Source organism: Pseudomonas sp. LBUM920, assembly GCF_003852315.1.
Lineage (GTDB): Bacteria > Pseudomonadota > Gammaproteobacteria > Pseudomonadales > Pseudomonadaceae > Aquipseudomonas.
Genome location: NZ_CP027762.1, coordinates 4,553,224 through 4,668,566, shown reverse-complemented (window position 1 = coordinate 4,668,566; position 115,343 = coordinate 4,553,224). Strand labels below are relative to the sequence as shown.

The window sequence follows — 115,343 nt, the reverse complement described above, 5'->3', positions numbered from 1 at the left end:
TGCGCTACACCGAGATCGCGCCGGTACCGGGTGCGCCGAGCTACGTGCTGGGCATCATCAACCTGCGCGGCAACGTGGTGACCGTGATCGACACCCGCCAGCGTTTTGGCCTGGTGCCGACCGAGGTTAACGACAACACGCGTATCGTCATCATCGAGGCCGACAAGCAAGTGGTCGGGATCATGGTCGACAGCGTGGCCGAAGTGGTTTACCTGCGCCAATCGGAAGTCGAAACCGCGCCGAACGTGGGCAACGAGGAATCGGCCAAGTTCATCCAGGGCGTGTGCAACAAGAACGGCGAACTGCTGATTCTGGTTGAGCTGGACAAGATGATGAGCGAAGAAGAATGGCAGGACCTGGAGAACATCTGATTGTTTCTTGAAGCGGCGGTGATTGTCCTGGCCCTGTTGTGGGCCGGGACCTTGGCGTTCCTGCTGCGCTATATGCGCCAGCAACGCGAATTGGCCCAGCAACAGGCCGAGCGCGATGCCGTGCGTGACCGGCGCATTCTTGACCTGGTCAAGCGCGTGGATCACTTCCAGCAGACTGCGGTAAAGGTCGGGGACGAGGTGCATGAACTGCGCGCGATTCTCGGGCCGCTGCCGGACAAGCTGGCGCAGATCGAACAACGCGACCCTTCGAGCCTGTCGTTCGCCCAGGCGGCGAAGCTGGTGGGCATGGGCGCGACCGTGGATGAGCTGACGCAGTCGTGTGGCTTGACCCAGGCTGAAGCGCAATTGATGAGTAAGTTGCACAAAAGCTGACGCAGGTTGCTGCACCTGTCCGACGTTGCTGGCAGGCTTTGCTGTGGGAGCTGGCTTGCCTGCGATGCGCACACCTCGGTACACCAGGCACACTCGATAGATGCCATCTGACATGTGTGCCTCGCCCTCGGACGGATTAGAGAGTGCAGGCGAGCATTTGCGCCGACTGTTCAATCCAGCGGCATGCGCTGTCTGCCGACGGCAAGCAATGGGATGCCGTAGAACCTGTGCCCAACGGCAAGGTATCGATGTGCAACGCGATGGATAACTTCCAGGCGGCCAATAAATTTGCGTCTCCGATGGCTTTTTTTCCTCCGGCCAAGGTCCACATCCTTCAAGCACCTTTGAACCCAGGAGAATCCCCGCATGACCACCCCCAAGGCACTGTTGATCCTGCACGGCAAGCAAGCCCTCAACGAGGACGTGCGCGCCGCCGTGCAGGCCCGTCGTGAGCAGGGCTGGGAGCTGGCGGTGCGGGTCACTTGGGAGGGCGGCGACGCCCAGCGCATCGTCAATGAGGCCCTGGCCGACGGCTATACCCACCTGATCGCCGGTGGCGGCGACGGCACGTTGCGCGACGTGGCCGAAGCCATGGCGCTGGCCGAGACCGACGCCAGCCTGGTGCTGATGCCGTTGGGCACCGCCAATGATTTTGCCCGCGCCGCCGGTGTGCCGCTGCAGCCTGCGCATGCGCTGGCGCTGCTGGACGTACCGCCCAAAGCCATCGACCTCGGCCAGGCTGGCGGGCAAATGTTCCTCAATATGGCCACTGGCGGGTTTGGCAGCCAGGTCACGGCCAACACCTCCGAAGACCTGAAAAAAGTCCTCGGCGGCGCGGCCTACCTGTTCACCGGGTTGACGCGTTTCAGTGAGTTGAAGGCTGCCTATGGCGAGCTGGAAGGGCCGGGCTTCCATTGGAAGGGCGACCTGCTCGCGCTGGGGATCGGCAACGGTCGTCAGGCGGGCGGCGGGCATGTGCTGTGCCCTGGCGCGTTGGCCGACGATGGCTTGCTGGATATCAGCATTCTGCCGGCACCTCAGGAGGTGGTTGGCACGCTGATGACGCTGATGAGCGACGGCTGGGGCCTGGACAACATGTTTGTGCGCGCGCGCCTGCCGTGGGTCGAGATCAAAGTGGCCGAAGGGCTGTACATCAACCTGGACGGTGAACCGTTAAAAGGCGATGACCTGCGGTTCTCTGCACTGCCCAAAGCCTTGCGTGTGCACCTGCCGTTGAACTCGCCGCTAATCGTCCAGGCTGATGATCTGCTCGCGAACGGCGAATAGCACCAGGCCCGCTACGTCGAATATCTGCAGGCGCTTCATGATTTGCGAGCGATGCGCCTCCACGGTCTTGATGCTCAGGCCCAGGCCGTGGGCGATCTCCCGGGTGGATTTGCCGCGCACGATCAGGCGCAGAATTTCAAGCTGACGCGCCGTGAGATTGTGGCTGTGGGCGACGGGGGACGTCGGCCCCTGGCTGCGGATCAGCGCCTGATTGATCACGGTGTGGGCAATCGCCGGGCTCAGGTAGCGCTCGTTGTTGCGCAAGGCGAGCAGGGCGTGTTCCAACTCGTTGGCGGTGGTGTCCTTGAGCAGGTAGCCATGGGCGCCGGACTCCAGCGCCCGCATGATCAGCTCCGGGTCGGTGTGCATCGACAGGATCAGTACTTTGCTTTTGGGGTAGGCCGTCTTGAGTTGCTGCAATGCGTCCAGGCCACCGACGTGCTTCATCGACAGGTCCAGCAGCACGATATCCGGCTGCAGTGCGCTGAATTTTTCCAGTAACTGCGCGCCATCACTGGCTTCACCGATCACGGTGTAGCCGGGAATATCCTGGATCAGCGCGCGCACGCCGGCCCGAATCAGTGCGTGGTCATCCACCAGAAGTAAATTGCAGGTCACTCGAGAACCTTAGGGGAACTGGCCCGTTCGAGGGCGCGCGGCGCCCAGGGGAAAAGCGCGTCGATCCGGGTCCCTTTGCCAGGTTGGCTGTTGACGGACAAAGTGCCCCCCAACTGATCTATCCGCTCGGACATGCCGGCCATGCCCCGTTGGCCTTCCAGGCCGGGGTTGATGGCAGGCGAGAAGCCCAGGCCGTCGTCGCAGATCATCAGCGACAGGCCTTCGGGCAGGCGTTGCAGGCGCACCAGCAGGTTGTGCGCCTGGGCATGGCGAAGCATGTTGGTCACCGCTTCCTGGGTGATCCGAAAGGCCGCCACGGCCATCTCTTCGGGAATGCCGGTCAGCCGTTGCTGGCATTCCAGGCTCCAGTGCACCGGGGTGTTTTCCAGGGTCTTGAGCAGGTGCGCGCGCAGGCTGGCTTCCAACCCCAGGCTGGCCAGCTGCCTCGGGTTGAGAATGGCCGAGACGTCGCGCACTTTGGCCAGGGTTTCATTCAAGGTGTTGCACAGCACCGTGCACTGGCTTTGCAGGTCTGGCGGCAAGCGGCGCTTGAGCCATTCGCTTTGCAGCTTGGCGGCAGTGAGCAGTTGGCCGATGTCGTCATGCAATTCGCGGCTGAGGCGATGCCGTTCGTTTTCTTGCACTTGCAGTAAGCGATCGGCCAGTTCCTGCGGCTGGAATTTTATCGATTTGCGCGAGCGCCACTGTTGCACGCCCACCACCAGCAACGTGGCCAGGTTGAGCAAAGGGATCAACAACGGCAACGGTGCGGAACGGGTATAGGCCCACAGGCTGACCAGCAAGGAGCAAAGGCACAGGGCGAGAACGATGCGGCGGGCATTGCTGCGGGACACGGCTCTTGCGATGAGTGACTTTAGGCTGGCGTACATAGCGGATGGAGCCAATGAAGGTTCGCTGCGGGAAGACCGGTCACGGCGGCTGACGGGGCTCTGTTTGGAATGCGGTGCCGAAACATCTTTTATACATCATGAAGTTGAGTCACTTCGAGCGGGGCATAGTACCACCACTATTACCGTTGGTCGCCTGGCGACTCGCCTCATGGGTTATTAACCACGCATAAACTCCCAGGGCCCTAATCTGCGCGTTAAAGGGTCCCGGAGTTGAAACAGCAGGCCGTTGTATTAAGGAAGTGGGTGGGCAGAGTTATAGCGCTGATCGCTAATTGATATGTTGCTGTCGTTATTAGATAACTCACTGATTAAATACGACCTCTACGCTCATCACGAGGTGTGATGTAAGCGTTGCTGCGGTTTATAACCGAAGTCTTTTTGCGGGATCTGCAAGGTGACTGTCGCAATCAATTTAGTTTGTTCGCTTTCATCCAGGGCCAGTTCGCCGGTGCGGGTGTCGATCAATTCCAGTTGCCACGCCAGCAGTGTCAGGCAGTCATGCAAGGCATTGAGCGCCTGATCATGCAGTTCCATGGGGCAGGCGGCGTTGGCAATCAGGTATTGAATATGCCGAGAGAATTCGCTGATCGCCTGCAGGGCCAGGCCCTCGGCCTTTTCAGCCAGGTTGCTCAAACTGATTTTCATGCAGTCGATGGCATCGCTGTCGTTGCGGATCAGATGCAAGTGGTTCAAGCACTCTTGCGACTTGGCCAGGAGCATCTCGGCCTCAAGCAGGAATTCGGGAAGTGCAGTTTGCCATTCGTTTGCGTTATTCATCATGCATGTCTCCGTAACATAAGCTCGGGTGATGAGATGCCGCACCGGGTGAATGGCGTAAACCTACCGCTGAAATATGACTGAAATCTGTAGCCCGCTTCCGAAATTCCAGTAGGACCGTTATTTGAATGATCACGATAGCCGTGAGTGGCCCTGGTCATTCGGGTCGCTTGCACAACTTTGGATGCCGCCACGGCAATCTCTAAAAGACCCGTGGGCCGAGGGCTTGGGATGGCAAACAAAAGCGTGACTCCATTCATGCAATGAGAATGGCGTCACATTAATGGCTATTAGATATCGCGAATATCAGGTTGGGCCTGATTGTGCATAGGGGATTCCCTTACGCAGCGGAACCTCGCGTCGATTTGAAGGTCGCGCGACGTTGCTTGAGTGCCGTTTGAAGAGGCCGTTGCAGTAAACCATGATGTCAGTGTGACATCAATGAATTTACGTGGCATTTTACCGGGGTCAAGCTCTGGCGATCGCCGCCGATAACGAGCATAGGCGCAAGCGTGCTCGCGAACAATTCAAAGACGGCGCGTTGGTCGGCAGGGTCGCGATACCCGACCCGCTTGAACCAGCCGCACATACACCACATCAGGAGCTTTTAATGGCCGGCATTCTCGACACGGTAGATCAACGCACGCAACTGGTGGGTGAGAATCGCCTGGAGATTCTCATGTTTCGCCTGGCCGGGCGGCAGCTGTTCGCGATCAACGTGTTCAAGGTGCAGGAAGTCCTGCAGTTGCCCAAGCTGACCCTGATGCCCCAGCGTCACCCGTTTGTGTGTGGCGTGGTCAACCTGCGCGGCCAGACCCTGCCGGTGATCGACCTGTCGCAGGCGATTGGCATGCGTCCGCTGGTGCCGGGGCCCAACAGCACGATTATCGTCACCGAGTACAACCGCTCGGTGCAGGCATTCCTGGTGGGCGGTGTGGACCGCATCGTCAACATGAACTGGGAAGCCATCCTGCCGCCACCGGCCAGCGCCGGTCGCCAGCATTACCTCACCGCCATCAGCAAGGTCGATGACCAGTTGGTGGAAATCATCGACGTGGAAAAAGTCCTCGCCGAAATCGTGCCGTACAACGCCAAGGTCTCCCGCGAGAAACTCGAAGACCCGGTACTGGAGCGCGCCCGTGGCCGCGAAGTGCTGTTGGTGGACGACTCCAATGTGGCCCTGTCGCAACTGCGCGACACCCTTGGCCAGCTTGGGGTGAAGATGCACATCGCCAGTGATGGCCTCAAGGCGCTGAACATGCTCAAGGCCTGGGCCGACAGCGGCCAGGTGATGACCGACAAACTGCTGATGATCTTTACCGACGCCGAAATGCCCGAGATGGACGGCTACCGCCTGACTACCGAAATTCGCAATGATCCGCGCCTGCGGGGGCTTTACGTGGTGCTGCACACCTCGCTGTCGGGCAGCTTCAACGACTCGATGGTGAAAAAGGTCGGTTGCGATAACTTCCTGTCCAAATTCCAGCCCGACAAGCTGGTGGATGTGGTGCGCCAACGCCTGATGCTGGATGAAGTGCCGGCCTGATTCTTTGTGAGGAACTTAGGGTTGGATGAGCCGGCTCTTTGTGGTGAGCAGGCTTGCCCTGCGTTGGGCTGCGCAGCGGCCCCTTAAGGACGCTGCGGTGTCTCAGCAGAACTGCGGGGTCTGGCTTTGGGGCTGCTTCGCAGCCCAACGCGGGGCAAGCCCGCTCGCCACGGTAAGTTCGCTCGCCACAGTAAGTCGCTGGCCAGAGTAAGTCTGGGGGCGCGGCGAGTCTGCGCGTTGCACCTGCTTGTTGACTGTGGGGGCGTCGCCCTTTGATTCCGGGGCTGCCTGCTATAGGGTGGCGCTTTGTCCCCTCAGGAACGCAGGCTCATGCTTCGTCTCAGCGCGTTGTACCGTTACCCCTTGAAGTCCGGCAAGGCCGAAGCCTTGCAGCAGGTCGGTCTGGATCAACTCGGGCTGGACGGGGATCGACGCTGGATGTTGGTCGACGAAGCCAGCGGGCGATTTCTGACGCAGCGGGCGGTGGCGAAGATGAGCCAGTTGTCGGCGTTGTGGAACAGCGCCGGTGGCTTGACCCTGAGTACGCCAGGCATGGCGCCGCTGGAGGTGGCCTTACCCGGCAGCGATGCCGAACTGCGCGGGGTGACGATCTGGCGCGATACCCTGCGTGTGCCGGATGCCGGCGATGCGGCGGCGGCCTGGGTCAGTGACTTTATCGGCAAAGCCACGCGGCTGGTGCAGATGCCACTGGCCCGTGCACGCACCACCGAGGCCGGTTTCGGCAAAGATGGCGACCAGGTGGCGTTTGCCGACGGCTACCCGCTGTTGTTGATCGGCCAGGCGTCCCTGGACGACCTTTCCCGGCAGGTTGGCCGGCCCATGGAAATGCTGCGCTTTCGCCCCAATCTGGTGATCGAAGGCAGTCAAGCGTACGCCGAAGATGGCTGGAAGCGCCTGCGTATCGGCGACGTTGAGTTCCGAGTGGTCAAGCCCTGTGCTCGTTGTATTCTCACCACGATTGACCCGGCGACCGGCGAACGCAGTGCCGATCGCGAACCCTTCGCCACGCTCGATGCCTATCGCAAGACGGAACACGGCGCCCTGTTCGGCCAGAACCTGGTCAACGATGACCTGGGCCTTCTGCAAGTGGGCATGCCCGTGACCATCATCGAGTAACACGTTCGTGCATAAAAAATGCCCGTCTCCTGCGAGACGGGCATTTTTTTGACCGGTGCAACCCTTAGCCGCGGTATTCGCACAGGTAAGCAGTGTTTACCGCGACCTTCAGCTGGAACTTGCTGTTGGCCGGTACGTTGAACTGGCTGCCGGCAGCGAAGGTTTCCCAGTCGGCGTCGGGCAGTTTCACGGTCAGGGCGCCGGACACCACGTGCATGATTTCACGCTGGGCGGTACCGAATTCGTATTCACCCGGGGCCATCACGCCGATGGTCGCCGGACCTTCTGCGGTGCCGAAAGCGATCGACTTGACGGTGCCGTCGAAGTATTCGTTGACTTTGAACATGGGTGAATCCTCGAAAAGTGGATTAAGGCTTCCTGCTCTGTATGGACGTGCTTGCCTGCGATGAGGCCCTTGGGCCTGGCTTCGCTCAGGCGCACGTCAAGACCGGCACGCCGGCTCCTACAGAACAGCAGGATATTGGAAAAGGCCGGCCAGTATGCCCAAGCCTTTGCGCGCTGCCTAGACCGGCAAAATCAATGGCAGCAGGCGCGCGGTGTTGCGCGCATCTTCCAGCGCCCGGTGTTGCTGACCCTGAAACTGCATCCCCGCCAATTGCAGCGCGCCGTTGAGGCCCAGCGGCTTATCCAGGCGCCGGGCCTTGGCGAAGCGCTGCTTGAGGTTCACATGCGGCGTTTGCGCGAGCGCGCTGGCCAGGCCATGGCGTTGCCATTCGAGTTCAAGCTGCTTGCGATCGTAGTCGCCCCAGCTGGCCCAGCCTTCCAGGCGCGTCTGATGCTGGCCCAGCCAGCGTTCGAACAGTGGCCACACGTCGGTCATCGGTGCAGCGGCGTCGATGTTGGCCTGGGTGATGTGGGTGAGCTGTCGGCAGAACGGCGTCAGCAACGGCCGACGCAGCGGCCGCACAAAGCGCTGGAAGTGATCCAGTTCACGGCCTTGGCGGTTCACCAGGCTCGCGCCGATCTCGATGACTTCCATCTCCGTCACGGGCCAGCCGCCTTCATCCGTTGTGGCTTCAAGGTCAATAATCAGCCAATGAGGCATCGCGCAGGTTCCCGTACTCGTCCCTTCCTGATGGGGATAGAGCGTAGCCGGGCCGTGTAGTTCCGCCTAGGCCTTTTCGATCTCCAGTAAAACCTGGCGATTGTGCACTTGAGCGCCTGCAATCACCTGCACGTTTTTGATCACGCCGTCGATGCCGGCCGTCAGCGGATGCTCCATCTTCATCGCTTCGAGCACCAGCAGCAATTGACCCTGGGTGACGCGCTGACCGGCGCTGACCCGAATGTCGACAATGGCACCGTCCATCGGCGCCTTGACGGTGCCGCTGCCGGCATCGACCTGGCGGCTGGCGACCTGCTGAGTACGGTTGATCACCCGCACGCCGGGCAGCCAGAGCTGTGCATCGTCGAGGTGGTAGGCGACGCGGCGGCGCACGCCGTTGATCTCCAGCGTGGCCCGGCGGCCATCGGTGCTGAGGTTGCGAATGTCGATGCCGTTGGCCTGCAGGTGGTTGGCGTGCAGCACGCTCACGGCGACCTCGTGGGGTGCGTCGTTAATATCCAGGCGATAGGTCCAAGGCACGCTGGCGTTGTTGCGCCAGCCCGTTAAACCTGAGTGGTGGGTACCGGCGCTGTGGTGATAAAACAGCGCGGCGGCCAGGGCGATCTGTTCATCTGTGGCTGCCTGACGGGGAATCTCGCTGAAGTGCTTGGCGATGAATCCGGTGCTGAAATCGCCGGCGATAAAGTCCGGGTGTTCAAGCAGATCGGCGAGCAGTCGCTGGTTGGTCGTTACGCCCAGCAATACCGTGTCTTGGACTGCTCGCAGCAGTTTGCGCCGAGCTTCTTCACGGGTGGCGCCGTGAGCGATGATCTTGCCGAGCATGGCGTCGTAGAACGGGCTGATGCGTTGGCCTTCGAGTACGCCGTGGTCGGTCCGCACGCCGACGGCAGGCTCCCAGCGCAGCACGTCACCGGTTTGCGGCACAAAGCCCTGCGTCGGGTCTTCGGCGTACAGGCGCACTTCCAGGGCGTGACCGCTTAAGGCCACGTCGGCCTGTGTGAGTGGCAGCGCTTCACCGGCTGCGATGTGCAGTTGCCAGGCCACCAGGTCGAGGCCGGTGATCAGCTCGGTAACGGGGTGCTCCACTTGCAGGCGCGTGTTCATTTCCAGGAAATAGAATTGGCCGTCGCGGTCGAGCAGGAATTCCACCGTGCCGGCGCCCACGTAATTGACCGCCCGCCCGGCTTTCAGGGCGGCTTCGCCCATGGCTTGGCGCAGTTGCGGGGTCATCACGGGGCAGGGGGCTTCTTCAATGACTTTCTGATGGCGGCGCTGGATCGAGCAATCGCGTTCGCCCAGGTAGATGAGCTGGCCGTGGCTGTCGCCGAACAATTGAATTTCGACATGGCGCGGGTCGATCAGCGCGCGCTCGAGGATCAGTTCGTCGCTGCCGAAGGCGTTCATCGCTTCAGAGCGGGCGGTGCGCAGTGAGTCGAGCAGCTGGCTGCTGTCGTGCACCAGGCGCATGCCGCGCCCGCCGCCGCCGGCGCTGGCCTTGATCATCAGAGGGTAGCCAATGCGCTTGGCTTGCTCTTGCAGGGTGGCGTCGTCTTGGCGGCCGCCTTGGTAACCGGGTATGCACGGCACGCCCGCCTCGAGCATGGCCAGTTTGGACAGGCGTTTGCTGCCCATCAGTTCGATGGCCTCAACGCTTGGGCCGATGAAGGTGATGTTCGCGTGTTGGCAGGCGCGGGCGAAGTCGGCGTTTTCGGAGAGAAAGCCATAGCCGGGGTGGATGGCGTCGGCGCCTGTGATGTTGGCTGCGTTGAGAATGGCGGCGATGTTGAGGTACGACTGCTGGACAGGCGCCGGGCCGATGTTGACGGCTTCGTCGGCCATCTGCACATGCAGGGCCTGGGCGTCGGCATCGCTGTAGACCGCCACGGTGCGGTAGCCCAGGGCCTGGGCGGTGCGCTGGATGCGACAGGCAATTTCGCCGCGGTTGGCGATCAGGATTTTGCTGAATGTGGGCATTGGTTTATCCCTTGGCGCACGGGGTGAATGTTCTGGCCCCATCGCAGGCAAACCAGCTCCCACCATGTGAAAGGCGTTCTCCCGGTGGGAGCTGGCTTGCCTGCGATGGCGTCATTTGCACCAACCTGGCTTACGCTTTTGCACAAAAGCCTGCGTCCCCTCTATCCCTTCCATGCCCGTCACCGCCTCGGCAAACCACTGCGCTCCGCGATCCAGCACCGCCTCAAGCGGCTCGTCGGCACTGGCGAGCAACAGCGCTTTAGTCCGCCCATTCGCGCCCGGCGCACACTGCAGCACTTGTCCCAACACCTCATCCAGGCGCTGCGCCAGTGCCTGCGCATCGCTCTCGGCAAAATGCACCACGCCCAAGCGCTGCGCCTCAAGCCCATCAAACCGCGCCGCGGTCAGCGCCAGCCGGCGCGCCTGGGTCAGGCCGATCCGCTTGACCACAAACGGCGCGATCTGCGCTGGCAACAAGCCTAAGCTGGTTTCCGGCAAGCCGAATCGCGCCTGGTGATCGGCGATCGCAATGTCACTCACACACGCCAGCCCAAACCCACCCCCCAGCACTGCACCTTGCAGCACCACGATCACCACTTGCGGCACCGCCTCAACTTCTTGCAGCAAGGTGCCAAACGCGCGGTTCAGCGCCTGCAACTGCGCCGTGCCGCCGGCGGTGATCATGTCTTTCACATCCGCCCCCGCGCAGAAATGCCCACCCGCGCCGCTGATCACCAGCGCGCGCACCTGGCTGTCGAGCTGCGCCAACACCGCCCGCAGTTCGTTGACCATCTCCAGGCTCATGGCATTGCGATGCGCCGGGCGATTGAGGGTGATGTGCACCACACCGTTATGCGGTTCGAGCAGCAAGGTGTTCATGATTTTTTCCCGGGCAGCGTGCCCATCAATTTGCAGATGATGCCCAGCATGATTTCGTCGGCGCCGCCGCCAATCGATACCAGCCGTACGTCGCGGTAGGCGCGGGCCACCGGGTTGTCCCACATAAAGCCCATGCCGCCCCAGTATTGCAGGCAGCTGTCGCTGACCTCGCGGCCCAGGCGCCCGGCCTTGAGCTTGGCCATGGAGGCCAGGCGGGTCACGTCCTGGCCTTTGATGTACTGCTCGGTGGCCTGGTAGACCAGCGCGCGCAGGCATTCGATTTCAGTGGCCAGCTCGGCCAGGCGAAAGTGAATGACCTGGTTGTCGATCAGCGCTTTGCCGAAGGTCTGGCGTTCTTTGCAGTACTCAATGGTGCTGTCGATGCAGTACTCCAGGCCCTTGATCATGTTGGCCGCGCCAAACAGACGTTCTTCCTGGAACTGCAGCATTTGCATCATGAAACCCGCCCCTTCGTGGCCGATGCGATTGCGCTGCGGCACGCGCACACCGTCGAAGAACACCTGGGCCGTCTCGGAACTGTGCATGCCGAGCTTTTCCAGCGGTGGGCTGACGCTGATGCCTGGCGTGTTCATCGGCACCATGATCAGCGACTTGTTGATATGCGGCTTGTCGTCGGAGGTGTTGGCCAGCAGGCAAATGAAGTCGGCGCTGGGCGAATTGGTGATCCACATTTTGCTGCCGTTGATCACGTAGTCGTCGCCGTCCTTGCGGGCATGGGTTTTCAGCCCGGCGACGTCGGAGCCGGCGCCGGTTTCCGAGACGCCGATGCAGCCGACCTGCTCGCCGTTGATGGCCGGGCGCAGGAACTCGTCGCGCAGTTCATCGCTGCCGAAGCGGGCGAGGGCGGGGGTGCACATGTCGGTCTGCACGCCGATGGACATCGGGATGCCGCCGCAGCGAATGGTGCCGAATTCTTCAGCTGCCACAATGGAATAACTGTAATCCAGGCCCATGCCGCCGAATTGCTCCGGCTTGGAAATGCCCAGCAGGCCGAGATCGCCGGCCTTGCGAAAGATTTCGTGAATGGGGAAGCGCCCGGCTTTTTCCCATTCGTCCACATGCGGGTTGATCTCGCGATCGACGAAGGCGCGCACGGTGCGGCGCAGTTCCTGATGTTCCTGGGTAAAAATCATTGTGGTTGTTCTCCTTTAGAAACGCGCCACGCCGAAGCTGTTGGGTTGCAACTGCCGCATCTGGGCCTCATGGCAAATATCCAGCAGGTAACCCAGCAGCGTGCGGGTATCGCGTGGATCGATCAGCCCGTCGTCCCACAGATTTGCGCTGCCATAGAGCGCGGTGGACTGGCTGTCGAGCTTCTGCGCGGTGACCTGTTCGAGCATGTCGAGCACCTTGGGGTCGGGCACCAAACCCGCCTTCAATTGCTTGGCCTCGGTGACGATGCGCAGCACCTTGCCCGCCTGCGCGCCGCCCATCACCGCCGTGCGGCTGTTGGGCCAGGCGAAGATAAAGCGCGGGTCCAGGCCGCGGCCGCACATGGCGTAGTTGCCGGCGCCGTAGGAGCCGCCGACCACTACCGTGAGTTTCGGCACCCGCGCATTGGCCACCGCCTGGATCATCTTCGCGCCGTGCTTGATCACGCCGTGTTGCTCCGACTCGGTGCCCACCATGAAACCGGTGGTGTTGTGCAGGAACAGCAGCGGCGTGCGGCTCTGGTCGCACAGCTGGATAAATTGCGCGGCCTTGCTCGCGCCTTTGGGCGTGATCGGGCCGTTATTGCCGATCACGCCGACGGCGCGGCCCTGGATGTGCAAATGGCCGCAGACGGTGTGGGCGTCGAACTCGCCCTTGAATTCGAGGAAGTTGGAACCGTCGGCCAGGCGCGCGAGGATTTCGCGCACGTCGTAGGGCTTTTTCGGGTCGTCGGGGATCAGCCCCAACAGTTCTTCGATGGGGTACAGCGGTTCTGTGTAAGCGCGTTTTGGCGCACGCGGCAGGTGCTCATCCCAAGGCAACAGGCTGACGATCTCGCGCACGATGCGCACGCCGTCGGCATCGTTTTCGGCCAGGTATTCGGCGGTGCCGGCGGTTTGCGCGTGCATCTGGGCGCCGCCGAGTTCCTCATCGGTGGCCACTTCGCCGGTGGCGGCCTTGAGCAGCGGCGGTCCGGCGAGAAACAGCTTGGCCTTGCCGCGCACCACCACCACGTAATCCGACAGCCCCGGCTGATACGCACCGCCGGCCGTGGCCGAGCCGTGTACCACGGTGATTTGCGGCAGGCCCATGGCCGACATGCGCGCCTGGTTGGCAAAGCTGCGGGCGCCCTCGACGAAAATCTCGGCGGCGTAGTTGAGGTTGGCACCGCCGCTTTCGGCGAGTGTCACCACCGGCAGTTTGTTTTCCATGGCGATCTGTTGCAGGCGCAGGGATTTTTTCAGCCCCGTGGGGGAAATGGTGCCGCCCTTGATCGCGCTGTTATTGGCCACCACCAGCATGCGCACGCCGCTGACGTAGCCAATGCCGGCGATCAAGCCGCCGCCGGCCGCGCTGCCGTCTTTGTCGTCGTGGAGTTTGTAGCCGGCCAGACTGGCCAGCTCCAGGAACGGCGCGCCGGGGTCCAGCAGCAGGTTGAGGCGCTCGCGGGGCAGCAGTTGGCCGCGCGTGTCGAACTTGGGTTTGGCTTCCTGCGCCTTGCTGAGCAGGGCGTGCTCCAGCTGGCGCAGCTGCGCGATGGCGGCCAGCATCGCCTCGCGGTTTTGCGCGAACTGCGGGCTGTGGGCGTCGATCAAGCTTTCAATTGCCGGCATGGTTTATTGCTCCGCCTTGAGCACTTCGGGCAGGTAGGCGCGGTGGAAACCATTGAACGGCTCGCTCGGCGGTTCCGCCTTGGGCAGCGGCCAGGCGCGGCTGCCCAGGCTGGCGGCGCCGTCGATGCGCAAGGTGCTGCCGCTTATGAACGCGGCGGCGGGGCTGAGCAGGAACACGATAGCCGCGCTGACCTCCGATTCGGTGCCGATACGCTTGAGCGGCACGTGCTCGCGCAGGGTCGGGATCACCGCCTTGAAGGCGCCTTCGTAGGTGTCCATGCCGCTGGAGGCAATCCAGCCCGGCGCCACGGCGTTGACGCGCACCCCGGCGTAGCCCCATTCGAAGGCGGCGGTCTTGGTGAAGTTGTCCATGCCCGAACGCGCGGCGCCTGAGTGGCCCATGCCGGGCATGCCGCCCCACATGTCCGCGAGCATGTTGACGATGGCGCCGCCGTGCTTGCTCATCGACTGGTTGAACACTTCCCGCGCCATCAGGAAACCGCCGACCAGGTTGGTGCGCAGCACGGTTTCAAAGCCCTTTTGATTGATCGAGGCCAGGGGCGACGGGTATTGGCCGCCTGCGTTATTCACCAGCCCGTGAATCGGCCCGTGTGCGTGGAGCAGCTGCGTGACCAGCGCCTTCACCGCCTCTTCATCGCGTATATCGCAAGCCTGCCAATGGGCCGTGCCGCCGTCTTCGGCGATTTCAGCGGCCACCGTTTGCAGTTTTTCCGGTTTGCGCCCCACCAGAATCACTTGAGCGCCCAGGGCCGCGAGTTCATGCGCGGTGCAGCGGCCAATGCCACTGCCGCCACCGGTGACGATCACGGTTTGCCCGTGGAACAGGTCGGCTTTGAAGATTGAGTCGAAAGCCACGGCAACGCTCCTTTTAGTTGAGTTGATCGGCGATGTGTTGCGGCACGGCAATGGGAATTTCCAGCAGTTGCTGGGCGAAGGCTTTGCCCTGCGGGTCGATGCGCAGGCTGGCGATACCGCCGCCGCCCAGGGCGTTTTCCAGCAGGAAATTCAGGCTGTGGCTGCCGGGCAAGTACCAGCGTTCAACGCGGCCGTGGAGGGGGTCGAGCACGTGGCTCATCCAGTCGACGATCACCTCCGGGGTCAACGCTTCGGCGATCCACGGCAGGTAGTCGGGGTGGCGGGCGATCACGCCGATATTGCTGTGGTTGCCCTTGTCGCCGGAGCGCGCCACGGCCAGCTTTACCAGCGGCACATTGGCGTCGGCGCGGCCTTGGGGCTTGGGCGGGTCAATCGGCGCGGCTGGGGTGACCAGTGGCGCAGAGGCGGGCAGTTCAATGGCGTGACGCTGGCCTTGGAAGTCGATCACCGGCTCGCAGGCGGTTTTATCGATCAGGAACGAAAACAGCCGAATCAGCGGATACACCGTCGGCCGCCCGCCGACGATGCCGGTCAAGCCGGGCGCCATGCCAGTGGCCGCCTGGGCGATTTCGCGGGCGAACAGCACCACCGCCTGTTTGCTCGGGTGCCGCACCGCCAGTTTCATCACCACTTCGCGGCAGTCCTGACGCTGGGCGTGGGCGCCGTAGGTGGCTTCGCTGCCGAGCAGTTCGATATTCACCTCGGTATAAGGCGCCCAGCCGCGCTGGCTGAACAGTTCCGAAGTCTTGTTGATGATCGCCTGGCTGACGCGCTCGGCCTTGGCCACCGCGTCGATCCCGGCGATCAGGCAACTGGCGGTGCAACGAAAACCGTCCGGGTAGGTGGCGCTGACCTTGTACTGATCGGTGGGCGGCAAACCTTTGGCGCCGTGCAGGCGCACTTGGTTTTTGCCTTGCTGCTGCAGTTTGACCTGGCTGAAATCGCAGATCACATCGGGCAGCAGGTAGGCGCGCGGGTCGCCGATTTCATACAGCAGCTGTTCGGCCACACTGAGTTCGCTGATCAGCCCACCCGTACCGTCGACTTTATTGACGGTGAACTGGCCGTCGGCACTGACCTCTACGATGGGAAAACCAATGTGCTCGTAGTCCGGCACGTCACGCCAATCGGTGAAGTTGCCACCGGTGCACTGTGCGCCGCATTCGATGATGTGCCCGGCGAGGGCGGCTTGGGCGAGGCGGTCATAGTCCTGCCATGACCAGTTGAATTCGTGCACCAGTGCGGCGCTGACCACCGCACTGTCGACCACCCGGCCGGTGATCACGATGTCGGCGCCCAATTCAAGTGCCTTGGCAATGCCTGGCGCGCCGAGGTAGGCGTTGGCCGACACGCACATCGGTGGCAGCGGCGCGCCGTTGAACATATCGGTGACGCCGTGCAGATGCTTGAGCTGCGGTTGCAGGTCATCGCCCAGCAGCACGGCGATTTTCAGCGGGATTTGCGCCTTGTCGCAGGCCGCTTGCAGGGCGGCGGCGCAAGCGTGCGGGTTGATGCCGCCGGCATTGCTGATCACGCGGATGCCCTGGCGCTGGATGTCGCCCAGCAGCGGCGTGAGCACTTCGACGAAATCCGTGGCGTAGCCGGCTTGGTGATCTTTCATCCGCGCACCGGCGAGAATCGACATCGTGACTTCCGCCAGATAGTCGAACACCAGGTAATCCAGCGCCCCGCCATGCACCAGCTGGGCGGCGGCGGTGCAGGTGTCACCCCAGAAGGCGCTGGCGCAGCCGATACGTACCGTCTTGCTCATGAGAAATCCGTCCTCGAATGGCTGGCGTCGAGACTACCAAGCAAGCGCTTGGTTTGTAAACTCCATGCACAAGTTTTGCCCAAGCGCTTGCTTGGGTGGCGGCCACGGCCTAAATTGCCGCCCACGACGTCAGCACACGTGAAGGAGAGAGGCATGGATGAGCAAAAAGCCCTGAGGGTGATGCGCACCATGGTCGATGCCGGCCAATTGACCGACCCCGACAGTGCCCGGGGCAAATTGCTGCAAACCGCAGCTCACCTGTTTCGCAACAAAGGCTTTGAGCGTACCACCGTGCGTGACCTGGCCAGCGCGGTGGGCATTCAGTCCGGCAGCATCTTTCATCACTTCAAGAGCAAGGACGAGATCCTGCGCGCGGTGATGGAGGAAACCATCCACTACAACACTGCGTTGATGCGCGCTTCACTCGAGGAAGCGAGCAACGTGCGTGAACGCGTATTGGCGCTGATTCGTTGTGAATTGCAGTCGATCATGGGCGGCAGCGGCGAAGCCATGGCGGTGCTGGTTTATGAATGGCGTTCGCTGTCGGCCGATGGCCAGGCCCAGGTGCTGGCGCTGCGTGATGTGTACGAAGACATCTGGTTGCAGGTGCTGGGCGAGGCCAAGGCCGCCGGTTACATCAGGGGCGATGTTTTTATCACCCGGCGTTTCCTCACCGGCGCATTGTCCTGGACCACCACGTGGTTCCGCGCCCAAGGCAGCCTGACCCTGGAGCAATTGGCCGAAGAAGCCCTGCTGATGGTGCTGAAGGCCGATTGAGGCGCAAGCCATTAATTTGCCGATGGAAAGTTGTCTCACCTGACAAAAACGCCTAGCTTATCGCCATCAGAGTATTAAACGGTGTGTGCCTCAATGTTTTCGCCATGGCGGCTGGCTGCAGGACTAACTTTATGGGCACTGGGCACCGCGGGGTGGATGCCGGCTTCGGCTGCGCAATTGGTGAGGATCGGCGCCGCGCATTTTCCGCCCTACACCGTACGCCCAGAGCAGGGTGCCGACACCGGTTTACTGCCGCAACTGGTCGAGGCGCTGAACGCCTCGCAAAGCGATTACCAATTTGTACTGGTGCCGACGTCTATCCCGCGGCGCTTTCGTGATTTCGAGCAAGGCCGGGTCGACATGGCGATCTTCGAAAACCCCGACTGGGGCTGGCAGAACATTGCCCACACTGCCGTGGACATGGGACTTGAAGACGCGGAAATTTTCGTCGCCCAACGTGAGCCCGGTCGCGATCAGCGCTATTTCGCCGACCTAAACGGCAAGCGCTTGGCCGTGTTCAGCGGTTATCACTACGCCTTTGCCAACTTCAACCCCGACCCCAAGTACATGACCGAGCATTTCAACGCCACGTTGACCTATTCCCATGACAGCAACTTGCTGATGGTGGCGCGCGGGCGTGCGGACATCGCGCTGGTCACGCGTTCGTACTTGAGTGATTTCATGGTGCGCAACGCGGACATGGCCGGGCAGTTCCTGGTCTCGGAGCGGATTGACCAGGTGTACCACCACTACGCGTTGCTGCGGCCAAAGGCACCGATTACCGGGGCGGCGTTTGCCGAGATGCTCAAGCGCCTGCGTGATAACGGGCAGCTGTTGAAGATCTTCGAGCCGTATCGCATTGATGTGATGCCCGCGTCCTGAAGTCTTTTGTTGAGAGGCTGTTGTGGCGAGCAGGCTTGGTGTGGCGAGCAGGCTTGCCCTGCGTAGGGCTGCGAAGCGGCCCCACTAAAGCCACCGCAGTTTTTCAGTCAGACCGTAGTGTCTGGTTCAGGGCTGCTGCGCAGCCCAACGCGGGGCAAGCCCGCTCGCCACAACAAGCCCGCTCGCCACACCAAGCCCTTTCCCCACACTCAGACTCGCCGCGCAAACGTATCGCTGTGGCTGCCCGACACCTTGCGGCAATGCACCAGCGCATCACGAATCATGAAGTTCACCAGGGTCGGCGAGACGCCGAGTTCCTTGGCGATATCCTTTTGCGGCACGCCGTGCAGGCGATACATCTCGAACGCATAACGGGTGCGTTGGGGCAATTGCGTCAGGGCGTCGGCGATGTTTTCGAGGGTGTTGAAATTGATATGCGAGGTTTCCGGTGAAGCGCCGTGAATGACCACATTCAAGCCTTCCTCTTCGGTCCCGGAGTACTTGAGTTCCAGGGCCTGCTTGCGGTAGTGATCGATCGCCAGGTTGCGCACGATCTGGAACAGATAACTCAGTTGGGCCTTGAACGATGAGGTGATCGTCGGCGCCGATTGCAGTCTGAAGTAGGCGTCCTGAACCACGTCTTCGGCGCGCGAGCGGCAGCCGGTAATGCGTGCCGCGATCTTCACCAGAATCAAACGATTGTCGACGAATGCCTGGAGAAGCGGTGAGTCGCACCTGCCTGTGGATACTTGTTCCGTCATGGAAATCACCTTGTCGCAAAAGAGGTTAGGGGAGGGCGTCCGTGCTGAGGCCTCCTACACATCGGGCAACAAATTATGCTTAATGATAATGATTGTCAAATGAGAAGACGAACTAATCTTATGCCTCTCTGGAAGGTGTGAACCCGGTCTCGCGCTTGCCCGCAGACTAATTATTTGCCGGCACCGTCCGTTCTCATGGGTGACAGGTCCGTTAACAAACGGCCAAGGATCAGCGCCCGCAGGAGGACGACATGGGTTTGTACGGTGCATACAGCGTGTTTCAGTTTGGAGCCTTTAGCCTATCGGGCGCCCTCAGCCTGATGAGAGCGCTCAACCGATGAGTGCCGCCACCCGACTGCGCCTGTTTTGCCTGCCCTATTCGGGGGCCAGCGCCATGGTCTATGCGCGTTGGCGTCGGACTCTGCCGGAGTGGTTGCAAGTGTGCCCACTGGAATTGCCGGGGCGCGGCATGCGTATGGATGAGCCGTTGCAGCGCGACATCAAGGCCTTGGCAGCGCAGTTGGCGGATGAAATCAGCCGTGACCTGAACGGCCCGTATGCCCTGTTCGGCCACAGTCTCGGCGGCCTGGTTGCCTTCGAATTGACCCACGCCCTGCGCGAGCGCGGTGTGCCTGAGCCGCTGGCGTTGTTTGCCTCCGGCACTGCCGGCCCGGCGCGCCGTGATGTGAGTGACTACGCCATTGAAAAAACTGACCAACAACTGATCGCCCGCCTGCGCGAACTGCAGGGCACCGCTGAAGAGGCCCTGGCCAACCCCGAATTGATGCAGTTGATGCTGCCGATTCTGCGCGCCGACTTCCTGCTCTGCGGCAGCTTCACTTACGGCCAGCGCGAACCGCTGGGCATGCCGATCCACGTGTTTGGCGGCAAGCAAGACAGCGTACGCGCCGACCAGTTGCTTGGCTGGCAGGCCGACGCCGCCAGCGGCTTCTCTCTGGACATGTTCGACGGCCACCACTTCTTTCTCGTGCAGCACGAAAGCGCCGTGCTGCGTTGCCTGCGGCGCTACGCCGAGGAGCACCTCGCACGCTGGCGCAATGGCGCGGCGCGGCAGCTGGCCGCCGGCTAAGCGCTCTCTATTTCTCGATTTTCCCGTAAGCCGATTTCAGGCAGGAACCCCATGATGGACGCCTTCGAACTTCCCCGCACTCTGGTCCAGTCTCTTCAACGTCGCGCCGCGCAGACCCCGGACCAGGTGGCCCTGCGCTTCCTCGCCGACTGCGCCGAGCAAAACGTTGTGCTCAGCTACCGTGACCTGGACCAGCGCGCCCGCACGATCGCCGCCGCCTTGCAGGCCAATGTGGCGTTGGGCGAGCGCGCGGTGCTGTTGTTTCCCAGCGGCCCGGACTACGTTGCGGCGTTTTTTGGCTGCCTGTACGCCGGGGTTATCGCAGTGCCGGCGTATCCGCCAGAGTCCACGCGCCGGCATCACCAGGAGCGCTTGCTGTCGATCATCAGTGACGCCGAACCGCGCGTGCTGCTGACCATCGCCAGCCTCGGCGACGGCCTGGCGCAGATCGAAAACGCCCCCCCGGTGCTGAGCGTCGACACCCTGGAGGCACAGCTCGCCGAGCGCTGGGTCGAACCCGAACTGCACGCCGATGACATCGCCTTCCTGCAATACACCTCCGGTTCCACCGCATTGCCCAAAGGCGTGCAAGTCAGCCACGGCAACCTGGTGGCCAACGAAGTGCTGATCCGTCGTGGCTTCGGCATCGACCTCAACCCGGATGACGTGATCGTCAGCTGGCTGCCGCTGTACCACGACATGGGCCTGATCGGCGGCCTGCTGCAACCGATCTTCAGCGGCGTGCCGTGCGTGTTGATGTCGCCGGCGTACTTCCTTGGCCGGCCGCTGCGTTGGCTGGAGGCAATCAGTGAATACCGCGGCACCATCAGCGGTGGCCCGGATTTCGCCTACCGCCTGTGCAGCGAGCGGGTCAGCGAATCAGCCCTGGAGCGCCTCGACTTGAGCACCTGGCGCGTGGCCTATTCGGGCTCTGAACCGATCCGCCTCGACACCCTGGAACGCTTCGCCGAGAAGTTCGCGATGTGTGGCTTCACCCCGAACAATTTCTTCGCCTCCTACGGCCTGGCCGAGGCGACCCTGTTCGTCGCTGGCGGCACCCGCGGCCACGGTATCCCGGCCTTGTGCCTGGATGAACAGGCGTTGGCCGCCAACCGCGCCGAACCGGGGCAGGGCAACGCGATCATGAGCTGCGGCACCAGCCAGCCGGAGCACGCGGTGTTGATCGCCGACCCGCACACGCTGAGCGAACTGCCGGATAACCACGTCGGCGAACTGTGGGCCAGCGGCCCGAGCATCGCCCACGGCTACTGGCGCAACCCGCAAGCGTCGGCCAAGACGTTTGTACAGCACGCCGACCGCACCTGGCTGCGCACCGGCGACCTGGGTTTTATCCGCGAGGGCCAGGTGTACATCACCGGCCGCCTCAAAGACCTGCTGATCGTGCGCGGCCATAACCTGTACCCGCAGGACATCGAACACACCATCGAGCGCGAAGTGGAAGTGGTGCGCAAGGGCCGCGTCGCCGCTTTTGCAGTGAATGACCAGGGCCTGGAAGGCATCGGCATCGCCGCCGAAATCAGCCGCAGCGTGCAGAAAATCCTGCCGCCCGACGCGCTGATCAAAGCCATCCGCCAGGCCGTGGCCGAGGCGTATCAACAAGCCCCGAGCGTGGTGGTACTGCTCAACCCCGGCGCCTTGCCGAAGACGTCCAGCGGCAAGGTGCAGCGTTCAGCCTGCGCGATCCGCCACGCCGACGGCAGCCTCGACAGCTATGCGCAGTTCCCCGACCTGCAAGCGCACGTGAGCGATGCGGTGTTGGAATCCGAACTGCAAAGCCAGATCGGCGCAATCTGGTGCGAGCAGTTACAGGTCGCAACCGTCGCGGCGGATGACCACTTTTTCCTGCTCGGCGGTAACTCCATCACCGCCACCCAAGTGGTCGCGCGCCTGCGCGAAACCCTGGGGCTGGAGCTGAACCTGCGCATGCTGTTCGAAGCGCCGACCCTTGCGAGCTTTGCCGCAAGCGTTGCGCAATTGCAGCAGGACGGTGGCGTTGCTCAAGGCGCAATTCATGCCTTGTCGCGCCAGGACGACCTGCCGCAATCCCTGGCGCAAAACCGCCTGTGGATCACCTGGCAACTCGACCCGCAGAGCAGCGCCTACACCATCCCCGGCGCCTTGCGTTTGCGCGGCGAGTTGGACGAAGACGCCGTGCGCGCCAGCTTCCAGCACTTGATCGAGCGTCATGAAGCCCTGCGTACGCGTTTCTACGAGCGCGACGGTCAGGCCTTCCAGCGTGTGCAGGCAAGCGCCGAATTCGACCTGCAAATTATCGACCTCAGCGACCTGCCTGACGCCGAGCGCGAGGCTCGCGCGCAGCAGATCCGCGAAGACGAAGCGCGCACCCAGTTTGACCTGGAAAAAGGCCCGCTGCTGTGGGTGACCCTGGTGCGCCTGGACGATGAAGACCACCAATTGCTGGTGACGCTGCACCACATCATCGCCGACGGTTGGTCGCTGAATATTCTCATCGACGAATTCTCGCGCCTGTATGCCGCCGCGACGCAAGGCCAGACTTTGGAGCTACCGCCACTGGCCCTGCAATACGCCGACTACGGCAGCTGGCAGCGCCAATGGCTGGCTGAAGGGGAAGGTCAGCGGCAACTGGCGTACTGGAAAACCCAATTGGGCGAGGAGCATCCGAGCCTGAGCCTGGCCACCGACCATCCGCGCTCGGCGCAACAACGCCACAGCGCGTCGCGCCATAGCGTGCGCCTGGATGCCGGCCTCAGTGCAGCGATTCGCCAGGCCGCCCAAGACCACCAAGCCACCCCGTTCATGCTGCTGCTGGCGGCGTTTCAAAGCCTGCTCTACCGCTACAGCGGCCAGCGCGATATCCGCATCGGCGTGCCTAATGCCAACCGGCCGCGCCAGGAAACCCAAGGCCTGATCGGTTTCTTCATCAGCACCCTGGTGCTGCGCGCCGAGCTGGACGGGCGCCTGCCGTTCAATCAATTGTTGGCGGCCACCCGTCAGGCTGCGCTGGGCGCCCAGGCGCATCAGGACCTGCCGTTCGAGCAACTGCTGGAAGCCTTCCCCCACGCCCGCGAACAGGGCCTGTTCCAAGTCATGTTCAACCACCAGCAACGCGACCTGAGTGCCTTGCGCCGCCTGCCGGGCATGCTCGCCGATGAGTTGCCATGGCACAGCCGCGAAGCCAAGTTCGACCTGCAACTGCACAGCGAAGAAGACCGCAACGGGCGCTTGAGCCTGTCGTTCGACTACGCCGACGAATTATTCGACCGCGCAACCATTCAGCGTCTCGCCGAGCACTACATCAACGTGCTGCACGCCGTGTGCGAGCAACCGCTACAGGCCATCGGCGACTTGCAGCTGATGCAAACCGACGAACAACAGCCGTGGAGTGAAGCGCCGTGCACGCCGGCGCAGCAGTGGCTGCCCGAGCTGCTCAGCCAACACACCGCGGACAACACCGCGCTGGTCTGGCACGACGGCAACCTGACCTTCGCCCAACTGCACACCCAGGCCAACCGCCTGGCCCATTACCTGCGCGACAAGGGCGTTGGCCCGGATGTGTGCGTGGCCATCGCCGCCGAACGCTCGCCGCAACTGTTGATCGGCCTGCTGGCGATCATCAAGGCCGGTGGCGCCTATGTGCCGCTCGACCCGGATTACCCCGCCGACCGCCTGGCCTACATGCTCCAGGACAGCGGCGTACACCTGCTGTTGACCCAAACCGCACTGCTCGAGTTGCTACCGGCACCCGAAGGCGTGTGCGTGATCGCCATGGACAGCCTGCACCTCGACAGCTGGCCGACCCAGGCACCGGGTTTGCATCTGCAGGGCGACAACCTCGCCTACGTGATTTACACCTCCGGCTCCACCGGCCAACCCAAGGGCGTGGGCAATACCCATGCGGCGCTGGCCGAGCGTTTGCAGTGGATGCAAGCCACGTATCAACTCAACGACACCGATGTGCTGATGCAAAAAGCGCCGATCAGTTTCGACGTGTCGGTGTGGGAGTGCTTCTGGCCATTGATCACCGGTTGCCGCCTGGTGCTGGCCGGCCCCGGCGAGCATCGCGACCCGCACCGCATCGCGCAGTTGGTGCAGGAACACGGCGTAACCACCCTGCACTTTGTGCCGCCGCTGTTGCAGCTGTTTATCGATGAGCCGCTGGTGGCCGAATGCACCAGCTTGCGCCGCCTGTTCTCAGGCGGTGAAGCGTTGCCCGCCGAACTGCGCAACCGCGTCTTGGCGCAGTTGCCGGCGGTGCAACTGCACAACCGTTATGGCCCGACGGAAACCGCGATCAACGTCACCCACTGGCAGTGCCAGGCCGAGGACGGCGAACGCTCGCCGATTGGCCGGCCGCTGGGCAATGTGATCTGTCGCGTGCTGGACGAACACCTCAACCCATTGCCGGCCGGTGTGCCGGGCGAATTGTGCATCGGCGGCATCGGCCTGGCGCGCGGTTACCTCGGCCGCGCCGGGCTGACCGCCGAACGTTTTGTCGCCGACCCACTGGGCGAGGCGGGCGCACGCCTGTATCGCACCGGGGACCGCGTGCGCTGGAGCGCTGACGGCGTACTCGAATACCTCGGCCGGCTCGATCAGCAGGTCAAACTGCGTGGCTTTCGCGTGGAACCGGAAGAAATCGAAGCACGCCTGTTGGCCATGGACGGCATTGCCCAAGCCGTGGTGCTGGTGCGTGACCAGCAGTTAATCGGCTACTACACCGCCAGCACCGCACTGGACGAGCAGCAGGTAAAAACCGCCCTGGCCGACGAGCTGCCGGAATACATGGTGCCCGCGCAACTGATGCGTCTGGATGCGATGCCGCTGAGCCCCAGCGGCAAACTGGACCGCCGTGCATTGCCGGCGCCGGTGTGGCAAACCCGTGAACACATCGAACCCCAAACCCCATTGCAGCAGCAGATTGCGGCGATCTGGCGCGAAGTCCTCGGCCTGCCTCGCATTGGCCTGGGCGACGACTTCTTCGCCCTCGGTGGCCACTCGTTGCTGGCCACGCAAATCATCTCGCGCACCCGCCAGGCCTGCGACGTCGAGCTGCCGCTGCGCACCTTGTTCGAAGCCAGCGAGCTGGGCGCCTTTGCCGAGCAAGTCGGCCTGATCCAAGCCTCGGGCCAGCGCAACCAGCAAACCGCTATCGCCAAGGTCGACCGCAGCGCGCCGGTGCCGCTGTCCTATTCCCAGCAGCGCATGTGGTTCCTGTGGCAGATGGAGCCGGACAGCCCGGCCTACAACGTCGGCGGCATGGCGCGCCTGCGTGGCGTGCTGGACGTGGGGCGGTTCGAGGCGGCGTTGCAAGCCCTGATCATGCGTCACGAAACCTTGCGCACAACCTTCCCGAGCGTCGACGGCGTGGCCCAGCAAAAAGTCGCCAGGCAAACCGGACTGCGCATGGATTGGCAGGATTTCTCGGCGCTCAATGAAGCCGAGCGTCAGCTGCGCCTGCAACAACTGGCCGACCACGAAGCCCATACGCCTTTCAACCTGGAAACCGGGCCATTGCTGCGCGCGTGTCTGGTCAAGGCCGGCGAGCAGGAACACTACCTGGTGCTGACCCTGCACCACATCGTCACCGAAGGCTGGGCGATGGACATCTTCGCGCGTGAACTCAGCGCGCTGTACGAGGCCTTTATCGACGAGCGCGACTCGCCGCTGGCGCCGTTGCCGGTGCAGTACCTCGACTACAGCGTGTGGCAGCGCCAATGGCTGGAGTCCGGTGAGCGCCAGCGCCAACTGGACTACTGGATCGGGCAGCTTGGGCATGAGCATCCACTGCTCGAACTGCCCGGCGACCGCCCGCGTCCGCCGGTGCAAAGCCATCAGGGCGAGCTGTACCGCTTTGACCTGAGCGATGAACTGGCCGCCCGCGTGCGCGCCTTCAATGCCGAACGCGGCCTGACCCTGTTCATGACCATGACCGCCACCCTGGCCGTGTTGCTCTACCGCTACAGCGGCCAGACCGACCTGCGCATCGGCGCGCCGGTGGCCAACCGGATTCGCCCGGAAAGCGAAGGGCTGATCGGCGCGTTCCTCAACACCCAGGTGCTGCGTTGCCAGCTCGATGGGCAGATGAATGTCGCTGAATTGTTCGAGCAGGTGCGCCACACCGTGATCGAAGGCCAGTCCCATCAGGACCTGCCGTTCGATCATTTGGTGGAAGCCCTGCAACCCCCGCGTAGCGCGGCCTACAACCCACTGTTCCAGGTGATGTGCAACGTGCAGCGCTGGGAATTCCAGCAGAGCCGCCAATTGGCCGGCATGACCGTCGAGTACCTGGCCAACGATGCCCGCGCGACCAAGTTTGACCTCAACCTGGAAGTCACCGACCTCGACCATCGCCTGGGTTGCTGCCTGACCTACAGCACCGACCTGTTCGACGCGCCGCGCATTGCGCGCATGGCCGAGCATTGGTGCAACCTGCTGGAAGCGTTGATTGCCAACCCGCAACAGCGTCTCAGCGAACTGCCTCTGCTGACGGCCACCGAGCAGCGCGCGCTGCAAAACAGCTTGGGCATCGAGGCCGGTGAGCACCGCCTCGACCAGTGCATCCACCCGCTGTTCACGCAACAGGCGATTAATCGTCCCGATGCGCCCGCGCTGACCTTTGCCGGTGAAACCCTTACCTACCGCGAACTGGACGCCCGCGCCAATCGCCTGGCGTGGATGCTGCGCGAGCGCGGCGTCGGCCCACAGGTGCGCGTCGGCCTGGCGTTGCCGCGTTCTCTGGAAATGGTGATTGGCTTGTTGGCGATCCTCAAGGCCGGTGGCGCCTATGTGCCGCTGGACCCGGAATACCCGCTGGACCGCTTGCACTACATGATCGAAGACAGCGGCATCGGCCTGCTGCTCAGTGACGCGGCAATGTTCCAAGCCCTCGGTGAACTGCCGGCGACGGTGGCGTGCTGGTGCCTGGAAGATGACCTGCCGGTGCTCGCCAATTACCCGGCCGACGAGCTGCCCTTTATCAGCTTGGCGCAGCATCAGGCGTACTTGATCTACACCTCAGGTTCCACCGGCAAGCCGAAAGGCGTGGTGGTGTCCCACGGTGAAATCGCCATGCATTGCCAGGCGGTGATCGAGCGCTTTGGCATGCGTGCGGACGATTGCGAGCTGCACTTTTATTCGATTAACTTCGATGCCGCCACCGAGCGTTTGCTGGTGCCGCTGCTCAGCGGTGCGCAGGTGGTTGTGCGGGCCCAGGGCCAGTGGGATGCCGAAGAAATCTGTGCGCTGATTCGCACCCATCGCATCAATATCCTCGGCTTCACCCCAAGCTATGGCAGCCAGTTGGCGCAGTGGCTGGCGACTCAGCAGCAAACCTTGCCGGTGCGCATGTGCATCACCGGCGGCGAGGCGCTGACCGGCGAACACCTGCAGCGTATCCGCGCAGCGTTCCAGCCCGAGGTGTTTTTCAACGCCTACGGCCCGACCGAAACCGTGGTCATGCCGCTGGCCAGTCTGGCGCCCGAGCACGTGGAGGAGGGTGCTGGCAGCGTGCCGATCGGCAGCATCATTGGCGCCCGCGTGGCCTACATTCTCGACGCCGACCTGGCGCTGGTGCCGCAAGGTGCGACCGGCGAGTTGTATGTCGGCGGGGCCGGTCTGGCGCAGGGTTACCACCAGCGCCCGGGCATGACCGCAGAGCGTTTTGTCGCCGACCCTTTTGCTACGAATGGCGGGCGTTTGTACCGCACCGGCGACCTGGTGCGCCAACGCGCCGACGGCCTGGTGGAGTATCTGGGCCGTATCGACCACCAAGTGAAAATTCGCGGTTACCGCATTGAGCTGGGCGAAATCGAAACCCGCCTGCTGGAACACCAAGCGGTGCGCGAAGCGGTGGTGCTGGCACTGGATTCGCCGAGCGGCAAACAGCTGGTGGCTTACCTGGTCAGCGACGCCGACCACGCCACGCTGCGCGACGCGCTCAAGGCACACCTCAAGACGCAACTGCCGGACTACATGGTGCCAGCGCACCTGATCGTGCTGGACAGCATGCCGCTGACCGCCAACGGCAAACTCGACCGCCGCGCCTTGCCGCAACCGGACCCGGAGGCGAACCGCCAACACTACGTGGCGCCACGCAACGAACTGGAGCACACCCTGGCCGCGATCTGGTGCGCCGTGTTGAACGTGCAGCAAGTCGGCCTGGACGATAATTTCTTTGAACTGGGCGGCGACTCGATTCTGTCGATCCAGGTGGTCAGCCGTGCGCGGCAGGCCGGGATTCACTTCAGCCCGCGCGACCTGTTCCAGCACCAGACCGTGCAAACCCTGGCGGCGGTGGCCACGCGGTCCGAGCGGGTCAGCGCCGAACAAGGGGTGCTGACGGGCAGCTCCGGCCTGACGCCGATCCAGCATTGGTTCTTCGATACCGCGATGCCGAATCGTCAGCACTGGAACCAGGCGTTGCTGCTCAAACCGCTGCAACTGCTCGACCCTCATCGCCTGGAGCAAGCGCTGTTGGCGGTACTGGAACACCACGACGCCCTGCGTCTGAGCTTTACGCCGCGCGATGCCCAATGGCACGCCGAGCACATGGCCGTGCCGCAAGGTGGCGTGCTGATGCAGGCGCAAGTGCGCGATATGGCGCAGTGCACCGCGCTGTTCACCGACACCCAACGCAGCCTCGACCTCGAACACGGCCCGCTGCTGCGCGCTTTACTGGTAGATGGCCCGCAGGGTCAGCAACGCCTGCTGATCGCAATTCACCACTTGGTGGTGGATGGCGTGTCGTGGCGCGTATTGCTTGAAGACCTGCAAGCGGTCTATCGCCAACTGAGCGACGGCCAATCGGTCAGCTTGCCGGCCAAGACCAGCGCCTTGCGCGATTGGGCTGCGCGTTTGCAGGCCTATGCGAGCAGTGAATCCCTGCGTGAAGAGTTGAGCCTCTGGCAAGACCGGTTGGCCGGTCCTGCGGCGGTATTGCCGGTGGATCGCCCACACGGTTCGCTGCTCACTCGTGATGCCGACACGGTCAGCGTGCGCCTGGACGCGCAACATACCCGCCAGTTGCTGCAACAGGCGCCAAGCGCCTATCGCACTCAGGTCAACGACCTGCTGCTGACGGCCCTTGCCCGTGTGCTGTGCCGCTGGAGTGGTCACGATTGCGCGCTGATCCAGCTGGAAGGCCATGGCCGTGAAACCTTGTTTGATGACATCGACCTGACCCGCAGCGTCGGCTGGTTTACCAGTGCTTACCCACTGCGCCTGACCCCGCAAGCAGAACAGGGCGCCTCGATCAAGGCGATCAAGGAGCAACTGCGCGGCGTGCCGCACAAAGGTTTGGGCTATGGCGTGCTGCGTTACCTGGCGGACGATCTGTGCAAGCAGACCATGGCTGCACTGCCAAGCGCCGACATCACCTTCAACTACCTCGGCCAGTTCGACCAGAGCTTCGGTGCCGATGCGCTGTTCCACCCGCTGGATGAGCCCGCCGGCCTGGCGCATGACTCAGAGGCGCCGTTGCCCAATGAGTTGAGCGTCGACAGCCAGGTGTACGGCGGCGAACTGGTGCTGCGCTGGACCTTCAGCCGCGAGCGCCACGATCAACAGACCATTCGCGAACTGGCCGAGGCTTACCTGGACGAACTGCAAAGCCTGATCGCGCATTGCCTGAGCGACGCTGCCGGCGGCCTCACGCCGTCGGACTTCCCGCTGGCGCACCTGACCCAGCCACAACTCGACAGCCTGCCGGTGCCGGCCAGCGCCATCGAAGACGTGTACCCGCTGACGCCGATGCAGGAAGGCCTGCTGCTGCACACTCTGCTGGAACCCGGCACGGGCCTTTACTACATGCAGGACCGCTACCGCATCAACAGTGCGCTCGACCCGCAGCGGTTTGCCCAAGCCTGGCAGGCGGTGATCGCGCGTCACGAAGCCTTGCGCGCATCGTTCTGCTGGAACGTCGGCGAAGACATGCTGCAAGTGATCCACAAGCCGGGCAGCACGCCGATCGAGTACCTGGACTGGAGCGCCGATCCGCAAAGTGAACAGGAACCCCGTCTGCAGGCCTTGCTCAAGGCCGAGCGGGAAGCCGGTTTCGATCTGCTCAACCAGGCGCCGTTTCACCTGCGCCTGATCCGCGTCGGCGAAACGCGCTACTGGTTCATGATGAGCAACCACCACATCCTCATCGATGCCTGGTGCCGTTCGCTGCTGATGAATGACTTCTTTGAGATTTACATGGCCTTGGGCGAAGGTCGCGAAGCACAGTTGGCCACACCGCCGCGCTATCGCGATTACATTGCCTGGCTGCAACGCCAGAACCTCGCCCAGGCACGCCAGTGGTGGCAGCACAACCTGCAAGGTTTCGAGCGCACCACACCGATCCCGAGCGACCGGCCGTTCCTGCGTGAACATGCGGGCCACAGCGGCGGCATGGTGGTGGGCGACTGCTACACCCGCCTTGAGGCACGCGACGGTGCGCAACTGCGTGAACTGGCGCAGGCCCATCAACTGACCGTCAACACCTTCGCCCAGGCGGCATGGGCGTTGGTGCTGCGTCGCTTGAGTGGCGAGCGTGACGTGTTGTTCGGCGTTACCGTGGCCGGGCGCCCGGTGGACATGCCCGAGATGCAACGCACTGTCGGCCTGTTCATCAACAGCATCGCGCTGCGGGTGAAACTGCCTGAAGACGGTCAGCGCTGCAGCGTGCGCCAGTGGTTGAGCGGCTTGCTAGACAGCAACATGCAGCTGCGCGAGTACGAGTACCTGCCGCTGGTGACCATTCAGGAGCACAGCGAATTGCCCAAGGGCCAACCGCTGTTCGACAGCCTGTTCGTGTTCGAGAACGCGCCGGTGGAGGTCTCGGTGCTGGACCGCGCGCAAAGCCTGAACGCCACCTCGGACTCCGGCCGCACCCACACCAACTTCCCGTTGACCGCAGTGTGCTACCCGGGCGATGACCTCGGTTTGCACCTGTCCTACGACCAGCGTTACTTCGACGAAAGCACCGTGCAGGGCATGCTCGGCGAGTTCAAGCGCTTGCTGCTGGCGCTGGTGCAGGGCTTTCATGGCGACATGGCCGACCTGCCGCTGATCGGCGAGCAAGAGCGTGAATTCCTGCTGGAGGGGTGTAACCAGAGCGCGCATGACTACCCGCTGGAGCGCAGCTATGTCGAGCTGTTCGAGGCGCAGGTGGCCGAGCATCCGCAGCGCATCGCCGCCAGCTGCCTTGACCAGCAATGGACCTATGACGAGTTGAACCGGCGCAGTAACGGTTTGGGTCACGCGCTGATCGCAGCAGGCGTTGGCCTGGACCAGCCGGTGGCGTTGCTGGCCGAGCGTAACCTCGACCTGCTGGGCATGATCATCGGCAGCTTCAAGGCCGGCGCCGGTTACCTGCCGCTGGACCCAGGCCTGCCCAGCCAGCGCTTGAGCCGGATTATCGACTTGAGCCGTACGCCGTTGCTGGTGTGCACCGAGGCGTGCCGCGAGCAGGCGATTGAGCTGCTGGACGGTACCGACTGCCAGCTATTGGTCTGGGAGGAAGTGCCGGGGCGTGGGGAAAATCCAGGTGTCTACAGTGGCCCGGACAACCTCGCCTACGTGATCTACACGTCGGGCTCCACCGGCCTGCCCAAGGGCGTGATGGTCGAACAGCGCGGCATGCTCAATAACCAGTTGAGCAAGGTGCCTTATCTGGACCTGAGCCCGACGGATGTGATCGCCCAGACCGCTTCGCAAAGCTTCGATATTTCCGTGTGGCAGTTCCTCGCTGCGCCGCTGTTTGGCGCGCGGGTCGATATCGTGCCGAACACCCTTGCCCATGACCCGCAAGGTTTGCTGGCCCATGTACAGGCCCAGGGCATTACTGTGCTGGAAAGCGTACCGTCGCTGATCCAGGGCATGCTCGCCCAGGAACGCATGAGCCTGGACGGCCTGCGCTGGATGCTGCCGACGGGCGAAGCGATGCCGCCGGAGCTGGCGCACCAATGGTTGCTGCGTTATCCAGACATTGGCCTGGTCAACGCTTATGGCCCGGCGGAATGTTCGGATGACGTGGCGTTCTTCCGCGTCGATCTGGCGTCAACCCAAGGCACTTATTTGCCGATTGGCACCCCGACCGACAACAACCGGTTATACGTGCTCGATGGCGCACTGGAGTTGGTGCCACAGGGCGCGGTCGGCGAGCTGTGTGTGGCAGGTACCGGCGTGGGCCGTGGTTACGTCAGCGACCCGTTGCGCACGGCGCAGGTGTTTGTACCCAACCCGTTTGGCGCACCCGGCGCGCGTCTCTACCGCACCGGCGACCTGGCACGTCGGCGCAGCGATGGCGTGTTGGAATATGTGGGGCGTATCGACCACCAGGTGAAGATTCGCGGCTACCGCATCGAGCTGGGTGAAATCGAAGCGCGTCTGCATGAACAGCCGCAGGTGCGTGACGCCGCGGTGGGGGTTCAAGAGGGCGTCAACGGCAAGCACTTGGTGGGTTACCTGGTGGCGGCGGATGAAAGCCTCAACCCGAGCGATCGCCTGGACCGCATCAAGCAACGCCTGCGTGCTGAGCTGCCGGAATACATGGTGCCACTGCACTGGTTATGGCTCGAGCGCCTGCCCCTGAACGCCAACGGCAAACTCGACCGCAAGGCTTTGCCGACCCTGGAGATCGGCCAGTTGCACAGCCAGGACTACCTGGCGCCGCGCAACGCACTGGAAACCACATTGGCGGCTATCTGGGCCGAGGTGCTGAAAGTCGACAGGGTGGGCGTACAGGACAACTTCTTCGAGCTGGGTGGGCACTCGTTGTTGGCCACGCAGATTGCCTCCCGGGTGCAGAAAAGCCTGCAGCGGGATGTACCGTTGCGGGCGATGTTCGAGTGCAGCACGGTGGCGGAGTTGGCCGAGTACATCGAGGGGTTGGCGGCGAATGAAATCAGCGCCGAGAAGGTGGATCGGTTGAGTGATTTGATGGCGGAGTTGGAGGGGCTTTAAGGAAACCCGGAGCCCCTTGCGGTGAGCGTGCTGTGAGTCGAAACGAAAACGACTTTCAGCATTGCTCAACGCAGCATCCACATCGGCGCCGATAGGGGCCTTTAGCCAGGTCGCAAGTGTGTCTGCTGCCTCTCAGGATCACGCTGGCCTGCCGCATTCTTGGGTGAGTTGGGAGCATGAGTAATTGCGGCATCGACGAGGGTGCCTTGGCGCGGACACCGATCTGTCTCGCCGCCAGGCCAATGCCTCATCACATGCACACGACCATCACTTACGAGAGGGCAAAGGCGATTTTGAGCGAAAGTGTGGTTATTTGCGCCTTGATTTGTAGGAAATTGCCCTCTAGTTGCGTAGGTTATTTCCATAATACTGTTTTTATATACAGTGTTTTGGGGGGTGGTCGTCTCATCAGAAGAAAATGAGCGAGAAACGGGCCGGTGGAAAAAAAAAGCAGCTTCGTTAGTTTGAGGTTCTCTCCTTCAAGAAAGGAGAGTTCTTAATCAAATCAATGGAGTCAAAAATGAACCAACCACAAACCCAGACACCTCTTCGTCATGGTCGTGTCACGTCCCCTTCCAGCCGTGGCGCCGTCGCCGTGGATCTCGGCCTGCTGGCTACCTGGCAGGTCAATGAAATGGAAGGCGGCAAGAACTTTCCGGCACTGATTGCCGGTCCGTTCCCGGCGCCTTATCAAACCGACAGTGACAGCGTCACCCCACCAGCCGACGGCTTCATCCTCAGCGGCGGCAAGACCGATGCGCGTGACTGCGTCAACTTCACCAACGAGGAAATGGCCAAGAAACTCAACCGCGCCTTCACCTGGCCGCTGCTCAATGTCGACCCGGGTCAGACCTTCAAGGTCACCTGGGAATACACCGCGCCGCACACTACCCGTGGCTATCGCTGGCTGATCACCAAGGATGGCTGGGATCCGAAACAGCGCATCACCCGCGCACAACTGGAAACCCAGCCGTTCGCCGAAGACTTCTATACCCAGGTGCCGTACTTCAGCCATGCAGGTGAACTGAAGGCCAAGGTCAATCACGAAGTGAAACTGCCGGCCAACAAAAAGGGCAAGCATGTGATCGTGTTGATGTGGATCGTCGCCAACACCGGCAACGCGTTTTATCAAGCCTTCGACGTGGACTTCAAATAAGCCCGCGCCGTTAAACCCATACGTTCTGAAGGATTAGAACATGACCAAGATTGACTTCACCTTATTGAAATCGCCGCTGAACGATGTCGCTTCGCTGATGCCGAGCATTGCCGGCAAAAAGATCCTCATGGGCTTCTGGCACAACTGGCCTGCCGGAGCGAGCGACGGCTACCAGCGTGGCCAATTCGCCAATATGAACCTGACGGACGTGCCGAAGGATTACAACGTGGTGGCCGTGGCCTTCATGAAAGGCAACGGTATCCCGACGTTCAAACCGTACAACCTTTCCGACGCCGAGTTCCGCCGTCAGGTGGGCGTGCTAAACAGCCAGGGCAGGGTGGTACTGATTTCCCTTGGCGGCGCCGATGCACACATCGAGCTGCATAAAGGCAACGAACAGCCACTGGCCAACGAGATTATCCGCCTGGTGGAAACCTATGGCTTTGATGGCCTGGACATCGATCTTGAACAGAGCGCGATTGATTTCGCCGACAACAAGACTGTCCTGCCCGCCGCGTTGAAACTGGTCAAAGACCATTACGCCAGTGAAGGCAAACACTTCATTATCAGCATGGCGCCGGAGTTTCCTTACCTGACCGCCGCCGGCAAATACGTCGGTTACATCCAGGCGCTGGAAGGCTATTACGACTTCATTGCCCCGCAGTATTACAACCAGGGGGGCGACGGGATCTGGGTGCAGGAGGTCAACAACGGCAACGGTGCCTGGATTGCCCAGAACAACGACGCGATGAAAGAGGATTTCCTGTTTTACCTGACCGAGAGTCTGGTGAGCGGAACGCGAGGGTTTACCAAAATCCCGGCGGACAAGTTCGTCATTGGTCTGCCGGCCAACGTCGACGCAGCCGCCACCGGTTATGTGATCAACCCTGCAGCCGTGACCAATGCATTCAAGCGTTTGTACGACAAAGGGTTGCCGATCAAGGGCCTGATGACATGGTCGGTGAATTGGGACAACGGGATCAGCAAAGACCATGTGCCCTACAACTGGGAATTCAGCCGCCGTTATGGGCCGTTGATCCAAGGCACTCATCTGTCTGGCCTCGGTGAGGATGAGGCGGATCTCGACGTCGCCAATCGGCGGTAGCGCAAAGAGACATCTGGCAGACGTGCCTGATCTCAAACAGCTGTGTTTATGATCTGATCGTTGGCTTTACGAAATAGAATCCGATGCCTGTTTGGGCATCGGATTTTCTGCGTCAAGGCTCAAGTCTTCATCAGTTTTTTATGAATTTGCGTTGCTCGTTTTATGTTGCGCAGGCCTGAAACATTCTCAGGGAAACGCCGATTACTTCGGCCCCAGAATCTTCGCCAGTTTGTCCGGCGACGGCGCGCCTTGCTGTTGCTGCAACCCGCCCTTGTCATCCAGATAGAAAATCGCCGGCGTCGCCGACAATTCCAGCTCTTCCATCAACTTCATGTTGGCATCGAGCTTGGCTTCGATATCCGCCGGGATCTTGTCCAGCGCCTGCAATTTGCTGCCTTTACCGGCGGCTTCGTGTTCTTCCAGAGCTTTTTGCGGGTCTTTGGCGGCGAACAGCGCAGCCGACTTGCCCGGGCTGTCCTCACGGATAATGCCCACCATGATGTGGCGCAACTGCACCTTGCCGGCTTTTACCCACGGCCGTGCCTGTTCCCAGAACATGTTGCAGTACGGGCAGTTGGGGTCGCTGAACAGGTAGACGATACGTGGCGCGTTTTTATCGCCGTCCTGAATCCAGTTGCTGTGTTCCATCTTGGCCCAGACTTCCTTGGCCATCGGCGCGTACACCAGTTTTTCCAGGGGCGCGCTGCTCAGGTCTTTACCCTCGGCGTCGTACAGGTTGCCGGCAATCACACTTTTACCGTCGGCGGTCAGGTACAGCGCCATGCCACGGTTCTGGTACTGCGCGGCGTAGCCTGTGAGGCCGCTGGGCGCATCGAACTTGCCAAGAATCTTGGCGCCTTTGGCTTCGATCTGTTTGATCGGTGCCGGCCAGTCTTCGGCCTGGGCCAGAGTGGCCGCGAGCGTCAGCGGCAGCAGGGTCAGCAGGTGGCGGAGGCTTGGCATGTCGGTTTCCTTTCAGGGGCGGTGTCGAAGGGTTCCATGGCACGGGCCAGGCTGGCTTGGGACAGCTCACCGAGGTGGCTGTTGATCAGGCGCCCATCGGCTTGGTAGAACAGCGTGGTCGGCAAGGCCATGGAGCCCACGGCCTGGCCGAGTCGGCCGCTGGCGTCAAACAATACGTTGTCGAGGGTCAGGCCTTGGGTCGCGAGGAAGGTGCTGACGCTTTGCATGCTTTCGGCCTGGTTGACGAACAGGAAGGTCACGTCGGGGCGCTGGTGCTGGGCGCGCTCCAGTACCGGCATTTCCCGGCGGCACGGTGGGCACCAGGTGGCCCAGAGGTTGATCACCAGCGGGCCGCCTTTGTAGTCGGCCAGTTGCACCACGTCGCCATTGGCGTTGCGCAAGGTGATGTCCGGCAGTTGCGCGCCTTTGTCGTACAGGCTCAGCGATAAACTGGTCAGGCCCCAGAACACTAAGCCGGTGACCACGCCGGCGCTCAACGGTTTGCGCAGGGCAGGGCGGCGCCAGCCGTATAACAGCGCGCCGAGTACCAGTGCAATCACGCCGGGCCAGGCGAGGAAACCGCCGTCGCGCAGGTCGACCATCTGCAGGGGATCGCGGCTGTAATCGCTCCAGTACATCACGACAAAGCTGACGCGCGCGGCCAGCATGCCCAGCAGGAACAGGGTGAACAGCACCGATTCTGGGTTTTCGCCGCCACGCTTGGCCACCCGCCAGCCCACCAGGGTGGCGAGTATCAACGCGCTGATCAGCAGGATGTGATTCAGGGCGATGGCGAAGGTGCCGATGGTCAGGGTCAGCATCAGCGTGCGTCTCGGGTTTGCGTCCAGCGTTGCAGGAAGGCGGCGGCATCCACTTCGCCGGTGATGCGTTGGGCGCGGCGTTCTTCACCGTCCGGGCCGATCCACACAAAGCTCGGTGGCCCCGGCACCTTGTAGCGACCGAGCAGCTCACGGCTGGCAGCGTTATCGGCGGTGACGTCGAGGCGCAGCAGGCGCACATCTTTCAAGGCGTCCATCACCTCAGGTTGGCCGAATACCTGTTTTTCCATGATCTTGCACGACACGCACCAGTCGGCGTAGTAATCCACCAGCACCCATTTTCCCTGGGCCTTGGCACTGTCGAGCTGGGTTTGCAGCACGGCCGGGTCATTGATGGTCATGAACGCGTCATGGGCGCTCGGTGCAGCGGCAACCCGCGAGCCACCGTAGACCTTCAGCGGTTCCCAGAGGTCGTCGCTGCCACCGGCCGCGCCCACCACCAGCACTGCGCCCCACAGGCCCAGCACCAGGGAGCCGGCGCCAAACACTTTGGCCGCCAGCCCGTATTCGCGCGCCAGGCCCCAGCCGCAGTAAGCCATCACCAGGGCCAATACGCCCCACAGGCCGAGCCACAGGCTTTCGCCGACCACCGGGCGAATCATCAGCACTGCGATGCCCAGGAACAGGAAGCCGAAGACGCCCTTGAGCACGTTCATCCAGGTGCCCGGTTTCGGCAGGAAGCGGTTGCCCACCGTCACCAGCAGCAACAGCGGGATGCCAATGCCGATGCCCATGGCGAAGAGGATCAGGCCACCGTGCAACGCATTGCCGCTCTGGGCGATATACAGCAGCGCGCCGGCCAGTGGCGCAGTCATGCACGGCCCCACCAGCAAGCCGGAGAGTGCACCGAGAATGCCGGCGCCCACCAGGCTGCCACCGCTTTGCTGACGGCTGACGTTGTCCAGGCGATCACGCAGGAAGGCCGGTAATTGCAGTTCAAAGAAACCAAACATTGGCAGGGCGAGGATCACAAACAGCGCGGCGAAACTGCCAAGGATCCAAGGCGTTTGCAGCCATGCAGCGAGGTTGCCGCCGAGCAGCGCGGCCAGTACGCCCAGCGCTGCATATACCAGCGCCATGCATATCACGTAGCTGCTGGCCAGCGCGAAACCACGACGCGGGCTCGCGCCACTGCCGACCACCAGGCCTGCCAGAATCGGCAGCATCGGCAGCGAACACGGGGCAAATGCCAGCAGCAGGCCCAGACCAAAGAACACCAGCAGGCTCCAGCCCAGGCTGCGCTGTTGCAGGCCGCTGGCCAGGCTCTGGTCCTGGGCTTGTGCGGTGGCGGCGACGGCGGGGTTGCCGCCCAGGTCCACGGTGATCGACTGTGGCGGGTAGCACAGGCCGGCATCGGCACAACCCTGCCAGCCGAGCTTGACCTGGCCGGTGGCGCCGGCCGGAATCTTCACTTCCAGGCCCTGGCGATACACTTGCTGTTCGCCAAAGAACTCGTCGCTGTGGGCTTCGCCCTGCGGTAACGCCGGTTTGTCGGCCAGGCCGTCGAACTTCATGCGTTGCTGGTACAGGTAGTAACCGTCGGCAATCTGCCAATACAGCTGGGTCTCGCCAGACTCCAGGCGTTCGGAGGTAAAGGTGAAGGCTTTGCCCACCGGGAGGAAATCGGGTTTGCTTTCAAAAGGGTTGCCCGGCGCGGCCTGGGCGAATCCCGCGAACATTACCAGTAGAAAGGTAAACAGATGCCGCATGGTCAAGCCTTAGTTTGGTGCAAGTTAGGGACACAATGTGTGGCGTTGATTAACCGATGATTAACCGGGGGCTATTCTAAAGTGAAGGGCGTGTCTGAGCGCGCCTCTTTTCACGGCATAATCGGCGCTTAATCCGCTGCACCTTTAATTCTCCCCATCTTTCATGAAGGGTTCACCATGCACGTACTGGTCTGTGAAGACGACGAACTGATCGCCAGCGGCATCGTGGCCGGCCTTGGCGCCCAGGGCTTTACCGTCGAACGCGTGGCCACGGCCGCGGCTGCACGGGCGATGCTCAAGGCGGCCACGTTCGACATCATGGTGCTCGACCTCGGGTTGCCCGACGAAGACGGCCTCAAGCTGCTGCAACAACAGCGCAGCCAGGGACTGGAGATTCCGGTGCTGATTCTGACGGCGCGGGATTCTGTGACCAACCGTGTCGACGGCCTGCAAGCCGGTGCCGACGATTACCTGCTCAAGCCCTTCGACCTGCGCGAGCTTGCCGCCCGCCTGCAAACCCTGCTGCGGCGGGTGGCGGGGCGCCGGGTCAACCTGATCGAACACGGCCGCCTCGCCTACGACCCCAGCAGCCGCGAAACCTTCCTGGGCGGCGAGCCGGTGGATCTTTCCCGTCGCGAACAAGCGTTGTTGCAGGCCTTGTTGCATAACAAAGGCCGGGTGCTGTCCAGCGAACAGCTCAAGGACAGCGTCTACGGTTTCAACGACGAACTGGAAAGTAACGCCCTCAACGTGCATATCCATCACCTGCGGCGCAAATTGGGCAATGGCATCGTCGAGACCGTGCGCGGCCTCGGTTATCGCCTGGGCACGGCCGACGGTGGCGTGGCCGATGATGGAGAACACGCCTCGTGATGAGCCTGCGCCTGCGCCTGACGTTCAAGCTGGGCGCTGCTTTCGTGCTGATCTGGCTGCTGGCGGCGGCCTGGATGCTCAACGATCTGCGCAACCAGATGATGTTCTCCCTCGACCAGCGTCTGGTGGCGTCGGCGCGCATGGTCGCGGGGCTGACCGAGCAGATGCCGGGCCTGGCCAGTGTGAGTGGCGGTACGCACCTGCGCACCGAGCAACTGAATGTGCCGGGGGGCATGGCCTGCCAGGTCAGCTCCCTGCGTGGGGAAATTCTGGCGCGCAGCCACATGACCCCGGATGAAGGCCTGGAGTCGCGCAAGAGTGGCTTTCGCGATCAAATCATCGACGGCGTCGGCTGGCGCAGTTTCACCCTGTCCCGGGGTGACTTGTTGATCACCACGGCGGACCGCCAGGTGGAGCGCGAGGCGCTGAACCTGTCGATCCTGCTGGCGGCTTCGGTGCCGGTCGGCGTGGCCTTGTTGGGTTGCCTGTGCCTGCTGTGGCTGGGCATCGGCCAGAGTCTGTTGCCGCTCAACCGCATGCGTGACGCGTTGATGCGCCGCAGTGCCGATTCGCTCGAACCCTTGCAGATTCACCCCCTGCCCAGCGAGCTTAAACCGCTGCTCGACACCCAGAACCAACTGTTGCAGCGCATCGCCAAGACCATCGAGCGTGAGCGCCGCCTCACCGGTGATGCCGCGCATGAGTTGCGCAGCCCGCTGACGGCGATCAAGACCCACCTGCAAGTGGCGCGCATGACCGACGGCGCGGCGCGCGACCAGTCCCTGGCCCACGCCGAGGAGGGCGCCGACCGCCTGCACCGCACCCTGGAGCAATTGCTGCTGCTGGCGCGGGTGGAAGGCAGCTTGTCGTTTGATGACGGCCTGCAATCGAGCGCTGAACAAGTCGCACGGCTGGCGATCCAGGACGCCAACGCCGGCGACAACCGGCGTATCGACCTGATCCTGTCGGCCAACCTCACCGAGACGCCGGTGGAAATGCCGGTGGCCCTGGCGGTCGCGGCCTTGCGCAACCTGCTGGATAACGCGCTGCGCCATACGCCGGCTGATACCCGTGTTGAACTGAGTGTGTTCACCACTGCCGACACTGTGGTGTTTCGCTTGCGTGATCATGGCAAGCAGATTTCCAGTGAGGACCTGCAATACCTGACCCAACGCTTCTGGCGCAATGGCAGCAGTGAGGGCTGCGGGCTGGGTCTGGCGATTGTTCAGGCGATCGTGCAGCGCTGTTCCTGCTCGCTGAAATTCGACAGCCAGGCGGATGGTTTGCGGGTCGATCTGGGGATGCCGTTGCGGCGCTGAGTACTTTTCTTCAAGCACCAAATAGTTACCGCCTGCCTGACATTCTTCCCTTCAGGATGGCGGTAATTTTTTTGCGCTTGAGCGGGCTGAATGACTCGGCCTGTACTGAAAAGGACGGTTCTTATGTTGGTGGTCGATAGCAGTTTCCCTGCCAGGGGTTTCAATGAGCGTAACGCTGAGCCCGTGCGGCACGTGGTTTTGCATTACACCGCAGCGCCTTTTGCTTCATCCCTGCGTACGCTCACGCAAGACGGTGTCAGCGCTCACTACTTGCTGCCGGATCCGGATGACCCTGGCTACCGCGCCACCGGATATGACGAATTGCGGGTGTTTCGGCTGGTGGACGAGGATAAGCGTGCGTGGCACGCCGGGGTCAGTCATTGGGGTGGGCGGGATGAACTCAATAGCCGGTCGATTGGTGTCGAGGTTGTTAATCTGGCGCGGGATGAGGGGGGCGTGTTTACGTTTCCAGCGTATGGCGAAGAACAGGTTGATGTGCTGATTGCGTTGGTTCGCGATGTGCTTGGGCGCTATCCGCAGATTGGGCCTGCCGATGTGCTCGGGCATTCGGATGTTGCGTATTGGCGCAAGAGCGATCCGGGGCCTCGGTTGCCTTGGCAGCGTTTGTTCGAGGCTGGGGTCGGGGCCTGGTTTGATGAGACGACGCGGGGCATGTATCAGCGGCGGTTTTGTCTTGGGTTGCCGCCGGAGGTTGAGGTGGAGCGGGCGTTTCAGCGGTATGGGTATAAGCCGGCCCAGAATCGCCGGGCGTTTGAGCTGAGGACGCGGGCGTTTCAGATGCACTTTCGGAGTCGGGATTATGGTGGGATTTTGGATGGGGAGACGTGTGCGATTTTGTATGCGTTGAATGATCGGTATCGGGGGCTTTGAGTGCGTTTTTTTGGGGGGGGTGTGTACATATCCGTTGCTGCGGTAACGGCCGCTTAGGGTTCCGCTCTTACAGCGGGTCACTTTTGGCAAACGCCCCAAAAGTAACCAAAAGGTCTTTGCCCCACCACTCGGCCCCTCGCTTAGGCTCGGTGTGCCCTCACTCCGGCTTGAATCCGTGGGCCGCCGCGACGGGCCATCCATGGCCCAACACGGCTAACCCGGCGTCCTGCCGGGTTACCCACGGATTCAAGCCTGCGTTCGGCCAGCGTGGTTGACGGGGCCTGTCAGATCAAAGTCAAAAGCAAAGCACGGCGGCCTACTAGCCGACCTGAGTGGTTGAAGCAAAAGCACAGCAACACACCTCTATCTGATGCACTGCGATCCAAATGTGGGAGCGGGCTTGCTCGCGAAGGCGGTGTGTCAGCCACACATGAGCTGACTGACCCACCGCCTTCGCGAGCAAGCCCGCTCCCACAAGTTGACCGAGTTCAGCTGCTAGTACCGCAGTGCTTTTGCTTTTCTGTGGGAGCTGGCTTGCCTGCGATGCAGGCACCTCGGTGTGTCAGGCACACCGGGTTGATGCCATCGCAGGCAAGCCAGCTCCCACTTTTGACTGAGTTCAGCCTTCAAGATCAGGCCGCCTCGCTTTCGCTTTTGATCTAACCACAAGGCCGCCGTAAGAGCGGAATCCCTATCCGCCATTACCAAAAAGCCGGATATACCCCGACCTCAAAAAACCACAACAAGCCTAAATCCCCCACCGCCTGGTGCGTCTCCAGAACATGAAATCCGCGCGCGCGCGGATCGCCAGTTTGGTCACCCCACCCGCGTATTGAGGGATCGAGAGATGTCAGTCGCTACCAGCCGTATCGAAGACGCCCCGGTGCACGCCAGCCCGGCGTCCGCAGAAACACTCTACCAATTCGAAGAAACCCCGATACTGGCCCGCCAACGCCAGCAGGAATCCAATGCCCGCAGCTACCCTCGGCGTATCCCGCTGGCGCTCAAGCGCGCCAAGGGCATCTATGTGGAAGACGTCGAAGGCCGTAGTTTTATCGACTGCCTGGCCGGCGCTGGCACCCTGGCGTTGGGCCACAACCACCCGGTGGTGATCGACGCCATTCAGCAGGTACTGAGCGACGAACTGCCGCTGCACACCCTCGACCTGACCACTCCGGTGAAAGACCAGTTCGTGCAAGACCTGTTCGGCCTGCTGCCCACCGAACTGGCACGTGAAGCAAAAATTCAGTTCTGCGGCCCCACCGGTACCGATGCCGTCGAAGCCGCACTGAAGCTGGTGCGCACCGCCACCGGGCGCAGCACCGTGTTGTCATTCCAGGGCGGTTATCACGGCATGAGCCAGGGCGCGCTGAGCCTGATGGGCAGCCTGGGGCCGAAAAAGCCCTTGGGCGCTTTGCTCGGCAATGGCGTGCAATTTCTGCCTTACCCTTACGACTACCGTTGCCCCTTCGGCCTGGGCGGCGCCGAAGGCGTGCGGGTCAACCTGCATTACCTGCAAAACCTGCTCAATGACCCGGAAGCCGGCGTGTTGTTGCCGGCGGCAGTGATTGTCGAAGTGGTGCAGGGTGAGGGCGGCGTGATTCCGGCCGATCTCGACTGGCTGCGCGGCCTGCGACGCATCACCGAGCAAGCCGGTGTGGCGCTGATCGTCGATGAAATCCAGAGCGGCTTCGGGCGTACCGGCAAGATGTTTGCCTTCGAGCACGCCGGCATCATCCCGGATGTGGTGGTGATGTCCAAAGCCATCGGCGGCAGCTTGCCACTGGCGGTGGTGGTGTATCGCGACTGGCTCGACACTTGGTTGCCGGGCGCACACGCCGGAACATTCCGTGGCAACCAGATGGCGATGGCGGCGGGCTCGGCGGTGATGCGCTACCTCAAGCAACACGACCTGGCCGGCCACGCCGCCGCCATGGGCGAACGCCTGGGCGAGCACTTGCGCATTCTGCAGCGCGACTTCCCGCAGTTGGGGGATATTCGTGGGCGTGGGCTGATGCTCGGCGTGGAACTGGTAGACCCGAGCGGCGCAGTCGATATCCAGGGCCATCCGCCTGTGCATCGCCAACTGGCGCCGCTGGTGCAGCGCGAATGCCTCAAGCGTGGCCTGATTCTGGAGCTGGGCGGCCGGCACGGCAGTGTGGTGCGCTTCCTGCCGCCGCTGGTGATTACCGCCGCCGAAATCGACCGCGTTGCCGAGATCTTCGGCCGCGCCCTGGCGGCAGCGGTCGCCACCCTCTAATTTTTCGCACGCTTGGTACGTTTCTACAGATATCAGCGCTGCGCGTGGTGCGCAGCCAGTTTTATGAGCGATGGAGAACAGCAATGACCTCAGTATTTGACCGCGACGACATCCTGTTTCAGGTAGTGGTCAACCACGAAGAGCAGTATTCCATCTGGCCCGACTACAAGGCCGTGCCGGAAGGCTGGCGCACCGTGGGTAAGAGCGGCATGAAGAAAGAGTGCCTGGTTTACATCGAGGAAGTCTGGACCGACATGCGCCCGCTGAGCCTGCGCCAGAAGATGGATGGCGCTGCGCTGGCGGGCTGACCCGCTGCAAATCCAATGTGGGAGCGGGCTTGCTCGCGAATGCGGTGTATCAGCTGGCCCATTCGGTGACTGGCCTGCCGCATTCGCGAGCAAGCCCGCTCCCACATAAAGCGTTATTGCGGTGGGTTGGTGTACAGGTAATCCGTCGCCAACGACGCCAACGTGCGTACCCCCACCACCAGCGCCGACTCATCCACAAAGAAGCCCGGATTATGATTCGGCGCGGCTTTGCTCATGTCCTGATCCCTCGGCGTCACCCCCAGAAACACAAACAGCCCCGGCGCTTGCTTGGCATAAAACGAAAAGTCCTCCGCGCCGCCCACCAATGGGGCCTGCACCACATCATCCCTGGCCGCCCAGCGCAGGCTTGGCAGCATGCGCTCGGTCAGCGCCGGGTTATTGATGGTCGGGTCGTACTTCTCGATGATCGTGACTTCGGCCTTGGCGCCGCCACTCTCGGCGATTTTCTCTACCGTCTGGCGCACGTCGGCGTGCAGCTTCTGACGAATGCCGTAGTCGTAGGAGCGGATGGTGCCGGTCATTTCCACCGACTCGGGAATGATGTTGTAGCGCGTGCCGCCGTTGATGGTGCCAATGCTCACCACCGATGGGAATGACGAGATGTCGGTGCGACGGCTGACCACGGTTTGCAGGCCGACAATGGTCTGCGCGCCGACGGTGATCGGGTCGATGCCGTCCCACGGGCGGCCGGCGTGGGTCTGTTTGCCGAGGATCTTGATGCGCAGGTCATCGGAGCTGGCCAGGGTCGGGCCCGGGCGGTAGGCGATTTGCCCGGCAGGCACGCCGGCCCATACATGCAGGCCGAACACGGCGTCGGGCTTGGGCGCTTGCATCACGCCTTCCTGCACCATCATCTTCGCGCCCCAGGTGTTTTTGCCGTCGGGGATAAAGTCGCTTGGGCCTTCTTCGGCCGGCTGGAAGTAAAACACCACCGTGCCCGGCAGACGGTCGCGCATGCCAGTGAGAATCTTCGCCGTGCTCAGCAGGATTGCGGTGTGGGCGTCGTGGCCGCAGGCGTGCATCACGTCGACTTCCTTGCCCAGGTAGGTGCCCTTGGCTGTGGAGGCGAAGGGCAGGTCGGCGACCTCCTTGACCGGCAGCGCGTCCATGTCGGCGCGCAGGGCGACGGTGGGGCCGGGCAGTGCACCTTTGAGGACGGCGACGACGCCGGTGCGGGCCACGCCGGTTTTTACCTCAAGGCCCAGGTCGCGCAGTTGCTTGGCAACCAATTGGGCCGTGCGCGTTTCGGTGTTGCCCAATTCGGGGTGGGCGTGGATATCGCGGCGCGTTTCCAGCAGGGCCGGTTCGAGGATTTTGGCCTGGGCGGCGATGTCCTCGCGGGCACTGTCCTGGCCGCTGCTGGCGGCAATCACGGCGCTGCTGGCGACCGCGCACAGTGCACCGAAAACCCAGGGGTGTGTCAGACCATTCAAACGCATAAGCAGCTCTTCCTTTTTATTGTTGTGGATCTTTCTCCTGCACGGAGCCTGCGGTCACCACCTGCACGCTCAAGCGCGGCGTGGCCAGATCCAGCCCGGCCTCGTCCAGATGGCGCTTGAGCGACAGGTTGAAGGCCCGCGAGACTTCCCACTGCTTGATCGGCGCAGTCTTGAAGCGCGCCCGCAGGATCGCGCTGCCGGATTCAAAGCTTTCCACGCCCTGAATCTCCAGCGGCGACCAGATGTTGCGGCGTTGCAGTGGGTCGTTGCGCATTTTCTGGCCAACATCGCGCATCAACTTGATCGCGTCGTCGATTTCCATGTTGTAGGGGATCGCCACGCGGAAGATCGCGTAGCCGAATTCACGCGAGTAGTTCTTGATGCTCTTGATTTCGCTGAACGGGATGGTGTGCACGATGCCGTCGATGTCGCGCAGGCGCACGGTGCGGATGGTCAGGCCTTCGACCGTGCCGAGGTGGCCGCCGACGTCCACGTAGTCATCAATCGCCAGGGAGTCCTCGATGATGATGAACAGGCCGGTGATCAAGTCCGCCACCAGCGACTGCGCACCGAAACCGATGGCCAGGCCGATCACACCGGCACCGGCCAGCAAGGGCGTGACGTTCATGCCCATGTTCGCCAGCGCGACGATGGCGGCAATGATAAAGATGGTCACGAACAGCACGTTGCGGATCAGCGGCATCATGGTCTGCGCGCGAGCGTTGGCCAGGCCTTTTCGCGAACGGGTCAGGGCATGGTGGATGGCGGTGTCGCTGAGGATCCAGATCAGCCAGGCAAACAGCAGCGTGCCGCCGAGGCCGAACAGCTTGACGCTGATTTCATGGCCGTCACCTTCGGTAAACCGGATCAGCGACAAGCCCCATACGCGCAGGCCCAGTTCGATAAACACCAGCCACACCACCAGATGGGCCAGGGTATAAACGAAGCTTTTCAGGCGCTCGGAGTACAGCGCATGGCGCTTGTGCCCACGCTGCGGCTTGAGCGCGTGACGACGCACCAGGCCATTGATCACCATGCACAACACCAGCAACACCGTGCACAACAATGACTGACGCAGGGCCGTGCTGGTATCGCCGGCGGACAGGAAGGTGGCAAACAGCGAGATGCCCACCAGCAGCAGCGCCGGCAAATACCAGAAGCTGCCGATGATCGAGAGTGTGTCGGTGAGGGCACGACGCGTCAGGCGGCGCGACAATGGCTGGTTGCGGATCAGGTGCGCGATGGGCCGGCGGAACCGCAGGATAAACACGCCGGTGGACAGCGCGGCCATCACATTGGCGATGGTCGCCGCCGTGTGGGCGAGATGCTGACCGAGGGCCTGCATCATCCGCGGGTCGCTCAGCGCCTCGCCAAAAGCGGCAAAGCTGCCGATCAGCCACAGCGGGCGAAAGGCCTGATGACGCAGTATGTACAGCGCGCGGTGGCGGTGCGGGCCGTCGAGTACCGAAAAGGCAATAACGCAGATGGCCGAGAAGCAGGTACCGACCACCAACGCGTAAGCCAGCACCATCGCCAAGGATTTACCCAGCGAAGAAGGCAGGGCGTAACTCAGGTACACCGTGATCACCAGCGCGATCAACCACGGCCCCAGTTTGCGCAGGGCGAAGCGCAGCATGTCCCAGGTGCGCGGGTGTTGCGGCAGTTCCTCGGGCAGCCCGAAGCGCTCGCGCACACGGTGGCTGAGCCAGATCAGCGCCGCGGCCAGCAGGCTCCACACCGCCAGGATCACGGCAAAACCGAAAATGATTGGCAGCCATTCACTGGCGGGCAGCATCAGGGCGCCGAGTTCATCCTTGGCCAGGTCGACCTCGTTGGACCAGCGTTGCACCGGGCTGTCGGCGCCGGAGAACTGCTGCTCGAGGCCGGACAGCGTGCTGCCGATCAACCCGAGCACGCCTTGTTCGGCGGCGGGTTGGGCTTTTTGCGTGGCTTCGCGCAGTTTCTTCAGGTCGCTCAACAGCTGGGTGCGCTGCTGGTCGTTTTCGAGGGTCTTGATCACTTCGTCCAGCGACTGCCCCAGCGGCACATCGGCCTGGGGTTGAGTCTTGTTGGCGCTGCCAAGCAGGCCGGGCAAGCCCACGGCTTGGGCAGGCGCAATTGGCAGCAACATCAGCAGGGCGATCAGGCAGTAACAGGGCAGAGCAAAAAGACGCGAGAGCACGAGGCGGTCAACCTTGAAAACGACGAATTGACCGAGTGTACGAGGCCGTTATGCCCAATGCGAGTGCATTTGTCATTCCGCCAGTTTGGCGAGGATCTTGTACACCACGGTGCCGAGGATCAGCAGCATGCCAATCCACATGCCAAACACGCCGACCGGCTTGTCGCGAAAGTTGAAGCCGACGGTCAGCAGGATCATGCCGATGATGATCGGGATGAGCATGGCGTGGAAGGAGGACATGGAGATCATGGGGCGACGGCCTTGTCAGAGTGGGAATACTGACAAGTCTAGGTCGGATTGCTAGAAGTGGGCGTGATATGGGTCAGGTTTGTGCCTAACCAAATGTGGGAGCGGGCTTGCGCGCGAATGCGCAGCGTCAGTCACTGAATCTGTTGACTGATGTACCGCATTCGCGAGCACGCCCGCTCCCACATTTTTGACTGCGTTCAGCCTTTCAGATCAGGGCAGATCGCGGCTCGCATAGAACGCGCCCAGCACCTTCACCAGGTGCGCCAGGTCGTGGCTGCCGCACAGTTCACGGATCGAGTGCATGGCAAACGTCGGCAGGCCGATGTCTACAGTGCGCACGCCCAGGTGGCTGGCGGTGATCGGGCCGATGGTCGAGCCGCAGCCCATGTCGCTGCGCACCACGAAGCTCTGCACCGGTACTTCCTGGGCCATGCACAGGTGGCGGAAGAAGCCGGCGGTTTCGCTGTTGGTGGCGTAACGCTGGTTGCTGTTGACCTTGATCACCGGACCCGCGTTGAGTTTCGGGCCGTGGTTGGCGTCGTGTTTCTCGGCGTAGTTGGGGTGCACACCGTGAGCATTGTCCGCTGACACCAATAGTGATTTCTGAATGGTGCGTACGAATTCATCACCCTCAGGCAACAGGCGGCGCAATGTCTGTTCCAGCATCGGGCCATCGGCACCGCACGCCGAGCAGGAGCCGACTTCTTCGTGGTCGTTGCACACCAGCACGCAGGTTTCGTCGGTTTCGCTGGTGAGCAAGGCTTGCAGGCCGGCGTAGCACGACAGCAGGTTGTCCAGGCGCGCACCGGCGATGAAGTCACCATTGAGGCCAATCACCGCGGCGCTCTGGGTGTCGTAGAAGCTCAGCTCGTAGTCGAGCACCACGTCGGCGTTCAAACCATGTTCACGCGCCAGTTGCTCGGTGAGCACGGCGCGAAAGTCCACGCGTTCGTCACCGGCAAATTGCGCGAGGATCGGTGGCAGCTCGGTCTGCGCATTGATCGCCCAGCCCTGGTTGGCTTCACGGTTCAGGTGAATGGCCAGGTTGGGGATGATGGCGATGGGCAGCTTGAAGTCGATCAGTTGGCTTTCGACTTTGCCGTCACGGCGGAAGGTCACGCGGCCGGCCAGCGACAGGTCGCGGTCGAACCACGGCGCCAGCAGCGCGCCGCCGTAGACTTCTACGCCCAATTGCCAGAAGCCTTGGCGTTGCAGCTCCGGCTGGGGCTTGACGCGCAAGCACGGGCTGTCGGTGTGGGCGCCGACCAGGCGAATCCCGCCTTGCAGCGGCGAATGACGACCGAGCTTGAAGGCGATGATCGACGAATCGTTACGGGTCACGTAGTAACGGCCGTTGGCCTCGGTGGTCCAGGTTTCGCGCTCGTCGAGACGCTGATAACCGGCCGCTTCCAGGCGCTGGGCGAGGGCGGCAGTGGCATGAAAAGGAGTAGGGGAGGCCTTGAGGAAGTCGATCAGGCCTTGATTCAACGCTTCGCGCATAAATAGCTCCAGACAGCAATGCGCGGAGTTTACCGTTCGATGGCGAGAACTGCACATAACAAATGTGGCAGCGGGCTTGCTCGCGAATGCGGTGTGTCAGTCACTGAATGTGTATCTGATACACCGCATTCGCGAGCAAGCTCGCTCCCACATTTAATGCATTGCCAACTTTAGAACGGTGCAGGGCACTCAAAGCGCAAACGCTCGCCACTTTGCGGATGGGTAAAGCTCAGCCTGCTCGCGTGCAGGCACAAGCGCGGCCACGCGGCCAGGGCTTGCTCATGGGCGTACAGGCCATCACCCAGCAGTGGATGCCCGATCGACAGCATGTGCACGCGCAACTGATGCGAACGCCCGGTGATCGGCGTCAGCTCGACGCGGCACCAGTCGCCGCAACGCTCCAATACCTTCCAGAAGGTCAGCGCGTGTTTACCGAACTCGTGGTCGACCACATGGCGTGGCTTGGTCGGCGGGTCGTAGCGCAGGGGCAGGTCGATGCTGCCGCTGTCCAGTGCCGGCTGGCCCCACGCCAGGGCGGTGTAGGCCTTTTCGGTTTCGCGGTCGTGAAACTGGCGCGACAGTTCGCGGTGGCTATCGGCGTCCCGCGCGAGCAGGATGATCCCTGAGGTTTCCCAGTCCAGGCGATGGACAATACGGGCTTCGGGGTAGCCGTTTTCCTGCAGCCGGGTGATCAGGCAGTCCTTGTTGTCATCGGCACGGCCGGGCACCGAGAGCAGCAGGGTCGGCTTGTTCACCACCAGGACAGCGTCGTCCTGGTGAAGGATATGGATAGTGGACAGCGGCATTAAACAGCCTCGTAACAAACGCCAACGGCGGCTCGCCCACCCGGCTCCCCAACAGGGATCAAGGTGACCGAGCCGCCGTGGCGGCCGCCTGTTCGATTAACGATCAGGCAGGGTGATATTGAGTTCCAGAATCGAGCAGCTGCCGTCGTTTTCCAGGGCGACATGCACGTCATCGTTGCCGATATTGACGTACTTGCGGATCACCTCGACCAGTTCCTTCTGCAAGGCTGGCAGGTAGTCCGGGGTGCTGCGTTGGCCGCGTTCGTGCGCCACGATGATCTGTAGACGCTCTTTCGCTACCGACGCGGTACTTGGCTTTTTGTTGGCGCGAAAGAAGTCGAGAAATTTCATTGTTTAGTTGCCTCCAAAGATACGCTCGAAGAATCCCTTCTTCTTAACATCGAGGAAGCGATGTTCCACGGTCTTGCCCAGCAAGCGATCAACGGCATCGCTGTACGCCTGGCCGGCGTCGCTCTGGTCGTCGAGAATCACCGGAACGCCCTGGTTGGAAGCCTTCAGGACGGCCTGGGATTCCGGGATCACACCCAGCAGGGTCACTGCGAGGATTTCCTTCACGTCTTCAACGCCAAGCATTTCGCCATTACTGACGCGCTCAGGGTTGTAGCGGGTGAGCAGCAAGTGCTCCTTGATCGGGTCCTGGCCTTCTTCGGCGCGCTTGGACTTGCTGGCCAACAGGCCCAGCATGCGGTCCGAGTCACGTACCGAGGAGACTTCCGGGTTGGTCACCACGATGGCTTCATCGGCGAAGTACATCGCCAGGTGAGCACCGGTTTCGATACCGGCCGGCGAGTCACATACCACGTATTCGAAAGTTTCTTTGAGTTCGGCGAGTACTTTGCCTACGCCTTCTTTGGTCAGCGCGTCTTTGTCGCGGGTCTGGCTGGCGGCCAGTACGTACAGGTTCTCAAGGCGCTTGTCCTTGATCAAAGCCTGTTGCAGGTTGGCTTCGCCGTTCACCACGTTGACGAAGTCGTACACCACGCGGCGTTCGCAGCCCATGATCAGGTCGAGGTTACGCAAACCGACGTCGAAGTCGACGATGACTGTCTTGTGGCCGCGCAGAGCGAGGCCGGTACCGATAGCGGCGCTGGTGGTGGTCTTACCCACACCACCCTTGCCGGATGTAACCACGAGAATCTTGGCCAAGGTGTTTCACCCCTAAGGAAAAAGGACTTTTCAGCCCCTGAAAAACATCTCTTGGAACTCGCTGCAGGCGGACAGCCTTTGTAGGAAAAGATGTGGTTTCCCAAGGGGAAACGCCAACTTCGAATATTCCTACGCAAATCTTGCCGGTTTCGCTGTGCTATCAGAGTCTAGAGATGCTTGGAAAATGCGGCAGTATCCGTTAAAGACGGATGATGTTCAACACATCGCCCGACAGGCTGACTTGTACCCCGGCCCCCCACAGCGGATCACGGCGCAAATCTTCTGAAACCTTGTACTGGCCTGCGATGGACACTAGCTCAGCGGTCAACTGCTGGCAAAAAATACGCGCCTTGGTATCACCCTTGATGCCGGCGAGGGCACGTCCGCGCATCGGGCCGTATACATGGATGTTGCCATCGGCGAGAAGTTCCGCGCCCGGACTGACAGGCGCGATCACCACCAGGTCGCCGCCCTGGGCGTAAATCTGCTGCCCGCCGCGTACGGGAGAGGTGATGATCTTTGTAGGCTTGACGGTGGGCTCCGGCGGTTTCTCCGGTTTTTTCTTCACTTCACCTTCGCTCGGGTCCAGCGGTCGCTCGCGGGCACCCGACGGCGGCAGTACTGGCAGTTCAATAGCGATTGCCGCAGCGATGTCTTCAATACGGCTGGCGCGAATCGCCAGGGTGCGCAAACCATGCGAGCGGCAAACGCGCATCAGCCCGGGCAAATCAATCGCGCCCTGGCCGGCCGGGAGTTTGTCCAGGGCCAATACCAGCGGGGCATTGTTGAAGAAGTTCGGCGCCAGGGCGACCTTGGCGGCCAGTTGGCGGTCCAGGGCATCGAGGTCATTGCGGGCCAGTTCCAGCACGGTGATGGCGAGCATGCTGCCTTTCAGCTGGAACACGGGATCTTGGTCTAGCGGTTCGGTTTGGCTCATGGTCGGCAAAAGCGGCTTGTCACGAAAAGTGTCGAGACTTATAACGAGAACATCCACGGGCCGCAAGCCGAGTCGAACGTTGTAGAATGCGCGGCCCTGTCTTTACCGGAATCTGTAATGGATCGCCCGCGTTTTCGAGCTGTATTTTTTCACCCGCGTTTTTGGCTGCTATGGCTGGGGCTCGGCCTGCTGTGGCTGATCACCCAGTTGCCATACCGCGCGTTGTTGACCATTGGTCGTTTATTAGGCGCGGGCATGTACCGCGTGGCTGGCGAACGCCGCCGCATCGCCGCGCGCAACCTGGAACTGTGCTTTCCGGAAAAATCCGCCAAAGAGCGCAAGAAGCTGCTCAAGGAAAATTTCGCCTCCACCGGCATCGCGTTTTTCGAGATGGCCATGAGCTGGTGGTGGTCACGTCAGCGCCTGGCACGCCTGGCCCATGTCGAAGGGCTGGAGCACCTCAAGCAGGCGCAGCTGGATGGCAAGGGTGTGATTCTTATGGCCCTGCACTTCACCACGTTGGAAATCGGCGCAGCGCTGCTCGGCCAGAAACACACCATTGATGGCATGTACCGCGAGCACGGTAACCCGCTGTTCGACTTCGTTCAGCGCCGTGGCCGCGAGCGGCATAACCTCGATTCCCTGGCGGTAGAACGCGAAGACGTGCGCGGCATGCTCAAGTTGCTGCGCGCCGGCCGCGCCATCTGGTACGCACCGGACCAGGACTACGGCGCCAAGCAAAGTATCTTTGTGCCGCTGTTCGGCATTCAGGCCGCCACCGTCACCGCCACCAGCAAATTTGCCCGCCTGGGCAAGGCGCTGGTGGTGCCGTTCACCCAGGAACGCCTGGCCGATGGCAGTGGTTACCGCCTGGTGATCCACCCGCCGTTGACCGACTTCCCGGGCGAAACCGATGAGATCGACTGCCTGCGCATCAACCAGTGGGTCGAGGCGTCGGTTCGCGAATGCCCGGAGCAATACCTGTGGACCCATCGGCGTTTCAAGAGCCGGCCACCGGGTGAACCCAAGCTGTACGAAAAACGCCGTCGATAACGCTTTCTGCCCCACATGGAGTGATGCAATGCGCCCAACTGAACCGGTCACAGGCTTGATTCTTTCCGGCGGCGGGGCGCGAGCGGCGTATCAGGTGGGGGTCCTGGCAGCGATTGCCGAATTGCTGCCGCCAGGGGCGCCCAATCCCTTTCCGGTGATCGTCGGCACGTCAGCAGGGGCGATCAATGCGGTGAGTCTTGCCAGCGGCGCGACTGATTTCACCGCCGCCATCGAGCGCCTCACGGCCTTCTGGCAGGGCTTTCGCAGCCATCGGGTGCTGCGCAGCGACTGGCCCGGGGTTATCCGCCAGGCCAGCCGTTTCTTGATCCACAGCTTGCTCGGCCTGGGGGCTCAGGTGCCGGTCGCGTTGCTCGACAGCACGCCGTTGCGCGCATTGCTCAAAGACAAGCTGCACCTGGACGGCATCGATGCGGCCATCCGTAACAACCACCTGCGTGCGGTCGCGGTCACGGCTTTCGGCTATGAGTCCGGGCAGGCAGTGACGTTCTATCAGGGCGGCGGCACTATCGATGCGTGGCTGCGCCATCGGCGTATCGGCATGCCCACCCAACTCACGGTTGAACACTTGCTGGCCAGTTCGGCGATCCCTTTGCTGTTTGCTCCGGTCAAACTCGATCAGGAGTATTTCGGCGATGGCGCGGTGCGCCAATCCGCGCCGATCAGCCCGGCCTTGCACCTGGGCGCCAGTCGGGTGCTGGTGGTGGGCGTGAGTGGCAATCCGCGCGGCAATGAGCCTTCCACGCAACGCACCTACACCGGCCAGGAGCCGACCCTGGCGCAGATCGGTGGGCACATGCTCAACAGCACGTTCATTGACAGCCTGGAGAGCGATATCGAATTGCTCGAGCGTCTGAACCAGTTCAGCCACGTGTTGCCGGTGGATGCGGCGATCCAGGGCCTGGCCCCGGTGGAGGTGTTGGTGATTGCGCCGAGCCAGCCGATCGACGAGATCGCCGCGCGGCATCGCCAGGAATTGCCGGCGGCGTTGCGCCTGTTCCTGCGTGGGCCGGGCGCGACCAAAACCAGCGGGGCAGGGGTGCTGAGTTACTTGTTGTTCGAGGCGGGGTATTGCAGCGAGTTGATCGAGTTGGGCAGGAAGGATGCGTTGGCCAAACGCGCGGAACTGTCGAGGTTCTTGGGCCTGTCGCCGCTATAAAGGTGGGAGCGGGCTTGCTCGCGAAGGCAGTGGATCAGCCCGCAGATTGGGTGACTGACACACCGCTTTCGCGAGCAGGCCCGCTCCCACCTTGGTTTTGCCGTGTTATTTAGAAGTGGTACTTGACCAGGAAGCTTGCGGTGTCCTGGTTGGTCTTGAACGCGCCGGAATCTTCAATCCCGTACTTGTTCTTCCAGTAGTCGTATTCAAAACCCACATACAACTGTTTCTCGCCCCAGTGCAGCGCCTTGCCCAGGTCGTATTTAACCTGTGGGTTGAAGTGCAGGTTGGCGTGGTAAGTGCCACGGGCGTTCTTGTCGTTGTCCACGACCCAGTCCATGAAACCGTCGATCAACACGTTGGAGTTGCCCACTGGAAGGGTGTACGACCAGACCGGGGTGATCTGCCAGACGCCATCACCCGGGCGATTGCCTTCGGTCTGGCGCTGATAGAAGTTCAACTGGAAGTAGTCGAAACCCGGGATGTTCAAGTCAAAACCCGGGCCCAACAGGTACGACTCGTTATCGCCTTCGCCGAACTCGTAAGTGAAGGCCAGCAATACATCTTTGATCGGGCCGAATGACAAATCCTTGTCGAAAATCTTGCCGAACGACAAACGCGGGCTGAACTCGCCGTAGTAGGTACTTGGGCCGACGTTGCCGTCTTCCTTGCCGTTGTAAAAGATGCGGTCGACGAACAAGAAGTTGTCGCCGTACTTCCAGGCATCGGCATGTTCAAACGTGACGGTCTGCTGAATCTGCGGGTTGACGGTGAAGTTCTTGCCCCATAGATACGTCAGGCTGTTGTTTTGCCACTGCAACAGATCGCCCGCCACGGCTTGGCCACCGGCCAGCAGGGATCCTGCCAGCATCAGGCCTTTCAACATAGGTTTCATTCGGTTGCTCCCGAGTCAAAGTTTTATGGTTGTTTTTCTACGCAGGCGCTCTGGTGTGGCGCCTTTTGGTTCGCTGCAAAAATCGTCTGTCTGGTCAGCTTTAATGCTTTTTAGCAAGAGCTGCGCCAAGGTGTTTAAAAAGCCAAAAAATCCCCGTCGGCTGCAGAAACTGCAGTCGAATTCCGGGGACTTTTGCGCACTTTGGCAGCCACTGCGGGGCCGGGATAAGTTGGCCCTGCAGTCAGCTTTTACATTCGCTGTTTTTTTTTGAGTCGATTCGAGCGGGCGCGGAGAATACTGGCTCCCAGGCCTTGGCTCAAGTGCGCTGTTAGAGAGCGCGTGGGGCAAGAATAGGGCGCGGCGTGTGGCCGGCCCCGGGTGGATGGCGTGCATGTGCGTGGTTCCTGTTGTTTATTATTTTTGTTGTTTTTAAAAACAGGTGGAATCAATGCGTGTGGGCGACAACGGGGCGTTCAGCACCTCCCAGAATGTTGAACAGTACATTCAGCGACAGCGCGCTGAGGGTGGCCATGGCAATTCCGCTGTGGGTAATCGGGCTCATCCATAAGGGCAATTGCGCGAAGAACTCCGGACGCACCACCGGGATCAGGCCCATGCCGATACTCACCGCCACCAGCAACTGATTACGCCGGTCGGTGATATCGGCTTCCTGCAGGATTTTGATCCCGGTCGCCGCGACCATGCCGAACATGGCAATTGCCGCGCCGCCGAGGACCGCCGGTGGAATCGAGGCCACCAGAAAGGCGGCTTTGGGCAACAGGCTGAGCACAATCAAAAACGCGCCGGCCATGATCGTCACCGAGCGGCAACGCACGCCCGTCATCTGCACCAGGCCAATGTTCTGCGCGAACGAGGAATGGGTAAACGTATTGAAGAAGCCGGCAAAAAACGAGGCGCCGGCATCACACAGCAGGCCACGGCGCAGCATTTTTGGGGTGACGTCCTGACCGGTGATTTTGCCCAGAGCGAGGAACATGCCGGTGGACTCGACAAAGATGATGACCACCACCAGGCACATCGACAGGATTGGCGCCAGCTCGAACCGGGGCATGCCGAAATGCAACGGCGTCACCACCTGCACCCACGGCGCCTGGGCCAGGCCACTGAGGTCAACCATGCCGATCATGCCGCACAGGCCATAGCCGAGCGCCATGCCGATCAGCACCGAGATGTTCACCCAGAAGCCGCGCATGAAACGGTTGATCAGCAGGATGGTGCCCAATACCAGCGCGGCAATCGCCAGGTAGACCGGCGAGCCGAACGTGGCGGCGGCGCTGCCTCCGCCGGCCCAGTTCACGGCCACTGGAAACAGCGACAGGCCGATGGCGGTGATCACGGTGCCGGTGACCAACGGCGGGAAAAAACGCACCACCTTGGACATGAACGGCGCGATCAACAGGCCGAAGAACCCGGCGGCAATGGTTGCGCCGAAGATCCCCTGCAAGCCGATACCGGGCATGCCCGCCATCGCCACCATGCTGCCGACGGCGGCAAAACTGGCGCCCATCATCACCGGCATGCGGATGCCCACCGGGCCGATGCCGAACGACTGCACCAGGGTGGCGATACCGGCAACCAGCAGGTCGGCGTTGATCAGAAAGGCGATTTCTTCACGGCTCAAACCGGCGGCTTGGCCAATGATCAGGGGCACGGCGACGGCGCCGCCGTACATCAGCAAGACGTGTTGCAGGCCTACCAGAATCAGTTGCAAGAGGGGCAGCCGCACCATGGCGGGCGCGGCAGGAGTCTGCGGTTCTAACTGGGACATGCAACACCTCGAATCTTTTTATTTTTGTGTTGTTTGGCATTCAATTGCCATTTGGAACGCGATCGGTAAATCGGCGCAAATCCCCTGTGGGAGCGGGCTTGCTCGCGAAAGCGGTGTGTCATTCAACTCATCAGTGACTGAACGATCGCATTCGCGAGCAAGCCCGCTCCCCCATTTGGATGTGCATCAGGCTGTCAGTTTGTGCGCGCCCCCTGATTGATCCAGGTGCCGATCAGGTCGCGCTCCTGCTGAGTCATCTGGGTGATGTTGCCCAGCGGCATGATCTGGCTGGCGACGGCTTGCGCCTGAATGCGCGGGGCCAATTGCTGGATCTGCTGCGGCGTATCAAACATCACGCCCGCCGGCGCGGTACTGAACAAGGGGCTGGTCGGCTTGGCCGAATGGCACACGGCGCAGCGTTCCTGAATCACCCCATGCACCTTGTCAAAATCAATCGATGCCTGGGCCGGTGCTGCTTCGGCGGGGGCCGGTGCGGGTGCCGCTGGCGCAGCCGGTTTGAGCCCGCCACCCAGTGCCGTTTCCGGCAGCGGCTGGTACTCGATGGCAGCCGGAGCCTTGGCCACTTCCGGAGCAGTCGACACCGGTTTTGGACCGGTCACGTACGCCAGGCAAATCATCGCCAATGCGCCCACCGGCAAGGTCCACGCGTACTTCTGGCTGTTATGACGGGTGTTGAAGTAGTGCCGCACCAACACCGCCGCCACCGCGATACCTGCGAGAATCAGCCAGTTGTATTGGCTGCCGTAGGTGCTCGGGAAGTGGTTGCTGATCATGATGAACAGCACCGGCAAGGTGAAGTAGTTGTTGTGCCGTGAGCGCAGCAAACCCTTGGCCGGCAGGGCCGGGTCCGGCGTGCGGTTCTCGGCAATCGCCGCTACCAGCGCACGCTGGGCCGGCATGATGATGCGGAACACGTTGCCGACCATGATGGTGCCGATCACGGCGCCTACATGCAGGTAAGCACCACGGCCGCTGAAAACTTTGCTGAAGCCGTACGCAGCAGCAATCAACAGCACGAACAGGATCAGGCCGAGCAGGGCAGGGCGCTTGCCCAGGGCCGAGTCGCACAGAAAGGAGTAGATGAACCAGCCGGCCAGCAGCGAGCCGAGGCCCAGCAACACACCTTCCGGACCGCTGAGGCTGCTGCCCGGGGCCAGCAGGTACAAGGTCGGGTTGGCGTAGAACACCACGCACAGCAGCGCGATGCCGGACATCCAGGTGAAATAGGCTTCCCATTTGAACCAGTGCAGGTTGTCCGGCATGGTTGGCGGGGCCAGTTTGTATTTTTCCAGGTGGTAGATACCGCCACCGTGGATCGCCCACAAGTCACCGGCGAGGCCGTCCTTGGGGTTGACGCGATTGAGGTTGTTTTCCAGCCAAACGAAGTAGAACGAAGCGCCGATCCAGGCGACGCCGGTGATCATGTGAACCCAGCGCACGCTCAGGTTCAGCCATTCCATCAAATGTGCTTCCACAGTCTTTACCTCTCGCCTGTCACTCTGTTGTCGAGTGATCAGACCTTCTCTTATTGGTGGGGGGCGAGGATCAACCGCTCATCCTCTTTGAAAAAATGCTCATCGCAGTTATTGCCGGTGCCACTGCGATCAACCACCAGGAAGTCATCCCGCTTTTCGATCGTCAGCACCGGGTGGTGCCAGACGCCGCGATGGTAATTAATGCCCTGCCTGCCGTTGGTGACGAAGGCGCGGACCAAGCCCGATACAGGTGCATCGCCAAGTGGCGCGACCACGATCAGAAAGGGGTTGCCGAGCAGCGGAATGAAAGCCTGGCTGCCCAGCGGGTGTCTCTCCAGCATGCACACGGTCAGCGGCATGTCCTGCGCGTCGGCGCGGAAGATGCTGATGATCGCGTTGTCTTCAGGCTGCGCGGTTTCTACCGTTGCCAGCTTGTGAAAGCGCATGGTCGACCCGTTATTGATCATGAAGTGATCGCTGCCATCGGTTTCGATAACGTCTCCGAAAGGGGCGAAGGCTTCTTTGGTCAGGGGTTCGATCACTAGTGTGCGCATGGCTGTCTTCTTATCCGGATTCTGTGTTGTGTGTTCTGGCGCCTTCGCGAGCAAGCCCGCTCCCACCTGTTGATGTGCGAATACATTCAGATGTGGGAGCTGGCTTGCCTGCGATGGGCTCACCGCTTATTTAGCTACTTTGCCCAAAACCCGCAGGCGGCTCACACCACCATCCGGGAACACATTCAGGCGAATGTGAGTGATCGGGCCCAGCGCCTTGATCTGCTCGGCGAAGGTGTGTTCAGCGTGCATTTCCAGTTTCTGCGCCGGCAGCAGTTCGCGCCAGAACAGCGATTGGGTTTCGATCTGGCTGTCGGTGCCGCCCTTCACGAACGCGCCCTGGATGGAGCACGTGTCCGGGTAGTTGCCCTTGAAGTGCAGGGTGTCGACGATGATTTTTTCGATCTCGCCCGGGTGACCCAGCGCGACGATCACCCAGTCATTGCCAGGCGTGCGACGACGTGCGGTTTCCCAGCCATCGCCCATGTTGATGCCACGTCCAGGGTTGAGGATGTTGCTCATGCGGCCGAAGTGTTCATCGGAGCAGGCCAGCGCACGACCACCGTTCAAGGCAGCGGCCAGGTCGACTTGTTCGTTGTCGCCCACCGACGACCAGTCGCGGAACGGCACGCCGTAGACGCGCAGACGGGCTACGCCGCCATCCGGGTAGATGTTGAAGCGCAGGTGGCTGAACGCTTTGTCGTTGTTGATCTCGTGGTAGTGGTGGCTGTTGCCTTGCAGCTCGACGGCCGACAGCACTTCCACCCACTGAGTGTTTTCATCAGGATCGCCCGAGGCCAGGAAGCACGCCTCCAGGGACGCCGACGGTGGGAAGTTGCCGGTGAAGAATGAAGTGTCGATGTCCACGCCTTTGATCGAGCCGGGCACGCCCAGGCGGATCACCGCGCTGTCGTAGCCTTCGAAGCGCTTGCGGCGCGACTCCCAGCCGTCCATCCACTTGCCGTTATCATCGAAAACGCCCTCCTTCCACACAGCCGGGGTCGGCTGGAACAGGCGGTTGGCGTCAGCGAACCAGTCATCGGTCACCGAAAGGATCTTGGTGCCCAGACGGGCGTCGGCCAGGTTGACGAACTTCTCGAAAGGTACGGCGTAAGCTTTCATTCTTCTTGTCTGCCTTAAATAGAGTGGCTTGGGATGCTCGCCAGGCCCTGGGCGTCATGAGCGCTCGGGCCAGGTCTGCTAAAGGGTCAGTAATCGGAACAACGCGATTTTGTTGATCTCGGCCAGGGCGCATTTGAACTCGGCGTCCACCGAGTTGTGAATGCGCGTTTCGAACGCGGCGAGGATCTGGTGCCGGTTGCTGCCTTTTACCGCCATGATGAAGGGAAACTTGAACTTGGCCTTGTAGGCATCGTTCAGCTCGGTGAAGCGAGAAAACTCCTCGCTCGAGCATTGGTGAATACCGGCGCCAGCCTGTTCATGGGTGCTGGCTTCGGTCAGTTGGCCCTGGACGGCAGCTTTGCCGGCCAGGTCCGGGTGAGCGTTGATCAGGGCCAACTGGCTGGCATGATCGGCGCTCAACAGGATGTCGCTCATGCGCTGGTGCAGGATTTCGATCTGGTCGATCGACGCGTCCTGGCCCAGGTCGAAGGCCTTTTCGGCCACCCATGGCGAATGTTCGTAGATGTCGGCGAAGGCTGTCACGAATGCCTCGCGGCTCAGGCTCGACGGTTTCAAGGTCTGGAACGCAGTCATTTCGCCGCTCCCGTGTACGGGTGGGTTTCGTGCCAGTGGCGGGCAATGTCGACGCGGCGGGTGAACCAGACGTGTTCATGGCCCTTGGCGTATTCGAGAAACCGCTTGAGGGCGGCGAGGCGCGCCGGCCGGCCGATCAGGCGGCAATGCAGGCCGATGGAAAGCATTTTCGGTGCGTCGGCGCCTTCGGCATACAGCACGTCGAAGGCATCCTTGAGGTACTCGAAAAAGTCATCGCCCTTGTTGAAACCCTGCACCTGGGTGAAGCGCATGTCGTTGGTGTCCAGGGTGTAGGGGATCACCAGGTGCGGCTTGCCGGTGGGGTTGTTGGGTTCCCAGTAGGGCAGGTCGTCGTCATAGGTGTCGCAGTCGTACAGAAAGCCGCCTTCCTCCATCACCAGCCGCCGCGTATTGGGGCCGGTGCGACCGGTGTACCAGCCCAATGGGCGCTCGCCGGTCAGCTCGGTGAGGATGCGGATGGCTTCGAGCATGTGCTCGCGCTCCTGGGCCTCGTCCATGTACTGGTAGTCGATCCAGCGATAGCCGTGGCTGCAGATCTCATGGCCGGCGGCGACCATCGCGCGGATCACATCCGGGTGGCGCTGGGCGGCCATGGCCACGGCGAAGATGGTCAGCGGGATGTCGAATTCTTTGAACAATTTGAGGATGCGCCACACGCCGGCACGGCTGCCGTATTCATACAGCGACTCCATGCTCATGTTGCGCTCGCCTTGCAGCGGCTGGGCCGAGACCATCTCCGAAAGGAATGCCTCGGACTCTTTGTCACCGTGCAAAATGTTGCGCTCACCGCCTTCTTCGTAGTTGAGTACGAAAGACAGCGCGATGCGTGCCTTGCCCGGCCAGTGGGGGTGAGGAGGGTTACTGCCGTAACCGATCAGGTCGCGTGGGTAGTCAGCGCTCACTGCAGTCTTCCTTCTTGTTCGTCGTAGTAGCGATGAGTGATTGTATACAACTTATCGCCGACTTTGTAAGCCCGCATTTCTGCATTTTTTCTGAACGGCCTGCGTTCAAGCTACTGCAAGAAACCTGCCTGACTGGTCAGCTAAACGCTAAAAAGATTTTCTCGGATGCGCAGCGGTGGGCGCTGGCTGGCCGGCGATCGTCTGAATTGGTTTTATCGGCTGCAACGCTGTGGTCGGCGAGCCGGCGGCAGCGAGGCGCGGGATATTTGTTGAATTTATTGTGTACAATTTTTTTAGAAAGTGTCTTAATCAGCCGTCACCGGCTTTTTCACTGCCCTGAAAAAGTGCGGATCACTTTTCTACTGCCTACGGGAGGCGCAAAGACGCCATGGGACGCTTGACCACACACGTTTTGGACGCCGCACATGGCTGCCCCGGCAGCGCAATCAAGGTCGAACTGTACCGCGTCGAGGGCGCGCAGCTGGAACTGGTCGCCACCGCCGTGACCAACAGCGACGGCCGTTGCGACGCGCCTTTGCTGCAAGGTGACGATTACCGCAGCGGTGTGTACCAGGTGCAATTCAGCGCCGGCGATTATTACCGGGCCCGCGGTGTGCAGCTTCCCGAGCCGGCTTTTCTGGATGTGGTGGTACTGCGTTTTGGCATCAGCGCCGAACAGGACCATTACCATGTACCCCTGCTGATTTCGCCTTACAGCTACTCCACCTATCGCGGTAGCTGAGCGTCACCTCGCTTCACACCCCCAAAGCTCTTCGTTGGTTTTTCGCCCGCCCACACTGCGGGCTTTTTTTGCCTGTTGCGCGTTCAACTATCTAGCCCCTCTGAATGTCGGTGATGCCTAGGCTGGCGTTTTCCTCAGAAGAAAACACAAATGGCCTCGTCCCCAGATCACCCAGGCGTTTTGCCCTCTTTCAGTTCCGTGCCCGAAGACGTTGACGCTGTCGCCGCCGCCGAAGCCCAATTGCAGGCCATTCGAGATCAACTGACCCGGCGGATCAACCGGTTTACCCATCCCAGCCGTCTGATCAATCAGCTCGCTCTTGCCGATTGGCGCTTAAGCGAATCGGTGCGCGCACTGGCACAGCTGATAGGGCGCTCGCCCAAAATCCTGCGCGTGATCCGTGCTCAACTGCGCAAAGCATTTGAGATTGAACCGGACACTCTGCTGTTTACCGAGCCCAAGCGCCCGGGCGCACCGCAGATCATCAACAGCTTGACCGAGCGGGCCTTATCACTGCTGGCGCGGCCCTCGGTGCCTATCAATGTCAATCAATTCACCACGCTCAGCATAAAAGGGCAGCCAAGCCGTCGGTTGCCCTATACCCCTTTGCAAGCGTTGCAGCGAGTCATTGCGATGCGGCTTTTTGAGCGGCTGGCGCAGGTGGCAGACCGCTATTGGGACACATTGGCGCAAGGCTCCTGGCTCACACGCCGCGAGCGCTGGGTTGAGCTGCACGCAGAACTGTTCGCTGACCGGGCCTTCATGGCGCGGCAACTGGATGAGCTATCACCGGCGGGCATGCGCCTGGTGCAGGCGGTGATCGATGCCCCGACCGCGCCTGCACGCCAACGTGCAGGCGGGGATTGGGCCACCGTACGGGTAGGGCAACTGATGTGGCCCGGCACGCCTGCGGTGGTAATCCCTGGCGTATTGCACCTTTATCGTGAGGGTGATCCCGCACAGTCGCCGCAGGTGGTGTACCTGCCGGGTGTGGCCCGCACGTTCTACGAGTACCCGTCTTTCGCCGCCCTGCAGGAGGGCCTGTTGCGGTTGGACCGTGCGCAGTTGCATGTCCTCTGGCAGTGCTTGGCGTCAGGTCGTCGTACGGGGTTATGCCAGCCCGCGCAGTTGTCTGCGGCGAGCGGTTTTGTGCGCGGCCTGGAAGTGCTCGACGATGCGTTGGCGCTGGGCGCGCAAGCGTTGTTGCGCGGGCAATGGAACAACGAATTGGCGTGTGCCGTGAGGATCGATCCCCCCTTTGTTTTATCGGCACAACCGCCTCGGCCGGTGGCTGTCGCAGCGTTACTCGCGCAGGTGGAAGGGGAGCGAAAACAATGGGTCGGCAGCACCCGGCTTGGCGCTCTTGCCGAGCCGTTACTCAAATGGGACCAGCAACGACGCAGCGCGGAAATAATTTTTGCCAGTACCTCATCCGGCTTGGCCTTGCGCACCGCGCAGCAGCAGGTCAAGCGTTACGAAAAAGGTCTGCTGGCCTTGCTGGATCCGTATGAACCCGGCATCGAGACCCTCGCTTATCAGCAATTCATCACGCTGAAGGGGCAGCTCGCGGTGCATGCCCAGGCGCTGAATTCGTTGCTGCAGGGTGCAGAGCACCGACTGCTCGACCTGAAATTCTGGGCCGCGCGCCCCGGCGGCGCGCAGACGCCCAGGCGTGCCTGGTTGTTCATGCATGCTCAAACCGAGGCGCTGCGCTGCGAGGTTCAGGTGCAACACCGTCTCAAGCTGCTGGGCACCGCCCACCGCGACCTGTTGATCGACGTGCTGGACCCGCCTCCGCCCTCGGCGCGCCCGGGCAGTCAAACCCAGGTGCTTTCAATCGCCGTGGGCAGTGAGCCCGATGCTTTTTATCCATTGCATAATGTGTGGCTGGTGACCACAGCGGCCGCGCTGAGGGTGCCGACCCGCCAGCTTCCGGTGGTGCTCTACGCCTTTGGGGAAGAGGGCGGGGTACTCGGTTTTGCCGGGCTGGAGGCCTTGACCCGAAGCGTCAAGGCGAGCCTCGGCAGCCGGGACGGCTCGGTGCTGTGGCGCTGTGTCGAGCATGACAAGCGCAGCGATTTGCGCGCACATGCGCTGCGTGAAACCTTGGCTGTGCGCTACGTTCCCATCGACGGCAAGCCTGCACTGGCGGCGTTGAAAAAATTGCTGGGTTGCTACGATCGCCTGCACAAAAGCACTGAAGACATCACGCGTATTTTCAGCGAAGTGACGGGGGTCGGGTTCAGTCGCGCGCTGCTGCTGGCGGCGTTGGCGCAACAGCTCAAGGTGCCGGCCAATAATGCCCTGAGCCAGGCCCAGGCGAACATCGAATTACTGCGCAAGGCCGCATCTGACGCGCAGAAATTGCCGGCGGGGTGGGTGGGCGCCACGCGTGCCCAGCGCAAAGACTTCAAACGTTCGCAGCGTCTTTACCTCAGCAGTGCGTTGGCCTTCCAGACGCGGCTTGAGCAGCACCTGCCCGATTTGGACACGTTTGCCCGCCGTGCCTTGACCGCCCGTTTGCAGCAGGACGGTGTCCCTGCGTCGTGGCTGATCGACCAGCCTTTTATTGAAATGCCCGACGATGTTCATGGCCGCTTTTGTGGATGGGCAAGCGGCTGCACGGTCGGCAATCGCGGCATTGTCCTCACTGCCACCTCGACGCGTACCTCCTTCAGTCTGCTGCAATTGGCGCTGCACAACCTCGACCCACTGGCACCCTGGACGCAATGGCGATTGAACCGCGCCCGCTTTCTGCAACCTGAATGGCGACACCGGCTCAATGCCGGCTATTTGATCCAGATGGTCGCTTCGCTGGACATCGGCGGGCAGTACGACGCATTGATCAACCGCGCTTTTTATCCGCCTGCCGGCACCGACCGCGCGCTCAGCGAAGCACGCATCCCGCCCTTATTGAATCGCGCGTTGCACGCAGGCGTTGACCATCATCTGTTCCTGGCGCGGCAAGGCGGGCTGTCGGCGAACGCGCAAAGTGTGTTTAGCACCGCCATGGCGGCCCGCATGCCGCCCGACTTGCTGAAAAACCAGCATGAGTTGCAACTGCACGTGGTGCATCTGGTGGGCCATACGATGCAGCACGACCGCTATGTCGCAGGCATTGTGGTGGTGCAGGACCAGCGTTCCGAATGTTGCGTGGTCTACTGGCCCGATGCGCCGCAAGCCTGGGTCCTCACCGAGTACAGCGACCTGCAACAGGCCCAAGCCGCATTGAACCGTGTCGGCGCATCGGCGGATAACGCCAAAGTGCTCGCGCGACAAGTCGCACCTGGCTGGGCATTTGAGGCAATCACCCATCATCCGGACCGCGCCGATAGCCCAGGTCACCTGTTCAGCACACTTGATCTGCCGCCTGCATTTTTTATGGTGAAGGGGATTTGGCGGGGGCTCGGCTTTATTCGCTCCTTCAGCATCAAGCATCTGGAGCCGACGGCGTTGCTGGATGAGATTGAAGCCCAGGCCCGTGAGCAGATTGCCAGTGACCCGCAGGGCTGGCTGGCGATTGTCGCCACCTCTCACAGCGATGCTCGCGCATTGCTCTACCACGCCAGCGTGCTTGACCTGCAGCGCCGCACGCAAGCCGCCAGCCATTCTGGCAAGGCGCTGCAGGCTTATCGGGCCCGTCGCCTAGGTGAGCAAAGCGAGACACGTACGCGGGCGCTGGTGGGTTTTTTCTGCCCGCTGTACGGGATTTTTAATCAATTCCATGAGCTGCTGCTTATGGCGCGGCGCTATCACCGCTTTGGCGACGCCCACGCTGCGGTCGATGTGGGCTTTATGAGCACGTTTCTGGCGATCGATGTGTTGCTTAACTTTATTCCCGGCCCCAAGAGGATGCCGGTGGCGGCGGCCCGAATGGTGCGGCCGGCCACGCGGGCAGTGCTGGGGCGTATCCATCGGCTGCGCATGACGGCCCGCGGACTTGAGCGCCTGGCGCCGCCACCGGTGGCTCAACTCAAGGGGCTGGAGCGTTTCAAGATCAACGGGGTGCCTCAAGGGGCCGTGGCATTGAAAGGTGTTGGTGAAAAAGGCGTGTATGTACTGGATGGCGAGCTGTTCGTGGCGGACGACTCACACCATTACCCGCTTTACCGGCGTGGCGACGAACACGCGTTGCGCCTGAAAAACCGGCAGGCGCCAGGGCAAGACGAACTGATTGTGCACGTGCACCAGCCCAGGGAATGGTTGCTGGGTGCGGATGCGCCTCAGCCGGTGGCGGGGTCGAGCTCGACGGTGCTCAGCCCGTGGCGTGCGCCCGTGCAGGCGCCACCGGACTGGCAGCCACCCACGGTGCGCGCCGCCACGCAAAACCGCATTTATCGGTCACCGGCGCCCAACCCCTATTGGTTCGAGTGGCGTGTTCAGGATGCGACGGGGCACGTGTCCGGCCTCTCGGCGTTCGGCACGTTTCATGTGCACAGGGAGCCGCCGGGCTTTCCCTACGACGCGGTCTACATCGGGCCCCGATATGACAGCCTCGCCGCATCGGGGGCGGGGTATTACAGGGTGCTTCATCAGGGCGACAATGCGCCCTGGAATGGCATCGCGTTCATCACCCGCAATGAGCCGCTGGTTTCGCTGGCCCGTGTTGATATTGAACGTTGGACCAGCACTGCGATGGGCGAACAGCCCATTCCGGTATCACGCAGCGTATCGGGTGAGTGGCAGGTGCATGCCCCTTTGTTTGACCGGCCGCTGGAGCAGTCAGTGGGGCAGGCGTTTCCCAGCATGACCCGTCGCAGCCAGACATTGGCCGCCGCAAGGCTGATTGAACTGACCGACTCTTCGCGCTCGGCGACGGCCACGCACCTGCTCAATATCCGTTCGACGCTGGACAATTGGCTGGTTTCGACCCCCAACGGGCCGGGTCAGACCGATGATTTACTGAGAATGTTACGGCCCACCGAAAGGACGGGCAGGTCGCTGCACATCGGTTACGAAGGCAAGGCCCCGGGCTTCACGCGCGTCGACTTCCGGGCCGCGGGGTTGGACGCTGCGTTGCAATCCGGCGGTCGTGAGGTCAAGCCTCAGCGAATCTTGGCGCAGCGCGCCGCAGTCAAGCGCGCGCTGGAGCAGCAGGGGTTCAACGTGCAGGAGCTGCAACTCAGGCATGGGCGAAAGCCGACGCATGAGTTGATCGCGACCCATCCTTCCTCGCCTTCGAACACGCTGTACTACGTGTCCATCCACTGGATCGAGAAAGGCTCGGTGAGGCTGGAAACCAGGCTGACGGACCGTTGGTTTGACGCCGCAATCAACGCACATCCCCGGTCGGTTGCCTTGATGGGCGTCAAGAGCGCCATGAACGAAAATCGCCTGGCTCGGATCGTTGCCGGCATTCAATGGCCCACCACGCCGGCGGCCCGCCCGAGCGTCTACTTTGTCAAAGTGAGCCCGTCCTCGCCTTGATCAGCGACACCATGCCAGCGGCGCCGAACAGTGCGGCGCTGACGCGGTTGAACCAGCTCTGGCCACTGCCGCTGCGCAGGTAGCGCGCTGCCCCATGGGCGCCCAGGCCATAGGCCAGCTTGCACAGCAAGTCGAGTACGGTCCAGGTGGCAATCATGATCAGCAATTGCGGCAGCAACGCGTGCTCGCTGCTGAGAAACTGCGGCAAGAAGGCGGCAAAGAACAGGATGTCCTTGGGGTTGCTGGCGCCCAGCACAAATGCGCGACCGAACAAGGCGCGAAAACGCGGTGTGGCCACGGCCTGGGGCACCACGGCGCCCTGGGCCGGTTGGCGCGATTGCTGCCAGCTCTGCCAGGCGAGGTAAAACAGGTACAGCGCACCGACAACCTTCAGGGCGCTGAACAACTGCTCCGAGGCCAACAGCAACGCACCCAGCCCTAATGCCGAGGCACTCAACAGGCAGATCGAGGCGAACACGCCGCCCAGAAACGCCGGGTAGGAACGGCGCAGGCCGTAGTTCAGGCTGTTGCTGATCATCAACAGCGACAGCGGGCCGGGGATCAGTATCACGATCAATGCAGCGCCACTGAACAGCAGCCAGGTTTCCAGGGTCATTTACAGTCCTCCATTCGTACAAAAGCCCCACCCGAAGGTGAGGCGGTTTTCGGCCGTTTCCTGCGAACTACAGGAAGATAAACTTCGCGATGAAAATCGCGCACAGCACCCACAGGCTGATGGAAATCTCGCGGTACTTGCCGGTGCCGGCCTTGAGCGCCACATACGTGATGAAGCCCAGCGCGATACCGTCGGCGACCGAGAACGTCAGCGGCATCATGATCGCGGTCACGATGGCGGGGATGCTGTCGGTGGCTTCGTCCCAATTGATATGGGCCATGCTCGCCATCATCAGCATGGCGACGTAAATCAGCGCACCGGCGGTGGCATAGGCGGGAATCATGCCGGCCAAGGGCGCGAAAAACATTGCCGCCACAAACAGCACGCCCACGGTCACGGCGGTCAACCCGGTGCGACCGCCCGCGGCCACACCGGCAGCACTTTCCACATAGCTGGTCACCGGCGGCACGCCGACCATGGCGCCAAACACGCTGGAGGCACTGTCGGCCTTCAGCGCGCGGGACAGGTTATGAATCTTGCCATCGGCGCCCACCAGTCCGGCGCGTTGCGCAACGCCCATCAGTGTACCGGCAGTGTCGAACATGTGTACAAAAAGAAATGCAAACACGACGCTGATCATGCTGACATTGAATACACCTTTGATGTCCATGGCCATCCAGGTCGGCGCCAGGCTGGGCGGGGTGGAGAGGATGCCGTTGTAGTGCACCAGGTCCAGGCCCCAACCGGCCAGGGTGACCGCGATGATGCTGATGAGGATTGCGCCAAACACCCGGTGGTAACTGAGGATCGCGATCAGCAAAAAGCACACCGCCGCCAGCAGTGGCGCGGGCTGGTGCAGCGACCCCAGCTTGATCAGCGTGGCCGGGCTGTCGACGATGATGCCGGCGGTTTTCAGGCCGATCACCCCTAGAAACAGACCGACACCGGCGCCCATGGCGTGGCGCAGGCTGACGGGAATACTGTTGAGCAGCCACTCACGCACACGGGACAGGGTCAGGCCCATGAACAACACCCCGGAAACAAACACCGCGCCCAGCGCCGTTTCCCAGTGATAGCCCATGGTGCCGACCACGGTGTAGGTGAAAAACGCGTTCAAACCCATGCCCGGCGCCAGGCCCACGGGCCAGTTGGCGTAAAGGCCCATCAACAGGCAACCGAGCGCAGCGGCGATGCACGTGGCGACAAACGCCGCACCGTGGTCGATGCCGGCATCGGCCATGATGTTCGGGTTGACGAAGATGATGTAGGCCATGGTGATGAACGTGGTGAGGCCGGCGATCAGTTCGGTCTTCACTGTGGTGCCATGCAAACGCAGTTTGAACAGGCGTTCCAGCCAGCCGCCGTGCGGCGGGGAGAGGTCCAGCGTTGGGGCTTCGGATTTGCGGCTTTCCACAGCGAGTACTCCTCAAGAGTTTTATTGTTATTTCCAGCGCCGGTCACAGGTGTGGGCAACAGCGCTTTGAGGTACTGGCGGGTTTTTGTTGACCAACAGGTCAGGAACTCGCACGAAGCGAATTATGCTTTTGTATACAAATAAAGCAAATAATGTTTTCGGTTGTGTATGCGAAACAAGATGAAAGGCTAATTCGCGGCACTCAGCGCCTGATTCACCGCCAGCCATCCCGCGACCGCGTCTTCGCCGGCTTCGCTGAAGGCGCGCTGCAACAATTTCACCTGTTCACGGCGCAAGGACTGCTCGAAGCGCTGGCCTTCCTCGCTCAATTCCAACAGGCGTTTACGCTTGTCAGCCTCGGAGGCCACGCTGTTTACCAAGTGCATTTCCTGCAGCTGTCGCAACGGCATGTTCAACGCCTGCTTGCTCACGCCGAGCAACTCCAGCAGTTGCTTCACGCTCAAGGCGGGGTAGCGCGCGATAAAAAACACGATGCGCTGGTGCACACGGCTCAAGCCTCGGCGCTCGAGCATGTCGTCGGCCTTGGCGGTAAAAGCCTGGTAGCCGAAAAAGAACGCTTCCATGGCTTGTTGCTGGCTGTTCTGGGTTTTAAGGTCAAGCATATTGACGTATCTACTCAAGTCGTCGTAATTTCGGTCAAGCAGTTTGACGTATTTTTCATGCGCTTTGCCACCGGTGACCTTATGGCCTTCTCTGAACGTGTTACGCGCCTCAAAAGCTCCTTGATCCGTGAAATCCTTGCCGCAGCCCAGTGCCCGGAAGTGATGTCGTTCGCCGGTGGCCTACCGGCCGAAGCCATGCTGCCCGCACTGAACTGGGACAGCATGCCGGTCACCATCGGCCAATATGGCATGAGCGAAGGCGAACCGCAGTTGCGCGAACTGCTCGCCGCCCAGGCCCGCGCGTTGGGCGTACCGTGCCAGGCGAGCCAGGTGCTGGTGGTCAGCGGTTCCCAGCAAACCCTGGACCTGGCCGCCAAACTGTATATCGACAAAGGCACCAAGGTTCTGCTGGAAGGCCCGACTTACCTGGCGGCGTTGCAGATCTTCCAACTGTTCGGCGCCGATTGCCTGACCGTGCAACTGGAGGCCGACGGTCCCCACCTTTGCACCTTGCGCACCCTCCTTGAACGCCATCGCCCGGCGTTCATCTATCTGATTCCGACGTTCCAGAACCCTTCGGCCGTACGCTACAGCGAGGCCAAGCGCGCTGCCGTCGCCGCGTTGCTCGATGAGTTCGGCGTCACCCTGATCGAAGACGAACCCTACCGCGAACTGACCTTTGACGGCGCCAGTGCGCAGCCCATCGCCGGGCGCCTGAAAAAAGCCAGCTGGATCTACACCGGCACCGTCTCCAAGACCCTGCTGCCGGGCCTGCGCGTCGGCTACCTGATCGCCAGCCCGGATCTGTTCCCGCATCTGCTCAAGCTCAAGCAATCGGCCGACCTGCACACCAACCGCGTCGGCCAGTGGCAGGCCATGCAGTGGATCGGCACCCAGAAGTACCAGCAGCACCTGGCGGAACTGCGCCGCTTTTACCGCGAGCGCCGCGATGCATTCCAGGCCGCGCTGGAGCGTCATTTTGGCGATCTGGCTGACTGGCAGACGCCTCAGGGCGGATTATTCTTCTGGCTGACCTTGAAACAACCGCTCGACACCCGCACCTTGTTGGCGCAAGCATTGGATCAGGACGTCGCGTTCATGCCTGGTGAACCGTTCTTTTCCGAGCCCGATCAACACTTCGGCTCGTTGCGCCTCAATTTCAGCCATATCGACCCGGCCCGTCTGGACGAAGGTCTCAAGCGCCTGGCCGCGGTGGTCCGTCAAGCACAGCACGCGCAAGCGGCATAAGGGGAGCCCCATGTACAAGGTTTATGGCGATTACAAGTCGGGCAACTGCTACAAGGTCAAGTTGATGCTCAATCTGTTGGGCATCGAGTACCAATGGATTGATGTCGATATTCTCAAGGGCGACACCCAGACCGCTGAATTCCTGGCCAAGAACCCCAATGGCAAGATCCCGGTGCTGGAACTGGAAGATGGCACCTGCCTGTGGGAATCCAACGCGATCCTCAACTTCCTGGCGGACGGCAGCGAGTTTCTGCCGGCGGAGCCGCGCCTGCGTACCCAAGTGCTGCAATGGCAGTTTTTCGAGCAATACAGCCATGAGCCGTATATCGCGGTGGCGCGGTTTATCCAGTTCTACCTGAACATGCCGGAAGACCGACTGGAGGAATACAAAACCACCCATAAGGGCGGCTACAAGGCCTTGAGGGTGATGGAGCGTCAGTTGCAAGCCACGCCCTACCTGGTGGGCGAGCGATATTCGATTGCCGATATCGCGCTGTATGCCTACACCCACGTGGCCCACGAAGGGGGTTTTGACCTGACGCCATACCCGGCGGTGCAGGCGTGGCTCAAGCGTGTGGCCAGCCATCCAAAACATGTGGCGATGCTGGACTGAACACAGGCCCACAGGTGGGAGCGGGCTTGCTCGCGAAGGGAGGGCAGTCACTGATGATTGGACTGATCCACCGTTTTCGCGAACAAGCCCGCTCCCACCTTTAGCTGTCCGTTGTGGCAGACAGTTGATCCTTCAGCAAGTCAAAACAGCGCTGCGCCGCCGGGCTCAAGCCCATGCCGCTGCGCCTGATCAAGCCGATCTCCCGGTTCACCCCGGGATGATCAATGGTGATGCGCTTTAATCCCTCCAGGCTGTCCGCCGCCGACTCCGGCAACACACTGATGCCCAGCCCTTGGCGCACCAGTGCCAGCACTGTGGACATATAGTTGGCCTCCATGCCGGCGTTCATGCTCAGGCGCGTCTCGTCGAACAACGCATCCACCTGCTCACGCACACTGCTGTCGCGTCCAGTAAGAATGATCGGTTGATCCGCCAATTGCTCCAGGGTCAACTGAGGATGGCAGGCGAGGGGATGATCCAGCGGTACAAACGCACACAGCCGATCATTCAACACCGGCTCGAACGCCAGGCCATGGCTTAACCGTGCGCGCACACCGATACCGAAATCCACCTCGCCGGCGCGAACTTCGGCATGAATACGGTGAGCCACCAGGTCATGCAGGCGCACCTCGATGCCGGCGAAGTGCTCGCGAAACTGGCGCAAGGCCGGGGGCAGGGCACCGGCGCACACCGAGGGCAGGGCGGCGATAGTCACTACACCACGGCGCAACGCGGCGAGGTCGCGCGAGCCGGTGACGATGTTGTCCAGGTCCAGCAGCAGTTTTTCCATGGGCCCGCGCGCTTCCTGGCCGGCGGCGGTGATGCTCACGTGGCGCGGGCTGCGGTCGAGCAGGGCGACGCCGAGCCAGTCCTCCAACTGCTGAACTTGTACAGTCAGTGCTGACGCAGACAGATGCAGTTCATTGGCGGCCTTGGTGAAGCTGCCGGTGCGCGCCACGGCCAGGAATGCCTGAATATGCTGGATGCTGTTTTTCATGGGAGCAGCTTCATTTTGTTTTTCCGAACGTGAGCGGCTGAATATTCCAATTTACAAAGACTAACCCGCTTCCAATACTCCGGGGAAAACAATAACCGGCCATCAAGGCCGCTCTGGAGTAACCCATGCTCGCTACCCTGGGTGTCATTACCATCCTGTGCCTGCTCGCCGCCGTCATGAGCAAACGCCTCTCGCCACTGGTGGCGCTGATCGCCTTGCCGATTATTGCCGCCTTGCTCGGCGGGTTCGGCCTGCAAACCAGCGCCTTCATCATTACCGGTATCAAGAACGTCGCCCCCGTGGTGGGCATGTTTGTGTTCGCGATCCTGTTTTTCGGGATCATGACCGACGCCGGCATGCTCGATCCCATCATCGACCGTATCCTGCGCACAGTCGGGACGCGCCCTACGCGCATTGTCGTCGGCACCGCGACGCTGGCGCTGCTGGTGCACCTGGACGGCTCGGGGGCGGTGACGTTTCTGGTGACCGTGCCGGCGATGCTCCCGTTGTATACACGGCTGGGCATCGATAAACGCATCCTCGCCTGCGTGTGCGCGATGGCTGCCGGGGTCAACTTCCTGCCCTGGACCGGCCCCGTGCTGCGCTCATCGGCCGCCTTGCACGTGCCGGTGGCCGACCTGTTCCAGCCGCTGATCCCGGTGCAGATCGTCGGGCTGATGTTTGTATTCGCCTGTGCCTGGTGGCTGGGCCGCCGCGAAGAAAAACGCCTGGGCCTGGGTGCCGGTTCCACGGTCGATGCGGTGCCGCAACGCGTGCTCAGCGACGCTGACAGCCTGTTGCGTCGCCCACGCCTGTTCTGGGTCAACCTGATGCTCACCGTGCTGGTGATGGTGGTGATGATTGCCGGCTGGGTCGACCCGGTGGTGATGTTCATGCTCGGCACCGTGGTGGCACTGTGCATCAACTACCCGAATGTGGACGCCCAGCGCGCACGCATCGATGCGCATGCCAAGACCGCCCTGACCATGGCCAGCATTCTGCTTGCCGCCGGGGTGTTCACCGGCATCATGCAAGGCACCGGCATGCTCAAGGCCATGGCCGAAGTGGCGGTGGCGCAGATTCCAGCCGGCCACGGCAAGTTGATCCCGGCGGTGGTGGGCTTCATTTCCATGCCGCTGAGCCTGCTGTTCGACCCCGATTCCTACTATTTCGGCGTGATGCCGGTGATCGCCGAAGTCGGCAAGGCCCTGGGCGTCGACCCGTTGCAAGTGGCCCAGGCCTCATTGCTGGGCGTGCACACCACCGGCTTTCCAGTCAGCCCGCTGACCCCCGCGACGTTTTTGTTGGTGGGCCTGTGCAAGGTCGAACTGGCCGACCACCAGCGCTTCACCATTCCTTTTCTGTTTGCCGCGTCGGTGTTGATGACCCTGACCGCGTTGCTCCTGGGAGTGATTTGAGATGAAAACCTTGCGCATCGGTTCCGGCGCCGGCTATTCCGGCGACCGTATCGAACCTGCCGTGGAGTTGGCCAGCCGGGGCGACCTGGATTATCTGGTCTTCGAATGCCTGGCCGAGCGCACCATCGCGCTCGCGCAGCAGGTGCGTATCAGCGATCCACAGGGCGGTTATGACCCGTTGCTGAGTGAACGCATGCGCCGCGTGCTGCCGTTTGTGGGCCGGCGTGATGGCCAGCGTCGACTGCGGGTGATCACCAACATGGGCGCCGCCAACCCGGTGTCAGCGGCCATCGAAGTGCGGCGAATTGCCGATGAATTGGGCCTGCACCTCAACGTCGTGGCGGCGGTGGGCGATGACGTGCTGCAGGTTTTGCAGCCCGAGCTAATGCTGGACAACGGCCAGACCCTCGGCTCGTTGGGCGAGCGGCTGATTTCGGCGAATGCCTACTTGGGCGTCGACGCCATACTGGAGGCGCTGCACGCCGATGCCGATGTGGTGATCACCGGACGCGTGGCCGACCCCTCGCTGTTTCTGGCGCCGCAGATGTTCGAGTTCGGCTGGGCCGCGCACGATTGGCAACGCCTGGGCCGCGGTACGCTGGTGGGGCATTTGCTCGAATGCGCGGGTCAGGTCAGCGGCGGTTATTTTGCCGACCCAGGTTTCAAGGACGTGGATGACTTGGCGCGCCTGGGCTTCCCGTTGGCCGAGATCAACGCCGACGGCGAAGCGGTGATCACCAAAGTGGCGGGTTCTGGCGGGCGGGTCAGCCGCGCTACCTGTACTGAGCAACTGATCTATGAAGTGCATGACCCGGCGGCCTACCTGACGCCGGACGTCACTGCCGACTTTTCTCACGTGAGTTTTGTCGAGGAAGGCCTCGACCGCGTGCGCGCCCTGGGCGCCGATGGCTGTGCGCGGCCTGAGCAATTGAAGGTCAGCGTCGGCTATTTGGACGGTTGGATCGGCGAGGGGCAGATGTCCTACGGCGGTCCGGGAGCTGTCGCACGGGCGCAGTTGGCGCGGGATATCGTGCTCAAGCGGCTGGAGTTGATGGGCGTCAACATGCAGGAGGTGCGCGCCGAGTTGATCGGCATGGATTCACTGCACGGCCCACGCAGCAACGTCGAACCCTGGGAAGTGCGCCTGCGCGTGGCCGCGCGCTGTGAAGCACGCAGCGACGCGGTGCGGGTCGGCAATGAAGTGGAAACCCTTTACACCAACGGCCCGTCGGGCGGCGGCGGCGCGAGCAAAAGCGTGCGGCAAGTGGTAGCGGTGGCGTCGTTATTGCTGGCGCGAAGCGCGGTCAACCCGAGGATCGAAGCATGAAACTGCACACCCTGGCCCATTCCCGCACCGGCGATAAGGGCGACACCTCGAACATCTCGATCATTGCCTATCGCGCTGAGGATTATCCGCTGCTGTGCGAGCAGCTCACGGCGGAGCGCGTCGCCGAGTTTTTTGCCGGTTTGCGCGAACCCGGCGCGGCGCCGGTGCGGCGTTATGAACTGCCGAATGTGCAGGCGCTGAACTTTGTGTTGCCGGGGATCTTGCGCGGCGGCGTTACCCGCTCGCTGGCGCTGGATGCCCACGGCAAGTGCCTGGGCTCGGCCTTGTTGGCTATCGAATTGGCGATGCCGAACTAATGTGGGCGCTGGCTTGCCTGCGATAGCGTCACCTCGGTATCACTGATAAATCGAGGTGTCTGCATCGCAGGCAAGCCAGCTCCCACATTGACCGCGGTGTTTATCAGACCGCGGCGAACCGCTTGTCGAGGTAGTCAATGATCACTTTGGAGTCATACATCCAAGTGGTCTGGCCATTTTCTTCAATGCGCAGGCACGGCACTTTGATCTTGCCGCCTTGCTCCAGCAGGGTCTGGCGATCTTGCGCATTGTTCTTCGCATCCTTCAACGCCACCGGCACATTCAGACGGTGCAACGTACGACGGGTCTTCACGCAGAACGGGCAGGCGTGGAACTGATACAGGGTCAGGTCCTTGGCCGCAGCGTTCACCTGCGCCTGTTGTTCGGCGGGGCGCTGCTTTTTGCGTGGGCGGGTAATGAAGTCGCCCGCGATGATGACGTGGCCGAGGCCCACTCGAAGTGCTTTGACGAACATGGCTGAAAACCTCTTGCCCATGAAGAAGGGGCCGCAGCTTACCTGAAATTTGCAGGCGAAAAAAAACCGGCGATGAACGCCGGCTTTTTCCTACGCAGCCTGTTACTTGATCAGGCTGAGAAACTCGCTGCGCGTGGCCGCGTTTTCGCGGAACTCACCCAGCATCACCGAGGTGATCATCGAGGAATTCTGTTTCTCTACACCGCGCATCATCATGCACATGTGCTTGGCTTCGATCACTACGGCCACGCCCAGCGCGCCGGTGACTTGCATCACGGCATCGGCGATCTGACGGCTGAGGTTCTCCTGGATTTGCAGGCGGCGCGCATACATGTCGACAATCCGCGCTACTTTCGACAGGCCCAGCACTTTGCCGCTCGGGATATACGCAACATGCGCTTTACCGATAAACGGCAGCAGGTGGTGTTCGCACAGCGAGTACAGCTCGATGTCCTTGACCAGCACCATTTCGCTGTTGTCGGAGCTGAACAAGGCACCGTTGGTGACTTCTTCGAGTGTCTGTTCATAGCCGCGGCAAAGGTACTGCATCGCCTTGGCGGCACGCTTTGGCGTGTCGAGCAGGCCCTCGCGGGAAACGTCCTCGCCGAGTTGGCCGAGGATCGCGGTGTAATTCTGTTCCAGGGACATGAAACTACCTGTGGGATTTTCGCAAAGCGCAAGGTTACGGTGGCGGACACATCGCTGCAAGCCTGACGATGGCACTTGTTACTCGTCGCGCCCCTCCATCATGGTGCGCTTGAGCATCACATACACCGCGCCCGCGCCGCCGTGGCGGGCCTGGCAGGAGGTAAAACCGAGCACTTGGGAATGCTGGCGCAGCCAGGTGTTCACGTGGCTCTTGATCATCGGCCGCTTGCCATCCAACCGCACGGCCTTGCCATGGGTGACGCGCACGCAGCGGATTTCGAATTTGGTCGCTTCGGCCAGGAAGGCCCAGAGGGTTTCACGGGCTTTTTCGACGTTCATGCCGTGCAGGTCAAGGCTGCCCTCGAACGGGATCTGGCCGACCTTGAGCTTGCGCATCTGGCTTTCCTGCACGCCGTCGCGGGCCCACATCAACTCGTCTTCGGGGCCTACATCGATTACGAACTGGTCCGACAGGCCATCCACGGTGGTGGCATCGGTGCGCACGGTCGCAGCCTGGCGCAGCTTGGCGATCTGCGCCCGGTCGGTCTTGGGTTTGCCAGTGTCGGCACGGTCATGCTTGATCGGCTTGACGCCGCGCAGCTCGTTTTTGAACAGGGAAAAATCGTCGTCTTGCATGTCAGCCTCCGCGAAGGGCGGGCAGTTTACCTAAATCGCGGCGGCCGGGGCGCAGGAAACGCTATCCAAGCGCCATCAGTCGTGCTTTTTCATCAGGTGTGAGGCGATGTTCAGCGACAGCGGCTGACGCATCCGCCGACGGCTGCGACGCCATAACCAGACGCCCAGCCAGAGTACCAACAGGCCGATCACCAACAAAATTGCCGAGCCGCCCGGGCTGGCATTCAGTTCGCCGAGTGCTGGCGAATGACCAAAAAAACCGGCGCCGCCGGCACCTGCCAGCAGCAAACCTACAATGGCCAGCAGCGCGGCAAAGCCCGCCACCAGGCGCAGACGCCAGTTGCTCGGGCCCTTGGGGCGCAAGCGACGAGCGTCAAAACCATCGGATATCTTCATTCCGACCTTTCCTCCAGGGTATCGGCCCTTCGACCGGAAGATACACAGGTTGTTCCTGTACCAGAGGCAATTGCAGAAAATGAAAAGGTTTTGCGGATGAGCGGGGCAATAAACACGCCGCGCCGCTCATCAGAAGGTCGATCAGATCAGATCTTTGGTCAACGCAAGGGTCGCGAAGTTATCGGCCATGATGGCCATTTCGGTCTGTTGCACATGTTCAGCGCTCAGGATGCCGCCTTTGTAAGGCAGGTCGCGCGTGGCGCAGGCGTCTTCCACCAGGGTGCAGCGAAAGCCCAGATTCTTGGCGGCGCGCACGGTCGTGCTGACGCTGGAGTGGCTCATGAAACCGCAGACGATGAGGTCCAGGGAACCGAGGTCCTGCAGGTGTTTTTCCAGCCCTGTGCCGTGAAACGCGCTCGGCAGCAGTTTGCCGATGATGGTTTCGTCACCGAGCGGTTCCAGGCCGGGAATGAATTCGCCGCGCTCGCCCTGCGGGTCGAACAGGCCACCGACGGTGCCAAGGTGGCGTACATGCACGATCGGACGCCCGGCATTGCGCGCGGCGGCAACCAACTGCTTGATGTTTTGGACCGCCGCGTCCATGCCCGAGAGGGCGAGTGGACCGCTGAGGTATTCCTTTTGGGCGTCGATGATCACGAGGGTCGCATGGTTCAGGTTGGCTGCTGCGTAACCGCGACCGCTGAGTTGAAACATCGTCTTTGGAACGGACATTCTGGGGCTCCTGTGAGGGGGGCTTTTGCGACATTGTCCACTGGCTGAGCGGTTCTGTGAATCGCTACCATCGTAAGGTACGCCGTTGTTGACGTGCAGCCATGTCAAGTGGGCGGCTTGTTTAAGCCTGCGATGGCAAATTGGATGAAATCCGACGGATGGCGAAGGGGTTTCGTACATCGTCGGTACAGGCGAAGGCTGTTAGAATCGCCAGTCGTTTTTTCCAGGAGCTTGCCCCCGTGATCACATCCCGCCTGCGCACACTGCGCGACCATATCCGTTGGGCTGTCAGCCGTTTCCATGGGGAAGACCTGTTTTTCGGCCATGGTACCGACAATGCCTGGGACGAAGCCCGGCAATTGGTGCTCGGCGCCTTGCACCTGCCTTGGGAAATTGCCGACAGCTACCTGGACTGCAACCTGGAAGAAGAGGAAATTTCCCACGTGCAGCGCTTGCTGCACCGCCGTATCCATGAGCGTGTACCCACCGCTTACCTGTTGAAGGAAGCCTGGTTCTGCGGCATGTCGTTCATCGTCGACGAACGTGTGCTGATCCCGCGTTCACCGATTGGCGAACTGATCGAAAACCGCTTCGAACCCTGGCTGGCTCAGCCACCGGCGCGCATCCTCGACCTGTGCACCGGCTCCGGTTGCATTGGCATCGCGTGCGCCTACGAGTTCCAGGACGCCGAAGTGGTGCTGGGCGACCTGTCCTTCGAGGCGCTGGAGGTGGCCAACCAGAACATCGAGCGCCATGGCGTCGACGAGCGCGTCTACACCGTGCAGGGTGACGGCTTCGACGGCTTGCCGGGTCAGCGGTTTGATCTGATCGTGTCCAACCCGCCGTACGTGGATGCCGAAGACTTCGCCGACATGCCCGACGAATACCAGCACGAGCCGGAGTTGGGCCTGGCCTGCGGCGATGATGGCTTGAATCTGGTGCGACGGATGTTGGCTGAGGCTGCGGACCACCTCACCGAGAAAGGCTTGTTGATTGTAGAGGTTGGCAACAGCCAGGTGCACGTTGAGGCGTTGTACCCGGAAGTCGACTTTGCCTGGCTGGAGTTCCAGCGCGGTGGGCACGGTGTGTTCATGTTGACGGCCGAGCAGTGCCGCGCGCATCAAGCGGTATTTGCTGCTCGGGTGTAAACCGACCCAACTCTAAAACTGACCCTGAATGTGGGAGCGGGCTTGCCCGCGATTGCGGTATGACAGTCAAGTTATCAGTGACTGATACACCGCTTTCGCGAGCAAGCCCGCTTCCACATTTTGATTGCGTTCCAACGGGCTAGCGGTGCGTGGCAATCCAGATCAACAACCCTGCCTGAAACACCGTAAACGCCACCAAACAGGTGATGGTAAAGCGCAGCCCGCTGTCCTCACGCTTGAACTTGGTGACCTTTTCCTCTTCCTTGCGCAGTTTCACTTCCTGCTCGGCCAGGTTCTGCTCGGCCTGTTGCAGCATCTGCGCGGCTTCGAGGATTTCCACGAACTGCACCTTCTCGGTGTTCCAGCTGTCCAGCACTGCGCTGACTTTGCCCGGCTGCACGTTGCCTTTGAGGTGTTGCACATCGGCATAGGCCACATCAAAACCCTGAATGCGCAGGAAGTGATCGCGACGCAAGCGCGTGGCTTCGTTCAGCGCATCTTTATTGGCCAGGTCCACGCCGTCGACGCGGTAGTGTGACCACTTCTTTTTCGCCCACGCCGCGCCTTGAGCGACGAGGAAGCGACCGATTCCCCGGTTGGCCGGTTCGATTTCCAGGCTGTTGCCCGGGCCGAAGTGCACGCGGTGCTTATCGTGATCGACCCAGATATCCAAGTGGTTCTGCTCGCGGCGCACCCGCTGGCCCGGCAACTGGATGACCATGCGCAACAGGCTGTGGTGTTTGTCATTGCGTTCGGCATAGCCGAACTGCACGAACCTCAACGGCCGCGCACCGGTGGCACGGTCGGTGGCCAGAGGCGCGAGGCGCAGCATCTTGAAATGTTCGGCCTGCACGTCCGCCCACGGCAGGGCCGCTGCTTCGACGGCCTCGGTTTTTTCAGCCGGGGTGTCGGCAATAGGTTCTGGTGTAGCTTCTGTGGTTGTCATGCGGCGCGATCCTGTCCAAGCCCTGCGGGTCGACAGTCTTTTTACTGTCGACCCTGGGCTTATCGGCCGTTTTTCTCAGGACTGGAGGTAAATAGTCGCTTAACGGGGTTGAAGTCCGTCGATAAAGCGCACGATGCGCTCACCCAGCTCGGCGGCAAGCGGTAGTTTCGGGTCGTTGTAGGAGGCCAGTTGCTCTTTCACGTCCTTGGGCACGATGCGCATGACGTGGTTCATGCCTTCGATCACGGTCAAGTGCGCGTCGGGCTTGGCGTTTTTCAGTTGCCGTGCATCTGCGACGCCGACCTGAATATCGTTGGTGCCCTGGATGATCAGGGCCGGCATGTTCAGCTTGGCGAACGCGGCTGACGGGTCGGCGCGAAACAGGCTGATCAGATAAGGCTGCACGCTGGGTCGGAAAATACCTTCCAGCGGGCCCGGCACATCGGCATCCACTTGGCCGGCCTTGAGGTGGTCGAGGATCTCGTTGCTGCGCAGCAACAGGGCAGGGGGCAGGTGGTCGGCCAACTGCTGGCGGATCACCTGATCCACCGGTCGCGCACTGCCAGACAAAGAAATGACGCCGGCCGGATTCAGTTGCGGTGCGGCGAGCGCGGCAACCAGCGCGCCTTCGCTGTGGCCCAGGACGATCAGCGGGCCCATGCGGCTGTCGGCCTTTAGCAGCTTGCCCCAGGCCACGGCATCGGATACGTAGGCGTCCAGGGTCAGGTTGCGTTCATCCGGCGTGGCAGCCAGGCTGGCGGCCACGCCGCGCTTGTCGTAGCGCACGCTGGCAATGTTGTGTCGGGCAAGCACCCAGGCCAGCCGCTTGAGGCTGTCGTTGCGTGCACCGTCGGCGCTGTTGCCGTTACGGTCGGTAGGCCCGGAGCCGGCAATGATCAACACCACCGGCACCGGCTTGTCGGATTGGGGCAGTAAAAGCGAGCCAAACAGCTCGCCGTTGCCGGTGTCCAGGCTGATCGGCCGTTGCAGCACGACAGGGGAGGCGGCGAAGCCCAGGCTGGAAAACAGGGTGAGGGTTAAAAGCAGAACTCGCAGCATCATCGCGCCATCATCAGGAAGGTGCCGGTTGGACCAACGTCTACCGGTAAGGTTTCGAGGATGAACTAGTCGGTTAGCCTGCGTATACTGGCCGCCTTAAGTTATTACGGTTGACTTGATTCAACTGATTTCACGGAGCGCCCTGCATGTCCGGCAATACCTTCGGCAAGCTGTTCACTGTCACCACCGCGGGCGAAAGCCATGGCCCGGCGTTGGTCGCCATTGTCGACGGCTGCCCGCCAGGCCTCGAGCTGTCTGTGGAAGACCTGCAGCGCGACCTCGACCGCCGCAAGCCCGGCACCAGCCGCCACACCACCCAGCGCCAGGAGCCCGACGAAGTCGAAATCCTCTCCGGCGTGTTCGAAGGCCGCACCACCGGTTGCGCCATCGGCCTGCTGATTCGCAATACCGACCAGAAGTCCAAGGACTACTCGGCGATCAAGGACCTGTTCCGCCCGGCCCACGCCGACTACACCTACCATCACAAATACGGCGAACGCGACTACCGTGGCGGTGGCCGCAGCTCGGCGCGCGAAACCGCGATGCGTGTGGCCGCCGGTGCCATCGCCAAGAAATACCTGGCCACCCAGGGCATCGTGATCCGCGGCTACATGAGCCAGCTGGGTCCGATCGAGATCCCGTTCAAGACCTGGGACAGCGTCGACGACAACGCTTTCTTCAGCCCCGACCCGGACAAAGTGCCGGAACTGGAAGCCTACATGGACCAGTTGCGCCGCGACCAGGACTCCGTCGGCGCGAAGATTACCGTGGTTGCCGAAGGCGTCAAACCTGGCTTGGGCGAGCCGATCTTCGACCGCCTCGATGCCGAGCTGGCCCATGCGCTGATGAGCATCAACGCGGTGAAGGGCGTGGAAATCGGCGCCGGTTTCGCCTGTGTGTCCCAGCGCGGCACCGAGCACCGCGATGAACTGACCCCGCAGGGTTTCCTCAGCAACAACGCGGGCGGCATCCTGGGCGGTATTTCCTCGGGCCAACCGATCGTTGCGCACCTGGCCCTCAAGGCCACGTCGAGCATCACCACACCAGGCCGCTCGATTGATGTGCACGGCAACCCGGTGGATGTGATCACCAAGGGCCGTCATGACCCGTGTGTCGGCATCCGTGCCACGCCGATTGCCGAAGCCATGATGGCCATCGTGTTGATGGACCACCTGCTGCGCAACCGCGGGCAAAATGCCGAGGTGCGCGTGAATACGCCGGTGCTGGGCCAGCTGTGACAGCCGGTGGCGGGCGGGCGAGCTCAGGCAGGGCCGCGAAGCGGCCCCGTCCATGGTGAGCCCGACCCTCCCGTACTGGCGCCTGTCCAGCTTCTACCTGTTCTACTTTGCCCTGCTCGGGGCGACGGCGCCGTTCCTGGCGCTGTACTTCGATCATCTTGGGTTCTCCAGCGCACGCATTGGTGAGTTGGTGGCTATCCCCATGCTGATGCGCTGCGTGGCGCCCAACCTGTGGGGCTGGCTCGGCGATTACACCGGGCGGCGCCTGGCCATCGTCCGGTTTGGCGCGGTGTGCACGCTGGCCAGCTTTTCACTGATTTTCTTCAGCAAGACCTACGCTTGGCTCGCGCTGGTGATGGCCCTGCATGCGTTCTTCTGGCACGCCGTGTTGCCGCAATTTGAAGTGATCACCCTGGCCCACCTGCAAAAGCAAACCTCGCGCTACAGCCAGATCCGCCTGTGGGGCTCGATTGGTTTCATCCTCACCGTGGTGATCATGGGCCGCCTGTTCGACTGGCTGAGCCTGGACATTTACCCGGTGGTGGTCGTGGTGATCATGGCCGGCATCATCGGTGCCAGCCTGTGGGTACCGAATGCGCAACCCGCGACCCACGACAATCGCCTGGCCGGTGACGGTTTTCTCAAGCAATTGCGCAGCCCTGGGGTACTGGCGTTTTATGCCTGCGTGGCGCTGATGCAAATGAGCCACGGCCCGTATTACACCTTCCTCACCCTGCACCTCGAACATCTGGGCTATAGCCGTGGCGTGATCGGCATGCTCTGGGCCCTGGGCGTGGTCGCAGAAGTGCTGATGTTTCTGGCCATGAGCCGCATCCTCACGCGCTTTTCGGTGCGACGGGTGCTGCTGGCAAGTTTCCTGTTGGCTGCCGTGCGCTGGTTGCTGCTGGGCTCATTCGCCGAATTTTTCTGGGTGCTGCTGCTGGCGCAGGTGATGCACGCGGCCACCTTTGGCAGTTTTCATGCGGCGGCGATTGCCTTTGTGCAACGCAGCTTCGGCGCCCGCCAGCAAGGCCAGGGCCAGGCGCTGTATGCCGCACTGGCCGGCACTGGCGGCGCATTGGGCGCGCTGTATGCCGGTTATAGCTGGAATCTGTTGGGGCCGACCCTGACCTTCAGCATCGCCAGTGTCGCGGCCCTGGCCGCCGCCCTCATCATTGGCTTTCGATTGCAAGAGCCGAATAAAGGAACCGTGCAATGAGTTATGTCGCTGTTTATCCGCTCGCCACACCCGATACCCCGAACAAGGTGTTGACCCATTTCGACGATATCGTCTCGACCCTGGTTGAGCACGGCGTGAGTTTTGACCGCTGGCAGCCCAGCCCGATTGAAAAAGGCGCCAGTGACGCAGAGATGATCGCCGCGTACCAGTCGCAGATCGATGCCCTCGGCTACGGCTCTGCTCAGGTATTGAACGTAACGGGCGACCATCCGCAGCGCGCCGAGTTGCGCGCTGAAGGCCTCAAGGCGCGTCGCTACAGCGCCGACAACGCGCATTTCTTCATCGCGGGCCAAGGCTTGTTCTGCCTGCTCGTGGGCGAATATGTCTACGCCGTGCGTTGTGAGAAAAATGACGTGCTGGTGGTTCCGGCCGGAATACCGCATTGGCTCGACGTGGGCGAGAATCCGCACTGTGTGGCGCTACGTTTATTCCATACAGCCGAAGGCTGTGTGCCTCAGTTCACTGACCAGGACAGTGCCGCTGGTTTTCCAGGCTTGGACGATTAAGCGCGAATAGTTAAAGGTTCAATCCCGGCAGGTTGGAAGTTGTTGTGGGAAGGAACTCAATTAAATGTAAGACGTAGCTGTTTATGCGGCGCCTTATGCTTTCAATCCATTCGTTATGTAACTCTCTGCCGACTCAATGTTTATATCACCTGTCAATCGCAGGAATCCGAAAGGTGGTATGGCATCCACTGATACAGGAGAGAGATTGATGAGTGGCCCAGAGCAGCCGTGTCGCGCGCTTGCCGTGCCGAGCGCCGTTGGAAAACGCCTGAGCCTGTGCGGCAAACCCCTGACGCCGACAGAGCTGGAAATCCTGCGCTGGGCCTCGGAAGGCAAGACCGTCTGGGAAATCAGCCAGATTCGCGCCACCTCCCAAGCCACGGTTAAATTCCATCTGCGCAACATCTACCTCAAGCTGCAAGTCACCAACCGCGTACAGGCGATGAATGCAGCAGCCCGACAGGGGCTTTGTTGAAGGCACAAAAAAAGGCCGCGACGCTCAACGGCGTCGCGGCCTTTTTTGCTCAGATTACTCAGGCCGAATGGTAGGTCGGCAGGGCAAAGCGATTCTGGCTTTGCAGCATCGAGATCTGTGGCAGTTCGCTGGCTTGTTCGGCCAGGTCACGGCGAATGGCGCTGATGACCCAGGTCAGCTGGTCAGCGGTGTGCAGTTGTTGGTACGAAATCGAACGCTTGACCTGTTTGCCTTCGCTGTTGCGCAGGGTCAACAGGATCCCGCCGTCTGGGCGTGGCTGAGTGGTGACGTCGTATTGGGAGAATACAGAAGCGAATTTATCTTGGATCAGGCTCATGTCTATCAGCTCCGTTGGCTCAAGTTGGCAAGCATGGAGTGATAGGTGCAGTGATTGTGCCAGTATTGAGTTGTCTAAAAAATCGTTATAAATCAGGCATTTAAAATTTTTCATATTTTTCACTTTCGTGCAATTTGCATGAAAGGCCATCGTGCATCCTGCATTTTGCGCTATCGAGGCCGGGCATTTCGCTCCCTCGGTACAGTTAATGACCGCGTCGGCGCCGCGCAATTCCCTTTTTGATGCTGGGCGGCATGGGATACAAAACTTTTCAAATCCCACATGTACAGCCGAAGAATGGCAGGCGTATTTTCCTGCAAGGCATCCGTCCTCTTCCTACAGGGCCGATGCGGTGTCTGGATCATACGAAGAATAAGAAAAAGGATGTTCCGCCATGAGCCATCCGCACGACGACATGATCACTTGGGGCAAGCTACTGCGTAAGGTGCCGGCGATAGTTCGGGCCCTGCCACGCGTGGTGCGCGGCATGCGCGCCGCGAACGTCACCGATCCCAGCCAGCCCTGCGGCCTGGGGTGGCAATTCGAACAGGCCACCTCTCGTAATCCAGATGGCGCGGCGCTGTTATATGGCGACAGTGTGCTCAGCTACGCTCAAGCCAACCAGCGTGCCAACCGCATCGCCCATCACCTGCACCAGCAGGGTATCGGCAAGGGGGATGTGGTCGCGTTATTCATCGAAAACCGCCCTGAACTGCTGTTGAGCGTGCTGGCCGTGGCCAAGCTGGGTGGTATCTGTGCAATGCTCAATACGTCGCAAACCCAGGCGGCGCTGGTGCACAGCCTGAATCTGGTGAGTCCGGTGGCAATCGTGGTGGGCGCAGAGTTGGTAGCGGCCTACACGACCGTGCGTGAGCACGTGACAATCGCGGCGCACAGGACCTGGTTTGTCGCCGATCAGCAGTCAAGCACGCTGCCGGAAGGCTATACCGACCTGATGGCCGCCAGTGCCGACGGCTCGGTGGACAACCCCGCCAGTACCGGACAAGTGTTCTTCAACGACCCCTGCTTCTATATCTACACCTCCGGCACCACCGGCTTGCCCAAGGCCGGCATCATGAAGCACGGGCGCTGGACCAAAACCGCCGTCAGCTTCGGCAGCATTGCGCTGGACATGGGCCCGGATGACGTCCTCTATTGCACGTTGCCGCTGTACCACGCCACCGGCCTGTGCGTGTGCTGGGGCTCGGCGATTGTCGGGGCTTCGGGCTTTGCCATCCGGCGTAAATTCAGCGCCAGCCAGTTCTGGGACGATGCGCGCAAATTCAACGCAACCACCCTGGGCTATGTCGGCGAGTTGTGCCGCTACCTGCTCGATCAGCCCGCCAGCGCTCAGGATCTCGATAACCGCGTGACCAAGATGGTCGGTAATGGCCTGCGTCCCGGCGTGTGGGCGCAGTTCAAGCAACGTTATGGCGTTGAGCATATCTGCGAACTGTATGCCGCCAGTGACGGCAACATCGGGTTCACCAACGTACTGAATTTCGACAACACCATCGGCTTTTGCCTGCAGCATTGGGCACTGGTGGACTACAACAACGACAGCGGTGAACCGGTGCGCGGCAGCGACGGTTTCATGCGCAAGGTGCAAACAGGCGGGCAGGGGTTGTTACTGGCCAGGATCGATGAAAAGTCACCGTTCGACGGCTACACCGACCCGGAAAAGAACCGCAAAGTGGTGCTGACCGACGTGTTCGAAAAGGGCGACCGCTATTTCAATACCGGCGACTTGTTGCGCAGCATCGGCTTCGGCCATGCGCAATTTGTCGATCGCCTGGGCGATACCTATCGCTGGAAGGGCGAAAACGTGTCAACCACCGAAGTGGAGAACGTGCTGCTGCAACATCCGCAGATTGCCGAAGTGGTGGCCTACGGTGTCGAGATCGAAAACACCAACGGCCGCGCTGGCATGGTCGCCATCACCCCAAGTGAATCCCTGGCCTCGCTGGACATGCGTGAATTGCTGCAATTCGCTCATGGCCAGTTGCCGCATTACGCGGTGCCGTTGTTCCTGCGGATCAAGGTGAAGATGGAAACCACCGGCACCTTCAAGTATCAGAAAGTGCGCCTCAAGGAGGAGGCCTTCGACCCGGGCAAGGCCGGCAATGACCCGGTGTATGCCTGGCTGCCGGGGTCGGATTGCTACGTGCCGGTCACCGGCCACTTGTTGGCGCAGATCCAGGGCGGACATTTTCGCTATTAAAAGCAGCGCTATTGATTCTGCCTATGACCGCTTTCGGCAAAAAAGCCATGACAGTGGGGAACTCCATCGCGACACTGGGCGCCTATAAAGCAACCAGACAAGGAGCCCCACATGTCAGACCAGCCTAAACAAATGACCGAAGACGAAGCCGCTGAATTTGCCGAGCAGGTCTTCGACGTGGCCCGCAAAGGCGATGCCGCCATGCTCGCCGCGCTGCTGGCCAAAGGCTTGCCGCCTAACTTGCGCAATCACAATGGCGACACCTTGCTCATGCTCGCGGCCTATCACGGTCACGCCGATGCAGTAAAAGTGCTGCTGGAATTCAAGGCTGACCCGCTGATCGCCAACGACAAGAACCAGCTGCCGATGGCCGGTGCGGCGTTCAAGGGCAACCTCCCCGTGGTCAAGGCGCTGATCGACGGCGGCGCGCCGGTGGACGGCGCCTCCTCGGACGGCCGCACGGCGTTGATGATGGCCGCGATGTTCAACCGTGTCGAAATGCTCGACTACCTGCTCGGCCAGGGTGCCAACCCCAAAGCCACCGATGCCCAGGGTGCGACCGCACTGGCGGCGGCGCACACCATGGGCGCGGCGGATACGGCGGCGCAGTTGCAAAAACTGGTGTAGGCTACGCGCCCTCAAAAACCAGCTCGCCACAGGACTTTCCCATGCGCACCGCCCTCGTCGAACTCATCAGCAAAATCAGCGCCGGCGTCATGGGCGAGGACGAAGTGGCACGCATCGCCGAGGAAGCGGCCCAGGCCTACGCAAACCCGGCTGCTTTTCTGGCGGCCAACCCGGATATCAACTACGACGACACTTTCCCTATTCCTCTGGGTGAGTGGGTCGTGGTCGGTAGCCTGCCGGACACGGTGCTGTTTCAAGCCGACACCTACGGCGACCTGTTTGCACAGATCGTCGCGTCGTTCGGCCCGGGCGTGGCGTTCACGCTCAAGCCCAAGCAGTTGGCCAAGACTGAAGACCTGACCGCGCTGAACCGCATCCAGATCCAGATGAGCGCGCTGAGCCCGCAAGACGGTGGCTATGTGCTGCTCAACTTCAGTCAGTTGCTGGATGACGAGATTCAGGCGGTGCTGGTCTACGGCAACGACCTGCCGCGCGTGCTGGAACTGTGCGCTGAAGTCGGCATCAAGGCCGAGCCGTCCTTGGAAGCCCTGCGCGTTGCCGTCCACGTCTGAAATAAAACGGAACCCCTGCCAGGGCTGACTATCCTACAAGTGCATGCCCTCACTTAGGAGCGACACCATGGGTTCCACCTTTAATGGCTTGATTGGCCTGATCATCCTGGCGCTGGATATCTGGGCGATCATCAACGTGTTCAAAAGCGGCGCCAGCACCGGTGCCAAAGTGCTGTGGATTTTGCTGATCCTGTTGCTGCCTGTCTTGGGCCTGATCATCTGGGCAATCGCCGGGCCGCGCGGTAACGTGCGGATCTGACGACGCCTGGGCTCGCTCTAATCCTGAGTGGGCACGCTAAATGTGGGAGCGGGCTTGCCCGCGATAACGGTTTATCAGCCACAGTTGTGCGGGCTGACACATCGCTATCGCGGGCAAGCCCGCTCCCACATTCGTTTCCAGGGTATTTAGCGTTTTGTGTGTCGAAAGTATTCGCTGCACGAAATTTTCACATCTTTTCCAAGACAATTCGCCGGCTTTATCACGCTGCCAAGGCTCTATCTCGAGTGCCGTTAAAGGTACAAGCGCGGCGCACGTTCAGTAATTAATAGCGTTGATGCCATTGATCGGGCACCATTTGCGCCACCGCGTTAACCGCCTACCCCAGCCAGCCTGGGCGAGGGACGGACGCCACTGCATTTTTTCGCAACTTAAACTTCCAATGGGTCCTGAAACGACATGGCAAACCCGGACGCCCTGAGTCAGCAGCGAGCTTCAAATCGCCTGCTGCAACCGACCGTCAAATCCCATCTGGCGTACACGCTGCTCTGCGCATTGGTCATGATGGTGATGTTCTCCCTGCTGCGCCTGGCGCTGCTGGTCTACAACCGCGAGATGATCCTCGACACGCCGGCCTCGACGTTCCTGGAAGCGTTCGCCAACGGGCTGCGTTTTGACATACGCCTGGTGATGTACGTGCTGGTCCCGCTGCTGCTGGCCTTGTTCAGCGTACGGGCGATGGCGGCACGCGGGTTCTTCCGTTTGTGGCTGACCGTCGCGTCCAGCATTGCCCTGTTCCTGGGCCTGATGGAAATGGACTTCTACCGCGAATTCCACCAGCGCCTCAACGGCCTGGTCTTCCAGTATGTAAAGGAAGACCCGAAAACCGTGATGAGCATGCTCTGGTACGGTTTCCCGGTTGTGCGTTACCTGCTGGCCTGGGCCGTGGGCACGCTGATCCTGAGCATGGCCTTCAAAGGTGCCGACCGTGCAACGCGCCCCCGCGGCCCGTTCAGCGGCGGCAGCATCGGTACCCGCCAAGTGGCGCCGTGGTACAGCCGCATCGCCGTGTTTGTGGTCTGCCTGTTGATCGCCGTGGTCGCCATCCGCGGCACCTTGCGCCAGGGCCCGCCGCTGCGTTGGGGTGATGTCTACACCACCGAATCGAACTTCGCCAACCAGTTGGGCCTCAACGGCACGCTGTCGCTGATCGCTGCAGCCAAGGCGCGCTTCTCCGAGGAACGCTCCAACATCTGGAAGGCCACCCTGGACCAGCCGCTGGCCACCCAGACCGTGCGTGACATGTTGGTGCTGCCGCAAGAGAAACTGGTGGATACCGACACCGCCGCCGTGCGCCGTGACTACACGCCACCGGCCGAGAAGACCCTGCCGATCAAGAACGTCGTGGTCATCCTGATGGAAAGCTTCGCCGGTCACTCGGTGGGCGCCCTGGGCCGCCCGGGCAATATCACGCCGTACTTCGACAAGTTGTCCAAGGAAGGCTTGCTGTTCGACCGCTTCTTCTCCAACGGCACGCACACCCACCAGGGCATGTTCGCGACCATGGCATGCTTCCCGAACCTGCCAGGCTTCGAATACCTGATGCAGACCCCGGAAGGCAGCCACAAGCTGTCGGGCCTGCCGCAGTTGCTCAGCGCGCGCAAGTTTGACGACGTGTATGTCTACAACGGCGATTTCGCCTGGGACAACCAGTCGGGCTTCTTCAGCAACCAGGGCATGACCAACTTCATCGGGCGTAATGACTTCGTCAACCCGGTGTTCTCCGACCCGACGTGGGGCGTGTCCGACCAGGACATGTTCAACCGTGGCCTGGAAGAGTTGAAAGCCCGCGAAGGCGGCAAGCCGTTCTACGCACTGCTGCAAACCCTGTCCAACCACACGCCGTACGCGTTGCCGACGCCATTGCCGGTCGAGAAAGTCACCGACCGTGGCAGCCTCAACGAGCATTTGACGGCCATGCGTTACTCCGACTGGGCCTTGGGCCAGTTCTTTGAAAAGGCCCGTAAAGAGCCGTACTTCAAGGAAACCCTGTTCGTGATTGTGGGCGACCATGGTTTTGGCAACGAGCAGCAGATCACCGAAATGGACCTGGGCCGCTTCAACGTGCCGATGCTGATGATTGCGCCGGGCATGCAGGAGAAGTTCGGCGAGCGTGACCACACCGTGGGCACTCAGATCGACATCGTGCCGACCATCATGGGCCGCCTCGGTGGCGACACCCTGCACCAGTGCTGGGGCCGTGACCTGCTGAACCTGCCGGAAGGCGACAAGGGCTTTGGCGTGATCAAGCCTTCGGGTAGCGATCAGACGGTGGCGCTGGTTACCGCAGACCGCATTCTGGTACTGCCCAAGGAGATGCCACCCAAGCTGTGGGAATATGAACTGGGCGCGAACCCGACCGGTAAAGTGATTCCCGAGTCACCGGACGAGGCGGCGCTGAAGCAGAAACTCGAGTCGTTCCTGCAGACGGCCACCAAGAGCCTGTTGGATAACACTGCCGGCGTGATTGACGGCAAACCGGATTAATTAACCGGGCATAAAAAAAGAGGCCTCAATGAGGCCTCTTTTTTTGTGCGGAATTTATATCCGACCGAGCAGCAACAGTACCACCAGCACTACCAGGACAACGCCCAGGATACCCGACGGGCCATAGCCCCAGTTACGCGAGTGCGGGAACACCGGCAGGCCGCCGACCAACAGCAGGATCAAGATAATGATCAGAATGAGGCTCATGGTTTTTTTCCTTATAGGGCCTTCTGAAAAGACCGGTTATTAACGACAGGCCCGTGGGTTTAAGTACGGACGCCTTAATAACTCCGACTCTGTCACTTCGAAGAAAATTCCCTGCTTTTTTAAAGCATTTTGCAAAGTTGCTTATTTCTTTTAATGCGTTCGCAATTACGTGCGCTTAGTTGAAAATTATTGAACTTACGCTATAAGCCATCCTCGCACCGGGCCTCAGGTTTTCCCGAGGTATTCATCAATTGGATGGTGCGTGGGTGTCGGAAAAACCTTCGCTACACTGCCGATCACTTCCTACGTGAACCACAAGGCTTATTTCCTATGCAAAATCGCATGATGATCACCGGCGCCGGGTCCGGCCTGGGCCGCGAAATCGCGCTGCGCTGGGCCCGTGAGGGTTGGCAGTTGGCCTTGTCGGATGTCAGCGAGCCGGGCCTGCAGGAAACGCTCAAACTGGTGCGCGAGGCGGGTGGCGATGGGTTTGTGCAGCGCTGCGATGTGCGTGATTACAGCCAGCTCACCGCCTTTGCACAGGCGTGCGAGGTGAAATTGGGCGGTATCGATGTGATCGTCAACAACGCCGGCGTAGCGTCGGGAGGCTTCTTTGCCGAGTTGTCGCTGGAAGATTGGGACTGGCAGATCGCGATTAACCTGATGGGCGTGGTCAAGGGCTGCAAGGCGTTCCTGCCGTTGTTGGAGAAGAGCAGGGGCCGCATCATCAATATTGCCTCGATGGCGGCATTGATGCAGGGGCCGGCCATGAGTAATTACAATGTGGCCAAGGCTGGGGTGGTGGCGTTGTCGGAGAGCTTGCTGGTCGAGCTCAAACATCAGGAAATTGGCGTGCACGTGGTGTGCCCGTCGTTTTTCCAGACCAACTTGCTGGATTCGTTTCGCGGGCCGACCCCGGCGATGAAGGCGCAGGTGGGCAAGTTGCTGGAGAGTTCGCCCATTTCGGCGGCTGACATTGCCGACTATATCTACCAGCGTGTGGCACAGGGCGAATTCATGATTTTGCCCCACGAGCAGGGGCGCATGGCCTGGGCGTTGAAGCAGAAAAATCCGCAGGTGCTGTATGACGAGATGACCAGCATGGCAGACAAGATGCGGGCCAAGGCTCAGGCAGTTAAAGCCTGAAGTGTTGGGCGTGTACCTAGGCGTTATGCCGGTAGCGGCGCCGCTGGATGGCGCTTCACCCGGCGTCAACCCGGTAACGGATAGGTACCCGGCCAGCCCGATGCAGCTGATGTCTGTCAGGCAAATTACCAGCCCGCGTAGGCCTCGCCTGATTTAGTGGCAAGCCATTGTCGCCCCCCCTCCGAGCGCGCATGGTCAAGGTCCTGTCACTCCAAAAGGACAACCGCCATGCTGGTCTTAAGCCGCGCCGTAGGCGAAATCATTTCCATCGGCGATGACATCGCCTTGCATATCCTCGAGCTGAACGGAACCCAGGTGAAATTCGGCATCCAGGCACCGGTAGGGGTCAATGTGCACCGCGCCGAGGTGTATCAGAAAATCCTCGAGCGCCAAGTCACGCAACCTGAAACCAACCCCTAGAGCTTTCTCAATCGAACAGATGCTTGGGCACATCGTGCTTGAGCATCAACTGGCATTGCTCGCTTTCAGGGTCGAACACAATCAGCGCCTGCCCTTTGGTCAGCGCCTGGCGCACGCGCAGCACGCGGGTCTCCAAGGGCGTTTCATCGCCATTATCAGTGCCATCGCGGGTGACGAAGTCTTCGATGAGCCGGGTCAGGGTGTCGACTTCAAGTGCGTCGTAGGGAATCAGCATAAAAGCCTCAGAGGTGGAATCCCGGCGATGCTACTGCGCCGGGACCCGTCTTGCCAGTATCAGGTTGCCAGCCTCAGGACTTCTGTCCTACCAGACTGTCCACCGAGGGCACTCGCGTATCGCTCTCCATCTGCGTTTCGTGCTCGATCTGATGACTGAAGCGGTCCAGCGAACCCTGCGCCGGTTGCGCATCGCTGGCAAAGACCGGCGGGCTGAGGATGTACGCGCTCAGCAGGCGACTCAATGCCGCCAGGCTGTCGATGTGCGTGCGCTCGTAGCCGTGGGTTGCATCGCAACCGAACGCCAGCAGCGCGGTGCGAATGTCGTGCCCGGCGGTGACCGCCGAATGCGCGTCGCTGAAGTAATAGCGGAACAGGTCGCGACGCACGGGCAGGTCGTTGTCCGAGGCCAGGCGCAACAAATGCCGGGACAGGTGATAGTCGTACGGCCCGCCGGAATCCTGCATCGCCACACTCACTGCGTGTTCGCTCGAATGCTGACCGGGCGCGACCGGAGCGATGTCGATGCCGACAAATTCACTCACGTCCCAAGGCAATGCCGCGGCGGCGCCGCTGCCGGTTTCTTCGGTGATGGTAAACAGTGGGTGACAGTCGATCAGCAACGGTTCGCCGCTGTCGATGATCGCCTTGAGCGCGGCGAGCAGTGCAGCCACGCCGGCTTTATCGTCCAGATGGCGCGCGCTGATGTGGCCGCTGTCGGTGAACTCGGGCAGCGGGTCAAACGCCACGTAGTCACCAATACTGATGCCCAGCGAATCGCAGTCGGCGCGGGTGGCACAGTAGGCGTCCAGGCGCAGTTCGACATGGTCCCAGCTCACCGGCATTTCATCCACGGCGGTGTTGAAGGCATGCCCTGAGGCCATCAGCGGCAGCACACTGCCACGGATCACGCCGTTGTCGGTGAACAGGCTGACGCGACTGCCTTCGGCAAAACGGCTGGACCAGCAACCGACGGGCGCCAGGGTCAGGCGGCCGTTGTCCTTGATCGCACGCACGGCGGCGCCGATGGTGTCCAAGTGGGCCGAGACGGCACGGTCGGGGCTGTTTTTCTGGCCCTTGAGGGTGGCGCGAATCGTGCCGCGCCGGGTCATCTCAAAGGGGATCCCCAGTTCTTCCAGGCGCTCAGCGACGTAGCGCACGATGGTGTCGGTGAAGCCGGTAGGGCTGGGAATGGCGAGCATTTCCAGCAGCACCTTCTGCAGGTAGGTGAGATCCGGTTCTGGGATGGTTCGGCTCATAAAGACTCCTGATGAATGGGGGCGAGCGGATTTGTGTGGCGAGCGGGCCTGTTGTGGCGGACGGCTCGTGGCGGCAAGCGGGCCTGTCGTGTGGCGGGCGGGCTTGATGTGGCGAAAGGGCTTGCCCCGCGTTGGGCTGCGAAGCGGCCCCCAAAACCTGCCAACGCGTTATGGCTGAAAGACTGGGGTGCCAGGGTCAGGGCCGCTTCGCGCCCCAACGCGGGGCAAGCCCGCTCGCCACATCAAGCCCGCTCGCCACATCAATCCCACTCGCCACGACAAGCCTGCTCGCCACAGCAGGCCCGCTCGCCACAACAAGCGGGCTTGCCCTACGAGATCTGCTCGCCACAGGTTATTGGGCGGTCGGCTGACTGTGCGGAAACAGCAAATCCACAAACTTCTCCGCCGTCGGTTGCGGCTCATGGTTGGCCAGCCCGGCCCGTTCGTTGGCTTCGATAAACACATACTCGGGTTGATCGGCGGCAGGCACCATCAGGTCCAGGCCCACCATGGGAATGTCCAGCGCACGCGCCGCACGCACGGCAGCGTCCACCAATGTGGGGTGCAAAATCGCCGTGACGTCTTCCAGGCAGCCGCCGGTGTGCAGGTTGGCGGTGCGGCGCACGGCCAGGGTCTGGCCACGCGGCAGGATGCTGCTGTAGTCAAAACCGGCGGCGTGCAGGGTGCGTTGGGTTTCGGCGTCCAGCGGGATCTTGCTTTCACCGTCAGTGGCCGCTTGGCGACGACGGCTTTGGGCTTCGATCAAGGCGCCGATGGAGTGCTGGCCGTCGCCGGTCACCTCGGCAGGGCGCCGAATCGCAGCGGCAACCACTTCAAAACCGATCACCAGAATGCGCAGGTCGAGGCCTTCATGGAAGCTCTCGAGCAGCACGCGGCTGTCGAACTGGCGCGCTGTTTCAATGGCTTTCTGCACGTCCTCGATGGTCTGCAGATCCACCGCCACGCCCTGGCCTTGCTCGCCATCCAGCGGCTTGACCACGATGCGCTGATGTTCGTCGAGAAACTCCAGGTTGTCGTCGGCACTGCCCGCCAATTGCTGCGACGGCAGGTTCAAACCAGCGGCTTTGAGCACCTTGTGGGTCAGGCTCTTGTCCTGGCACAAGGTCATGCTGATGGCGCTGGTCAGGTCGCTCAACGATTCACGGCAACGCACGCGGCGCCCGCCATGGCTGAGGGTGAACAGGCCGGCATCGGCGTCATCCACGTGCACATCGATGCCGCGTCGGTGGGCTTCCTCGACAATGATGCGCGCATAGGGATTGAAGCCGGCCTGCGGGCCAGGGCCGAGAAACAGCGGCTGGTTGATGCCATTTTTACGCTTGATCGCAAAGGTGGTCAGCGCGCGAAAACCCAGCTTGGCGTAGAGGCTCTTGGCCTGACGGTTATCGTGCAGCACCGACAGGTCGAGATAGCTCAAGCCGCGGCTCATGAAGTGCTCCACCAAGTGGCGCACCAGCACTTCACCCACGCCAGGGCGCGTGCACTGCGGATCAACCGCCAGGCACCAGAGGCTGCAGCCGTTTTCCGGGTCGTGAAAGGCCTTCTGATGGTTCAGGCCCATCACGCTGCCGATCACCGCGCCGCTGTCTTCGTCTTCGGCCAGCCAATATACCGGGCCGCCTTGATGGCGCGGGGTCAGGCGTTCAGCGTCGACCGGCAACATGCCGCGCCCCTGGTAGAGCACGTTGACCGCCGCCCAATCGGCTTCGGTCTGTACCCGGCGAATCCGAAAACCGCGAAACACGCGGGTAGCGGGGCGATAGTCGCTGAACCACAGGCGCAGGGTGTCGGACGGGTCGAGGAACAGCTGCTGCGGATCGATCCCCAGAATCTGCTGGGGCGCTGCCACGTACAGGGCGATGTCACGCTCGCCAGGCTGTTCCTTGAGCAGTTCCTGGGCCAGGCTTGCCGGGTCCGGGAAGGTATGGCCGATCAACAACCGGCCCCACCCGCAATGCACGGCAATCGGTTCGGCGCCCAACGGGCTGCCATCTTCAGCCAGGCGGGCCTGCAGGCGCTCGTAGGTCGGCGCCTGGCCCTTCAGCAAGCGTTGGCTGTAAGCCGCTGCGAGAGGTTTCATCAATCAGATTCCTTGTTCGCTGAGCCACAGGTTCAGCGCCGCCAGTTGCCACAGCTTTGAACCGCGCAGCGGCGTCAGTTGACCTTGGGGGTCAGTCAGCAGGCGATCCAGCATGGCCGGGTTGAACAGGCCGCGATCCTGGCTTGGGTCCAGCAGCAGTTCACGCACCCAGTTCAGGGTGTCGCCCTGCAAGTGCTTGAGGCCCGGCACCGGGAAGTAGCCTTTTTTGCGGTCGATGACTTCACTCGGGATCACGCGGCGCGCGGCTTCTTTCAAGACTTGCTTGCCACCGTCGGGCAGTTTGAATTTGCCGGGCACACGGGCTGACAATTCGACAAGGCGGTAGTCCAGAAACGGCGTGCGTGCTTCCAGGCCCCAGGCCATGGTCATGTTGTCGACGCGTTTGACCGGGTCGTCCACCAGCATCACCGTACTGTCCAGGCGCAGCGCCTTGTCCACGGCGGCGTCGGCGCCCGGCATGGCGAAATGCTCGCGCACGAAGTCACCGGCAGCGTCGTTGGCGGTCAGCCATTTGGGGGCGACGGTGGCCGCGTAGTCGTCGTAGCTGCGGTCGAAAAAGGCATCGCGGTAGGCGGCATAGGGATCGCTGGCGCCATCCACTTGCGGGTACCAGTGGTAACCGGCGAAGAGCTCATCGGCGCCCTGGCCGCTTTGCACCACTTTGCAATGCTTGGCCACTTCCCGCGACAGCAGGTAGAAGGCGATGCAGTCGTGGCTGACCATCGGCTCGCTCATGGCACGGAACGCGGCGGGCAGTTGCTCGATGATCTCGCTTTCGGCGATGCGCAGTTGATGGTGACGGGTGCCGTAGTGCTTGGCGATCAGATCCGAATACTGGAATTCGTCGCCGCGCTCGCCGCCGGCGTCTTCAAAGCCGATGGAGAAGGTCGACAGGTCCTGCACGCCGACTTCACGCAGCAGGCCCACGAGCATGCTCGAATCGACACCGCCGGAGAGCAGCACGCCGACATCCACGGCGGCGCGTTGGCGAATGGCCACGGCTTCGCGGGTGCTGTCGAGCACGCGGTCGGTCCAGTCTTCCAGGGTCAGGTTTTTTTCATCGTCATGGGGACCGTAGGGCAGCGTCCACCAGGTTTTCTGTTCGATCTTGCCGTTGGCGTCGATGCGCATCCAGCTGGCCGGCGGCAGTTTTTCAATGCCTGCCAGCAACGTGCGCGGTGCCGGTACCACGGCGTGGAAGTTCAGGTAGTGATTCAGCGCGACCGGATCAAGTATCGGGTTGATGTCGCCGCCCTTGAGCAATGCCGGCAGTGCCGAGGCGAAGCGCAGGCGCTGGCCGGTGCGCGACAGGTACAAAGGCTTAACACCCAGACGGTCACGGGCGATGAACAGGCGCTGGGCGTCACGCTCCCAGATGGCAAACGCAAACATGCCATTGAGCTTGGGCAGCAGTGCTTCGCCCCACGCGTGGTAGCCCTTGAGCAGCACTTCGGTGTCACCACCGGAATAGAAGGCGTAGCCGAGTGCTTCCAGCTCTTCACGCAATTCCGGGAAGTTGTAGATCGCGCCATTGAAGGCCAGGGACAGCCCCAGTTGGGCGTCGACCATCGGTTGGGCCGAGCCGTCCGACAGGTCCATGATTTTCAGGCGTCGATGGCCCAGGGCAATCGGCCCTTGGGCGTGGAAGCCCCACGCGTCAGGACCGCGTGGTGCCAAATGATGGGTGATCCGCTCCACCGCTGCCAGGTCGGCAGGTTGGTGATCAAAACGTAACTCGCCAGCTAATCCGCACATATATTCCTTACCGGTTTTTCCGTTGGGGACAGACAAAAAAGGCACCGCACCAAAAGGGTGGGTACCCAGAGACTGACCCGAGCAGATTCACGGAGTTTTAGAACAATACGTTATAAGGCAAAGAGCCTTGAGTGGCCGCAAGCCACGTCGCGCGCCACGGGGGCGCCCGTCAATGGTCGGTAGATAGGTCAATCACGGATGCAAAATGTGGGGGAATGCGCTGCGATATCGAGCGCCTATTTGAACCTTTCATTGCCGGCGTGAGGGTTATTGTCCGGGTCATTATCCAACGCAATAAGGACTGTTGCCGATGACCCAACAACCGGCTGTAAGCCAGGCCGCCGCGCCTGTCTCTCAGGAGAAAATCACCGCTGCACTGCTGGAAATCACCGGCGACCTGGACAAGGCCAGGGTGCTGCAGCATACGCTGCCCCCATGGCTGGTGAGTGCCGCCGCCTCAACGCGCCAGGCGCTGGAAGCGGCGCATGCCAGCAGTCAGCAACCCCGCGAGCGGGCCGCGAGCCTGTTGCGCCGTATAACGCCGCTCAGGTCGTTTTGTGCCGAGCGACTCAAGGCGCTCCTGGCGGCCAAGGGGCATGCCGGGCTGGATGTCGAACGTGACTGGCTGGAGTTGCCCAATCGGCACTTCGCCGCGTTGACCGTCGGCCGTGGCGTACGGCTGCAGACGATGTCCATGGACAAGCACCACCTGCTGCAGGCGGCCATGCAGAATTTTACCCTGGACCAGGCTGAGGCGGGGGGGCTGCCCGCAGGCGCGGTGATTCGAACGGGCGCGGCAGGCCAGAACGTGTCGACGCTCAGCGCGGGAGCCTTTGCGCGGTACTGCCGCGAACTGGACCTGGGCGCGGCCTATCAGCGGCACTTGCGTGAGGTGTTCAACCTCGCGGGGAGCGACGACGAGGACGGCGCTGAACGGGCCTACAACCCGGTGGTCGGCGAGGTCGGCCAGTGCAAGATCAAGGACATGCAAATCGACCTGCAGATTGCCCATGGCAAGGGCGATATCAGCGAGTCCGGCTATACCGCGTTGCAAGCCCTGCTCAATGCTCGCTTGCCCGCGCGGAACCTGCAGCATGTGTTGTTCCATGAAAAGCCGCTGGTCTGGCAAGGGATGAATGTGCATGGCGCCTGCCTGTGGAGCGTGCTGGTGTTCGGCCATGCCTCCACGCACGGCTTTGCCGAGGGGCCTTTGTTGGTGTACATGCCAGGCGAGCCCGGGCGCCCGTGGTACGAATACCCCACGCTGGGGGACCTGATCGCCTACCTGACGCTCAAGCTTCAGGTGCCGGCCTATCGCAGCTTCTTCACGCGCTACCTGGATGAGGCCGAGCGGTTCGGTTTTTTCCAGCGTTTTGACCAACGCAGGACACTCGAACGCGTGGAGCCCGTGGCGGTGGACACCGGCCTGGAACCGTTCTTTTTCGGCGCCTTGACCCGCAAGATCCAGCTGGACGCCGTTGCATTGGCCGTGCCGACGGCGCAAGTCGATGAGGAGGCGCGTCAGAAACGCCTACAAGGCTATCTGGAGGCGGGCCTGAATATGCTGAACATCGCCGGCCTGATGGTGCCGGTGCTCGGGCAACTGATGTTGGGCGTCGCCGTCGGCCAGATGCTCGCCGAGGTCTTCGAAGGGGTGGATGAATGGACTCACAGCGACCAGGCCGAGGGGCTGGAACATTTGGTCAATGTGGCTGAAAACCTGGCGGCCATGGCCGTGTTCGCGGACGGTGTGAAGGTGGCAGGCAAGGTGTTCAGGGGGGTCAAGTCCAACCCCGCAGAGTTCTTCGAGGCAGTCGAAGCGGTGCAGCTGCCGGATGCCGATCCTCGCTTGTGGCGTCGGCGGCTCAAGCCTTACGGCCGGACGCTGGGTGTCGACGCCCTGACGGTGGCCAATAGCCGTGGGATCTACCAGGCCGGCGGTCATTCCTATGTCAGGATCATGGGGGTGGTGTACGCGGTGGCCTACGATGCGCGTTCGGGTTACTGGCACGCCCTTCACCCGACGCGGACCACGGCCTATCGTCCGCGCCTGCTGCACAACCGCCAGGGCGGTTGGCGGTTTGCGTTCGAACACCCCCAGGAGTGGGGCTCCCCGTCCTACATTCTCACTCGGCTTAACCCGCGCCTGGCCGCGCTGCCCCCCGAGCAATTGAACTACGTGGCGAGCATTGCCGACATGCGCCCCTCCCGCCTGCACGCCCTGGCCCTGCAAAACAGGCCGCTGCCGGAGCGCTTCAACGACTGCGTGGCGCGTTTCGCCTTGAACCAGCAAGTTCGCGATCTGATCTGGCAGCTGGAACATCAGCCACGCCCGGATGCAAGCACCGCGCGCGTTCAGTTGCTGGCGTTGCCGCTGATGCCAGGTTGGCCGCAGGGACGGTTTTTCGAGGTACTGGACCGCCAAGGGGTGCGGCTCGAACGCTTTCCCGGCAGCGCCACATTCGAGCATGGACACTTGAGCATCCACATCACTGAACAGGCGCTCAAAGACGGCGCAGTGATGGCGACGCTGCTCGACGTTCTGCCGCCGGACGAGATCGACACCTTGCTGGGGAGCTCGGTAGCGCCAGATGAGCAGGGCGCGGTGCTTGCGCGCCAGTTACTGGCCTCGCTCAAACGCACCCACCGAGAGGTTTTCCAGCAGCTGTATCAGGACGCGGATGGCATTACCCATTCAGATCACGGGTTGCTCAAGGCGCATTTCCCAAGCGTGCCCAATCGCATCGCCTGGGAGTTGCTGTCCAAGACGTCAACCGTGCATCGCTGGCAACTGCGCAGCACCCGGCGTGTGCCGCTGCTGCTCGCACAACGAGCACGCGAAGCGTTGGCGGTGCAGGAAGAAGACCAGGCGCTGATCGGCCTTTACCTGCCGGAGCTGGCCAGCGCCCCCTCGCGACGGCTGGCCGTGCACCTGCTGGCGAAGGTCGCGGGATGGCCGCAGGATTTGCACGTGCAGGTACGCCGGGACAGTTTGATCGGCGAGCTGATAGGCACCTCCGGCAGCCAGCATGCACGGTGGCGGCGCACACTGGTCGAGACCGGCGAAGGGGTGCAGGCGTTCGACGATAAAGGTGCGCCGCTGGGTGAAAAGGCCTCAGGCCCTGAAGGGTTTTACCAGGCTCTGCTCGCCACCTTGTCGGCTGCGCAATTGGCAGCACTGAACCTCTCGGGGGCAGAGCGTGCCAGTCGATTGCGCGACGCGCTCCAGGCGTGCGCCGAGCAAGAGCGCCACGTGCTGTCACGCCATCTGTGGCCCGAGCGTGCACTCCCTGAGTCGGCGCCGGAGCTGTGCGCGCAGGCCATGGTGCGTTCGACGCGGCACCCGGTGGCGCTGGTGCGCAAGGTCAACAGGCTGTATCCCGGTTTTGACGAACGGCAGGTGGCGACGTTCCTGGACGGGCAAGGCCCCGATCACCTGGCGCGCGCCCAGGCCGTTGAGGCGCTGGAGCGACAGTTCGAGGCCCTGCATCGGGCGCTCAAGGCGTGGCGCAATGACGAGACATCCCTCGCCGGTTTGCCTCATCCCCAGGCGGATTACCGCCTGGGCCGTCATCAGGCGATGCAGGCCATCGAGGACGGCTGGCGACAGCGGCTCCTGTTGCCCGATGCCAGTGGGGTAAAGGTCCCAAGCCTGGTACTCGATGGCCTGGCCGTGGGCCGACTGCCGACCTTGCCGGCGCAGGTCAGCTTTGCCCATATCCGGCAGTTGTCGTTGAACAGAATGGGGCTCGACGATGACGTGGCGTATTTCCTCAAACACTTCAAGCAGCTTGAGGCGTTGGAACTGCGCAGCAACGAGGTGACACGCCTGCCGGAAGTACTGTCACAGATGCCCGCGCTCAAACGCCTGTACCTCAACGACAACCACCTGCAACTCACCGAACACACCCACGCCAAGCTGGCTGACCTGCGAGGCTTGCAGGTATTGAACCTGAGCAACAACCCGTTGGCTGATCCGCCTGCCGTCGGCCATATGTTCGAGTTGCGTGAGCTGATGCTGCGTCATTGTCGCCTGCGCGCGTTTCCTGCTGGGGTACCGCGCTTGCCTTACCTGCATTACCTCGACCTGCGCGACAACGATATCCTCGCCTTGCCTGGCTGGTTGCCCACCGCGCCACGCCCTGTGGCTGAAGCCATCAACCTGCGCCACAACCCGCTGGATGAAGCCAGCCGAAAGACACTGGCCGACTATCGGAGCCAAACCGGCATAGGCATGGGCTTTTTGGAAGATGACCTCGCTCGCCTCAACGAGCAGAAAGCCCGGGAGTTATGGCTGGCCGATAGCGCGGTTGCGCGCTACACGCAAAAAGAGACGGTTTGGACGGGACTCAAGCATGAGCCAGAGTCCGAGAGCCTGTTCAGGCTATTGGCCGAACTGGGCGGCACCGGCGATGCTCAACTGGTGCGTGAGGACCTGGAACGACGCGTTTGGCGGGTGCTGGAGGCGGCCGGAAATGACGCGCAGCTGCGCGATGAGATTTTTGACCGGGCCGCCACGCCGGTCAATTGCGATGACAGCGCGGCGCTGAACTTCAGCAACCTTGAGGTGCTGGTAGAGATCCACGAAGCTGCCAAAGGGGTCGAAGGGGGCAAGCTGACCGCCAAGCCGCTGCTGAAGTTGGCCAAGGGCCTGTTTCGTCTGGATCAGTTGGACAGCTACGCACGCACGCACAGTCAGCAGCACCCGGAGGCTGACCCGCTGGAGGTCAGCCTGGCCTACCGAACAGGGCTGGCCAGCAAGTTTCATTTGCCCGGTCAGCCCCTGCACATGCGCTTTGCCCGCCTGGGCGGCGTCACGGTCGAAGCGCTGAACACTGCCGAAGAACAACTCCGGGCGGCAGAGCGCTCAATCAAGCTCTTGAACTACCTGGTGGAGCTGCCGTTATGGGACAGTCACTTGAAAGTCGCCTTCAGCCAATCGTTCGAGGCGTTGAGCGAGCCCTATGACCAGCGCCTGCAGGCGGTCTTTGAAAAAAGCACCGCGCTCAACGACGCCGACTACCTTGACCAGATGAACCAGATCCTGCGCGAACAGCAGGCAGCGCATAAGGGCGAAGCTGAGCGCCTGACCAAGGAGGCGCTGAAACTCGGCGACCTGTCGCCCTGTGTGATGCCGTGATTCAGCCAGGTCTAAGGCTTGCCGGCGTTGCTGCGAATCAGCGCGCGCACGGCAAAACGGTTGGGGTGGCAAGCCTCGGCCACGCTGCTGGGCAAGGGCAAGGGTTCGGCGTCCAGCCAGGCCGCCAGCAGCTCGGCACACAGCGGCGCGGTCACCAGGCCACGTGAGCCGTGGCCGCTGTTGATGTACACGCCGTCCAGCCACGGGCAAGGTGTGGGCGGCACGTGGCGGGCGTCCTTGCGCAGGACCGCGTAGGCCTGGTCGAACGCCTCGCGTTCGGCCAGCGGCCCGACAATCGGCAGGTAGTCGGGGCTGGTGCAGCGGAATGCGGCGCGGCCTTCAAGCTGCTCGGCAGAGCAGGCATCGGCGCCGAGACGGTCGGCCAGGTCGAGGGAGATTTCCCGCAGCATCGCCAGATTGCCGGCGTGCTCGGCGACAGTGGGCGTCAGGTCGTCGCTCTTGAAGTCGAAGCTGGCGCCCAGGGTGTGTTCACCCAGGCGCGCAGGGGCGACATAGCCTTCGGCGCATACCACGGTGGCCAGCGCCTGGCTCGCCGTCGTTTCTGCCAGCCGTGTGATCTGCCCGCGAATGCGTTTGAGCGGCAGGTCGGCACTGAACGCAAACCGCTTGATCTCGGCGGCACCTGCCAGCACCACCACGCTTGCGCTCGCCAGCAGGGTGTCGCCGGCCAGGGCTTGCCATTGACCGTCAACGCGCTGCAACTCAAGGGCTTCGTGGTGAGGCAGCACGTCGATCAACGGGTGCTGCGCTTGCCATTGGCATAATGCCGGCGGGTGCACCCAGCCGCCCTCGGGGTAAAACAGCCCGCCGTGTTCGAGCGCCACGCCGGCGCGCGCCTGAGCTTGAGCCTGATCAAGCAGGTGCAGCAGGCCCGGCGCAAACGCGGCGGCCAACTGGGCCTGGCGCTCGGCTTCCTTGGCATTGAAGGCCAGTTGCAGCACGCCGCAACCGTCCCAATCGACGCCGCGCTGCAGGTGCTCAAGCAAGCGCCGCGTATGGCCGAAGCCGCTGAGGATCAGCTGCGAAAGCGCCGTGCCATGAGCCGAGAGCTTGAGGTAAAGCACGCCTTGCGGGTTGCCCGAGGCTTCCTGTGCCAGGGCGCCGTGGCGCTCCAGCAGGCTCACACGCCAGCCACGTGCCGCCAGGCTGGCCGCCGTGGCGCACCCGGCCAGGCCGCCGCCGATCACCAGAGCGCTGCGCTCACCGGGCACCGGCGCCGGGCGGGCGAACCACGGTTTGCTGTGGGCAGGTGGCGGCGTTTCGGCCGGCCAACCGAGGAATTCACCGCGCAGGATCTCCCACTTATGCCCGATGCCTGGCGTGCGTTTCATCTTGAACCCGGCGGCGTTGATCAACCGGCGTACCCAGCCGGTGCTGGTGAAGGTGCTGATGGTCGAGCCGGGTGCCGCCAGGCGGGCCAGTTCGGCAAACAGTTCGGCGGTCCACATGTCGGGATTTTTTGCCGGGGCGAAGCCGTCGAGAAACCACGCATCGACCTGGGCATCCAGTTGTGGCAACTGCTCCAGGGCATCGCCGATCAACAGGGTCAGCGTCACGCGGCCGTTATCCAGCACCAGCCGCTGGAAGCCTGGGTGGATGGCAATGTAGTGCGCCAGCAGTTGCTCGGCGAAGGGCGCAAGCTCTGGCCAGAGGGCGAGGGCGCGTTGCAGGTCGGCGTGGCTCAGCGGGTACTTTTCCACGCTGACAAAATGCAGGCGCGCGCCCGGCACCGCATGCTGTTCGAACAGCTGCCAGGCGCACAGAAAGTTCAAGCCGGTGCCAAACCCCGTTTCGCCGATCACCAGCCGCCCGTTCACCGGCAGGGCGGCAAAGCGCGCCTGCAGACGGTTCTGTTCGAGGAACACGTAGCGGGTTTCTTCAAGGCCCGACTGGTCGGAAAAATACACATCGTCGAACACCCGCGAGTGCGGGCGACCTTGGTCGTCCCAGTCGAGCTGGGCGTGGGTGATGGGGTTCATGGGCGGCTCATAAAATAAAAGCAGGCAAAAGCAAGGCGGCCATTCTAGCCGATCAATGGGCTTTGAATTGACCCACGGCACGTTGGCGTGGAATTTCCTCCCGCGCGTTGTTGCCCAATCCGCTAGTCTTGATCCAACTTGAAACGGAGCTGCCCATGTTCGAATCCGCCGAAATCGGTCACGCCATCGACAAAGACACCTATGAAGCCGAAGTGCCGGCCCTGCGCGAAGCGTTGCTGGAAGTGCAGTACGAGCTGCAGCAGCAGAAGCGCTTCCCGGTGATTATCTTGATCAACGGCATTGAGGGCGCCGGCAAGGGCGAGACCGTCAAGCTGCTTAACGAATGGATGGACCCGCGCCTGATCGAAGTGCGTACCTTTGACCAGCAGACCGACGAAGAACTGGCGCGCCCACCGGCCTGGCGCTACTGGCGGCAATTGCCGGCCAAAGGCCGCATGGGCATTTTTTTCGGCAATTGGTACAGCCAGATGCTGCAAAGCCGCGTGCACGGCGAGATCAAGGATGCACGCCTGGACCAGGCCATCGCCGGTGCCGAGCGCCTGGAAAAAATGCTCTGCGACGAAGGCGCGCTGATCTTCAAGTTCTGGTTTCACCTGTCCAAGAAACAGATGAAAGCACGACTCAAGGCGTTGGCCGATGACCCGCTGCACAGCTGGCGCATCAGCCCGCTGGACTGGCAGCAGTCCGAGACCTACGACAAATTTGTGCATTTTGGTGAGCGCATCCTGCGCCGCACCAGCCGCGACTACGCGCCATGGCATGTGATCGAAGGGGTCGATGCGCACTACCGCAGCCTCACCGTGGGCAAGATCCTGCTCGAGGGCCTGCAAAATGCACTGAAGTTACCCAAGGGCAAGGCCAGCGGCATGAACCCGGCGCCGTTGTTGGCCTCGGTGGATCAGAAGAGCCTGCTCGACAGCCTCGACATGACCTTGAGCCTGGACAAGGACGATTACGAAGAACAGCTGATCACCGAGCAGGCGCGTTTCTCCGGCCTGATGCGTGACAAACGCATGCGCAGGCACGCGCTGGTCACCGTGTTCGAAGGCAACGATGCGGCGGGCAAGGGCGGGGCGATCCGGCGTGTGGCGGCGGCGCTGGACCCGCGTCAGTACCACATCGTGCCGATTGCCGCGCCGAGTGAAGACGAGCGTGCCCAACCGTACCTGTGGCGGTTCTGGCAGAAGATTCCGGCGCGCGGCATGTTCACGGTGTTCGACCGCTCGTGGTACGGGCGCGTGCTGGTGGAGCGCATCGAAGGTTTCTGCACCCCGGCGGACTGGATGCGCGCCTACGGCGAGATCAATGACTTTGAAGAGCAGTTGCGCGATGCCGGTGTGATCGTGGTCAAGTTCTGGCTGGCGATTGACAAGGACACCCAGCTGGAGCGCTTCCAGGCCCGCGAGAACATCCCGTTCAAGCGCTTCAAAATTACTGAAGACGACTGGCGCAATCGCGACAAGTGGGATGACTACCGTGCCGCCGTGGGCGACATGGTCGACCGTACCAGCACTGAAATCTCGCCCTGGACGCTGGTCGAAGCCAACGACAAGCGCTGGGCGCGGGTCAAGGTGCTGCGCACCATCAACCGCGCGCTGGAAGAGGCGTTCGACAAAACCGACAAGCACGACAAGAAGAAAAAGAAAAAATAGCGTTGGCGAGCGCTGACCTGTGGCAGGCAGGCTTTTTGTGGTGAGCAGGCTTGCCCTGCGTTGGGCTGCGAAGCGGCCCCATAGTCGGTCAATGCGTTCTAAATGAAAGTACGCGGCGTCTGCATCAGGGCCGCTTCGCGCCCCAACGCAGGGCAAGCCTGCTCGCCACAGTGAGCGTGTCCGCCACACCATCCCACTTGGCAGAACCAGCCTGCTCATCGCCATGCTTTTGTATAGGCGGGGTGAATGATCATCGCGGTGGGGAGGGCGTGGATTTATCCTCGGTTGGTCTCCCAACAACGACAAGATCGAGGTAGCCCATGCGTGAAGTAGTGATCGTCGACAGCGTGCGAACCGGCCTGGCCAAATCCTTTCGTGGCAAGTTCAACCAGACCCGTCCCGACGACATGGCGGCCCATTGCGTGAATGCACTGCTGAGCCGTAATGGCATCGACCCGGCGACGGTCGAGGATTGCATCGTCGGTGCCGGTTCCAACGAAGGCGCGCAGGGCTACAACATCGGGCGCAATGTGGCAGTGCTCTCGCAATTGGGCACGGGCACGGCAGGCATGACCCTCAACCGGTTCTGCTCCTCGGGCTTGCAGGCGATCGCGATCGCGGCCAACCAGATCGCCTCGGGTTGCAGCGACATCATCGTCGCCGGTGGCGTTGAATCGATCAGCCTGACCCTCAAAAGCGTCAACACCGACAACCTGATCAACCCGCTGCTGCAAGAGCAGGTGCCGGGCATCTACTTCCCGATGGGCCAGACCGCCGAAATCGTCGCGCGGCGCTATAACGTCAGCCGCGAAGCGCAGGACCGCTACGCCCTGCAGAGCCAGCAGCGCACCGCGCAGGCCCAGGCCGACGGGTTGTTCGACGATGAAATCGTGCCGATGACGGTCACGTACAAGGTCGAGGACAAGCACACCGGCGCGGTGCAGATCCTTGAAGGCGTGGTGGATCGCGATGACTGCAACCGCCCGGACACCACGCTGGCCAGCCTGCAAGGGCTCAAACCGGTGTTTGCCGAAGACGGCTCGGTGACGGCTGGCAACTCCTCGCAGCTGTCCGATGGCGCGTCGATGACACTGGTGATGAGCCTGGAAAAAGCCCTGGCGCTGGGGCTCAAGCCCAAGGCGTTTTTCCGCGGGTTTACCGTGGCCGGTTGCGAGCCGGACGAGATGGGCATTGGCCCGGTGTTTTCGGTGCCCAAATTGCTCAAGGCCAAGGGCTTGCAGGTAGCGGATATCGACCTGTGGGAACTCAACGAGGCGTTTGCCTCGCAGTGCCTGTATGCGCGCGACCGCCTGGCGATCGACAACGCCAAATACAACGTCAATGGCGGCTCGATTTCCATCGGGCACCCGTTCGGCATGACCGGTTCGCGACAAGTCGGGCATTTGGTGCGCGAGCTGCAACGACGCAACCTGCGTTACGGCGTGGTCACCATGTGCGTGGGCGGCGGCATGGGCGCCACTGGGCTCTTCGAAGCCGTACGCTAGGTCCCACTGAAGAAACCCGGCTTAAAAATGTGGGAGCGGGCTTGCCCGCGAAAGCGGTGGATCAGTCAACACATGCAAGGCTGACCCACCGCGTTCGCGAGCAAGCCCGCTCCCACATTTGAATTGTGTCGTATCCCAATTCGTGCGCTTGCCCCTAGAATGCTGCCTCCACTTCCTCAGGCATTCGGGGCACTCATGCACATCTCTTCCGGCCGCTGGGTTTATGGCTTTGGCTTGACCCTGCTGACCGCGTTCCTGTGGGGCATCCTGCCGATCAAACTCAAACAAGTGTTGCTGGTGATGGACCCGGTCACCGTCACCTGGTTTCGCCTGGTTGTCGCCGGTAGCTGCTTGTTTATCTACTTGGCCCTCACCCAACGCCTGCCCAGCCGCAAAGTGCTCGGCCCAAAAGGCGGTTGGCTGGTAGCCATGGCGGTGTGCGGGCTGGTGGGCAATTACGTGTTGTACCTGGTAGGCCTGAAAATGCTCAGCCCCGGCACGGCCCAGTTGGTGGTGCAGATGGGGCCGATCTTTCTGATGGTCGCCAGCGTGTTTGTGTTCAAGGAGCGTTTCAGCCTGGGCCAGGGTGTTGGCCTGGTGGTGTTGATCATCGGCTTCGGGCTGTTCTTCAATCAACGCCTGGTGGAAATGCTCACGTCCCTGGGCACCTACACCGCCGGGGTGCTGACGATTCTGCTCGCCACCACCATCTGGGTGTTTTACGCCTTGGGCCAGAAGCAGTTGCTGACGGTGTGGAATTCGCTGCAGGTGATGATGGTGATCTACCTGTCGTGCGCCGCGTTGCTCACGCCGTGGGCGCATCCGCTGGAGGCGCTGCAGTTGAGCCCGCTGCAAGGCTGGCTGTTGCTGGCGTGCTGCATGAATACGCTGGTGGCTTACGGTGCGTTTGCCGAAGCGTTGGCGCATTGGGAGGCCTCGCGGGTCAGTGCGACGTTGGCGCTGACGCCCTTGGTGACGTTTGTGGCGGTGGCGTTGGCGGCGTGGCTATGGCCGGCGTTTGTGCAGGCCGAAGAGATCAACGCCTTGGGCTACGTCGGGGCGCTGGTGGTGGTGCTGGGGTCGGCGACGGTGGCGCTGGCGCCGTCGTTGCTGGCGGGGCTCAGGGCTCGGCGGCTGCGGCTGGCGTCTTGATGCCTGGCGTGGCGGCCGAGTCGTCGCCGCGGCTTTAGGGTGGTAAACCGGTTTAAATGTGGGAGCTGGCTTGCCTGCGATGGCGGTATGTCAGTTGACTGGGATATTAGTCGGCGTACCTATCCATTTCTGCGGTAACGGCTGCTATTGGTTGCGCGCTTACAGCGGCTCACTGTTGGAAGGCCCAAAAGTAAGCAAAAGGTCCTCGCTCCACCACTCGGCACCTCGCCTAGGCTCGGTGTGCTCGCACGCAGGCTTGAATCCGTGGGCCGCCGCGCTGGGCCATCCTCGGCCCAGCGTGGCTAACCCGGCGTCCTGCCGGGTTAGCCACGGATTCAAGCCTGCGTGCGGCCAGCGTGGTTAACGGGTCGCTTTGGATCAAAAGCAGATCGAAAGCGAGTCAAAAGCCCGAGGTTAGTGGCCGGCCTCGAGCATGTTTTCCGGGCGTACCCACTGGTCGAACTCTTCATCAGTCAAGAAGCCCAGCGCCAGTGCGGCTTCACGCAGCGTCAGGCCCTCGGCATACGCCTTCTTGGCGATCTGCGCCGACTTGTCGTAGCCAATGTGCGGGTTGAGCGCGGTCACCAGCATCAGGCCGCGTTCCAGGTGTTCGGCCATTTGCTCGGCATCCGGCTCAAGGCCGGCAATGCAGTGTTCCTGGAAGTTGTTGCAACCGTCGGCCAGCAGGCGGATCGATTCCAGCAGGTTGTGGATGATCACCGGCTTGTACACGTTCAACTGCAAGTGGCCCTGGCTGGCGGCAATGCCGATGGTCACGTCATTGCCCAGCACTTGGCAGGCCAGCATCGACAGCGCTTCGCATTGAGTCGGGTTGACCTTGCCCGGCATGATCGAGCTGCCCGGCTCGTTGGCTGGCAACTTGACCTCGGCCAACCCGGCGCGCGGGCCGGAACCCAGCAGGCGCAGGTCGTTGGCGATTTTCATCAGCGCCACCGCGAGGGTTTTCAGCGCGCCGTGCAAGGTTACCAGCGGCTCGTGGCCGGAGAGGGCGGCGAATTTGTTCGGGGCGGTCACAAAGGGCAGCCCCGACAAGGCGGCCAACTCGGCAGCAATCGCCTCGCCAAAGCCGTGGGGCGAGTTGAGCCCGGTGCCGACGGCGGTGCCGCCCTGGGCCAGTTCGCACACCGGGGGCAGGGCGCTGCGGATCGCGCGTTCGGCGTAGTCGAGCTGGGCGATAAACGCCGAGACTTCCTGGCCAAAAGTGATCGGCGTGGCGTCCATCATGTGCGTGCGGCCGGTCTTGACCAGCTTCATGTGCCGCGCCGACAGCTCCGCCAGCCCACCTGACAGGTTGGTGATCGCCGGCAACAGTTGCTTGTTGATCGCCTGCACCGTCGCGATGCTCATGGCGGTGGGGAAGCAGTCGTTGGAGCTTTGGGAGCGGTTGACATGATCGTTCGGGTGCACCGGGCTTTTGCCACCGCGGGGCTGGCCCGACAGCTCGTTGGCGCGGCCGGCGATCACTTCGTTGGCGTTCATGTTGCTCTGGGTGCCGCTGCCGGTCTGCCAGACCACCAGTGGGAACTGGTCGTCATGCTGACCGTCGAGCACTTCATCGGCGGCCTGTTCGATCAGGCGGGCGATATCGGCAGGCAAGTCGCCATTGCGGTCGTTGACCCGCGCCGCTGCCTTCTTGATCAGGGCCAGGGCATGCAGCACAGCCAATGGCATGCGTTGCTCGCCGATGGCGAAATTCACCAGCGAGCGTTGGGTCTGCGCGCCCCAGTAAGCGTCATCCGGGACATGCACTTCTCCCAGGCTGTCGGTTTCGATACGGCTCATCGGGCACACTCCTTCAGGTTCGTTTGCGCAGTTTAGGCCGTGATGGGCCTTGGGGGTTCCATAAAAGACTTTTCATCGCAGGCAAGCCCTGCAAATCCAGGCCGAACAAGGCCTGGGGTTGAGCCGCGAGGTTTTTTAGGCGCAGAATGGTCGCCCTTGGGGTCTTACCTCGCCTGCTAGAAAAGGAAACTCGATGACTCGTCTTCGTGCCATCTGTACCGCGGTTGCTCTGGTTTGCGCCAGCGGCCAAGTCTTTGCCGATACCGCCAGCCATAACGCCAGTGCCGAAGCCTTCCTTACCCTGGCCCACGCTGACAAGCTGGGTACCCCGGTGTACATGCAAGTGCAGCAAATGTTCGCCCAGCGTTTCGAACAGACCAAGGCGCCTGCCGCCAAGCAGTCCGTACTGGACAGCTACCAGGCCAAGGCCAACGCCGCGCTGGACCAGGCCATCGGCTGGCCGAAGCTGAAACCGGACATGGTCAAGCTTTACACCACCAACTTCAGCGAATCCGAACTCAAGGACCTGGTTGCCTTCTACCAGTCGCCACTGGGCAAGAAAGTCCTGGAAAAAATGCCGCAGCTGACCCAGCAGTCGGCACAGATGACCCAGGCCAAGCTGGAAAGCGCTGTGCCGGTAGTCAACAAGCTGTTGGAAGACATGACCAACGAGCTGACGCCAAAAGCCGCCGCACCGGCCAAGAAGAAGTAAGCAGGAATGAACATGCAACAGCGTATCGAAACGGCGCTCGCCGCCCTGAGCCCGCAACACGTGAGCGTGCTGGATGAAAGCCATATGCACAGCCGTGGGTTGCAGACCCACTTCAAGGCCGTGCTGGTCAGCCAGCAGTTCGAGGGGCTTAACCGCGTCAAGCGCCATCAGACGGTCTACGCCACGCTGGGTGACCTGATGAGCGAGTTTCATGCGTTGGCGCTGCATACCTACACGCCTGAAGAATGGGCGAAAATCGACGCAGCCCCGGCCTCGCCGACCTGCGCCGGAGGGCATTGAAGCAGCCACACGTTGTCAGCTGTCAGCGACAAGATTAGAGCCCTCGCAGCTGCCTTCTTGCTACAATCCCCAACGCGCCGCCCAGTCGGCGCGTTTTTTTTGCTTTTACTTGCAGCTTGCGGCTAAAAACTCGCAGCTGCCGTTATCCGGTTCACCCCTTACGAGGGTAGCCACCTGGAGAGAACACCCATGACTCAACCGATTGTCGTGGCGGCACTGTATAAGTTCGTCACCCTCGAAGATTACGTCGCCCTGCGCGAGCCACTGCTGCAGGCGATGGTCGACAACGGCATCAAAGGCACGTTACTGATCGCCGAAGAAGGCATCAACGGCACCGTTTCCGGCAGCCGCGAAGGCATTGATGGCCTGATGGCCTGGCTGAAGAACGACCCACGCATGGACGACATCGACCACAAAGAGTCGTACTGCGATGACCAGCCGTTCTACCGCACCAAGGTCAAGCTCAAGAAAGAGATCGTGACCCTGGGCGTCGAAGGCGTCGACCCGAATAAAAAAGTCGGCACCTACGTCGACCCCAAAGACTGGAACGCGCTGATCAGCGACCCGCAAGTACTGTTGATCGACACCCGTAACGATTACGAAGTGTCCATTGGCACCTTTGAAGGCGCGATTGACCCGAAGACCACCAGTTTTCGCGAATTTCCCGACTACATCAAAGCCAACTTCGACCCGGCCAAGCACAAGAAAGTCGCCATGTTCTGCACCGGCGGCATTCGCTGCGAAAAGGCGTCGAGCTACATGCTCAGCGAAGGCTTTGACGAGGTTTACCACCTCAAGGGCGGCATTCTGAAGTACCTCGAAGAGGTGCCGCAGGAAGAGACCAAATGGCAGGGCGACTGCTTTGTGTTCGACAACCGCGTGACTGTGCGCCACGACTTGAGCGAAGGCGACTACGATCAATGTCATGCCTGCC

At 61.8% G+C, this 115,343-nt stretch carries 92 protein-coding genes and 1 pseudogene (2 of these 93 only partly in view); 44 read left to right on the top strand and 49 right to left on the bottom strand.

Annotated elements, in window-relative coordinates:
• The 3 genes from C4J83_RS21540 to yegS all read left to right on the top strand — a co-directional run.
• Positions 1-371, top strand: partial view of a chemotaxis protein CheW gene (locus C4J83_RS21540; protein WP_106576477.1) — the 3' portion only. Its footprint begins 115 nt before the window's first position; only the last 371 of its 486 coding nucleotides appear in the window; its start codon lies off the left edge, out of view; it ends in the stop codon at positions 369-371.
• Positions 372-764: a DUF2802 domain-containing protein gene (locus tag C4J83_RS21535; RefSeq protein WP_106576478.1), complete on the top strand. Its 393-nt coding sequence runs from the start codon at positions 372-374 to the stop codon at positions 762-764. It begins immediately after the preceding gene.
• Between the two features lie 366 nt (positions 765-1,130).
• Positions 1,131-2,051, top strand: a complete 921-nt coding sequence (gene yegS, locus C4J83_RS21530; RefSeq protein ID WP_119742318.1) for a lipid kinase YegS — start codon at positions 1,131-1,133, stop codon at positions 2,049-2,051.
• Here yegS and C4J83_RS21525 read toward each other — a convergent pair.
• From C4J83_RS21525 to C4J83_RS21515, 3 genes are all read right to left on the bottom strand, one after another.
• Positions 2,010-2,669, bottom strand: a complete 660-nt coding sequence (locus C4J83_RS21525; RefSeq protein WP_106576481.1) for a response regulator transcription factor — start codon at positions 2,667-2,669, stop codon at positions 2,010-2,012. The genes yegS and C4J83_RS21525 overlap by 42 nt on opposite strands.
• Entirely contained in the window at positions 2,666-3,559 is an 894-nt protein-coding gene (locus C4J83_RS21520) for a sensor histidine kinase (RefSeq protein ID WP_106576482.1), read from the bottom strand. Before C4J83_RS21520 ends, C4J83_RS21525 begins: the two co-directional genes overlap by 4 nt.
• Before the next feature lie 351 nt (positions 3,560-3,910).
• On the bottom strand, positions 3,911-4,360 hold the full coding sequence (locus C4J83_RS21515; RefSeq protein ID WP_177413708.1) for a hypothetical protein: 450 nt from the start codon (positions 4,358-4,360) through the stop codon (positions 3,911-3,913).
• A 607-nt stretch (positions 4,361-4,967) separates the two neighbouring features.
• On the opposite strand from C4J83_RS21515, the gene C4J83_RS21510 reads away from it, so the two are divergent.
• Together C4J83_RS21510 and C4J83_RS21505 are read left to right on the top strand one after the other, a co-directional pair.
• Positions 4,968-5,903, top strand: coding sequence for a chemotaxis protein CheV (locus tag C4J83_RS21510; protein ID WP_017134971.1), 936 nt, complete (start codon positions 4,968-4,970; stop codon positions 5,901-5,903).
• Between the two features lie 330 nt (positions 5,904-6,233).
• Complete coding sequence (locus C4J83_RS21505) at positions 6,234-7,040, top strand: MOSC domain-containing protein (RefSeq protein WP_124418159.1); 807 nt, start codon at positions 6,234-6,236, stop codon at positions 7,038-7,040.
• A gap of 64 nt (positions 7,041-7,104) precedes the next feature.
• On the opposite strand, the gene ppnP is transcribed toward C4J83_RS21505, so the two are convergent.
• The 8 genes from ppnP to C4J83_RS21465 all read right to left on the bottom strand — a co-directional run bounded on the left by ppnP (position 7,105) and on the right by C4J83_RS21465 (position 16,434).
• Complete coding sequence (gene ppnP / locus C4J83_RS21500; RefSeq protein ID WP_124418158.1) at positions 7,105-7,386, bottom strand: pyrimidine/purine nucleoside phosphorylase; 282 nt, start codon at positions 7,384-7,386, stop codon at positions 7,105-7,107.
• Positions 7,387-7,563: 177 nt separating this feature from the next.
• Complete coding sequence (locus tag C4J83_RS21495; protein WP_124418157.1) at positions 7,564-8,106, bottom strand: 3'-5' exonuclease; 543 nt, start codon at positions 8,104-8,106, stop codon at positions 7,564-7,566.
• 66 nt (positions 8,107-8,172) lie between these two features.
• Entirely contained in the window at positions 8,173-10,101 is a 1,929-nt protein-coding gene (locus tag C4J83_RS21490; protein WP_124418156.1) for an acetyl/propionyl/methylcrotonyl-CoA carboxylase subunit alpha, read from the bottom strand.
• Positions 10,102-10,212: 111 nt separating this feature from the next.
• Positions 10,213-10,980, bottom strand: coding sequence for an enoyl-CoA hydratase/isomerase family protein (locus C4J83_RS21485; protein ID WP_124418155.1), 768 nt, complete (start codon positions 10,978-10,980; stop codon positions 10,213-10,215).
• A complete protein-coding gene (gene atuD, locus C4J83_RS21480; protein ID WP_119742330.1) occupies positions 10,977-12,134 on the bottom strand; it encodes a citronellyl-CoA dehydrogenase in 1,158 nt (385 codons plus the stop codon). Before atuD ends, C4J83_RS21485 begins: the two co-directional genes overlap by 4 nt.
• Before the next feature lie 15 nt (positions 12,135-12,149).
• Positions 12,150-13,766 (bottom strand): geranyl-CoA carboxylase subunit beta, encoded by a 1,617-nt coding sequence (atuC, locus tag C4J83_RS21475; RefSeq protein ID WP_124418154.1) that lies wholly within the window; start codon positions 13,764-13,766, stop codon positions 12,150-12,152.
• A gap of 3 nt (positions 13,767-13,769) precedes the next feature.
• Positions 13,770-14,642 carry an SDR family oxidoreductase gene (locus C4J83_RS21470; RefSeq protein WP_124418153.1) on the bottom strand — a complete coding sequence of 291 codons (873 nt, stop codon included), beginning with the start codon at positions 14,640-14,642 and terminating at the stop codon, positions 13,770-13,772.
• Between the two features lie 13 nt (positions 14,643-14,655).
• Positions 14,656-16,434 carry an acyclic terpene utilization AtuA family protein gene (locus C4J83_RS21465; protein ID WP_124418152.1) on the bottom strand — a complete coding sequence of 593 codons (1,779 nt, stop codon included), beginning with the start codon at positions 16,432-16,434 and terminating at the stop codon, positions 14,656-14,658.
• A gap of 153 nt (positions 16,435-16,587) precedes the next feature.
• Here C4J83_RS21465 and C4J83_RS21460 point away from each other — a divergent pair, with 153 nt between their 5' ends.
• Both C4J83_RS21460 and C4J83_RS21455 read left to right on the top strand, forming a co-directional pair.
• Positions 16,588-17,211, top strand: coding sequence for a TetR/AcrR family transcriptional regulator (locus C4J83_RS21460; protein ID WP_106576492.1), 624 nt, complete (start codon positions 16,588-16,590; stop codon positions 17,209-17,211).
• Between the two features lie 93 nt (positions 17,212-17,304).
• On the top strand, positions 17,305-18,093 hold the full coding sequence (locus tag C4J83_RS21455) for a substrate-binding periplasmic protein (RefSeq protein ID WP_106576493.1): 789 nt from the start codon (positions 17,305-17,307) through the stop codon (positions 18,091-18,093).
• Between the two features lie 209 nt (positions 18,094-18,302).
• Here C4J83_RS21455 and C4J83_RS21450 read toward each other — a convergent pair whose 3' ends face one another.
• Entirely contained in the window at positions 18,303-18,854 is a 552-nt protein-coding gene (locus tag C4J83_RS21450) for an RNA polymerase factor sigma-70 (RefSeq protein ID WP_032904207.1), read from the bottom strand.
• A 337-nt stretch (positions 18,855-19,191) separates the two neighbouring features.
• Between C4J83_RS21450 and C4J83_RS21445 the strand changes: the two genes are divergently transcribed.
• The 4 genes and pseudogenes from C4J83_RS21445 to C4J83_RS21430 form a co-directional block, all read left to right on the top strand.
• A complete protein-coding gene (locus C4J83_RS21445; RefSeq protein WP_124418151.1) occupies positions 19,192-19,944 on the top strand; it encodes a thioesterase II family protein in 753 nt (250 codons plus the stop codon).
• A 51-nt stretch (positions 19,945-19,995) separates the two neighbouring features.
• Positions 19,996-32,892 (top strand): non-ribosomal peptide synthetase, encoded by a 12,897-nt coding sequence (locus tag C4J83_RS21440; protein ID WP_124418150.1) that lies wholly within the window; start codon positions 19,996-19,998, stop codon positions 32,890-32,892.
• Positions 32,893-33,412: 520 nt separating this feature from the next.
• Positions 33,413-34,048: a lytic polysaccharide monooxygenase auxiliary activity family 9 protein gene (locus tag C4J83_RS21435; RefSeq protein ID WP_119742343.1), complete on the top strand. Its 636-nt coding sequence runs from the start codon at positions 33,413-33,415 to the stop codon at positions 34,046-34,048.
• Between the two features lie 40 nt (positions 34,049-34,088).
• Positions 34,089-35,087 (top strand): annotated as a pseudogene (locus C4J83_RS21430) (chitinase); the annotation flags it as partial.
• 267 nt (positions 35,088-35,354) lie between these two features.
• Here C4J83_RS21430 and dsbG read toward each other — a convergent pair.
• From dsbG to dsbD, 3 genes are read right to left on the bottom strand one after another with little or no spacing between them, the layout of a single operon-like run.
• The gene (gene dsbG / locus C4J83_RS21425) at positions 35,355-36,116 is read right to left on the bottom strand and encodes a thiol:disulfide interchange protein DsbG (RefSeq protein ID WP_106576498.1); all 762 of its coding nucleotides are present in this window, start codon (positions 36,114-36,116) and stop codon (positions 35,355-35,357) included.
• Positions 36,092-36,937, bottom strand: coding sequence for a TlpA disulfide reductase family protein (locus C4J83_RS21420; protein WP_106576499.1), 846 nt, complete (start codon positions 36,935-36,937; stop codon positions 36,092-36,094). The genes dsbG and C4J83_RS21420 overlap by 25 nt, the downstream gene beginning before the upstream one ends.
• Complete coding sequence (gene dsbD / locus C4J83_RS21415; protein ID WP_124418148.1) at positions 36,937-38,664, bottom strand: protein-disulfide reductase DsbD; 1,728 nt, start codon at positions 38,662-38,664, stop codon at positions 36,937-36,939. The genes C4J83_RS21420 and dsbD overlap by 1 nt, the downstream gene beginning before the upstream one ends.
• 177 nt (positions 38,665-38,841) lie before the next feature.
• Between dsbD and C4J83_RS21410 the strand changes: the two genes are divergently transcribed.
• From C4J83_RS21410 to C4J83_RS21385, 5 genes are all read left to right on the top strand, one after another.
• Complete coding sequence (locus tag C4J83_RS21410) at positions 38,842-39,537, top strand: response regulator (protein WP_106576501.1); 696 nt, start codon at positions 38,842-38,844, stop codon at positions 39,535-39,537.
• A complete protein-coding gene (locus tag C4J83_RS21405) occupies positions 39,537-40,856 on the top strand; it encodes an ATP-binding protein (protein WP_124418147.1) in 1,320 nt (439 codons plus the stop codon). The genes C4J83_RS21410 and C4J83_RS21405 overlap by 1 nt, the downstream gene beginning before the upstream one ends.
• A gap of 123 nt (positions 40,857-40,979) precedes the next feature.
• Positions 40,980-41,747: an N-acetylmuramoyl-L-alanine amidase gene (locus C4J83_RS21400; RefSeq protein WP_124418146.1), complete on the top strand. Its 768-nt coding sequence runs from the start codon at positions 40,980-40,982 to the stop codon at positions 41,745-41,747.
• Between the two features lie 847 nt (positions 41,748-42,594).
• Positions 42,595-44,007 carry an aspartate aminotransferase family protein gene (locus tag C4J83_RS21390; protein ID WP_119742353.1) on the top strand — a complete coding sequence of 471 codons (1,413 nt, stop codon included), beginning with the start codon at positions 42,595-42,597 and terminating at the stop codon, positions 44,005-44,007.
• A gap of 83 nt (positions 44,008-44,090) precedes the next feature.
• Positions 44,091-44,315, top strand: a complete 225-nt coding sequence (locus tag C4J83_RS21385) for an MbtH family protein (RefSeq protein ID WP_124418145.1) — start codon at positions 44,091-44,093, stop codon at positions 44,313-44,315.
• 113 nt (positions 44,316-44,428) lie between these two features.
• Here the strand turns inward: C4J83_RS21385 and C4J83_RS21375 are convergent, their stop codons facing one another.
• The 8 genes from C4J83_RS21375 to minC all read right to left on the bottom strand — a co-directional run bounded on the left by C4J83_RS21375 (position 44,429) and on the right by minC (position 52,616).
• Positions 44,429-45,775 carry an amidohydrolase gene (locus C4J83_RS21375; RefSeq protein ID WP_124418143.1) on the bottom strand — a complete coding sequence of 449 codons (1,347 nt, stop codon included), beginning with the start codon at positions 45,773-45,775 and terminating at the stop codon, positions 44,429-44,431.
• A 16-nt stretch (positions 45,776-45,791) separates the two neighbouring features.
• Positions 45,792-47,957, bottom strand: coding sequence for a mechanosensitive ion channel family protein (locus tag C4J83_RS21370; RefSeq protein WP_124418142.1), 2,166 nt, complete (start codon positions 47,955-47,957; stop codon positions 45,792-45,794).
• Positions 47,958-48,029: 72 nt separating this feature from the next.
• Positions 48,030-48,206 carry a hypothetical protein gene (locus C4J83_RS30545; protein WP_164487957.1) on the bottom strand — a complete coding sequence of 59 codons (177 nt, stop codon included), beginning with the start codon at positions 48,204-48,206 and terminating at the stop codon, positions 48,030-48,032.
• Positions 48,207-48,416: 210 nt separating this feature from the next.
• A complete protein-coding gene (locus tag C4J83_RS21365) occupies positions 48,417-49,706 on the bottom strand; it encodes a M18 family aminopeptidase (protein ID WP_094951467.1) in 1,290 nt (429 codons plus the stop codon).
• 170 nt (positions 49,707-49,876) lie between these two features.
• On the bottom strand, positions 49,877-50,512 hold the full coding sequence (locus C4J83_RS21360; RefSeq protein WP_124418141.1) for an RluA family pseudouridine synthase: 636 nt from the start codon (positions 50,510-50,512) through the stop codon (positions 49,877-49,879).
• 96 nt (positions 50,513-50,608) lie between these two features.
• Entirely contained in the window at positions 50,609-50,863 is a 255-nt protein-coding gene (gene minE, locus C4J83_RS21355; RefSeq protein WP_003175252.1) for a cell division topological specificity factor MinE, read from the bottom strand.
• A gap of 3 nt (positions 50,864-50,866) precedes the next feature.
• Positions 50,867-51,679 carry a septum site-determining protein MinD gene (gene minD / locus C4J83_RS21350; protein ID WP_003175251.1) on the bottom strand — a complete coding sequence of 271 codons (813 nt, stop codon included), beginning with the start codon at positions 51,677-51,679 and terminating at the stop codon, positions 50,867-50,869.
• 199 nt (positions 51,680-51,878) lie between these two features.
• Positions 51,879-52,616 (bottom strand): septum site-determining protein MinC, encoded by a 738-nt coding sequence (gene minC, locus C4J83_RS21345; protein ID WP_106576509.1) that lies wholly within the window; start codon positions 52,614-52,616, stop codon positions 51,879-51,881.
• A 117-nt stretch (positions 52,617-52,733) separates the two neighbouring features.
• Between minC and C4J83_RS21340 the strand changes: the two genes are divergently transcribed.
• Positions 52,734-53,669: a lipid A biosynthesis lauroyl acyltransferase gene (locus C4J83_RS21340; protein WP_106576510.1), complete on the top strand. Its 936-nt coding sequence runs from the start codon at positions 52,734-52,736 to the stop codon at positions 53,667-53,669.
• Between the two features lie 28 nt (positions 53,670-53,697).
• Complete coding sequence (locus C4J83_RS21335) at positions 53,698-54,846, top strand: patatin-like phospholipase family protein (RefSeq protein WP_119742357.1); 1,149 nt, start codon at positions 53,698-53,700, stop codon at positions 54,844-54,846.
• A gap of 109 nt (positions 54,847-54,955) precedes the next feature.
• Here the strand turns inward: C4J83_RS21335 and C4J83_RS21330 are convergent, their stop codons facing one another.
• From C4J83_RS21330 to puuE, 7 genes are all read right to left on the bottom strand, one after another.
• Positions 54,956-55,741 carry an outer membrane protein OmpK gene (locus tag C4J83_RS21330; protein WP_119742358.1) on the bottom strand — a complete coding sequence of 262 codons (786 nt, stop codon included), beginning with the start codon at positions 55,739-55,741 and terminating at the stop codon, positions 54,956-54,958.
• A gap of 445 nt (positions 55,742-56,186) precedes the next feature.
• Positions 56,187-57,530 (bottom strand): nucleobase:cation symporter-2 family protein, encoded by a 1,344-nt coding sequence (locus C4J83_RS21325; RefSeq protein WP_106576513.1) that lies wholly within the window; start codon positions 57,528-57,530, stop codon positions 56,187-56,189.
• 194 nt (positions 57,531-57,724) lie between these two features.
• Complete coding sequence (locus C4J83_RS21320; RefSeq protein WP_124418140.1) at positions 57,725-59,026, bottom strand: urate hydroxylase PuuD; 1,302 nt, start codon at positions 59,024-59,026, stop codon at positions 57,725-57,727.
• 50 nt (positions 59,027-59,076) lie between these two features.
• Positions 59,077-59,580 carry an ureidoglycolate lyase gene (locus C4J83_RS21315; protein ID WP_106576515.1) on the bottom strand — a complete coding sequence of 168 codons (504 nt, stop codon included), beginning with the start codon at positions 59,578-59,580 and terminating at the stop codon, positions 59,077-59,079.
• Between the two features lie 126 nt (positions 59,581-59,706).
• Positions 59,707-60,702, bottom strand: coding sequence for an allantoicase (gene alc / locus C4J83_RS21310; protein WP_119742360.1), 996 nt, complete (start codon positions 60,700-60,702; stop codon positions 59,707-59,709).
• 78 nt (positions 60,703-60,780) lie between these two features.
• Complete coding sequence (gene uraD, locus C4J83_RS21305; RefSeq protein ID WP_124418139.1) at positions 60,781-61,296, bottom strand: 2-oxo-4-hydroxy-4-carboxy-5-ureidoimidazoline decarboxylase; 516 nt, start codon at positions 61,294-61,296, stop codon at positions 60,781-60,783.
• Complete coding sequence (gene puuE / locus C4J83_RS21300) at positions 61,293-62,219, bottom strand: allantoinase PuuE (RefSeq protein ID WP_119742361.1); 927 nt, start codon at positions 62,217-62,219, stop codon at positions 61,293-61,295. The genes uraD and puuE overlap by 4 nt, the downstream gene beginning before the upstream one ends.
• A 388-nt stretch (positions 62,220-62,607) precedes the next feature.
• Here puuE and uraH point away from each other — a divergent pair, with 388 nt between their 5' ends.
• On the top strand, positions 62,608-62,961 hold the full coding sequence (gene uraH, locus C4J83_RS21295; protein ID WP_106576519.1) for a hydroxyisourate hydrolase: 354 nt from the start codon (positions 62,608-62,610) through the stop codon (positions 62,959-62,961).
• Between the two features lie 150 nt (positions 62,962-63,111).
• Positions 63,112-68,388 carry a dermonecrotic toxin domain-containing protein gene (locus C4J83_RS21290; protein WP_124418138.1) on the top strand — a complete coding sequence of 1,759 codons (5,277 nt, stop codon included), beginning with the start codon at positions 63,112-63,114 and terminating at the stop codon, positions 68,386-68,388.
• Here C4J83_RS21290 and C4J83_RS21285 read toward each other — a convergent pair.
• From C4J83_RS21285 to C4J83_RS21275, 3 genes are all read right to left on the bottom strand, one after another.
• Complete coding sequence (locus C4J83_RS21285) at positions 68,363-69,004, bottom strand: LysE family translocator (RefSeq protein ID WP_124418137.1); 642 nt, start codon at positions 69,002-69,004, stop codon at positions 68,363-68,365. The genes C4J83_RS21290 and C4J83_RS21285 overlap by 26 nt on opposite strands.
• Before the next feature lie 67 nt (positions 69,005-69,071).
• Positions 69,072-70,418 carry an NCS2 family permease gene (locus C4J83_RS21280; protein ID WP_124418136.1) on the bottom strand — a complete coding sequence of 449 codons (1,347 nt, stop codon included), beginning with the start codon at positions 70,416-70,418 and terminating at the stop codon, positions 69,072-69,074.
• A 188-nt stretch (positions 70,419-70,606) separates the two neighbouring features.
• Entirely contained in the window at positions 70,607-71,041 is a 435-nt protein-coding gene (locus C4J83_RS21275) for a MarR family winged helix-turn-helix transcriptional regulator (RefSeq protein WP_124418135.1), read from the bottom strand.
• An 81-nt stretch (positions 71,042-71,122) separates the two neighbouring features.
• Here C4J83_RS21275 and C4J83_RS21270 point away from each other — a divergent pair, with 81 nt between their 5' ends.
• Together C4J83_RS21270 and C4J83_RS21265 are read left to right on the top strand one after the other, a co-directional pair.
• The gene (locus C4J83_RS21270; protein WP_124418134.1) at positions 71,123-72,289 is read left to right on the top strand and encodes an aminotransferase-like domain-containing protein; all 1,167 of its coding nucleotides are present in this window, start codon (positions 71,123-71,125) and stop codon (positions 72,287-72,289) included.
• 10 nt (positions 72,290-72,299) lie between these two features.
• Positions 72,300-72,902 carry a glutathione S-transferase family protein gene (locus tag C4J83_RS21265; protein WP_106576524.1) on the top strand — a complete coding sequence of 201 codons (603 nt, stop codon included), beginning with the start codon at positions 72,300-72,302 and terminating at the stop codon, positions 72,900-72,902.
• A gap of 100 nt (positions 72,903-73,002) precedes the next feature.
• On the opposite strand, the gene C4J83_RS21260 is transcribed toward C4J83_RS21265, so the two are convergent.
• Positions 73,003-73,899, bottom strand: a complete 897-nt coding sequence (locus C4J83_RS21260; protein ID WP_124418133.1) for a LysR family transcriptional regulator — start codon at positions 73,897-73,899, stop codon at positions 73,003-73,005.
• 125 nt (positions 73,900-74,024) lie between these two features.
• Here C4J83_RS21260 and C4J83_RS21255 point away from each other — a divergent pair, with 125 nt between their 5' ends.
• From C4J83_RS21255 to C4J83_RS21245, 3 genes are read left to right on the top strand one after another with little or no spacing between them, the layout of a single operon-like run.
• Positions 74,025-75,317 (top strand): CitMHS family transporter, encoded by a 1,293-nt coding sequence (locus C4J83_RS21255; protein ID WP_106576526.1) that lies wholly within the window; start codon positions 74,025-74,027, stop codon positions 75,315-75,317.
• 1 nt (position 75,318) lies between these two features.
• Positions 75,319-76,644, top strand: coding sequence for an acyclic terpene utilization AtuA family protein (locus C4J83_RS21250; RefSeq protein ID WP_124418132.1), 1,326 nt, complete (start codon positions 75,319-75,321; stop codon positions 76,642-76,644).
• On the top strand, positions 76,641-76,961 hold the full coding sequence (locus C4J83_RS21245) for an AtuA-related protein (RefSeq protein ID WP_106576528.1): 321 nt from the start codon (positions 76,641-76,643) through the stop codon (positions 76,959-76,961). The genes C4J83_RS21250 and C4J83_RS21245 overlap by 4 nt, the downstream gene beginning before the upstream one ends.
• A gap of 103 nt (positions 76,962-77,064) precedes the next feature.
• Here C4J83_RS21245 and C4J83_RS21240 read toward each other — a convergent pair whose 3' ends face one another.
• The 5 genes from C4J83_RS21240 to C4J83_RS21220 form a co-directional block, all read right to left on the bottom strand.
• Positions 77,065-77,436, bottom strand: coding sequence for a glutathione S-transferase N-terminal domain-containing protein (locus C4J83_RS21240; RefSeq protein WP_094951448.1), 372 nt, complete (start codon positions 77,434-77,436; stop codon positions 77,065-77,067).
• Positions 77,437-77,538: 102 nt separating this feature from the next.
• Positions 77,539-78,084: a GTP cyclohydrolase I FolE gene (gene folE / locus C4J83_RS21235; protein ID WP_003442011.1), complete on the bottom strand. Its 546-nt coding sequence runs from the start codon at positions 78,082-78,084 to the stop codon at positions 77,539-77,541.
• A 78-nt stretch (positions 78,085-78,162) separates the two neighbouring features.
• A complete protein-coding gene (locus C4J83_RS21230) occupies positions 78,163-78,720 on the bottom strand; it encodes a Smr/MutS family protein (RefSeq protein WP_124418131.1) in 558 nt (185 codons plus the stop codon).
• Positions 78,721-78,795: 75 nt separating this feature from the next.
• The gene (locus C4J83_RS21225) at positions 78,796-79,116 is read right to left on the bottom strand and encodes a hypothetical protein (protein ID WP_106576531.1); all 321 of its coding nucleotides are present in this window, start codon (positions 79,114-79,116) and stop codon (positions 78,796-78,798) included.
• Positions 79,117-79,257: 141 nt separating this feature from the next.
• Positions 79,258-79,848, bottom strand: coding sequence for a cysteine hydrolase family protein (locus C4J83_RS21220; protein WP_124418130.1), 591 nt, complete (start codon positions 79,846-79,848; stop codon positions 79,258-79,260).
• A 239-nt stretch (positions 79,849-80,087) separates the two neighbouring features.
• Between C4J83_RS21220 and prmB the strand changes: the two genes are divergently transcribed.
• Positions 80,088-80,996: a 50S ribosomal protein L3 N(5)-glutamine methyltransferase gene (gene prmB / locus C4J83_RS21215; RefSeq protein WP_106576533.1), complete on the top strand. Its 909-nt coding sequence runs from the start codon at positions 80,088-80,090 to the stop codon at positions 80,994-80,996.
• A gap of 139 nt (positions 80,997-81,135) precedes the next feature.
• On the opposite strand, the gene C4J83_RS21210 is transcribed toward prmB, so the two are convergent.
• The gene (locus C4J83_RS21210) at positions 81,136-81,942 is read right to left on the bottom strand and encodes a hypothetical protein (RefSeq protein WP_124418129.1); all 807 of its coding nucleotides are present in this window, start codon (positions 81,940-81,942) and stop codon (positions 81,136-81,138) included.
• Between the two features lie 99 nt (positions 81,943-82,041).
• Positions 82,042-83,004: an alpha/beta hydrolase gene (locus C4J83_RS21205; protein ID WP_106576535.1), complete on the bottom strand. Its 963-nt coding sequence runs from the start codon at positions 83,002-83,004 to the stop codon at positions 82,042-82,044.
• A gap of 143 nt (positions 83,005-83,147) precedes the next feature.
• Between C4J83_RS21205 and aroC the strand changes: the two genes are divergently transcribed.
• The 4 genes from aroC (at position 83,148) to C4J83_RS21185 (ending at position 86,460) form a co-directional block, all read left to right on the top strand.
• A complete protein-coding gene (gene aroC / locus C4J83_RS21200) occupies positions 83,148-84,239 on the top strand; it encodes a chorismate synthase (protein ID WP_106576536.1) in 1,092 nt (363 codons plus the stop codon).
• A gap of 52 nt (positions 84,240-84,291) precedes the next feature.
• Positions 84,292-85,458, top strand: coding sequence for an MFS transporter (locus C4J83_RS21195; protein ID WP_106576537.1), 1,167 nt, complete (start codon positions 84,292-84,294; stop codon positions 85,456-85,458).
• Entirely contained in the window at positions 85,455-85,985 is a 531-nt protein-coding gene (locus C4J83_RS21190) for an acireductone dioxygenase (protein WP_124418128.1), read from the top strand. Before C4J83_RS21195 ends, C4J83_RS21190 begins: the two co-directional genes overlap by 4 nt.
• A gap of 208 nt (positions 85,986-86,193) precedes the next feature.
• A complete protein-coding gene (locus C4J83_RS21185) occupies positions 86,194-86,460 on the top strand; it encodes a response regulator transcription factor (RefSeq protein ID WP_106576539.1) in 267 nt (88 codons plus the stop codon).
• 58 nt (positions 86,461-86,518) lie between these two features.
• On the opposite strand, the gene C4J83_RS21180 is transcribed toward C4J83_RS21185, so the two are convergent.
• Positions 86,519-86,797: a DUF3509 domain-containing protein gene (locus C4J83_RS21180; protein WP_016970113.1), complete on the bottom strand. Its 279-nt coding sequence runs from the start codon at positions 86,795-86,797 to the stop codon at positions 86,519-86,521.
• 394 nt (positions 86,798-87,191) lie between these two features.
• Between C4J83_RS21180 and C4J83_RS21175 the strand changes: the two genes are divergently transcribed.
• The 5 genes from C4J83_RS21175 (at position 87,192) to C4J83_RS21155 (ending at position 92,981) form a co-directional block, all read left to right on the top strand.
• A complete protein-coding gene (locus tag C4J83_RS21175) occupies positions 87,192-89,018 on the top strand; it encodes a long-chain-acyl-CoA synthetase (RefSeq protein ID WP_124418127.1) in 1,827 nt (608 codons plus the stop codon).
• Positions 89,019-89,129: 111 nt separating this feature from the next.
• Positions 89,130-89,645, top strand: coding sequence for an ankyrin repeat domain-containing protein (locus C4J83_RS21170; protein WP_124418126.1), 516 nt, complete (start codon positions 89,130-89,132; stop codon positions 89,643-89,645).
• Positions 89,646-89,686: 41 nt separating this feature from the next.
• Entirely contained in the window at positions 89,687-90,217 is a 531-nt protein-coding gene (locus C4J83_RS21165) for a hypothetical protein (protein ID WP_124418125.1), read from the top strand.
• A 67-nt stretch (positions 90,218-90,284) separates the two neighbouring features.
• Positions 90,285-90,476, top strand: coding sequence for a PLDc N-terminal domain-containing protein (locus C4J83_RS21160; RefSeq protein ID WP_003172956.1), 192 nt, complete (start codon positions 90,285-90,287; stop codon positions 90,474-90,476).
• A 417-nt stretch (positions 90,477-90,893) separates the two neighbouring features.
• Positions 90,894-92,981, top strand: a complete 2,088-nt coding sequence (locus tag C4J83_RS21155) for an LTA synthase family protein (protein ID WP_106576543.1) — start codon at positions 90,894-90,896, stop codon at positions 92,979-92,981.
• Positions 92,982-93,035: 54 nt separating this feature from the next.
• On the opposite strand, the gene C4J83_RS21150 is transcribed toward C4J83_RS21155, so the two are convergent.
• Entirely contained in the window at positions 93,036-93,188 is a 153-nt protein-coding gene (locus C4J83_RS21150; RefSeq protein WP_003236711.1) for a DUF3309 family protein, read from the bottom strand.
• Positions 93,189-93,518: 330 nt separating this feature from the next.
• On the opposite strand from C4J83_RS21150, the gene C4J83_RS21145 reads away from it, so the two are divergent.
• A complete protein-coding gene (locus tag C4J83_RS21145; protein WP_106576544.1) occupies positions 93,519-94,334 on the top strand; it encodes an SDR family oxidoreductase in 816 nt (271 codons plus the stop codon).
• A 228-nt stretch (positions 94,335-94,562) separates the two neighbouring features.
• Positions 94,563-94,754 carry a carbon storage regulator CsrA gene (gene csrA, locus C4J83_RS21140; protein WP_124418124.1) on the top strand — a complete coding sequence of 64 codons (192 nt, stop codon included), beginning with the start codon at positions 94,563-94,565 and terminating at the stop codon, positions 94,752-94,754.
• A gap of 7 nt (positions 94,755-94,761) precedes the next feature.
• On the opposite strand, the gene C4J83_RS21135 is transcribed toward csrA, so the two are convergent.
• From C4J83_RS21135 to C4J83_RS21115, 4 genes are all read right to left on the bottom strand, one after another.
• Positions 94,762-94,989, bottom strand: coding sequence for a YheU family protein (locus C4J83_RS21135; protein WP_064453367.1), 228 nt, complete (start codon positions 94,987-94,989; stop codon positions 94,762-94,764).
• 73 nt (positions 94,990-95,062) lie between these two features.
• Complete coding sequence (locus tag C4J83_RS21130; RefSeq protein WP_106576546.1) at positions 95,063-96,247, bottom strand: osmoprotectant NAGGN system M42 family peptidase; 1,185 nt, start codon at positions 96,245-96,247, stop codon at positions 95,063-95,065.
• Between the two features lie 352 nt (positions 96,248-96,599).
• Entirely contained in the window at positions 96,600-98,348 is a 1,749-nt protein-coding gene (gene ngg, locus C4J83_RS21120; protein WP_106576547.1) for an N-acetylglutaminylglutamine synthetase, read from the bottom strand.
• 3 nt (positions 98,349-98,351) lie between these two features.
• A complete protein-coding gene (locus C4J83_RS21115; RefSeq protein ID WP_124418123.1) occupies positions 98,352-100,124 on the bottom strand; it encodes an N-acetylglutaminylglutamine amidotransferase in 1,773 nt (590 codons plus the stop codon).
• Between the two features lie 310 nt (positions 100,125-100,434).
• On the opposite strand from C4J83_RS21115, the gene C4J83_RS21110 reads away from it, so the two are divergent.
• Entirely contained in the window at positions 100,435-105,264 is a 4,830-nt protein-coding gene (locus C4J83_RS21110) for an NEL-type E3 ubiquitin ligase domain-containing protein (RefSeq protein WP_124418122.1), read from the top strand.
• Positions 105,265-105,275: 11 nt separating this feature from the next.
• Here the strand turns inward: C4J83_RS21110 and mnmC are convergent, their stop codons facing one another.
• On the bottom strand, positions 105,276-107,264 hold the full coding sequence (mnmC, locus tag C4J83_RS21105) for a bifunctional tRNA (5-methylaminomethyl-2-thiouridine)(34)-methyltransferase MnmC2/FAD-dependent 5-carboxymethylaminomethyl-2-thiouridine(34) oxidoreductase MnmC1 (RefSeq protein WP_124418121.1): 1,989 nt from the start codon (positions 107,262-107,264) through the stop codon (positions 105,276-105,278).
• Between the two features lie 155 nt (positions 107,265-107,419).
• Here mnmC and pap point away from each other — a divergent pair, with 155 nt between their 5' ends.
• The 3 genes from pap to C4J83_RS21090 all read left to right on the top strand — a co-directional run bounded on the left by pap (position 107,420) and on the right by C4J83_RS21090 (position 111,594).
• Entirely contained in the window at positions 107,420-108,937 is a 1,518-nt protein-coding gene (pap, locus tag C4J83_RS21100; protein ID WP_106576551.1) for a polyphosphate:AMP phosphotransferase, read from the top strand.
• Positions 108,938-109,257: 320 nt separating this feature from the next.
• On the top strand, positions 109,258-110,442 hold the full coding sequence (locus C4J83_RS21095; RefSeq protein WP_106576552.1) for a thiolase family protein: 1,185 nt from the start codon (positions 109,258-109,260) through the stop codon (positions 110,440-110,442).
• Positions 110,443-110,637: 195 nt separating this feature from the next.
• Complete coding sequence (locus C4J83_RS21090) at positions 110,638-111,594, top strand: DMT family transporter (protein WP_124418120.1); 957 nt, start codon at positions 110,638-110,640, stop codon at positions 111,592-111,594.
• 414 nt (positions 111,595-112,008) lie between these two features.
• Here C4J83_RS21090 and C4J83_RS21080 read toward each other — a convergent pair whose 3' ends face one another.
• The gene (locus C4J83_RS21080) at positions 112,009-113,397 is read right to left on the bottom strand and encodes a class II fumarate hydratase (RefSeq protein ID WP_124418118.1); all 1,389 of its coding nucleotides are present in this window, start codon (positions 113,395-113,397) and stop codon (positions 112,009-112,011) included.
• 193 nt (positions 113,398-113,590) lie between these two features.
• On the opposite strand from C4J83_RS21080, the gene C4J83_RS21075 reads away from it, so the two are divergent.
• The 3 genes from C4J83_RS21075 to trhO form a co-directional block, all read left to right on the top strand.
• Complete coding sequence (locus C4J83_RS21075; RefSeq protein ID WP_003236690.1) at positions 113,591-114,109, top strand: DUF2059 domain-containing protein; 519 nt, start codon at positions 113,591-113,593, stop codon at positions 114,107-114,109.
• 6 nt (positions 114,110-114,115) lie between these two features.
• A complete protein-coding gene (locus tag C4J83_RS21070) occupies positions 114,116-114,409 on the top strand; it encodes a BolA family protein (protein ID WP_106576556.1) in 294 nt (97 codons plus the stop codon).
• A 189-nt stretch (positions 114,410-114,598) separates the two neighbouring features.
• Positions 114,599-115,343: the 5' portion of an oxygen-dependent tRNA uridine(34) hydroxylase TrhO gene (gene trhO / locus C4J83_RS21065; RefSeq protein ID WP_124418117.1), read on the top strand. 197 nt of this gene lie beyond the right edge of the window; 745 of the gene's 942 nt are visible here — the first part of the coding sequence; the start codon lies at positions 114,599-114,601; its stop codon lies beyond the right edge, outside the window.

Bases quoted from the DNA above. Each gene is read 5' to 3' on its own strand.
- yegS (WP_119742318.1), top strand. From the start codon at position 1,131: ATGACCACCCCCAAGGCACTGTTGATCCTGCACGGCAAGCAAGCCCTC.
- C4J83_RS21520 (WP_106576482.1), bottom strand. From the start codon at position 3,559: ATGTACGCCAGCCTAAAGTCACTCATCGCAAGAGCCGTGTCCCGCAGC.
- C4J83_RS21515 (WP_177413708.1), bottom strand. From the start codon at position 4,360: ATGATGAATAACGCAAACGAATGGCAAACTGCACTTCCCGAATTCCTG.
- C4J83_RS21510 (WP_017134971.1), top strand. From the start codon at position 4,968: ATGGCCGGCATTCTCGACACGGTAGATCAACGCACGCAACTGGTGGGT.
- C4J83_RS21505 (WP_124418159.1), top strand. From the start codon at position 6,234: ATGCTTCGTCTCAGCGCGTTGTACCGTTACCCCTTGAAGTCCGGCAAG.
- ppnP (WP_124418158.1), bottom strand. From the start codon at position 7,386: ATGTTCAAAGTCAACGAATACTTCGACGGCACCGTCAAGTCGATCGCT.
- C4J83_RS21495 (WP_124418157.1), bottom strand. From the start codon at position 8,106: ATGCCTCATTGGCTGATTATTGACCTTGAAGCCACAACGGATGAAGGC.
- C4J83_RS21490 (WP_124418156.1), bottom strand. From the start codon at position 10,101: ATGCCCACATTCAGCAAAATCCTGATCGCCAACCGCGGCGAAATTGCC.
- C4J83_RS21485 (WP_124418155.1), bottom strand. From the start codon at position 10,980: ATGAACACCTTGCTGCTCGAACCGCATAACGGTGTGGTGCACATCACC.
- atuD (WP_119742330.1), bottom strand. From the start codon at position 12,134: ATGATTTTTACCCAGGAACATCAGGAACTGCGCCGCACCGTGCGCGCC.
- atuC (WP_124418154.1), bottom strand. From the start codon at position 13,766: ATGCCGGCAATTGAAAGCTTGATCGACGCCCACAGCCCGCAGTTCGCG.
- C4J83_RS21465 (WP_124418152.1), bottom strand. From the start codon at position 16,434: ATGAGCAAGACGGTACGTATCGGCTGCGCCAGCGCCTTCTGGGGTGAC.
- C4J83_RS21460 (WP_106576492.1), top strand. From the start codon at position 16,588: ATGGATGAGCAAAAAGCCCTGAGGGTGATGCGCACCATGGTCGATGCC.
- C4J83_RS21455 (WP_106576493.1), top strand. From the start codon at position 17,305: ATGTTTTCGCCATGGCGGCTGGCTGCAGGACTAACTTTATGGGCACTG.
- C4J83_RS21450 (WP_032904207.1), bottom strand. From the start codon at position 18,854: ATGACGGAACAAGTATCCACAGGCAGGTGCGACTCACCGCTTCTCCAG.
- C4J83_RS21445 (WP_124418151.1), top strand. From the start codon at position 19,192: ATGAGTGCCGCCACCCGACTGCGCCTGTTTTGCCTGCCCTATTCGGGG.
- C4J83_RS21440 (WP_124418150.1), top strand. From the start codon at position 19,996: ATGATGGACGCCTTCGAACTTCCCCGCACTCTGGTCCAGTCTCTTCAA.
- C4J83_RS21435 (WP_119742343.1), top strand. From the start codon at position 33,413: ATGAACCAACCACAAACCCAGACACCTCTTCGTCATGGTCGTGTCACG.
- dsbG (WP_106576498.1), bottom strand. From the start codon at position 36,116: ATGCCAAGCCTCCGCCACCTGCTGACCCTGCTGCCGCTGACGCTCGCG.
- C4J83_RS21420 (WP_106576499.1), bottom strand. From the start codon at position 36,937: ATGCTGACCCTGACCATCGGCACCTTCGCCATCGCCCTGAATCACATC.
- dsbD (WP_124418148.1), bottom strand. From the start codon at position 38,664: ATGCGGCATCTGTTTACCTTTCTACTGGTAATGTTCGCGGGATTCGCC.
- C4J83_RS21410 (WP_106576501.1), top strand. From the start codon at position 38,842: ATGCACGTACTGGTCTGTGAAGACGACGAACTGATCGCCAGCGGCATC.
- C4J83_RS21405 (WP_124418147.1), top strand. From the start codon at position 39,537: ATGAGCCTGCGCCTGCGCCTGACGTTCAAGCTGGGCGCTGCTTTCGTG.
- C4J83_RS21400 (WP_124418146.1), top strand. From the start codon at position 40,980: ATGTTGGTGGTCGATAGCAGTTTCCCTGCCAGGGGTTTCAATGAGCGT.
- C4J83_RS21390 (WP_119742353.1), top strand. From the start codon at position 42,595: ATGTCAGTCGCTACCAGCCGTATCGAAGACGCCCCGGTGCACGCCAGC.
- C4J83_RS21385 (WP_124418145.1), top strand. From the start codon at position 44,091: ATGACCTCAGTATTTGACCGCGACGACATCCTGTTTCAGGTAGTGGTC.
- C4J83_RS21375 (WP_124418143.1), bottom strand. From the start codon at position 45,775: ATGCGTTTGAATGGTCTGACACACCCCTGGGTTTTCGGTGCACTGTGC.
- C4J83_RS30545 (WP_164487957.1), bottom strand. From the start codon at position 48,206: ATGATCTCCATGTCCTCCTTCCACGCCATGCTCATCCCGATCATCATC.
- C4J83_RS21365 (WP_094951467.1), bottom strand. From the start codon at position 49,706: ATGCGCGAAGCGTTGAATCAAGGCCTGATCGACTTCCTCAAGGCCTCC.
- C4J83_RS21360 (WP_124418141.1), bottom strand. From the start codon at position 50,512: ATGCCGCTGTCCACTATCCATATCCTTCACCAGGACGACGCTGTCCTG.
- minE (WP_003175252.1), bottom strand. From the start codon at position 50,863: ATGAAATTTCTCGACTTCTTTCGCGCCAACAAAAAGCCAAGTACCGCG.
- minC (WP_106576509.1), bottom strand. From the start codon at position 52,616: ATGAGCCAAACCGAACCGCTAGACCAAGATCCCGTGTTCCAGCTGAAA.
- C4J83_RS21340 (WP_106576510.1), top strand. From the start codon at position 52,734: ATGGATCGCCCGCGTTTTCGAGCTGTATTTTTTCACCCGCGTTTTTGG.
- C4J83_RS21335 (WP_119742357.1), top strand. From the start codon at position 53,698: ATGCGCCCAACTGAACCGGTCACAGGCTTGATTCTTTCCGGCGGCGGG.
- C4J83_RS21330 (WP_119742358.1), bottom strand. From the start codon at position 55,741: ATGAAACCTATGTTGAAAGGCCTGATGCTGGCAGGATCCCTGCTGGCC.
- C4J83_RS21325 (WP_106576513.1), bottom strand. From the start codon at position 57,530: ATGTCCCAGTTAGAACCGCAGACTCCTGCCGCGCCCGCCATGGTGCGG.
- C4J83_RS21315 (WP_106576515.1), bottom strand. From the start codon at position 59,580: ATGCGCACACTAGTGATCGAACCCCTGACCAAAGAAGCCTTCGCCCCT.
- alc (WP_119742360.1), bottom strand. From the start codon at position 60,702: ATGAAAGCTTACGCCGTACCTTTCGAGAAGTTCGTCAACCTGGCCGAC.
- uraD (WP_124418139.1), bottom strand. From the start codon at position 61,296: ATGACTGCGTTCCAGACCTTGAAACCGTCGAGCCTGAGCCGCGAGGCA.
- uraH (WP_106576519.1), top strand. From the start codon at position 62,608: ATGGGACGCTTGACCACACACGTTTTGGACGCCGCACATGGCTGCCCC.
- C4J83_RS21290 (WP_124418138.1), top strand. From the start codon at position 63,112: ATGGCCTCGTCCCCAGATCACCCAGGCGTTTTGCCCTCTTTCAGTTCC.
- C4J83_RS21285 (WP_124418137.1), bottom strand. From the start codon at position 69,004: ATGACCCTGGAAACCTGGCTGCTGTTCAGTGGCGCTGCATTGATCGTG.
- C4J83_RS21275 (WP_124418135.1), bottom strand. From the start codon at position 71,041: ATGCTTGACCTTAAAACCCAGAACAGCCAGCAACAAGCCATGGAAGCG.
- C4J83_RS21270 (WP_124418134.1), top strand. From the start codon at position 71,123: ATGGCCTTCTCTGAACGTGTTACGCGCCTCAAAAGCTCCTTGATCCGT.
- C4J83_RS21265 (WP_106576524.1), top strand. From the start codon at position 72,300: ATGTACAAGGTTTATGGCGATTACAAGTCGGGCAACTGCTACAAGGTC.
- C4J83_RS21260 (WP_124418133.1), bottom strand. From the start codon at position 73,899: ATGAAAAACAGCATCCAGCATATTCAGGCATTCCTGGCCGTGGCGCGC.
- C4J83_RS21255 (WP_106576526.1), top strand. From the start codon at position 74,025: ATGCTCGCTACCCTGGGTGTCATTACCATCCTGTGCCTGCTCGCCGCC.
- C4J83_RS21250 (WP_124418132.1), top strand. From the start codon at position 75,319: ATGAAAACCTTGCGCATCGGTTCCGGCGCCGGCTATTCCGGCGACCGT.
- C4J83_RS21245 (WP_106576528.1), top strand. From the start codon at position 76,641: ATGAAACTGCACACCCTGGCCCATTCCCGCACCGGCGATAAGGGCGAC.
- C4J83_RS21240 (WP_094951448.1), bottom strand. From the start codon at position 77,436: ATGTTCGTCAAAGCACTTCGAGTGGGCCTCGGCCACGTCATCATCGCG.
- folE (WP_003442011.1), bottom strand. From the start codon at position 78,084: ATGTCCCTGGAACAGAATTACACCGCGATCCTCGGCCAACTCGGCGAG.
- C4J83_RS21230 (WP_124418131.1), bottom strand. From the start codon at position 78,720: ATGCAAGACGACGATTTTTCCCTGTTCAAAAACGAGCTGCGCGGCGTC.
- C4J83_RS21225 (WP_106576531.1), bottom strand. From the start codon at position 79,116: ATGAAGATATCCGATGGTTTTGACGCTCGTCGCTTGCGCCCCAAGGGC.
- C4J83_RS21220 (WP_124418130.1), bottom strand. From the start codon at position 79,848: ATGTCCGTTCCAAAGACGATGTTTCAACTCAGCGGTCGCGGTTACGCA.
- C4J83_RS21210 (WP_124418129.1), bottom strand. From the start codon at position 81,942: ATGACAACCACAGAAGCTACACCAGAACCTATTGCCGACACCCCGGCT.
- C4J83_RS21205 (WP_106576535.1), bottom strand. From the start codon at position 83,004: ATGATGCTGCGAGTTCTGCTTTTAACCCTCACCCTGTTTTCCAGCCTG.
- aroC (WP_106576536.1), top strand. From the start codon at position 83,148: ATGTCCGGCAATACCTTCGGCAAGCTGTTCACTGTCACCACCGCGGGC.
- C4J83_RS21195 (WP_106576537.1), top strand. From the start codon at position 84,292: ATGGTGAGCCCGACCCTCCCGTACTGGCGCCTGTCCAGCTTCTACCTG.
- C4J83_RS21190 (WP_124418128.1), top strand. From the start codon at position 85,455: ATGAGTTATGTCGCTGTTTATCCGCTCGCCACACCCGATACCCCGAAC.
- C4J83_RS21185 (WP_106576539.1), top strand. From the start codon at position 86,194: ATGAGTGGCCCAGAGCAGCCGTGTCGCGCGCTTGCCGTGCCGAGCGCC.
- C4J83_RS21180 (WP_016970113.1), bottom strand. From the start codon at position 86,797: ATGAGCCTGATCCAAGATAAATTCGCTTCTGTATTCTCCCAATACGAC.
- C4J83_RS21175 (WP_124418127.1), top strand. From the start codon at position 87,192: ATGAGCCATCCGCACGACGACATGATCACTTGGGGCAAGCTACTGCGT.
- C4J83_RS21170 (WP_124418126.1), top strand. From the start codon at position 89,130: ATGTCAGACCAGCCTAAACAAATGACCGAAGACGAAGCCGCTGAATTT.
- C4J83_RS21165 (WP_124418125.1), top strand. From the start codon at position 89,687: ATGCGCACCGCCCTCGTCGAACTCATCAGCAAAATCAGCGCCGGCGTC.
- C4J83_RS21160 (WP_003172956.1), top strand. From the start codon at position 90,285: ATGGGTTCCACCTTTAATGGCTTGATTGGCCTGATCATCCTGGCGCTG.
- C4J83_RS21155 (WP_106576543.1), top strand. From the start codon at position 90,894: ATGGCAAACCCGGACGCCCTGAGTCAGCAGCGAGCTTCAAATCGCCTG.
- C4J83_RS21150 (WP_003236711.1), bottom strand. From the start codon at position 93,188: ATGAGCCTCATTCTGATCATTATCTTGATCCTGCTGTTGGTCGGCGGC.
- C4J83_RS21145 (WP_106576544.1), top strand. From the start codon at position 93,519: ATGCAAAATCGCATGATGATCACCGGCGCCGGGTCCGGCCTGGGCCGC.
- csrA (WP_124418124.1), top strand. From the start codon at position 94,563: ATGCTGGTCTTAAGCCGCGCCGTAGGCGAAATCATTTCCATCGGCGAT.
- C4J83_RS21135 (WP_064453367.1), bottom strand. From the start codon at position 94,989: ATGCTGATTCCCTACGACGCACTTGAAGTCGACACCCTGACCCGGCTC.
- C4J83_RS21130 (WP_106576546.1), bottom strand. From the start codon at position 96,247: ATGAGCCGAACCATCCCAGAACCGGATCTCACCTACCTGCAGAAGGTG.
- ngg (WP_106576547.1), bottom strand. From the start codon at position 98,348: ATGAAACCTCTCGCAGCGGCTTACAGCCAACGCTTGCTGAAGGGCCAG.
- C4J83_RS21115 (WP_124418123.1), bottom strand. From the start codon at position 100,124: ATGTGCGGATTAGCTGGCGAGTTACGTTTTGATCACCAACCTGCCGAC.
- C4J83_RS21110 (WP_124418122.1), top strand. From the start codon at position 100,435: ATGACCCAACAACCGGCTGTAAGCCAGGCCGCCGCGCCTGTCTCTCAG.
- mnmC (WP_124418121.1), bottom strand. From the start codon at position 107,264: ATGAACCCCATCACCCACGCCCAGCTCGACTGGGACGACCAAGGTCGC.
- pap (WP_106576551.1), top strand. From the start codon at position 107,420: ATGTTCGAATCCGCCGAAATCGGTCACGCCATCGACAAAGACACCTAT.
- C4J83_RS21095 (WP_106576552.1), top strand. From the start codon at position 109,258: ATGCGTGAAGTAGTGATCGTCGACAGCGTGCGAACCGGCCTGGCCAAA.
- C4J83_RS21090 (WP_124418120.1), top strand. From the start codon at position 110,638: ATGCACATCTCTTCCGGCCGCTGGGTTTATGGCTTTGGCTTGACCCTG.
- C4J83_RS21080 (WP_124418118.1), bottom strand. From the start codon at position 113,397: ATGAGCCGTATCGAAACCGACAGCCTGGGAGAAGTGCATGTCCCGGAT.
- C4J83_RS21075 (WP_003236690.1), top strand. From the start codon at position 113,591: ATGACTCGTCTTCGTGCCATCTGTACCGCGGTTGCTCTGGTTTGCGCC.
- C4J83_RS21070 (WP_106576556.1), top strand. From the start codon at position 114,116: ATGAACATGCAACAGCGTATCGAAACGGCGCTCGCCGCCCTGAGCCCG.